General features: G+C 40.0%; 104 protein-coding genes, 3 tRNA genes and 2 pseudogenes (1 of these 109 running past the window's edge). 76 read left to right on the top strand and 33 right to left on the bottom strand.

The window, feature by feature from the left end; all coding sequences use genetic code 11:
* Nucleotides 1-141: 141 nt before the first annotated feature.
* The 16 genes from DF216_RS06280 to DF216_RS06350 form a co-directional block, all read right to left on the bottom strand.
* Entirely contained in the window at nucleotides 142-615 is a 474-nt protein-coding gene (locus DF216_RS06280) for a sigma-70 family RNA polymerase sigma factor (RefSeq protein ID WP_129326304.1), read from the bottom strand.
* Between the two features lie 120 nt (nucleotides 616-735).
* Nucleotides 736-2,694: an ATP-dependent zinc metalloprotease FtsH gene (gene ftsH, locus DF216_RS06285; protein ID WP_129326305.1), complete on the bottom strand. Its 1,959-nt coding sequence runs from the start codon at nucleotides 2,692-2,694 to the stop codon at nucleotides 736-738.
* 15 nt (nucleotides 2,695-2,709) lie between these two features.
* Complete coding sequence (gene hpt, locus DF216_RS06290; protein WP_000889397.1) at nucleotides 2,710-3,252, bottom strand: hypoxanthine phosphoribosyltransferase; 543 nt, start codon at nucleotides 3,250-3,252, stop codon at nucleotides 2,710-2,712.
* A 4-nt stretch (nucleotides 3,253-3,256) separates the two neighbouring features.
* Entirely contained in the window at nucleotides 3,257-4,534 is a 1,278-nt protein-coding gene (tilS, locus tag DF216_RS06295; protein ID WP_129326306.1) for a tRNA lysidine(34) synthetase TilS, read from the bottom strand.
* Entirely contained in the window at nucleotides 4,531-5,802 is a 1,272-nt protein-coding gene (locus DF216_RS06300; protein ID WP_129326307.1) for a serine hydrolase, read from the bottom strand. Before DF216_RS06300 ends, tilS begins: the two co-directional genes overlap by 4 nt.
* A complete protein-coding gene (locus tag DF216_RS11015) occupies nucleotides 5,795-5,917 on the bottom strand; it encodes an SP_0009 family protein (RefSeq protein ID WP_000429342.1) in 123 nt (40 codons plus the stop codon). Before DF216_RS11015 ends, DF216_RS06300 begins: the two co-directional genes overlap by 8 nt.
* Before the next feature lie 4 nt (nucleotides 5,918-5,921).
* Nucleotides 5,922-6,290 carry a septum formation initiator family protein gene (locus tag DF216_RS06305; protein ID WP_061453863.1) on the bottom strand — a complete coding sequence of 123 codons (369 nt, stop codon included), beginning with the start codon at nucleotides 6,288-6,290 and terminating at the stop codon, nucleotides 5,922-5,924.
* Nucleotides 6,283-6,549 (bottom strand): RNA-binding S4 domain-containing protein, encoded by a 267-nt coding sequence (locus DF216_RS06310; protein ID WP_001234973.1) that lies wholly within the window; start codon nucleotides 6,547-6,549, stop codon nucleotides 6,283-6,285. Before DF216_RS06310 ends, DF216_RS06305 begins: the two co-directional genes overlap by 8 nt.
* A gap of 57 nt (nucleotides 6,550-6,606) precedes the next feature.
* The gene (gene mfd / locus DF216_RS06315; protein ID WP_129326308.1) at nucleotides 6,607-10,110 is read right to left on the bottom strand and encodes a transcription-repair coupling factor; all 3,504 of its coding nucleotides are present in this window, start codon (nucleotides 10,108-10,110) and stop codon (nucleotides 6,607-6,609) included.
* The gene (gene pth, locus DF216_RS06320; RefSeq protein WP_061453864.1) at nucleotides 10,111-10,680 is read right to left on the bottom strand and encodes an aminoacyl-tRNA hydrolase; all 570 of its coding nucleotides are present in this window, start codon (nucleotides 10,678-10,680) and stop codon (nucleotides 10,111-10,113) included.
* 72 nt (nucleotides 10,681-10,752) lie between these two features.
* A complete protein-coding gene (ychF, locus tag DF216_RS06325) occupies nucleotides 10,753-11,868 on the bottom strand; it encodes a redox-regulated ATPase YchF (protein ID WP_001218700.1) in 1,116 nt (371 codons plus the stop codon).
* A gap of 84 nt (nucleotides 11,869-11,952) precedes the next feature.
* Entirely contained in the window at nucleotides 11,953-12,147 is a 195-nt protein-coding gene (locus tag DF216_RS06330; RefSeq protein ID WP_000285183.1) for a DUF951 domain-containing protein, read from the bottom strand.
* Nucleotides 12,148-12,211: 64 nt separating this feature from the next.
* On the bottom strand, nucleotides 12,212-13,348 hold the full coding sequence (gene dnaN, locus DF216_RS06335; RefSeq protein WP_129326309.1) for a DNA polymerase III subunit beta: 1,137 nt from the start codon (nucleotides 13,346-13,348) through the stop codon (nucleotides 12,212-12,214).
* A gap of 159 nt (nucleotides 13,349-13,507) precedes the next feature.
* Nucleotides 13,508-14,869 (bottom strand): chromosomal replication initiator protein DnaA, encoded by a 1,362-nt coding sequence (dnaA, locus tag DF216_RS06340; protein ID WP_061454114.1) that lies wholly within the window; start codon nucleotides 14,867-14,869, stop codon nucleotides 13,508-13,510.
* A 223-nt stretch (nucleotides 14,870-15,092) separates the two neighbouring features.
* Nucleotides 15,093-15,851 (bottom strand): ParB/RepB/Spo0J family partition protein, encoded by a 759-nt coding sequence (locus DF216_RS06345; protein WP_129326310.1) that lies wholly within the window; start codon nucleotides 15,849-15,851, stop codon nucleotides 15,093-15,095.
* Between the two features lie 57 nt (nucleotides 15,852-15,908).
* Nucleotides 15,909-17,102 carry a S1C family serine protease gene (locus DF216_RS06350; RefSeq protein WP_129326311.1) on the bottom strand — a complete coding sequence of 398 codons (1,194 nt, stop codon included), beginning with the start codon at nucleotides 17,100-17,102 and terminating at the stop codon, nucleotides 15,909-15,911.
* Between the two features lie 185 nt (nucleotides 17,103-17,287).
* Here DF216_RS06350 and rlmH point away from each other — a divergent pair, with 185 nt between their 5' ends.
* The 7 genes from rlmH to DF216_RS06385 all read left to right on the top strand — a co-directional run bounded on the left by rlmH (nucleotide 17,288) and on the right by DF216_RS06385 (nucleotide 20,464).
* Nucleotides 17,288-17,767, top strand: a complete 480-nt coding sequence (rlmH, locus tag DF216_RS06355; RefSeq protein ID WP_129326312.1) for a 23S rRNA (pseudouridine(1915)-N(3))-methyltransferase RlmH — start codon at nucleotides 17,288-17,290, stop codon at nucleotides 17,765-17,767.
* Nucleotides 17,768-17,810: 43 nt separating this feature from the next.
* Nucleotides 17,811-17,884: transfer RNA gene (locus DF216_RS06360), tRNA-Arg, on the top strand.
* A 163-nt stretch (nucleotides 17,885-18,047) separates the two neighbouring features.
* Nucleotides 18,048-18,173 (top strand): competence-stimulating peptide ComC, encoded by a 126-nt coding sequence (comC, locus tag DF216_RS06365; protein ID WP_084972005.1) that lies wholly within the window; start codon nucleotides 18,048-18,050, stop codon nucleotides 18,171-18,173.
* Nucleotides 18,174-18,193: 20 nt separating this feature from the next.
* Nucleotides 18,194-19,513 (top strand): competence system sensor histidine kinase ComD, encoded by a 1,320-nt coding sequence (gene comD, locus DF216_RS06370; RefSeq protein WP_061453871.1) that lies wholly within the window; start codon nucleotides 18,194-18,196, stop codon nucleotides 19,511-19,513.
* Nucleotides 19,510-20,262: a competence system response regulator transcription factor ComE gene (gene comE / locus DF216_RS06375; RefSeq protein WP_129326313.1), complete on the top strand. Its 753-nt coding sequence runs from the start codon at nucleotides 19,510-19,512 to the stop codon at nucleotides 20,260-20,262. The genes comD and comE overlap by 4 nt, the downstream gene beginning before the upstream one ends.
* Nucleotides 20,263-20,313: 51 nt before the next feature.
* Nucleotides 20,314-20,385, top strand: a tRNA-Glu gene (locus tag DF216_RS06380).
* Between the two features lie 5 nt (nucleotides 20,386-20,390).
* Nucleotides 20,391-20,464: transfer RNA gene (locus DF216_RS06385), tRNA-Asn, on the top strand.
* Nucleotides 20,465-20,504: 40 nt separating this feature from the next.
* On the opposite strand, the gene DF216_RS06390 is transcribed toward DF216_RS06385, so the two are convergent.
* Nucleotides 20,505-21,050: a TetR/AcrR family transcriptional regulator gene (locus tag DF216_RS06390; protein WP_125827398.1), complete on the bottom strand. Its 546-nt coding sequence runs from the start codon at nucleotides 21,048-21,050 to the stop codon at nucleotides 20,505-20,507.
* A gap of 127 nt (nucleotides 21,051-21,177) precedes the next feature.
* Between DF216_RS06390 and DF216_RS06395 the strand changes: the two genes are divergently transcribed.
* A complete protein-coding gene (locus DF216_RS06395; protein ID WP_129326314.1) occupies nucleotides 21,178-23,832 on the top strand; it encodes a YhgE/Pip domain-containing protein in 2,655 nt (884 codons plus the stop codon).
* Between the two features lie 29 nt (nucleotides 23,833-23,861).
* Here DF216_RS06395 and DF216_RS06400 read toward each other — a convergent pair whose 3' ends face one another.
* Both DF216_RS06400 and DF216_RS06405 read right to left on the bottom strand, forming a co-directional pair.
* Nucleotides 23,862-26,405, bottom strand: a complete 2,544-nt coding sequence (locus DF216_RS06400) for a YfhO family protein (protein WP_129326315.1) — start codon at nucleotides 26,403-26,405, stop codon at nucleotides 23,862-23,864.
* Nucleotides 26,406-26,466: 61 nt separating this feature from the next.
* The gene (locus DF216_RS06405; RefSeq protein WP_125449725.1) at nucleotides 26,467-28,089 is read right to left on the bottom strand and encodes an ATP-binding cassette domain-containing protein; all 1,623 of its coding nucleotides are present in this window, start codon (nucleotides 28,087-28,089) and stop codon (nucleotides 26,467-26,469) included.
* A 195-nt stretch (nucleotides 28,090-28,284) separates the two neighbouring features.
* On the opposite strand from DF216_RS06405, the gene trpS reads away from it, so the two are divergent.
* Together trpS and guaB are read left to right on the top strand one after the other, a co-directional pair.
* The gene (trpS, locus tag DF216_RS06410) at nucleotides 28,285-29,310 is read left to right on the top strand and encodes a tryptophan--tRNA ligase (RefSeq protein ID WP_129326316.1); all 1,026 of its coding nucleotides are present in this window, start codon (nucleotides 28,285-28,287) and stop codon (nucleotides 29,308-29,310) included.
* A 162-nt stretch (nucleotides 29,311-29,472) separates the two neighbouring features.
* Entirely contained in the window at nucleotides 29,473-30,951 is a 1,479-nt protein-coding gene (gene guaB / locus DF216_RS06415) for an IMP dehydrogenase (protein ID WP_129326317.1), read from the top strand.
* 54 nt (nucleotides 30,952-31,005) lie between these two features.
* Here guaB and recF read toward each other — a convergent pair whose 3' ends face one another.
* Nucleotides 31,006-32,097: a DNA replication/repair protein RecF gene (recF, locus tag DF216_RS06420; RefSeq protein WP_129326318.1), complete on the bottom strand. Its 1,092-nt coding sequence runs from the start codon at nucleotides 32,095-32,097 to the stop codon at nucleotides 31,006-31,008.
* A gap of 2 nt (nucleotides 32,098-32,099) precedes the next feature.
* Nucleotides 32,100-32,468, bottom strand: coding sequence for a S4 domain-containing protein YaaA (gene yaaA, locus DF216_RS06425; RefSeq protein ID WP_129326319.1), 369 nt, complete (start codon nucleotides 32,466-32,468; stop codon nucleotides 32,100-32,102).
* Nucleotides 32,469-32,628: 160 nt separating this feature from the next.
* On the opposite strand from yaaA, the gene yfmF reads away from it, so the two are divergent.
* The 12 genes from yfmF to tsf all read left to right on the top strand — a co-directional run bounded on the left by yfmF (nucleotide 32,629) and on the right by tsf (nucleotide 43,809).
* Nucleotides 32,629-33,879, top strand: coding sequence for an EF-P 5-aminopentanol modification-associated protein YfmF (gene yfmF, locus DF216_RS06430; protein ID WP_129326320.1), 1,251 nt, complete (start codon nucleotides 32,629-32,631; stop codon nucleotides 33,877-33,879).
* Entirely contained in the window at nucleotides 33,876-35,159 is a 1,284-nt protein-coding gene (yfmH, locus tag DF216_RS06435) for an EF-P 5-aminopentanol modification-associated protein YfmH (RefSeq protein ID WP_129326321.1), read from the top strand. The genes yfmF and yfmH overlap by 4 nt, the downstream gene beginning before the upstream one ends.
* A 38-nt stretch (nucleotides 35,160-35,197) precedes the next feature.
* Nucleotides 35,198-36,022, top strand: coding sequence for a cytoskeleton protein RodZ (gene rodZ, locus DF216_RS06440; protein WP_164979014.1), 825 nt, complete (start codon nucleotides 35,198-35,200; stop codon nucleotides 36,020-36,022).
* A gap of 10 nt (nucleotides 36,023-36,032) precedes the next feature.
* A complete protein-coding gene (gene pgsA, locus DF216_RS06445; protein WP_129326323.1) occupies nucleotides 36,033-36,578 on the top strand; it encodes a CDP-diacylglycerol--glycerol-3-phosphate 3-phosphatidyltransferase in 546 nt (181 codons plus the stop codon).
* Nucleotides 36,575-37,402, top strand: a complete 828-nt coding sequence (locus tag DF216_RS06450) for an energy-coupling factor ABC transporter ATP-binding protein (RefSeq protein ID WP_084971992.1) — start codon at nucleotides 36,575-36,577, stop codon at nucleotides 37,400-37,402. Before pgsA ends, DF216_RS06450 begins: the two co-directional genes overlap by 4 nt.
* Nucleotides 37,387-38,226, top strand: a complete 840-nt coding sequence (locus DF216_RS06455; protein ID WP_084971991.1) for an energy-coupling factor transporter ATPase — start codon at nucleotides 37,387-37,389, stop codon at nucleotides 38,224-38,226. The genes DF216_RS06450 and DF216_RS06455 overlap by 16 nt, the downstream gene beginning before the upstream one ends.
* Nucleotides 38,219-39,013, top strand: a complete 795-nt coding sequence (locus DF216_RS06460) for an energy-coupling factor transporter transmembrane component T family protein (protein ID WP_061453883.1) — start codon at nucleotides 38,219-38,221, stop codon at nucleotides 39,011-39,013. Before DF216_RS06455 ends, DF216_RS06460 begins: the two co-directional genes overlap by 8 nt.
* Nucleotides 39,014-39,073: 60 nt before the next feature.
* Nucleotides 39,074-39,889, top strand: coding sequence for a rod shape-determining protein MreC (mreC, locus tag DF216_RS06465; protein ID WP_125827387.1), 816 nt, complete (start codon nucleotides 39,074-39,076; stop codon nucleotides 39,887-39,889).
* 2 nt (nucleotides 39,890-39,891) lie between these two features.
* Nucleotides 39,892-40,386, top strand: a complete 495-nt coding sequence (gene mreD / locus DF216_RS06470) for a rod shape-determining protein MreD (protein ID WP_061453885.1) — start codon at nucleotides 39,892-39,894, stop codon at nucleotides 40,384-40,386.
* 93 nt (nucleotides 40,387-40,479) lie between these two features.
* Nucleotides 40,480-41,685, top strand: a complete 1,206-nt coding sequence (gene pcsB, locus DF216_RS06475) for a peptidoglycan hydrolase PcsB (RefSeq protein ID WP_061453886.1) — start codon at nucleotides 40,480-40,482, stop codon at nucleotides 41,683-41,685.
* Between the two features lie 225 nt (nucleotides 41,686-41,910).
* Nucleotides 41,911-42,690 carry a 30S ribosomal protein S2 gene (gene rpsB / locus DF216_RS06480; RefSeq protein WP_061421562.1) on the top strand — a complete coding sequence of 260 codons (780 nt, stop codon included), beginning with the start codon at nucleotides 41,911-41,913 and terminating at the stop codon, nucleotides 42,688-42,690.
* A 78-nt stretch (nucleotides 42,691-42,768) separates the two neighbouring features.
* Nucleotides 42,769-43,809, top strand: a complete 1,041-nt coding sequence (gene tsf, locus DF216_RS06485) for a translation elongation factor Ts (protein ID WP_129326324.1) — start codon at nucleotides 42,769-42,771, stop codon at nucleotides 43,807-43,809.
* 87 nt (nucleotides 43,810-43,896) lie between these two features.
* On the opposite strand, the gene cysK is transcribed toward tsf, so the two are convergent.
* A complete protein-coding gene (cysK, locus tag DF216_RS06490; RefSeq protein ID WP_036756395.1) occupies nucleotides 43,897-44,823 on the bottom strand; it encodes a cysteine synthase A in 927 nt (308 codons plus the stop codon).
* 155 nt (nucleotides 44,824-44,978) lie between these two features.
* Nucleotides 44,979-45,614: a YigZ family protein gene (locus tag DF216_RS06495; protein WP_006149071.1), complete on the bottom strand. Its 636-nt coding sequence runs from the start codon at nucleotides 45,612-45,614 to the stop codon at nucleotides 44,979-44,981.
* 55 nt (nucleotides 45,615-45,669) lie between these two features.
* Between DF216_RS06495 and DF216_RS06500 the strand changes: the two genes are divergently transcribed.
* The 22 genes from DF216_RS06500 to DF216_RS06605 all read left to right on the top strand — a co-directional run bounded on the left by DF216_RS06500 (nucleotide 45,670) and on the right by DF216_RS06605 (nucleotide 68,071).
* Entirely contained in the window at nucleotides 45,670-46,968 is a 1,299-nt protein-coding gene (locus tag DF216_RS06500) for a DEAD/DEAH box helicase (protein WP_129326325.1), read from the top strand.
* A complete protein-coding gene (locus DF216_RS06505; RefSeq protein WP_129326326.1) occupies nucleotides 46,965-47,627 on the top strand; it encodes a ComF family protein in 663 nt (220 codons plus the stop codon). Before DF216_RS06500 ends, DF216_RS06505 begins: the two co-directional genes overlap by 4 nt.
* A 79-nt stretch (nucleotides 47,628-47,706) precedes the next feature.
* A complete protein-coding gene (gene hpf / locus DF216_RS06510; protein ID WP_000599111.1) occupies nucleotides 47,707-48,255 on the top strand; it encodes a ribosome hibernation-promoting factor, HPF/YfiA family in 549 nt (182 codons plus the stop codon).
* Between the two features lie 88 nt (nucleotides 48,256-48,343).
* Entirely contained in the window at nucleotides 48,344-49,522 is a 1,179-nt protein-coding gene (locus DF216_RS06515) for an acetyl-CoA C-acetyltransferase (RefSeq protein ID WP_125827381.1), read from the top strand.
* Between the two features lie 161 nt (nucleotides 49,523-49,683).
* A complete protein-coding gene (locus DF216_RS06520; RefSeq protein ID WP_129326327.1) occupies nucleotides 49,684-51,657 on the top strand; it encodes a DHH family phosphoesterase in 1,974 nt (657 codons plus the stop codon).
* Nucleotides 51,654-52,106 (top strand): 50S ribosomal protein L9, encoded by a 453-nt coding sequence (rplI, locus tag DF216_RS06525; protein ID WP_000864209.1) that lies wholly within the window; start codon nucleotides 51,654-51,656, stop codon nucleotides 52,104-52,106. Before DF216_RS06520 ends, rplI begins: the two co-directional genes overlap by 4 nt.
* 43 nt (nucleotides 52,107-52,149) lie before the next feature.
* A complete protein-coding gene (gene dnaB / locus DF216_RS06530) occupies nucleotides 52,150-53,502 on the top strand; it encodes a replicative DNA helicase (RefSeq protein ID WP_129326328.1) in 1,353 nt (450 codons plus the stop codon).
* Nucleotide 53,503: 1 nt separating this feature from the next.
* Nucleotides 53,504-53,779, top strand: coding sequence for a Veg family protein (locus DF216_RS06535; protein WP_001278166.1), 276 nt, complete (start codon nucleotides 53,504-53,506; stop codon nucleotides 53,777-53,779).
* Between the two features lie 90 nt (nucleotides 53,780-53,869).
* Complete coding sequence (locus DF216_RS06540) at nucleotides 53,870-54,979, top strand: SH3 domain-containing protein (protein ID WP_129326329.1); 1,110 nt, start codon at nucleotides 53,870-53,872, stop codon at nucleotides 54,977-54,979.
* Nucleotides 54,980-55,063: 84 nt separating this feature from the next.
* Entirely contained in the window at nucleotides 55,064-57,697 is a 2,634-nt protein-coding gene (gene polA / locus DF216_RS06545) for a DNA polymerase I (protein ID WP_129326330.1), read from the top strand.
* A gap of 278 nt (nucleotides 57,698-57,975) precedes the next feature.
* Nucleotides 57,976-58,266, top strand: coding sequence for a thiamine-binding protein (locus DF216_RS06550; RefSeq protein WP_129326331.1), 291 nt, complete (start codon nucleotides 57,976-57,978; stop codon nucleotides 58,264-58,266).
* Complete coding sequence (locus tag DF216_RS06555) at nucleotides 58,229-58,987, top strand: ABC transporter permease (RefSeq protein WP_129326332.1); 759 nt, start codon at nucleotides 58,229-58,231, stop codon at nucleotides 58,985-58,987. The genes DF216_RS06550 and DF216_RS06555 overlap by 38 nt, the downstream gene beginning before the upstream one ends.
* 37 nt (nucleotides 58,988-59,024) lie before the next feature.
* Nucleotides 59,025-60,032: an ABC transporter substrate-binding protein gene (locus tag DF216_RS06560; RefSeq protein WP_129326333.1), complete on the top strand. Its 1,008-nt coding sequence runs from the start codon at nucleotides 59,025-59,027 to the stop codon at nucleotides 60,030-60,032.
* Nucleotides 60,032-60,760 carry an ABC transporter ATP-binding protein gene (locus DF216_RS06565; protein ID WP_129326334.1) on the top strand — a complete coding sequence of 243 codons (729 nt, stop codon included), beginning with the start codon at nucleotides 60,032-60,034 and terminating at the stop codon, nucleotides 60,758-60,760. The genes DF216_RS06560 and DF216_RS06565 overlap by 1 nt, the downstream gene beginning before the upstream one ends.
* A 174-nt stretch (nucleotides 60,761-60,934) precedes the next feature.
* A complete protein-coding gene (locus tag DF216_RS06570; protein WP_129326335.1) occupies nucleotides 60,935-61,453 on the top strand; it encodes a hypothetical protein in 519 nt (172 codons plus the stop codon).
* A 1-nt stretch (nucleotide 61,454) separates the two neighbouring features.
* Nucleotides 61,455-61,763 carry a hypothetical protein gene (locus tag DF216_RS06575; RefSeq protein ID WP_129326336.1) on the top strand — a complete coding sequence of 103 codons (309 nt, stop codon included), beginning with the start codon at nucleotides 61,455-61,457 and terminating at the stop codon, nucleotides 61,761-61,763.
* Between the two features lie 9 nt (nucleotides 61,764-61,772).
* Nucleotides 61,773-62,168: a protein-export chaperone SecB gene (locus DF216_RS06580; protein WP_129326337.1), complete on the top strand. Its 396-nt coding sequence runs from the start codon at nucleotides 61,773-61,775 to the stop codon at nucleotides 62,166-62,168.
* A 243-nt stretch (nucleotides 62,169-62,411) separates the two neighbouring features.
* The gene (locus tag DF216_RS06585) at nucleotides 62,412-62,870 is read left to right on the top strand and encodes a CtsR family transcriptional regulator (protein ID WP_001211258.1); all 459 of its coding nucleotides are present in this window, start codon (nucleotides 62,412-62,414) and stop codon (nucleotides 62,868-62,870) included.
* Nucleotide 62,871: 1 nt separating this feature from the next.
* The gene (locus tag DF216_RS06590; RefSeq protein WP_129326338.1) at nucleotides 62,872-65,304 is read left to right on the top strand and encodes an ATP-dependent Clp protease ATP-binding subunit; all 2,433 of its coding nucleotides are present in this window, start codon (nucleotides 62,872-62,874) and stop codon (nucleotides 65,302-65,304) included.
* 144 nt (nucleotides 65,305-65,448) lie between these two features.
* Nucleotides 65,449-66,507, top strand: coding sequence for an AAA family ATPase (locus DF216_RS06595; protein WP_129326339.1), 1,059 nt, complete (start codon nucleotides 65,449-65,451; stop codon nucleotides 66,505-66,507).
* Nucleotides 66,508-66,516: 9 nt separating this feature from the next.
* On the top strand, nucleotides 66,517-67,296 hold the full coding sequence (gene pnuC / locus DF216_RS06600; RefSeq protein WP_129326340.1) for a nicotinamide riboside transporter PnuC: 780 nt from the start codon (nucleotides 66,517-66,519) through the stop codon (nucleotides 67,294-67,296).
* 1 nt (nucleotide 67,297) lies between these two features.
* Nucleotides 67,298-68,071, top strand: a complete 774-nt coding sequence (locus DF216_RS06605) for an NUDIX domain-containing protein (RefSeq protein ID WP_129326341.1) — start codon at nucleotides 67,298-67,300, stop codon at nucleotides 68,069-68,071.
* 69 nt (nucleotides 68,072-68,140) lie between these two features.
* Here DF216_RS06605 and DF216_RS10955 read toward each other — a convergent pair.
* Nucleotides 68,141-68,371, bottom strand: a pseudogene (locus DF216_RS10955) (hypothetical protein).
* Nucleotides 68,372-68,633: 262 nt separating this feature from the next.
* On the opposite strand from DF216_RS10955, the gene DF216_RS06615 reads away from it, so the two are divergent.
* Complete coding sequence (locus DF216_RS06615; RefSeq protein WP_125827368.1) at nucleotides 68,634-69,317, top strand: hypothetical protein; 684 nt, start codon at nucleotides 68,634-68,636, stop codon at nucleotides 69,315-69,317.
* Between the two features lie 65 nt (nucleotides 69,318-69,382).
* On the opposite strand, the gene dusB is transcribed toward DF216_RS06615, so the two are convergent.
* Nucleotides 69,383-70,363: a tRNA dihydrouridine synthase DusB gene (dusB, locus tag DF216_RS06620; protein ID WP_061453910.1), complete on the bottom strand. Its 981-nt coding sequence runs from the start codon at nucleotides 70,361-70,363 to the stop codon at nucleotides 69,383-69,385.
* Nucleotides 70,350-71,222 (bottom strand): Hsp33 family molecular chaperone HslO, encoded by an 873-nt coding sequence (hslO, locus tag DF216_RS06625; protein ID WP_061453911.1) that lies wholly within the window; start codon nucleotides 71,220-71,222, stop codon nucleotides 70,350-70,352. Before hslO ends, dusB begins: the two co-directional genes overlap by 14 nt.
* A gap of 292 nt (nucleotides 71,223-71,514) precedes the next feature.
* Here hslO and DF216_RS06630 point away from each other — a divergent pair, with 292 nt between their 5' ends.
* The 11 genes and pseudogenes from DF216_RS06630 (at nucleotide 71,515) to DF216_RS06680 (ending at nucleotide 83,993) form a co-directional block, all read left to right on the top strand.
* Nucleotides 71,515-71,646, top strand: coding sequence for a teichoic acid D-Ala incorporation-associated protein DltX (locus DF216_RS06630; protein WP_025168981.1), 132 nt, complete (start codon nucleotides 71,515-71,517; stop codon nucleotides 71,644-71,646).
* 20 nt (nucleotides 71,647-71,666) lie between these two features.
* Complete coding sequence (gene dltA / locus DF216_RS06635; RefSeq protein WP_129326342.1) at nucleotides 71,667-73,217, top strand: D-alanine--poly(phosphoribitol) ligase subunit DltA; 1,551 nt, start codon at nucleotides 71,667-71,669, stop codon at nucleotides 73,215-73,217.
* Nucleotides 73,214-74,458: pseudogene (gene dltB, locus DF216_RS06640) on the top strand (D-alanyl-lipoteichoic acid biosynthesis protein DltB). The gene dltA and the pseudogene dltB overlap by 4 nt, the downstream one beginning before the upstream one ends.
* A gap of 13 nt (nucleotides 74,459-74,471) precedes the next feature.
* The gene (gene dltC, locus DF216_RS06645; RefSeq protein WP_000351972.1) at nucleotides 74,472-74,711 is read left to right on the top strand and encodes a D-alanine--poly(phosphoribitol) ligase subunit DltC; all 240 of its coding nucleotides are present in this window, start codon (nucleotides 74,472-74,474) and stop codon (nucleotides 74,709-74,711) included.
* A complete protein-coding gene (gene dltD, locus DF216_RS06650) occupies nucleotides 74,704-75,972 on the top strand; it encodes a D-alanyl-lipoteichoic acid biosynthesis protein DltD (protein ID WP_061453914.1) in 1,269 nt (422 codons plus the stop codon). Before dltC ends, dltD begins: the two co-directional genes overlap by 8 nt.
* Before the next feature lie 141 nt (nucleotides 75,973-76,113).
* Nucleotides 76,114-78,150: a cell surface ecto-5'-nucleotidase Nt5e gene (gene nt5e, locus DF216_RS06655; RefSeq protein WP_125827366.1), complete on the top strand. Its 2,037-nt coding sequence runs from the start codon at nucleotides 76,114-76,116 to the stop codon at nucleotides 78,148-78,150.
* Nucleotides 78,151-78,299: 149 nt separating this feature from the next.
* Complete coding sequence (gene adcR, locus DF216_RS06660) at nucleotides 78,300-78,740, top strand: zinc-dependent transcriptional regulator AdcR (protein ID WP_001249328.1); 441 nt, start codon at nucleotides 78,300-78,302, stop codon at nucleotides 78,738-78,740.
* Nucleotides 78,740-79,444: a metal ABC transporter ATP-binding protein gene (locus DF216_RS06665; RefSeq protein WP_061453915.1), complete on the top strand. Its 705-nt coding sequence runs from the start codon at nucleotides 78,740-78,742 to the stop codon at nucleotides 79,442-79,444. The genes adcR and DF216_RS06665 overlap by 1 nt, the downstream gene beginning before the upstream one ends.
* Nucleotides 79,437-80,243 carry a metal ABC transporter permease gene (locus DF216_RS06670; protein WP_129326343.1) on the top strand — a complete coding sequence of 269 codons (807 nt, stop codon included), beginning with the start codon at nucleotides 79,437-79,439 and terminating at the stop codon, nucleotides 80,241-80,243. Before DF216_RS06665 ends, DF216_RS06670 begins: the two co-directional genes overlap by 8 nt.
* A 9-nt stretch (nucleotides 80,244-80,252) precedes the next feature.
* The gene (locus DF216_RS06675) at nucleotides 80,253-81,758 is read left to right on the top strand and encodes a zinc ABC transporter substrate-binding protein AdcA (protein WP_129326344.1); all 1,506 of its coding nucleotides are present in this window, start codon (nucleotides 80,253-80,255) and stop codon (nucleotides 81,756-81,758) included.
* Nucleotides 81,759-82,313: 555 nt separating this feature from the next.
* Nucleotides 82,314-83,993, top strand: a complete 1,680-nt coding sequence (locus tag DF216_RS06680; protein ID WP_164979015.1) for an alpha-L-fucosidase — start codon at nucleotides 82,314-82,316, stop codon at nucleotides 83,991-83,993.
* A 36-nt stretch (nucleotides 83,994-84,029) separates the two neighbouring features.
* Here DF216_RS06680 and DF216_RS06685 read toward each other — a convergent pair whose 3' ends face one another.
* Together DF216_RS06685 and DF216_RS06690 are read right to left on the bottom strand one after the other, a co-directional pair.
* The gene (locus tag DF216_RS06685; protein ID WP_129326346.1) at nucleotides 84,030-86,117 is read right to left on the bottom strand and encodes a GH92 family glycosyl hydrolase; all 2,088 of its coding nucleotides are present in this window, start codon (nucleotides 86,115-86,117) and stop codon (nucleotides 84,030-84,032) included.
* 67 nt (nucleotides 86,118-86,184) lie between these two features.
* The gene (locus tag DF216_RS06690) at nucleotides 86,185-86,847 is read right to left on the bottom strand and encodes a Crp/Fnr family transcriptional regulator (protein ID WP_125827362.1); all 663 of its coding nucleotides are present in this window, start codon (nucleotides 86,845-86,847) and stop codon (nucleotides 86,185-86,187) included.
* A 144-nt stretch (nucleotides 86,848-86,991) separates the two neighbouring features.
* On the opposite strand from DF216_RS06690, the gene nrdI reads away from it, so the two are divergent.
* From nrdI to DF216_RS06780, 18 genes are all read left to right on the top strand, one after another.
* A complete protein-coding gene (gene nrdI, locus DF216_RS06695) occupies nucleotides 86,992-87,465 on the top strand; it encodes a class Ib ribonucleoside-diphosphate reductase assembly flavoprotein NrdI (RefSeq protein WP_129326347.1) in 474 nt (157 codons plus the stop codon).
* Nucleotides 87,452-89,626 (top strand): class 1b ribonucleoside-diphosphate reductase subunit alpha, encoded by a 2,175-nt coding sequence (gene nrdE, locus DF216_RS06700; RefSeq protein WP_129326348.1) that lies wholly within the window; start codon nucleotides 87,452-87,454, stop codon nucleotides 89,624-89,626. The genes nrdI and nrdE overlap by 14 nt, the downstream gene beginning before the upstream one ends.
* A gap of 9 nt (nucleotides 89,627-89,635) precedes the next feature.
* Complete coding sequence (locus tag DF216_RS06705; protein WP_129326349.1) at nucleotides 89,636-90,583, top strand: ribonucleotide-diphosphate reductase subunit beta; 948 nt, start codon at nucleotides 89,636-89,638, stop codon at nucleotides 90,581-90,583.
* 11 nt (nucleotides 90,584-90,594) lie between these two features.
* Nucleotides 90,595-91,545 carry a class 1b ribonucleoside-diphosphate reductase subunit beta gene (gene nrdF / locus DF216_RS06710; protein ID WP_129326350.1) on the top strand — a complete coding sequence of 317 codons (951 nt, stop codon included), beginning with the start codon at nucleotides 90,595-90,597 and terminating at the stop codon, nucleotides 91,543-91,545.
* 142 nt (nucleotides 91,546-91,687) lie between these two features.
* Complete coding sequence (locus tag DF216_RS06715) at nucleotides 91,688-92,968, top strand: glycoside hydrolase family 125 protein (protein ID WP_129326351.1); 1,281 nt, start codon at nucleotides 91,688-91,690, stop codon at nucleotides 92,966-92,968.
* A 55-nt stretch (nucleotides 92,969-93,023) separates the two neighbouring features.
* On the top strand, nucleotides 93,024-95,669 hold the full coding sequence (locus DF216_RS06720; protein ID WP_129326352.1) for an alpha-mannosidase: 2,646 nt from the start codon (nucleotides 93,024-93,026) through the stop codon (nucleotides 95,667-95,669).
* A 98-nt stretch (nucleotides 95,670-95,767) separates the two neighbouring features.
* Nucleotides 95,768-96,637 carry an ROK family protein gene (locus tag DF216_RS06725; RefSeq protein WP_164979016.1) on the top strand — a complete coding sequence of 290 codons (870 nt, stop codon included), beginning with the start codon at nucleotides 95,768-95,770 and terminating at the stop codon, nucleotides 96,635-96,637.
* Complete coding sequence (locus DF216_RS06730) at nucleotides 96,631-98,511, top strand: beta-N-acetylhexosaminidase (protein WP_129326354.1); 1,881 nt, start codon at nucleotides 96,631-96,633, stop codon at nucleotides 98,509-98,511. Before DF216_RS06725 ends, DF216_RS06730 begins: the two co-directional genes overlap by 7 nt.
* Before the next feature lie 112 nt (nucleotides 98,512-98,623).
* Nucleotides 98,624-99,739, top strand: a complete 1,116-nt coding sequence (locus tag DF216_RS06735) for a DUF4767 domain-containing protein (RefSeq protein WP_129326355.1) — start codon at nucleotides 98,624-98,626, stop codon at nucleotides 99,737-99,739.
* A 209-nt stretch (nucleotides 99,740-99,948) separates the two neighbouring features.
* Entirely contained in the window at nucleotides 99,949-100,878 is a 930-nt protein-coding gene (locus DF216_RS06740; RefSeq protein ID WP_000714584.1) for an ABC transporter permease, read from the top strand.
* Between the two features lie 13 nt (nucleotides 100,879-100,891).
* Nucleotides 100,892-101,815 carry a carbohydrate ABC transporter permease gene (locus DF216_RS06745; RefSeq protein ID WP_129326356.1) on the top strand — a complete coding sequence of 308 codons (924 nt, stop codon included), beginning with the start codon at nucleotides 100,892-100,894 and terminating at the stop codon, nucleotides 101,813-101,815.
* A gap of 108 nt (nucleotides 101,816-101,923) precedes the next feature.
* The gene (locus tag DF216_RS06750) at nucleotides 101,924-103,408 is read left to right on the top strand and encodes an ABC transporter substrate-binding protein (RefSeq protein ID WP_129326357.1); all 1,485 of its coding nucleotides are present in this window, start codon (nucleotides 101,924-101,926) and stop codon (nucleotides 103,406-103,408) included.
* A gap of 271 nt (nucleotides 103,409-103,679) precedes the next feature.
* On the top strand, nucleotides 103,680-104,666 hold the full coding sequence (gene trhO, locus DF216_RS06755) for an oxygen-dependent tRNA uridine(34) hydroxylase TrhO (protein WP_129326358.1): 987 nt from the start codon (nucleotides 103,680-103,682) through the stop codon (nucleotides 104,664-104,666).
* A gap of 15 nt (nucleotides 104,667-104,681) precedes the next feature.
* Complete coding sequence (locus DF216_RS06760) at nucleotides 104,682-104,990, top strand: putative quinol monooxygenase (protein ID WP_061407594.1); 309 nt, start codon at nucleotides 104,682-104,684, stop codon at nucleotides 104,988-104,990.
* Nucleotides 104,991-105,230: 240 nt separating this feature from the next.
* Complete coding sequence (locus tag DF216_RS06765; RefSeq protein WP_125827352.1) at nucleotides 105,231-106,034, top strand: helix-turn-helix transcriptional regulator; 804 nt, start codon at nucleotides 105,231-105,233, stop codon at nucleotides 106,032-106,034.
* A 56-nt stretch (nucleotides 106,035-106,090) separates the two neighbouring features.
* Entirely contained in the window at nucleotides 106,091-106,507 is a 417-nt protein-coding gene (locus tag DF216_RS06770) for a VOC family protein (protein WP_038804716.1), read from the top strand.
* 9 nt (nucleotides 106,508-106,516) lie between these two features.
* Nucleotides 106,517-106,876, top strand: a complete 360-nt coding sequence (locus DF216_RS06775; RefSeq protein WP_125827351.1) for a TfoX/Sxy family protein — start codon at nucleotides 106,517-106,519, stop codon at nucleotides 106,874-106,876.
* A gap of 421 nt (nucleotides 106,877-107,297) precedes the next feature.
* A complete protein-coding gene (locus DF216_RS06780) occupies nucleotides 107,298-108,158 on the top strand; it encodes a DUF4299 family protein (protein ID WP_129326359.1) in 861 nt (286 codons plus the stop codon).
* A gap of 62 nt (nucleotides 108,159-108,220) precedes the next feature.
* Here the strand turns inward: DF216_RS06780 and DF216_RS06785 are convergent, their stop codons facing one another.
* The 5 genes from DF216_RS06785 to DF216_RS06805 all read right to left on the bottom strand — a co-directional run bounded on the left by DF216_RS06785 (nucleotide 108,221) and on the right by DF216_RS06805 (nucleotide 112,375).
* Nucleotides 108,221-109,183 (bottom strand): DUF6574 domain-containing protein, encoded by a 963-nt coding sequence (locus DF216_RS06785; RefSeq protein ID WP_000191329.1) that lies wholly within the window; start codon nucleotides 109,181-109,183, stop codon nucleotides 108,221-108,223.
* A 61-nt stretch (nucleotides 109,184-109,244) separates the two neighbouring features.
* Nucleotides 109,245-110,174, bottom strand: a complete 930-nt coding sequence (locus DF216_RS06790; RefSeq protein ID WP_001229041.1) for a DUF4097 family beta strand repeat-containing protein — start codon at nucleotides 110,172-110,174, stop codon at nucleotides 109,245-109,247.
* A complete protein-coding gene (locus DF216_RS06795; RefSeq protein ID WP_000198645.1) occupies nucleotides 110,167-110,760 on the bottom strand; it encodes a DUF1700 domain-containing protein in 594 nt (197 codons plus the stop codon). The genes DF216_RS06790 and DF216_RS06795 overlap by 8 nt, the downstream gene beginning before the upstream one ends.
* A complete protein-coding gene (locus DF216_RS06800; protein ID WP_000273860.1) occupies nucleotides 110,747-111,073 on the bottom strand; it encodes a PadR family transcriptional regulator in 327 nt (108 codons plus the stop codon). Before DF216_RS06800 ends, DF216_RS06795 begins: the two co-directional genes overlap by 14 nt.
* Nucleotides 111,074-111,208: 135 nt before the next feature.
* The gene (locus tag DF216_RS06805; RefSeq protein WP_129326360.1) at nucleotides 111,209-112,375 is read right to left on the bottom strand and encodes a CynX/NimT family MFS transporter; all 1,167 of its coding nucleotides are present in this window, start codon (nucleotides 112,373-112,375) and stop codon (nucleotides 111,209-111,211) included.
* 221 nt (nucleotides 112,376-112,596) lie between these two features.
* Here DF216_RS06805 and DF216_RS06810 point away from each other — a divergent pair, with 221 nt between their 5' ends.
* Together DF216_RS06810 and DF216_RS06815 are read left to right on the top strand one after the other, a co-directional pair.
* Complete coding sequence (locus tag DF216_RS06810) at nucleotides 112,597-113,427, top strand: glycosyltransferase (protein WP_061407563.1); 831 nt, start codon at nucleotides 112,597-112,599, stop codon at nucleotides 113,425-113,427.
* Between the two features lie 75 nt (nucleotides 113,428-113,502).
* Nucleotides 113,503-115,343, top strand: partial view of a nucleoside-diphosphate sugar epimerase/dehydratase gene (locus DF216_RS06815; RefSeq protein WP_129326361.1) — the 5' portion only. 10 nt of this gene lie beyond the right edge of the window; the window shows 1,841 of its 1,851 coding nt (coding positions 1-1,841); the start codon lies at nucleotides 113,503-113,505; the stop codon falls past the right edge of the window.

Genomic DNA, 115,343 nt, shown 5'->3' on the forward strand with positions numbered 1-115,343 from the left:
TCCGTACGGGATTCGAACCCGTGTTACCGCCGTGAAAAGGCGGTGTCTTAACCCCTTGACCAACGGACCTGAGCTTTTCAACTCTTTCTATTATACCTACTTTTTTGCCTTTGTCAAGAACTTTTTTGGGCTATTTTCATTTTATCTAAAATCACTCAATACCACTCTTAATTCTCCTAGGAGTGCCTTGCGTCCTTTGAAACATTCCCCTCCCATGAGACGATCAAGTTGTTCTTGTTTTTCTTTACTCTGACTTGCTCTGTAATTTCTTAGAAGTTCGTGAAAGAGATAATAATCATCTAGTCTCAGTCCTTTTTCGCCTAAGCGATGACTAATTTCGCTCACCTCCTCATAGGGCTCTTTGTCGAAACGGCGCTTGTGACTTTCCTGTTTACGGATGTAGTCTAGGATGCGATTGCGGAATTTGGTTTTAAAGCAGACATATAGTCGATGGCGTTCTCCCTCTAGTAACTCTGGATGGTGACTGACTAGCTCATAGAGGCACATCATACCCTCCTGGTCCCAGTCCTCTTTCTCCCACAGATGGAGATGATAATCTTTCCGACACTTATGGACAATCCCCTTGCTTTCTTCATATAATTCTTTTAGATTCATAGATTTCTCCTTTCTTCCTTTAGTCTAGCAGAATGCAGAAAACTTTTGATCCTCTTCTCCTCTTCTATATACTTTCCACTCTAAACGGCACACAAAAAGAGAGGCAAAGCCTCTCTGGGGTTATTTTTCTTCACTCATTTTTGATTTTACTTCATCATAAGATAGGGCATGGGTTTCCTCTTCTACAGTCTCAGGCATTTTTCCTGTTTCGTAAAGAGATTTAATTTGAGTACTATTCAATGTTTCGTATTTCAACAATGCTTCTGCAATCAGTTTGTGAGTTTCACGATTTGATTGAATTATTTCAGCTGCTTTATTCCGTGCTTCATTTAATAATGAACGAACTTCCTCATCAATCTCATAGGCTGTTTGCTCTGAAATTGATTTTTGAGGACTTTGTGCACCAAACATAGCATGATTGCCTTCATATTGAACTGGACCTAGTTTTTCACTCATACCGTATTCAGTGACCATTGCACGCGCCATCTGTGTAGCTTGTTCAAAGTCATTTGAAGCTCCTGTAGTTTGGACATTAAAGATAATCTCTTCAGCTACACGACCACCCATCAAACCTGCTAATTGCTCTTTCATATCTTCTTTAGAAAGAAGCATTTGATCTTCTTTAGGAAGTGCAATCATGTATCCGCCTGCACGTCCACGTGGTACGATGGTCACTTTATGAACAACACGGGCATTTGACAAGACTAAACCAACAATGGTATGTCCAGCCTCATGGTAGGCAACCAATTCACGTTCTCTTTGTGATACTGTTTTATCTTTCTTAGATGGTCCAGCAATCACTCTGTCCTCTGCCTCATCAATATCTGAAGCATCAATGACTGACTTGTTGCGACGAGCAGCAACCAAAGCTGCCTCGTTTAGAACATTTTCCAAGTCAGCACCAACAAAACCTGGAGTTTGTTGGGCAACTAATTTCAAATCAACATCCTCTGCTAGAGGTTTGTTTTTAGCGTGAACTTTCAAAATTGCTTCACGACCTTTAACATCAGGGCGACCAACCAAGACTTTTCTATCAAAACGCCCAGGGCGTAGTAGAGCAGGATCGAGGACATCTGAACGGTTTGTCGCAGCGATAACGATAATTCCTTCATTACCCTCAAAACCATCCATTTCAATTAAGAGCTGGTTCAAGGTTTGCTCACGTTCATCATTTCCTCCACCGAGGCCAACACCACGTTGGCGACCAACAGCGTCAATTTCATCGATAAAGATAATGGCTGGTGCTGCTTTTTTAGCATCCTCAAAAAGAGAACGAACACGACTTGCACCAACTCCGACAAACATTTCTACAAAGTCCGATCCTGAGATGCTAAAGAATGGAACGCCTGCTTCTCCAGCAACTGCCTTAGCAAGCAAAGTCTTACCTGTTCCCGGAGGTCCCTCTAAAAGAACACCCGCAGGAATACGCGCACCAAGTTTTGTAAATCGTTTTGGGTCTTTTAGGAATTCAACAACTTCAACTAATTCTTGTTTTTCTTCCTCGGCACCTGCAACATCTGAAAATCGTACCTTGATATCTTCTTTGTTAGCAGCCTTGGCCTTGCTACGTCCAAAACTCATTGGATTTCTACTATTGTTTCCTCCCATATTTCCCATCATAGAGAATAGGAAGAAGAAGAGAATGGCAAATGGCACAACAGAGACAAGGATATTGATCCACATACCACTCGAACTCTCATGTTTAACCGTTACCTCAGCCTTATGTTCAGAAGCAAGTTTTTGCAATTCTGCAACTGTTGAATCCGACGGAAGAATGGTACTTGAGAATCTTTCTACTGTCGTAGCATCAGGAGTGAAAAATTGAATTCCTGTTTCTTCTTTACTTGTCTTAGGATTTTTATAAACACCAGACACCTCAATGATGCTACCATTCGGCTGATAGGTCAATTCTTTTACATTGTCTGCTGTAATTTCTTTTACCAATTCTGTATAGTTAATTTTTTCACTTTTCCCAGCAGCATTTCCAGAGTAAAAATACTGAAATCCTGTTACAAGGAAGAAGATAATTAACAAGTATAGAAATGGATTTCTAACTAAACCATTATTTTGTTTTTTCATTAAAGAATGCTCTTTCTAATTTGAATAAACTTCCTCTTTCAACACTCCAACATAAGGAAGATTACGATAGTTTTCTTTGTAGTCCAAACCATATCCTACTACAAACTCATTTGGAATCGTAAAGCAAGTATAATCAGCTTCGATTTCAACAATTCGCCCTTCTGGTTTATCTAACATGGTTGCAATCTTAACAGAAGCTGCTTCTCTTGCAATAAACATATCTCTCAGGTTCTTCAAAGTTTGACCTGTATCGATGATATCTTCTACAAATAGAATATGTCTTCCTTTGATATCCTGAGTTACGTCTTGCTTGATATTGATCACACCACTGCTTGCAGTTCCACCATGGTAGCTAGATACCATCATGAAGTCCATCTCAATATGCGTATCAATATGTTTGACCAATTCAGCCATAAAAGGAATCGATCCTTTCAAAATTCCAACAAGAATTGGATTTTTCCCCTCATAGTCTTTGGCTAATTGTGCACCTAGCTTTTTAGCTGCTTCTGTAATTTCATCATGTGAAATGAGGATTTTTTTAATATCGTGTTCTAACATCTTTTTACCTATCTATTTTTTCTATATAAAGTACAGTGTTCATTATATCATTTTTCGTGTTTTTACTCAAATCACTGGTCGCAATTCCTAAAATTGAGACAATTTCTCCAAATTGCTCAATAATAGGAGTTGTTTTTCGTTTTTCAATAGGGATTTTCAAATCTATAAATAGACGTCTCAGTTTCTTTCGATGACCATTCAGGACAAGAACATCGCCAGGTTTTCGACACCTAATATGTATCGGTGTTTCCCGTGAAACCATTATTTTTTGAACAGAATCTCCTTCAACAGGAATACCAAAGGAAAATAGATAGCCCTTATGTCGAACTTGATTTTGATAGTGTAACACAAGTTCGTCTTCCTTTTCATCAGCCTGAGGACTGATTTTGCAAACTCGAAAATTCTGATACTCTTTTATCAATTCATAACCATTTTTCAGTGGGTGACGATACTGACTTTTCCTTGCTAAAATCTGTCGAACTTCTGCAAACTGAGCTTTCGTAAGATTTAAGTCAGGAAATTGATTGAGATAGTTCTGGAGCAAGACCCCTTGAGTTTGTTGTGAGAATGAAAAGAGCTCATTCAAATCTTCTACATCAATCTGTTCAGAAAGCTCCGTTATGGCTGCTTGGTAATCTGAAATCTCACTTCCTAGATTTAAAAGAGCGGATCTAAGGCGGGGATTTTCTTTTTCAAGCTCTGGTAAATACCTATTTCGAATCCGATTGCGAAAATAGCTATTCTCACGATTTGTTTGATCTTCGAAATGATAAATTGGTGGGAAGTCTGTTTTATGAAAATGCAATAAGGGACGGATGATTTCAATATCATCAACTACTTGACTTTCTTTTATTCCTGTTAAATGACGTAACCGACTTCCGCGAATGAATCGCATCAAAATCGTTTCAACCTGATCATCTGCATGGTGGGCAGTGACCAAGGCTGTCGCCCCAACCTCTTTCATGATTTTCCTAAAAAAATCATAACGAAACTCTCGAGCATGCGCTTCTGAAAAGTCTCCTGAAAAGCTTGTGATATAAATAGGAAGTCCAGCTACATCAGCTAACTTCCTTAGTTCATTTTCCTCCCAGTCAGACTCACTTCTCTGCTTATGATTGACATGAGTTAAAATCAGCTCAATTCCCAACTCATTTTGATAAGTAGACAATAGATGGAATAAAAACATCGAATCCAGTCCACCAGACAGAGCCAATAGGACTTTAGAATGTTTTTTGAAATACTCTTTTCGAAGAAAATGATTTAAAAAATCCTGCTCCCTCATTTTAGAACCTCATAGACATCCTTGGCTATTTTAGCAATAGTGTCATAATCAGAATTTTTGGTGAAAATGGAAAGAACGAAAGGAGAGTCCGTATAAACAATTGCAGTGTCATGTTTAAACTCATCCGCATCTCCGATTTTATGAGCTATCTTAGCAGAAACACCCTTGGCAATTCGTTGATTGTCAAAATCAGTCTTACTAAGAGACTCTAGTACAAAACCATTCTGATTATAAATAGCTTCCATGATCTTTCCAGCCATTTTTGAAGAAGTTAATTTATCATTCTCATCCCAATCTTCACCCATAATAGTGGACATTTTTTCTTTAAAAGCCCCGTCAGATTGATTGGTCACATAATAACCTAAAATATTATGAGCAACATTATCAGACTCTTTTGTTATCTTGGTAATTAACTGCTTGAGACTGTAATCTTTGTTATCTTCTTTTTTAGGTAAACTACCACTACCTTCTACTTTATAGGATCCAGGAAAGCTATTTACTTCTGGGACATACTTGAAGCTACTATCCAGTGTATAAGAACCTTGGTTTATCTTATCTTGAGCATAATAAAGGTAGGCCAGTTTCAAGATGCTAGCTGCATAGAGTTTGCTGTCTTCATTCACCCCAGCCTCTTTTCCTGTGCTCAGTTGTTTAACATAAATAGAGTATTTTTCGTTCTGATAGTTGTTTGATAAGATTTCTTGAACCTTCTGGATGCGATTGTCCTCTTCTGAGACGAACTCTTTTGGTACCCACCCAACTTGATCAATATGAAGAAATTCTTGTCCCTCAGCAAAGAGGGTTCTATCCACTATTACGCGTTGATAGGGAGAGAGAGATGAAGAAATTTCTTTAGCATCATAAGGGCTATTATAGATAACAAACCCCGGTTCCAACCATACTTGTCTACTTTGAGTTTGAACTTGACTTTGATCATAGACCAAACGCTTATCTGCAACGACAAACTGATGATTGTCTAATTTAAAAACAGGAATACCTTGTCTATTCAAACGCCATTCTACGATTTTAAAGGTGGTTCCAGGAGTCAATTTTCCAGACTCCTTAATCAAATCCTCATTTGCATAGATAGCAGTTTCTCCATAAACCATTGGCGATTCAAGAGGTTCTTTATAGTAAAATCCATAATCAGACTCAGTTAGATAATAAATTTCTTGTGAAGAGTAAGGAAGCTGTTTTTCTGTGCTAACTACTCTTGAAGTTATGATAAAAACAGATAGTAGTGATAACACTACTAAGAACTTACGCATTCTTCCCTTCCCTTTCTTCTTGTAATCGTAATAAATGATTTTTAGTTGCTAATTCTTCTAATTTTTCATCTGACAAACTTAAAAACTTCTCAACAACTTCTAATAAATTTTCCATGACATTACCTCGGAAGCAAATCAGGAATTGTGTAAATCGCTTCTCGTGTCTTTGAGTAATAGTACTTGGCACGTGCATATTTTGCTACATAGTCTTCATCTTTCAACTTTGCAGCAAAAGCAGATTCCTTATCCTTTTCATCACTAAGAGTTTGGTATTGTTCTTTCAATTCTGTCAATTGCTGACGACGTTGCAGTAACTGATTATAGCTTTGGGCCAGATTATAAGTCGGTAAAATAAACAACAAAATCATCAAAATCAGAACCCAACCCATAAAGCGATTTCTCTTTTGTCTTTCCTTCATCAGGTAACGACGACGTTGGTGTTCATTTTGAATAAAAGGATTGTTCATCTGTACAATATTTTTAGACATTTTCTTCTACCCGTGTTTCACTGATAATTTCATACATGCCTGCTGCATCTTCTTTTTTTGTACTATCTTTCATCTCCAGTACTTTTACAAGCAACAACTTATTTCCAAAGCGAATTTCAACTTGGTCATCAACTTTCAAATCCGTTGAACTTTTGGCCAAAATTCCATTTACCTTGATTCTACCTTTATCTGCTACTTCCTTTGCGACTGTACGACGCTTAATAATTCGTGATACTTTTAAATACTTGTCTAATCTCATTTTTATTACCTCAAATTATTATTGTACCATTTTTATCCCTTTTATAGAAGAAAAACGTCAAAGAGAATTAGCTTCCTTTGATTCTTTTATCTCTAGTAAACTTTCTCCAAAAATCAGCAAACCTTCTAAAATTTCATAATCCTTCTTGTTTCGGACATCAAATACGACTTCCATTATCCCTCTATTCTCCGCTATGGCCGCTTTTAAGTTGGTTGCAGATAAGGCTTTAAAATAATCTTGAGCCAAGAACAGTCGCTGAGTGATTTTTTCAAATTGAACTGTAATCTTATTCTCTTTTCTTTCCACACGTTCTACAAAGACCTTATCCAAGTATGATTTGACCAAACCAATCTCTAAAAGATAGGCCACTACATCTGGATACTCCCCGAAACGATCCATCAATTCTTCCTGTAATTCTTCATAGTTGACACGATTGTCAATTTGACGAATTTTCTTGTAAATTTCAATCTTATGTCGTTGGTCAGAAATATAAGTATCAGGAAGATAGGCATCGATTTGTAAAATCAATTCGGCGTTCCCTTTGGTTCTTGTGTTCCCATTACCATGTCGTTTAGCAATAGCTTCCTCTAGTAGCTGTGAATACAATTCAAAACCAACAGAATCAATAAAGCCCGATTGGGATTTTCCTAAGAGGTTTCCTGCTCCACGAATAGAAAGATCTCGCATCGCAATCTTAAATCCAGATCCCAATTCTGTAAATCCTTTGATTGCTTCTAATCTCTTTTCAGAGACTTCACTGATTGATTTTTCTGGACGATACATAAGATAAGCATAGGCAATACGATTGCTCCGACCAACTCTTCCTCTTAATTGATACAAGGTTGACAATCCCATATGGTCTGCATTTTCGATAAATAAGGTATTGGCGTTTGGAATGTCAACGCCTGTTTCAATTATGGTAGTTGTCACCAAAATATCATATTGGCCATCAATAAAGTCCAATAGAGTGTTTTCTAACTGAATTTCACTCATTTGTCCATGAACAAACCCAATTGAAGCTTCTGGAATCAAATCCTGTAATTCTGAAACCTTCTGATCAATCGTGTCAACTTTGTTGTAAAGATAGTAAACTTGACCTCCACGCTCCATTTCACGCAAGACAGCATCACGAATCACACTATCATTCTTTTCCAAAACATAAGTCTGAACAGGATAGCGATTAGTTGGCGGAGTTTCAATAACAGACAAATCTCGTATTCCCAGCATAGACATATGGAGGGTACGAGGAATTGGCGTTGCTGTCAAGGTTAGGACATCCACTTGCTTCTTCAGTTCTTTCAATGTTTCCTTATGCTTGACACCAAATCGTTGTTCCTCATCAATAATCATCAAGCCCAAATCTGAAAACACAACATCTTTTGACAAAACACGATGGGTTCCAATCAAAATATCGACTTGACCATTCTTTAATTTTTCAAGTGTCTCTGCCTGCTCTTTTTTACTTCTAAAGCGACTCAACACATCAATATTAACTGCAAAATTTTGGAATCGTTCCTTAAAGTTGGTATAGTGTTGTTGTGCTAGAACCGTCGTCGGAACTAGAACGACAACTTGTTTATGATCATTGACCGCCTTAAAGGCTGCACGCATTGCTACTTCAGTCTTCCCAAAACCAACATCTCCAACCAGAAGTCGATCCATGGGATGAGAATCCTGCATATCTCTCTTGATTTCCTCAATACTACGAAGTTGATCATCCGTTTCAACATAAGGGAAATCATCATCAAAAGCATGTTGCTCATCATCATCAGCTGAGAAAGCAAAACCCTTCAACTGACTACGCTCAGAATAAAGCTTGATTAAATCGTCAGCTATATCCTCTACCTGGTTCTTAACTTTTTGCTTGGCCTTTTTGAAATGACCATCATTTAATTTATTAAGTTTTGGCGCTTTACCATCACTTGAAACATATTTGGATAGTAATTGAATCTGCTCTACTGGGATGGAGATTTGATCCCCATTTTGGTATTGAACACTGACATAATCACGGTGAATCCCTTTGATTTCAATTGTTTCAATGCCTAGATATTGGCCAATTCCATGGATATGGTGAACAACGTAGTCCCCTTTTTCAAGTTCATTATAATCTTTTAATCGCTCTGCATTCGAAGCATGTTGTCTTCTAAAACGACGTTTTAATTTCTTTTGAAAAATCTCATGTTCAGTAATCAAGAGAATTTTTTCATCTACAAAATGAAAACCATGTCTTAAATTACCTTCGATTAAGTTTACAGATTCTTTACAGATACTTGACTTATCTCTTGAATCCAATTTAATCTGGTATTCCTCTAAAACATCCTCCAATGTTTTACTTCCCATTGAATTGCTAGACTGCAAAACAATGGTGTAGTTCATTTTTTTATATCGCTCAATTTCTTCTCTAAGAAAAGAAAATTGATTGAAAAACTCTTGCATTGGATACTGATTAAATTGATAAATGTAATCAAACTTGAGATTTCCTAGTCCTTTTTGGAGATTGGAGAAAAAGGTAACTGGACTTTGTTTTTTATAGATTTGCTCTGTATCTGCAAAATACTGCATATCAGAAAATGATTTACCATTCTGTAAATCTTCTGTAAAGTATTGCGCTAACTCTCTTTCAAAGACTTCATACTGATTCATCAATTTTTGGTAATCATCAAATAATACTGGCATATCTTTTTCAATATAATCAAATATAGTCCATGTTTTATCGTAACATAAAGATAAAAACTTTCGACTATCTGAATGTACTTGTTTTTGATGAAAACTTGACAAAATCTCTTCCAAGTATGATTTTAAAATTGGTGATAAGGTCTTCGAAATTTGCTTTTCTAAAGCTGACTGACCTCGTATATAGTCTCTTTCTCTTAAAAGTATATCACTAGCTGGAAAGATAATAAGTTCTGTTTGATTTTCTTTTGATAATTGTGTCTCCACTTCAAAAGTCCGAATTCCATCTACTTCATCACCAAAAAACTCGATTCGGAAAGGTTCTAACTGAGACATCTCAAAAATATCTAAAATATCTCCTCGAATACTAAACTCACCTTGAGTTTGTACTTGCGTAACTTTGCGATAGCCTATTTCCTTTAATTTGTGAAGAAGGTCATGTTGGTCATATTCTTCACCAACTGAAATATTTATAATACTTTCTTTAAATCCAGTTGGAGAAGGTAAAATCAATCGACTTGCTGCTATATTACAAACTAAAATCCCTTTCTTAGATGAATCAGTTAAAAAACGCAAGGCTTCAACTCGCGAAATAATTTTTTCTTGTGAAGACATCAAAAACTCTACCATAGGAGAGTCATCTACCAAAAATGGATAGACAAATTCCTCTCCTAAGATAGAAAGAAGATCACTGATAATTCGTTCTGCTTCTCCATAAGTCGATGTCAATAACACAATCTTTTTTTCTTTTTTTAGACTACTTGCAATTGCAAGAGCCTTGGTAGAAGTTGATAGTCCTAGTATCAGTTGTCTTTTCTTATCTGTCAGATTTTGATGCCATTTTTTTATCTGATCATTTTCTGAGAATAAATCTAATAAAGTCACCATTTAGCCGTTATACCTCTGCATTGTTTTCTCAAAGTTTTTCTCTTGTAAATAGTAGTTTACAGCATCGTCAACCTTGTCAATTGATTGTAAAATACCTACATAGTCATCCTGATCAAACTTACTTAAAACATGGTGAACAACTGACATACCTTTTTTAGGTCTTCCAATACCTATTTTAACACGGTTAAAGACCTGAGTACCTATATGTTGAATAATAGATTTAATCCCATTATGACCACCTGCTGAGCCCTTTGCTCTTAAACGAATTTTCCCAACTTCCATGTCAAGATCGTCGTAAATAACGAGTAAATCTTCAATATCCAAACCATAGTAAGTCAATAAAGCATGAACTGCTTTTCCACTTTCATTCATAAAAGTAGTTGGTTTGACCAGATAAATTTTTTCTCCATTTAAGAAAAAAGATGCTAGGTCAGCTTGAAATATCTTGTCATGTGTAAAGGTGACATTTTGTTTTTTAGCCAATTGGTCAATCAACATAAATCCAACGTTGTGCTTGGTTTCAAAATATTTATCCCCTGGATTTCCTAATCCAACAAGTAATTTAGTCATTTATTTTCCTTTCAAAAGCCAAAAGGGTTGGAATTTTTTTCCAACCTAATTGACACTATTTGTTAAATGTTACTAGACATTAAAGCGGAATTCCATGATATCGCCATCTTGAACGATATATTCTTTTCCTTCTTCACGCAAGCGCCCAGCTTCTTTTACAGCTTTTTCAGATCCGTATTTTACTAGATCCTCATATGACATGGTTACTGCACGAATAAAACCTTTTTCAAAATCTGAGTGGATAATACCAGCTGCTTGAGGAGCTTTCATACCACGCTTAAAGGTCCAAGCACGGACTTCTTTTTCACCAGCTGTAAAGTAAGTTCCAAGTCCAAGCAAGTGGTAAGCAGCTCGAGTCAATTTATCAACACCTGATTCTGTCAAGCCAAGTGCTTCAAGAAACTCTTGCTTATCCTCATCGTCTAACTCAGAAATTTCTTCCTCAGCACGCGCGGAAATAACAACTACCTCTGCATTTTCTGTCGCTGCAAATTCACGAATTTGCTTCACATAATCGATAGAATCTGGATCTGAAACTACATCCTCATCCACATTGGCAACATAAAGAACTGGTTTAGTGGTTAAAAGGAAGAGACCTTTGACAACCTTTTGTTCCTCATCTGTAAATTCGATTGTACGTGCTGATTTTCCATCTTCAAGAACAGGTTTAATTTTTTGAAGAACATTAAACTCTGCTACTGATTCTTTATCTTTTTGCGTACGCGCCATCTTTTCTACACGTGCATAGCGTTTATTAACTGATTCTAAGTCAGCAAGAATCAACTCTAAGTTAATGGTATCGATATCTGCAAGTGGATCCACAAAGGCGTCTTCACGTCCTTGCTCGCGCATAACATTTTCATCATCAAATGCACGCACAACATGAACAATCGCATCTACTTCACGAATGTTGGCCAAGAATTTATTCCCTAGACCTTCCCCTTTTGATGCACCTTTTACAATCCCTGCAATATCTGTAAATTCAAAAGTTGTTGGAACTGTCTTTTTAGGAGTAATCATTTCAGTTAGTTTTTGTAGGCGTTCATCTGGAACTTCTACCATTCCAACGTTTGGATCAATAGTCGCAAATGGGTAGTTTGCTGCCTCTGCTCCTGCTTTTGTAATTGCATTAAAAAGGGTTGATTTCCCAACGTTTGGCAAACCAACGATACCTGCTGTTAAAGCCATAGTTTCTCATTCTCCGTTCTCATTTCAATCCCTAACATTATAACACAAAAATGGAAAACTTGCTAACTCTCTAACTAAGGGTTCTTAGTCAATAATCTTATTCATTTTTCGTTCAAAATCATGGCGACTCATCATAACAAGGTGGTCGCAATTGCTACATTTGATTTTGATATCTGCCCCTACACGTGTAATTTCCCAACGATTGGCTTTTTTTCCTGTTGACTTGATTGTGCAAGCATGTGGTTTTTTCATCTCAACAAAATTTCCAACTTGATACATACTACTCTCCTTTTCTTTTTTGATTATATCATAAAAGAGGCGAGCTAGGCTCAACCTCTTTCACTTAATTTGTACGAACTGGTGTGATGAGCTGCATGAAGTCTTCGTCAGTATCTGCTGGCACGAGAGTGAATGGACGAACAGCTGAGATAAAGCTAATGGTCACCTTTTCGCTATTTAAAGCTTTAAGAGAATCAATCAAGTAAGTCGGGTTGAAACTAATAGTCAAATCATCCCCAGCCACCTGCTCAGTATCAATCTCTTCGTTTACTTTACCAACCTCAGGAGAATGAACATGGGCGCTAACAACACCACCTTTAATTTCAAGCTTCACAGTACCATTTTGAGTCGCACTTGATAAGAGACGTGCGCGTTCCATTGATTGACGCAAATTAACAACATCAAAAGTTACTGTCGTATTAAAGTCGGTTGGAATTAAGCGATCTGTATCAGGATAATTACCTTCTAGTAGACGAGTATAGAAACTAATATTTTCGCTTCTAAAGAGGATTTGATTATTTGCAAAGAAAATCTCCACAGTTTCAATATCATCCGTAAATACCGCTGAAAATTCGCGTAGAGAGCGACTAGGGATCACCACATCGAAATCATCTCCATTTTTTTCAAGAGTCAATTTTTTCTGGCTAAGGCGATGAGAATCTGTCGCAACTGTTTTTAGTTCTTTATTTTGGCTCAATACGAAGTGGACACCTGTTAAGATTGGACGACTTTCTTGCGTACTTGCTGCAAAAGCTGTTTCATTGATAATTTTCTTGAGTAGTTTTGTTTCAAGGACCAAAGGAGTGCTTACTGAAATTTCTTGAATGCGAGGGTATTGTTCGCTATCTTTTCCTTTTAGGGTAATTTCTGATTTGCCACTTGTTAAGACAATTTGTTTTTGTTCAATCTCTTTGAAATCAAGTGTTACATCTGGAAGACTGGATACAACATTGATAAAGAAAGAGGCTTCTAGAAGAATCGAACCTAAGGAAGTAATCAAAAGACCAGCATCTTCATTCTTTTGAGAAATAAAATTTTCAATGGAGATTTGCCCATTTGATCCAATTAAAGTAATTCCTTCATTGGTAACATCAATTTTGATTGTTGATAAAATTGGAATGGCATTTTTCGAGCTAATTGCTCGTTTTGTAGTATTTAAGGCTTGTAGAAATAAATTTTTATTAATTGAAAAATGAATCATGGATTCTCCTTTATTTATTTTTTAGTATTAGAAGGATAATAGAAATAATAGAGTGTGTGAATTCTGTGGAAAACTGATTTCTATTTAGTGACTTCAAGATTTTTAGCTTGTTTAAAAAATGTGGATAAAAAAGATAGAAAAGGAAAAGTTATCCACAAACTATTTAATTTTCTTTTTGATTGCTTCGATTTCTAAGCGTAAATTATCGTCTTCATCAATCAATGATTTTATTTTAGCATGGGCATGAATAACTGTAGTGTGATCCTTTCCGCCAAATTCTTTTCCGATTTTTGGAAGACTATTATCCGTCAGTTCTCTAGCTAGATACATGGCTACTTGACGCGCCAAAACGATGTTTTGAACTCGTCTCGTCCCCTTCATTTCTTTGACACTCACTCCATAAAAATTACCAACTTCAGTTTGAATTTTGTCAATTGGAATGACTAGCAGTTGGCTAACATCTTGTTTGCGAGCTCTAATAGCCTCTGCAGCAATATCAATAGTGATGTCTTTAATCTTCTTTACTCTGGCAATTAAAGTGATATCGTTAATTGCTCCTTCCAATTCTCGAACATTTGAATCAAATTGGCCAGCCAGATATTCTAGGGTATCACTCTGGAAATGGTAGTTTAAATGTTCCGTTTTACTTTGAAGAATGGCGATACGTGTCTCAAAGTCAGGAGGAGTGATATTTTGAGTCAATCCCCAGCTAAAGCGCGTGACAAGTCTTTCTTCAAGGCCTTCTAGGTGTTTAGGACTTCGGTCACTAGTCAGAACGATTTGTTTTTGATTGCTATGAAGAGCGTTGAAAGTATTGAAAAACTCTTCTTGAGTTGCAACCTTTTTGCCACTGAGAGATTGGATATCATCAATCAGTAAGAGATCAAGGCTTCGGTAAGTTTTTTTAAATTTTTCCATTTCCCCGAGCCTCAGATGCTCAAGAAAGTCGTTGATAAAACTTTCGGCAGGAATGTACTTGACACGCGCATCAGGAATATTTTTCAGAATCTCATTTCCAATCGCGTTTAGTAAGTGAGTTTTTCCAAGACCAGGTCCTCCATAGATGAAAAGGGGATTATAAGTCAAGGCGAGATCTTCGGAAACAGCCAGAGCAGCAGACTTAGCCCAGATATTTCCATCTCCTTGAATAAAGTTATCAAAGGTGTATTTTTCCTTTAATCCTGTTTCAGAATATGGAATAGCAAGATTGGCCTGTGAAGTAACATAATGATTGCTATTTTCAGAATCCATGACATAGGTTGAAGATTCTTCCTCAGGTTTTGTTAGGACAAATTGAGTTTTTATTTCAGTATCATAAACTTCAAAACCAGCGGCCACAATGATATCCTTGAGCTGTTTTTTCCAAACCATTTCCATTTCAGGTCTAGGTAAAAAGATAGTAGCTACATTTCCCTCCACTTTTATGAGTTCAGCAGGTGTGGCATAGAAATCGTACATAGAACGTGTCAATCTTTCTTGAGCCAATTCTAAGATTTGATTCCAAAATTGTTTTTCTTTCACCGATTATCCCCTCCTTTTCTATATTTGATATAAAAAGGTTTACTGTTAAACTTATTTTACCATAGATGATAGCATTTTTCCACAATCTGTGGAAAAGAATCCACAATGTTTACACTTTTTATCCACAGGTTGGGGAAAAGTGAGGGATTCCCTTGAATTCTTTGGTTTTCTGCTATAAAAAATAGTGGATAAATTTGTGGGTTGAAAAAATAAAAGAACAGCCTTATTCTAGGCTGTTGATAATTCTGTTATATTCTTCTTGGCTTGAAAAAGAAATAATAATCTTTCCAGTATCTTTTTTAGAAAGTTTAATTTCTACATTTAATCCCAGTCGTTTTTTTAATTTATCTTCCTCATCTTTGATGAAAGAATCACTTTTTTTATGCTTCTTTTGTTTTTTCTCTGTCAGCAGTGTTTCTAACTTTCTCACAGAGATGTCTTCATTTTTGATTAGCTGAAAGAAATATTCCTGTTGCTCTTTATCCAAACCAACTAGTGAACGTGCATGAGCTTGAGAAATTTTTCCATTTTCTACTTCCGATAAGATATGTTCTGGTAGGGAAAGTAAACGAATAAAATTAGTGATATAAGGACGAGATTTTCCTATTTTATCCGCTATCTCAGTATGAGTAAATCCTTTTTCTACTAAAGATTCGTAGGCGCGTGCTTCTTCAACAGGATTTAAATTTTCTCTCTGCAAATTCTCAATGATTGATTGGATCATCATTTCTTGATCTGAGAGGTGTTTCACAACGGCTGGAATAGAGGTCAGACCAGCTAAGAGAGAAGCCCGATATCGTCTCTCTCCTGCAAGGATTTCATAACCAATTACAGGAGATTGACGAACAATGATTGGTTGAATTAGTCCATTTTCTTTGATTGACTGAGCCAACTCTTTCAATTTTTCTACATCAAATTCTTTTCGAGGTTGGTAAGGATTCTTTTGTATTTCAGAGATAGAAATCATTTCAAATTTTTCCATGATTCTACACTAACATATCTTTTACTTTCTGTAAAGTTTTCTTTACACTGATGTCAATTAATGTTCTAAATCACCAGAATTCTTATCTAATTTTATAGAGGTTGTTTCTTCTTTACCATTACGGTAGTAGGTTATTTTTATAGTGTCTCCAATAGCATGATTGTAAAGGGCATGTTGTAGGTCTGTTGATGAGGCAATCTCTTTGTCGTCAACTTTGGTAATGACATCGTATTTTTGAAGATGTCCATTTGCTGGCATATTACTTTGAACAGATCGAACAACTACACCTGAAGTGAGGCCACTTGGAATGTTTAGCTTTCTAAGATCACTAGCTCCAACATTTGACAGATTGACCATTTGAATTCCAAGAGCAGGACGAGTCACTTTACCATCACTTTCAAGCTGTTTAATGATATTTTGTGCATCGTTTGAAGGAATTGCAAAACCAAGACCTTCTACAGATGTTCCACCATTACTTGCAATTTTACTTGATGTAATACCAATTACTTGTCCTTGAATGTTTATAAGTGGACCACCAGAGTTACCAGGGTTAATGGCCGTATCTGTTTGAATGGCTTTTGTTGAAATAGCTTGACCATCTTCAGATTTTAGAGAAACATTTCGATTAAGACTTGAGATGATTCCCTGTGTAACTGTATTAGCATATTCTGAACCTAGAGGACTACCGATAGCAATTGCTGTTTCTCCAACACTAAGTTGACTTGAATCCCCAAATTCTGCTACTGTTGTAACTTTTTCTGAAGAAATTTTAACGACAGCAATATCAGAGAAAGTATCAGATCCGACAATTTCACCAGGAACTTTTGTACCATCTGCTAAACGGATGTCGACTTTTGAAGCTCCATTGATAACGTGAGTATTTGTTACAAGATAGGCATCTTTGTCGTTCTTTTTATAGATAACCCCTGATCCCTCGCTTGCGATTTGTTGATTATCTGAATCAGAATTAGCTTCATCAGCATTAAATACACTACTTTGTCTACTATTAGAAGAATAAGTAATGATTGAGACAACAGCATCCTTAACTTTATTTACTGCTTGAGTGGTTGAATTTTCATTCTTATAGGATGTTTGAGTGACAGTGCCAGAATTATTATTCGTAGCTTGACTTCCTTGTTTTTGTGAAAGTTGTAGTGTTACAAAACTTCCCAAAGCTCCACTTAAAAATCCGATGAGAACAATTACAAAAAATGTAACTCCTTTTTTGTAAAGTGTTTGTAAGTGTTTCATAAACGCCTCCAATTATTTGTTATTTAATTAAAGTATAAACCTATTAACTTAATTCAAACTTAAAAGTTTAAAGTTTTACACAAGTTGTGGATAACTCGCTTTATTCTGTGAATTTGCTAGAAATTTAGGATGATTTTTATGTGTATAAGATGTGAAATGAAGTGTGGATATGATAGAATAGAAGAATGAAAATAAAAATTGTAACAGTGGGAAAATTAAAAGAAAAATACCTTAAAGATGGTATTGCTGAATATGGCAAACGAATTTCACGTTTCGCAAAATTAGAAATGATTGAGCTTGCTGATGAGAAAACTCCAGATAAGGCAAGTGAGTCAGAAAATCACAAAATATTAGAAATAGAGGGAAATCGAATTCTTTCTAAAGTTGGAGAAAGAGATTTTGTTATTGTGTTGGCAATTGAAGGAAAAACTCTCTCTTCAGAAGAATTCAGTAAACAGTTAGAACAAGCTTCTATAAATGGATTTTCTACCCTTACATTTATTATTGGTGGAAGTCTGGGACTATCCCCTGCTGTGAAACATCGAGCGAATCTTTCTGTTAGTTTTGGGCGTTTGACCTTGCCACACCAGTTAATGAGATTAGTCCTTGTTGAACAAATTTATCGTTCTTTTACCATTCAGCAGGGATCCCCTTATCATAAATAGAAGATTGACTTAGCTCTTATTTTTTGATAGAATGGTCATGTTAGGTCTCATAGCTCAGCTGGATAGAGCATTCGCCTTCTAAGCGAACGGTCGCAGGTTCGAATCCTGCTGGGATCAATTTTAGATGCAAAGCTGGGAAAACTCCCAGCTTTTTTCTTAAAAAAGTGCATTTCAGGTGCAAAAAAGTACAGTTGAGAAGAAATTTTTCTTAAAGAATCTTCATTTTGTATAATAAACTTGTAAGTTAATTTACAAGAAAAACAATACAGGAGATTTTATTATGAAAAACATAGTTAAATTGGAACAGTTCAAAAAGCTTACAGAGAAAGAATTGCAGGGAATTCAAGGTGGGGAACAAAGAATTTCAGAATTAATACGTAATCTTATTTTTCCAAGAAAAAAGTAATGAAATAAAGGTAAAGAGTAATGGATTTATTTGGGTTAGGGATAGCTATTTTTTATTTTTTCATTATTAGCAAAAGTTATGAATGGATTTGTAAAATAACTAGAAAAGAACAAATTATTTTTTTATGCTACACATGTATATCAGTTTTGATAATTGAAGAAGTTATCAGTCTAGCATATGTAGATGGTTTTGCTCTGTCTAAATTTTTATTTCCTTTAGTTGTGTATGGTTATTTAAGAAAATTAAAGAAGTATGATAAATACAAAGGAATTTTTATCAGTTTACTATTATCTTTAATATATCACAGTACCCATACTTTTATATCTGTAATCTTGTCTTCTATAACAGGTGATGACTTTGTATTACACTATAAAGGTATATTCTTTCTAGTAGTATTGTTGTTGACTTATTTTGCTATTCTAATAATAATTCGTTATTTTTATCTAGAAATTAAATATTTTGATAAAGATTATCTCTATCCTTTTTTTAAAAAAGTGATAGTAGCATTTGTTTTTTTGCATACTTTATCCTTTGTTTCAGATATAGTGAGTACGGTTCGTCACTTAAATAGTTTTGGAAGTATTTTATCAACTATTGTTTTTATCTGCTTGTTATTGATTTTCTTTGCAATGAATTCTCACAAGGTTCAAGTTGAAAAAGAGATTGCCCTAAAGCAGAAGAAATTTGAACAAAAGCATTTACAGACTTATACTGATGAAATTGTCAAGTTGTATAATGAAATTCGAGGTTTTCGTCATGACTATGCAGGTATGCTTGTCAGCATGCAAATGGCAATTGACAGTGAAGATTTACAGGAAATTGACAGAGTTTATAATGAAGTATTAGTAAAAGCGAATCAAAAACTGCGTTCAGAAAAATATACTTACTTTGATTTGAACAATTTAGAAGATTCAGCTTTACGGAGTTTGATTGCCCAATCCATTGTTTATGCACGAAATAATGATGTAGAATTTACATTGGAAGTAAAGGATGTTATTACTAGATTGTCAATGGATTTACTTGATCTTGTTCGCATCATGAGTATTCTCTTAAACAATGCTGTTGAAGGGGCCGCGGATAGTTACTTGAAACAAATGGAAGTTGCAGTCATTAAAATGGATTTTGAAACAGTTATAGTCATCCAGAATTCATGTAAAATCACTATGACACCTTCAGAAGACCTATTTGCCTTAGGTTTCTCTACCAAGGGAAGAAATAGAGGTCTAGGACTTAATAATGTCAAAGAGATTTTAGATAAGTATGACAACATTATTTTAGAAACAGAGATGGAAGACAACACATTTAGACAAATTATTAGATTTAAGAGGGAATTTGAATGAAAGTATTAATTTTAGAAGATGTTATTGAGCATCAAGTGAGACTTGAGAGAATATTGAATGAAATCTCTGAGGAATCAAATATTCCTATTTCTTACAAGACAACAGGAAAAGTTCGTGAGTTTAAGGAATATATCGAAAATGATGAAGTAAACCAGCTTTATTTCTTAGATATCGATATTCATGGAATTGAGAAAAAGGGTTTTGAAGTGGCACAGTTTATCCGTCATCACAATCCCTATGCTATTATTGTTTTTATTACTAGTCGATCTGAATTTGCTACCTTAACTTACAAATATCAGGTATCAGCCCTAGATTTTGTTGATAAAGACATCAATGATGAATTGTTCAAAAAACGTATCGAGCAGAGTATTTTTTACACTAAGAGTATGCTACTTGAAAACGAAGATGTTGTAGACTATTTTGATTACAACTATAAGGGAAATGATTTGAAAATCCCTTACCATGATATTTTGTATATCGAAACAACAGGTGTTTCTCATAAACTGCGAATTATTGGTAAGAATTTTGCCAAAGAATTTTATGGAACTATGACAGATATTCAGGAAAAGGACAAACATACTCAGAGATTTTATTGCTCTCATAAATCTTTCCTTGCCAATGTGGGAAATGTGAGAGAAATTGATCGAAAGAATCTAGAAGTTGTCTTTTATGAAGATCATCGCTGTCCCATCACTCGTTTGAAAATTCGCAAACTAAAAGATATTCTAGAGAAAAAATCTAAAAAGTGATTGACAATTAGTAAGAAATTGATATAATGGTTATATCTGCTACAGATAGATGGTCCGTTGGTCAAGGGGTTAAGACACCGCCTTTTCACGGCGGTAACACGGGTTCGAATCCCGTACGGACTATTTTATCCGCCATAGCTCAGTTGGTAGTAGCGCATGACTGTTAATCATGATGTCGTAGGTTCGAGTCCTACTGGCGGAGTCAGATAAAAAGAACACTACTCGGTGTTCTTTTTTTATTCTTAGTTTGCATCACCACCTAGCATTTTCATAAGGAAGTCTGTCATTTCTTGCGGGCTTTCTTTTTTTCCGTGAGCAATCCAAGTCTGGCAAACTCCAAATAGGGCATTTGTTAGATAAATGCTGCTGTATTCTAATTCAATTGGATTTAGTTGTAGTTTCATAAAGCGCTTCTGAAGGTCTGTGCTAAGCATAATGTGAAGCTTATTTCTCAAGAAATTTTGGATTTCTTTTGTACCATTTTCAGATAAGAGTGCAGCTAATAGTGGTTCAGACTCTAAATATTCAAATACTTCTAAAATAGCATCTCTTTTATGATGAGCATATTTTTGGAAAATATACTCAAAGGTATGAAATAGCTTACTTTGGTAATGTTCAATCATATCATACTTATCCTTGTAGTGAGTGTAAAAGCTGGAACGACTAATTCCGGCTTTTTCTGCTAACTTGACAGTAGAAATTTGATCAAAGGGTTGGTCCATCAATAATTGAACCATGGCATTTTCGATAATGCGTTTTGTTTTTAAACGTTTGTTACTTTCTTTCATAATTCCTCCTTGTAGACAAATTAGACAATATGTCTAAAAAATAATTTTTTACCTTGAAATTTGGATTTTTTGATGTATAATCTATTATATCAAAATTTTAGACAATATGTGTAAAAAAGGAGGAAACATGTTTAAAGAATGGAAAGCAATATTTAAAAAACCGACCTTTATCATTGTAATGATAGGGATTTCTCTCATTCCAGCTTTATACAATATCATATTTTTATCATCTATGTGGGATCCATATGGTCAATTGTCAGAGTTACCTGTAGCAGTTGTCAATAAAGATAAGGAAGCTTCTTATAATGGACAGATAATGACAATAGGTGAAGACATGGTGTCTAATTTAAAAGAAAATAAGGCTTTAGATTTTCATTTTGTTAATGAAGAGGAAGGGGAAAAAGGGCTAGAAGATGGTGATTACTACATGGTAGTGACTTTACCAAGTGACTTGTCTGAAAAAGCTGCTTCTATCCTAACAAATCATCCTGAACAGATGCAGATTGATTATCAGACCTCAAGTGGGCATAGCTTTATTGCAAGCAAGATGAGTGATTCTGCAATGACACAATTAAAACAAACCGTTTCTACTAATTTAACTGAAACGTATACCAAGGTTTTATTTCAAAAAATGAATGACTTGAAGTCTGGAGTAAACAAGGCAGCTGATGGAAGTGAACAATTGGCTAATGGAGCGAATCAGTTGGTGACGGGAAGTCAAACATTGACGGAAAATCTTAATACTTTAGCAAACTCAACTGTAACTTTTTCAAATGGAGCAGATCAATTTACAAAAGGTTTATCTAGCTATGTATCTGCAATAGAGCAATTACATATTGGTTTAGGAACTTTTAATAGTGGTTTACAAAGTTATACAAAAGCCGTCTCACAAGTTGACACTGGACTTGGTCAATTAGCGTCAAAAACTCCTGAGTTGGTGACAGGTGTAAATCAGCTAAATACAGGTATAAAGTCCTACACAAGTGGCGTTTCACAACTAGATACAGGTCTCAATCAATTTTCAGTTGGTGTAAATGCTTATACAAGTAGTGTAGAAAAACTTTCTAATGGAACAAGTCAATTATCCAATCAATCAGATACACTAAGAGATGGAATAGAGCAATTAAACACTGGTATTAAAGAAATTTCAAGTCAATTAAAGTCCTCATCTCAACAAAATGAACAAATTACTCAATTGGCAACTAGTCTAGGAGAACTGAATAAAACACTACAAGCTCTTACGATAGCAGATAATACTCAACTGAAAAAGACATTATCAGAAGCTTTGCCAAATCTAACAACTCTTGCACAGGATATTGTGACCAAAAGTCAGACAGAACAAGAGAAAACTATAGCTAACCTTCAATCAACAGCTACTTATCAATCTCTCACAGAGGAACAGAAGAAAGAACTGACAGAAGCTATTTCTAAAAATTCTAATTCTACTATTGAGTCAGCAAAAACAATTTTAACGACAGTAGGAGGATTGAAAGAAAGTATAGAGAATTCAGAACAACAAGTATCTAATCTATCTGATGTGCAGACGAAGGCAAATAAACTTTTACCTGCAGCATCTAGCTCCTTGACAACCTTGTCAAATAGATTTACAACATTACAAACTTCTGTAAATAATCAGTTAGTTCCTGGAAGTCAGTCAATTGAAAAAGGAGTTGTAAAATATACTAAAGGACTAGATACTATTTCTATTGGTGCTAATCAACTAAGTGAAAAGAATGCAAGTTTAACAACTAGTCTAGATCAATTAGTTTCTGGATCAAGTAAGTTGACACAAAACACATCAACCTTGACAGCTGGAGTAGATGCGTTAGCTGGAAAAGCTCCAGAATTAGTATTAGGTATAGAAAGTTTGTCATCTGGTTCTGCTCAATTGAATAATAAGAGTCCAGAGTTAATAGCAGGTCTTACTACATTACAATTTGGCTCTGGTCAATTAACAGATAAATCAACACAGTTACTTTCTGCAGCATCTCAACTAGGAAGTGGTGCTATGAAGATTGCAGATGGTACTGGAAAACTAGCAGAAGGTGGAACAAGCTTAACCTCCGGTCTTGAAGATTTACAGACAGGAGTTGATTCATTAGGACAAGGATTAGGAAATGCTAATAATCAGCTCAAATCAGCTTCAACAGAATCTGAAAATGCAGAAACATTATCTGAGCCTCTAGTTCTTTCAAAAAGAGATAATGATCAAGTTCCTGTAAATGGGATTGCCATGGCTCCTTATATGATATCAGTTGCTCTTTTTGTTGCTGCTATATCTACCAATATGATTTTTGCGAAGTTACCTTCTGGACGTCATCCAGAGAGTCGTTGGGCTTGGTTGAAGTCTCGTTCTGAAATAAATGGGATTATAGCTATCTTAGCAGGTGTTTTAGTTTATGGAGGTGTCCATCTTATTGGATTGACTGCTAATCATGAGATGAGAACCTTGATTCTAATTATAATTACAAGTTTAGCTTTCATGTCTATGGTAACAGCTTTAACAACTTGGAATAGCCGTTTAGGAGCCTTCTTCTCTCTTATTTTACTATTATTACAGTTAGCATCAAGCGCAGGGACCTACCCCCTTGCTTTGACAAATGATTTCTTTAAAGGTATCAATCCATGGTTACCAATGAGTTACTCTGTATCAGGCTTACGACAAACAATCTCTATGACAGGAAATATTCATCACCAAGTGATTTTCCTTATTATAACACTAGCTTTCTTTACTGCATTAGGTATGTTAGCTTATAAACCTAAGAAAATGCAAGAAGATTAAAAAAAATCGACCAATTTCTTGGTCGATTTTTATGTCATAGATGAATTTCGTTTGTAATTATAGATTCCAAAAAGTAGAAGGGCAGTTACTGAGCAGACTGCTCCAATAACAAAACCATTGGGAATGAAGGAAAGTGTAATGGTTCCTTTTCCTTTTGGAACATCAATCTTCATAAAACCAGTTTGAGCCTGCTTGATTTCAAGTTTTTTTCCATCTTGATAAGCAGACCAACCTTTGTCATAAGGAATGGTAAAGAAAATAGAGCTATCTTGTTTGACTTCATATGTAGCAAAGACTTTATTTTTAGAGGTAGATACTTCTACAGGTTGTTCTTTAATCTTTTGGATTGCCTCAGTCAAAGCTTGGGTATCTAAACGATAGAAGGTTGGAGTTTCAAATGACACTTGAGAATTTCCAGGGAAGCTAACACTGATATTGAAAGTTTTTTGTTCTTCAGTATAACCCAAGTTAAAAAAGTTAAAGGTATTGTCAGTAGTATAAGTCTTCTTTTCTCCATTGACAAGGATGTCAATTTTCTTTTGTTTATCATTAGTAAAATGAAGGTTTGCAAAAGAGAGATAGACTTGACTATTTTGAGGAACCTCAATCTGATAATCAATCCTTGCATCCTCATTCGTAGAACTTGTGATGCTTGTTAAACCATTAGAATTATCTTTTTTATCATATGCTATTGGATAGAAATAATCTAAGTTGAGATTAGCAAGCTGGTTTATAAATAAAGCCTGATTATCCAGAGTATGATTATTAAAGTTTACATCTTTGTAAATAGATTGTGTAGCAAAAGCAATGGGGAGAGAAAGTTGGTTTTTATATAAGGTTAAATGATCCTTTTGATAAATCTCTTGAAAACCATATTTATCAAGGGGAGTTTCTGAAATGTTGTACTGGATTCCAAATAAACTGTCCGCCAAAATGCTGTTATTTGCATAACGGAGATTGAGGTTGGTTCCAGAGGATTTAAATCCAAGCTTGTCCAAACTAGTACTAGCTGAACGATTTCGTACAGATGAGAATTGAGAGATTCCATTGTAATTAAATTTCATACTGTCATTTCCAGTTTGAATTTGCAGTTTCTCAGTACGTGTAAATGGATTGTCAATTTGCTTTATAATAGTTTCCATAGCAGTGACATCTCTATTATAGGCACTGCTAGAAGCAAAGGCCCATTCTTTAGCTATTCCTTCCATTTGAGAAGAAGCATTTAAGCTTATCTCAGCTGTTATAAATAAAGATAAAAGAATTGCAAATAGATTTACAGAGATAAATTTTCTGATGACTGCAAGGAGTAAAAGTGAATAAACTAGTAGAAATTCAAGAGTGAGTAGGATATTTAAATCTGTTAAAAAAGAATAGTGTGATTTAAAGTATACAGTAGCTAAAAATCCTGTCAGTATAAGAAAAAGGGAGACAAATAGATTCCAGAACTTAATTTCATTCAGACGATTTAAGACTTCTGATGAAGTATAAATTAACAGAGTAGAAAAGATCCAAGCATAGCGATGCAAAAACATATTTGGGGTATGCATCCCTTGCCAAAATAAATCAAGTGCCTCTATGTAAAAGCTTGTTATTAAAAAAGTGAAGAAGAGTGCATAGATAAGTTTCACGTGAAACTTTATAGATTTTATTGTGAAAAATAGAATGGTTAAAATAAAAGGAAGCAGTCCAACAAAAATCATTGGTATAGATCCATACTTAGTTGTATCAAAAGATCCAATGAATTGTTTTGCGAAAATATCTAAATACCAGCTACTGTCTGTTTTTAATTTTGTGATGGCAGTTAACTTCTCCCCATGAGTTTGTAAATCAAACAATGTAGGAAGAGTCATCATCAAACTAGCCATTCCTGCTAAAAAGGAGGTAACAACAAAATCAAGAAAAGATGATTTTCGATTTTTAAAGTCCCATGAAATTTGGCAGAGATACCAGAAAATAAGAAACAATGCTGTCATATATCCAAAATAATAGTTTTGAATAAACAAAATTGACAGACTTGTAAAGTATAGTAGACGCTTCTTTTGTGTTATAAGTATGTGTAAGCCAGTTATAATTAAAGGAATTAAGATAAAAACATCTAACCAGGTTTTTATCTCTAACTGACTGACAGTGAAGCTCATTAAAGCATAGGAAGTGGATAAGGCCAGTTTTAAAGGTTGAGGGATAGATTGAAATAATTTATTTAAACTAAAGAAGGTTGACAGACCAATCAATCCAAATTTTAATAGAGTGGTCAGATAAACAGCATCTGGCATATTCGACAGATTAAAAAAGTAAACTAGGGGTGAGAGAAAACTACCTAAGTAATAACTAGATAGAGCATAGAAATTCAGTCCGAGGCCACTTGTAAAGGTGTAAAACAAACTACCATTTCCATGTAGAATATTCCGTAAAGCCACATCAAAAATAACGTATTGATGGAAACCATCTCCTAATAGTGGAGATGTATCACTATTCCAGTAGATACCTTGAGATAGATATACTCCAGACATAATCACTACAGGAATGATGAAAGAAATAAAATAGGTCCAATATGTTTTAAAAAATGATTTCATGTTACCTCATAGAATGATAGAAAACTCAGTTGGTTAACCCAACTGAGTTTTGAAGTCTTATTTAGTCTTTCCAAAGGTCTTTGACTTTTGCTTGTACTTCTGCATTTTCTAGGAATTCATCATAAGTCTCATCAATACGATCGATGACGCCATTTTTAGATAAGACAATGATATGGTTAGCTAGAGTTTGAATAAACTCGTGGTCATGACTGGCAAAGATGATGGATTCTTTAAAGTTTTTCAATCCATCGTTTAAGCTTGAGATAGATTCCAAGTCCAAGTGATTTGTTGGATCATCAAGTACAAGGACGTTTGATTTCAAAAGCATAAGTTTTGAAAGCATGACACGCACTTTTTCTCCCCCTGACAAGACGTTTACAGGTTTGTTAACCTCATCACCAGAAAAGAGCATACGCCCAAGGAAACCACGTAGGAAAGTATTGTCATCTTCTTCTTTACTTGCAAATTGACGCAACCAGTCAAGGATCGACTCTCCCCCTGCAAAATCGGCCGAGTTGTCTTTTGGTAAGTAAGAACGGCTAGTAGTAACTCCCCACTTGACAGTTCCTTCATAGTCGATGTCACCCATAATTGCGCGAATTAATGCAGTCGTTTGGATGTCATTTTGTCCGATAAGAGCTGTTTTATCACCTGGACGCAAAATGAAACTAATATTGTCTAGGATAGTTTCACCATCAATCTTTACAGTTAGATTTTCTACTGTCAAGAGATCATTACCAATCTCACGTTCTGCTTTAAAGTTGATAAATGGGTATTTACGACTAGATGGCACAATCTCTTCTAATTCAATCTTGTCAAGCATTTTTTTACGAGACGTTGCCTGTCTTGACTTAGAAGCATTGGCAGAGAATCGAGCAACGAATTCTTGCAATTGCTTAATTTTTTCTTCTGCCTTGGCATTACGGTCTGCTAGCAATTTAGCAGCAAGCTCAGAAGATTCCTTCCAGAAGTCGTAGTTTCCGACATAGAGTTTGATTTTTCCAAAGTCAAGGTCGGCCATATGAGTACATACTTTGTTTAAGAAGTGGCGGTCATGGGATACAACGATAACGGTGTTATCAAAGTCAATCAAGAAGTCTTCTAGCCAAGTAATGGATTGAATATCCAGACCGTTGGTTGGCTCGTCCAAGAGAAGAACATCTGGTTTGCCAAAAAGTGCTTTGGCAAGGAGAACCTTCACTTTTTCACCATTGGCCAATTCGCTCATGTTTTGATAGTGCAATTCTTCTGGAATGTTAAGATTTTGAAGTAATTGAGATGCTTCGCTCTCTGCCTCCCAACCTCCAAGTTCGGCAAATTCACCTTCAAGTTCAGCTGCACGAACACCATCTTCATCGGAAAAATCTTCCTTCATGTAAATAGCATCTTTTTCTTTCATGATGCTATATAGTTTTTCATTTCCCATGATAACGACATCAATGACACGTTCATCTTCATAGTCAAAATGATTTTGACGGAGGACAGAGAGACGTTCATCTGGACCAAGAGAGATGTGACCAGTTGTAGGTTCGATATCACCAGCTAGAATTTTTAAGAATGTAGACTTCCCAGCACCATTAGCACCAATTAATCCGTATGTATTTCCTTCTGTAAATTTGATGTTGACATCATCAAAAAGTTTGCGATCACTAAAACGTAGTGAAACATCAGATACTGTAAGCAATGTTTTTCTCCTATAATATGTAATACATTTATTCTACTAGAAAAGAGAGAAATATTCAAATTTTTATTTGTCAATTTTATGTCAACTAAGTTTACAGTTTTGTTTACAACGAGGGAGATCTTTGATTTGAATAATTTTCTGTTATTTTAACAAAAAAATGCTATAATTGAAGAGACCATTTCGAAGGAGAAAAAAATGACGAAACCCATTATTTTAACAGGAGACCGTCCAACAGGGAAACTGCATATTGGACATTATGTTGGTAGTCTAAAAAATAGAGTATTACTACAGGAAGAAGATAAGTATGAGATGTTTGTTTTTTTGGCGGACCAACAAGCCTTGACAGATCACGCCAAAGATCCTCAAACGATTGTAGAGTCTATTGGGAATGTTGCCTTGGATTACCTAGCAGTTGGATTGGATCCAAGTAAATCAACTATCTTTATTCAAAGTCAGATTCCAGAGTTGGCTGAGCTGTCTATGTACTATATGAATTTGGTGTCACTAGCTCGTTTGGAGCGTAATCCGACAGTAAAAACAGAGATTGCTCAAAAAGGATTTGGGGAAAGTATTCCGACAGGTTTTTTGGTTTATCCAATCGCTCAGGCAGCAGATATCACAGCCTTTAAGGCTAATTATGTTCCTGTAGGGACAGACCAAAAACCAATGATTGAACAAACTCGTGAGATTGTTCGTTCCTTTAATCATGCTTATAATTGTGAGGTCTTGGTAGAGCCGGAAGGTATTTATCCAGAAAATGAGAGAGCAGGACGTTTGCCTGGTTTAGATGGAAATGCTAAAATGTCTAAATCCCTTAATAATGGTATTTATCTAGCTGATGATGCGGATACGTTGCGTAAAAAAGTCATGAGTATGTATACTGATCCGGATCATATTCGAGTGGAGGATCCAGGTAAGATTGAAGGAAATATGGTTTTCCATTATCTAGACGTGTTTGGTCGTCCAGAAGATGCTCCAGAAATTGCGGATATGAAAGAACATTATCAACGTGGTGGTCTTGGTGATGTGAAGACGAAACGTTATCTACTTGAAATATTAGAACGCGAACTTGGCCCTATTCGTGAGCGCCGTATCGAATTTGCTAAGGATATGGGTGAAGTATACAATATGCTTCAAAAAGGTAGTGAAAAAGCGCGTGAGGTTGCAGGGCAAACTCTATCTGAAGTTAAGAGAGCAATGGGACTAAATTATTTTAAATAATAGATAAAATATGAATCGTAAAACTATCTCTTCCATAGGATTACAGAGATAGTTTTTTTATGATTTCTACCATAAATATAATTGACAAATTTTCATAGAATGGTATGATAGATACAATACAAAAAGAGTCAAGCTCAAAAAGAAAGAAAAGAGGAAACTTCAATGTCTAATTGGGATACTAAATTTTTAAAAAAAGGTTTTACCTTTGATGATGTATTGCTCATTCCAGCAGAAAGTCATGTGTTGCCAAATGATACAGATTTAACAACAAAATTGGCAGATAATCTGACTTTAAATATCCCAATTATTACAGCCGCCATGGATACAGTCACAGAAAGTCAAATGGCTATCGCCATTGCTCGTGCGGGTGGTCTTGGAGTAATCCATAAAAACATGTCAATTGCGCAACAAGCAGATGAAGTTCGCAAGGTAAAACGTTCTGAAAATGGTGTTATTATTGATCCATTCTTCTTGACTCCAGAACATACCATTGCTGAGGCAGACGAACTGATGGGACGTTACCGTATCAGTGGTGTTCCAGTTGTAGAAACACTTGAAAATCGTAAATTGGTTGGTATTCTAACAAATCGAGACCTTCGCTTTATTTCAGATTACAATCAACCAATCTCAAACCATATGACCAGTGAAAATCTTGTTACTGCTCCTGTTGGTACAGATCTTGCAACAGCTGAAAATATTCTTCAAGAACACCGTATTGAAAAACTTCCTTTGGTTGACGAAGAAGGCCGTCTTTCTGGCTTGATTACTATTAAGGACATTGAAAAAGTTATTGAGTTTCCAAATGCTGCCAAAGATGAATTTGGTCGTCTTCTAGTTGCTGGTGCGGTGGGTGTCACTTCAGATACATTTGAACGTGCAGAGGCTCTCTTTGAAGCAGGAGCCGACGCAATTGTTATTGATACTGCACATGGTCACTCTGCTGGAGTTTTGCGTAAAATTGCTGAAATTCGTGCTCATTTCCCAGACCGTACTTTGATTGCTGGTAATATTGCAACTGCGGAAGGTGCGCGTGCTCTTTATGATGCGGGTGTGGATGTTGTCAAAGTCGGGATTGGACCAGGTTCTATCTGTACTACTCGTGTGATTGCAGGTGTAGGTGTCCCACAAGTGACAGCAATTTATGATGCGGCAGCAGTTGCGCGCGAATATGGAAAAACGATTATTGCTGATGGTGGAATCAAGTATTCTGGAGATATTGTAAAAGCCCTTGCTGCAGGTGGAAATGCAGTTATGCTTGGTTCAATGTTTGCTGGAACAGACGAGGCACCAGGTGAAACTGAAATTTTCCAAGGACGCAAGTTCAAGACTTACCGTGGTATGGGATCAATCGCTGCAATGAAGAAAGGTTCAAGTGACCGCTACTTCCAAGGTTCTGTTAATGAAGCAAACAAACTCGTTCCAGAAGGAATCGAAGGTCGTGTTGCCTATAAAGGCGCAGCAGCTGATATTGTCTTCCAAATGATTGGCGGTATTCGCTCTGGTATGGGTTACTGTGGTGCAGCTAACCTTAAAGAATTGCACGACAACGCTCAATTTATTGAAATGTCTGGGGCTGGTTTGAAAGAAAGCCATCCTCATGATGTACAAATCACTAATGAGGCGCCAAACTACTCCATGTAAGAAGTAAAAAAGAACTCCTGAAATTCAGGAGTTCTTTTTACAGAGGTGTCAATTTTAATTTACAGATATTTTACCGTTTTGGATGTTGAAAATACTAAGATTTTCTGGCAAGTTTTGCAAGTGGTCTAAACTTGTTGTCGTGATGAAGGTTTGGATAGATTGTGAAATAGTTTCTAGTAATTTTAATTGTCGTGTGTTGTCAAGTTCGCTCATAACATCGTCAAGCAAGAGTATTGGAGACTCGTTGGTAATACTTTCCATTAGTTCAATCTCTGCTAGTTTGATAGAAAGTACAAGACTACGATGTTGCCCTTGACTTCCAAAATTAGCATCCATACCATTGATATAGAAAGCAATATCATCTCGATGAGGGCCAACACCAGTATTCTTTTTAAATAAATCTCTTGATCTACTTTTCTCTAAAGCTATTTTAAAAGAATCCATTAAGACTTTTTCATTAGTGAAGTTGACAGTTGATTGATAAAATATTGACAACTTTTCTGATTGATTTGAAATTTCTAAGTGTTTTTTTTGACCAAATTTTTCTAAGTCTTTAATGAATTTTATCCGATGCTTTATGACGCGACAACCATACTCTACTAACTGATCATCTAAGACCGACATAAATGTTTCGTCAATCTTTTGGCTGGATTTTAGGTAGGTATTTCTTTGTTTGAGTATATGGTTGTAGTTTGACAAGTCTGACAAGTAGATTGGTTTAATTTGTCCCAGTTCTATATCTATAAACTTTCGACGAACGGAGGGCGCTCCTTTAATTAACTGGAGATCTTCAGGTGCAAAGAGAACCACATTCATATGTCCGATGTAGTCTGAGAGGCGAGCTTGTTTTAAATGATTGACTTTAGTCACACGCCCTTTCGGTGTTAGATCAATTTCTAGAGGGATAGAACCTGTTTTTTTCTGTAGCAAGCCAGAAAGATGGAGTTGTTCTTCATCAAAATGAATGAGATTTTTATCTGTCCGAGTACGATGACTACGTGTTAAGGCCAAGAAATAGATTGCTTCTAGAATATTGGTTTTTCCTTGAGCATTTTGGCCTAAAAAGACGTTTAATTTTGGATTGAAATCAATTTTTGCCTCTTTGTAGTTTCGAAAGGTTTTTATTGTTAAATGCTGGAGCCACATGATTATCTTCCTGGAAAACGTGGAGCTTGTTTGGCTTTAGGTGATGAAGTAGTTTTTTGTTTATCTTTCTTTACACCCTTATTCATCTCTTTGACAAGTTTAGCAATCCGCTCTTTTTCAATCTTATCTGCTTGGTATTCTTCTTGCTCTTTTAAACTTGGTTGTGTCAAGGTGATGTCAATCTTTAAATCAGGAATGTCAATCGTATCTCCAATACGGATTTTTTTTCCACGTCTATTTTCTAATTCACCATTAAAGTAAACTTGATGCTCCATTAAAAAGGATTTAATAGCACCACCGCTCTGTATAATTCCAAGCTCTTTTAGAAGGGCTTGGAGCGTAATAAATTCTTCAAATAATTTGTATTCCATAATTCACCTCAATCTTTGGTATTATACCATATTTTCCCTGAAATAACTGAAGGAAAGTCAGTCAAAATGAAAACGATTTTACTTTTAAAAGCTATAAAGAGAACAGGAAAAATTTTCTTTTTCATGATATAATAGAGTTCTATATGTAGGGAGGTAAGGTATGGAGTTAGTGCCTGGAATTTCAGCACATTTTGTTCAATCCAAAAAGTTTAAAACTAATAAAATCACTGTTCGTTTTACTGCTCCCTTATCTCTTGAGACAGTAGCAGGACGCATGTTAAGTGCGAGTATGTTGGAGACTGCCAATAAAGCTTACCCAACATCTCAAGCATTTCGCAGATACTTGGCAAGTTTGTATGGGACAGATATTTCTACGAGTGCTTATCGTAGAGGACAGGCACATATTCTTGATTTAACATTTACCTACGTGCGGGATGAGTTTTTGAGTAAAAAAAATGTGCTGACTTCTCGAATTTTGGAATTAGTGAAACAGACTTTATTTGCGCCCTTAGTTCTAGATGGAGCCTTTGAGCCAGCCTTGTTTGAAATTGAAAAAAAACAATTATTGGCTAGCTTAGCTACTGATATGGATGATTCATTTTATTTTGCTCATAAGGAGTTGGATAGCTTGTTCTTCCATGATGAGCGCCTTCAATTAAGATACAGTGATTTACGAAAACGTATTTCAAATGAGTCTCCAAAAAGTAGTTATACTTGCTTTCAAGATGCTCTGAAAAATGATCGAATTGATTTCTTTTTCTTGGGTGATTTTAATGAAGTAGAAGTGAAGGAGTGGTTGAGGTCATTCTCTTTTACTGGGCGTCAAATCGATGTCAAGCCTCAGTACAAACAACCATATTCAAACGTCCTTCGGGAAGGAATGGTTCGTAAGAATGTGGGTCAATCCGTTTTGGAATTGGCTTACCATTGTTCTACGAGCTATGGAGACAAGCATCATTTGGCCATGGTAGTAATGAATGGTCTATTAGGTGGTTTTGCTCACTCTAAGCTTTTTACAAATGTTCGGGAAAATGCTGGTCTAGCCTACACTATCTCCAGTCAATTGGACTTGTTTAGTGGCCAATTGAGGATGTATGCTGGCATTGATCGGGGAAATCGCAATCAAGCCAGAAAATTGATGAATCATCAATTACTTGAACTAAAAAAAGGTAATTTTACAGATTTGGAGATTGAACAGACCAAGGAGATGATTCGCAGAACCTTGTTGCTTGCGCAAGATAGTCAGACCTCACTAATCGAGCGAGTTTATTTGAATAGTCTGTTAGGGAAATCCACATCAGATTTTGACAGTTGGGTTGAAAAATTAAACCAAGTTGACAAAGAAGCTATCTGCAAAGCAGCAAATAGTGTTCGGTTACAAGCGATATACTTTATGGAAGGAATAGAATGACACCAGTTACCTTTGAAGAAAAATACTATCCTGCTGTAAAGGAGACGGTTTATCAGACTCGTCTATCAAATGGATTGACAGTGTCTCTCCTTCCTAAGAAACAATTTAATGAAGTTTACGGGGTTGTAACAGTTCAATTTGGATCAGTAGACACAAGCTTTACAATATCTGAAAAAGGTTTACAGTCTTATCCAGCTGGAATTGCACATTTTCTTGAACATAAACTGTTTGAGAGAGAAAATGCTGAAGATATTATGGAGTCTTTTACATGCTTGGGAGCTGATAGCAATGCTTTTACAAGTTTTACAAAGACGAGTTATTTGTTTTCAACAATAGATCAGTTATCAGAAAATTTGGATTTGCTTGAAGAATTGGTAACAGTTGCGCATTTTACAGAAGAGTCAGTTGAGAGAGAGCGGGAAATTATCCAACAGGAACGTGAGATGTACCAAGACGATCCAGATTCGCGTCTGTTTTTTGCAACCTTAGCAAATCTTTATCCCAATACTCCTCTGGCAACCGATATTGTTGGAAGTGAAAAATCAATTAACAATATTCAGCTAAATGACTTAAAAGATAACTTTACAGCCTTTTACAAACCTGTCAATATGTCTTTGTTTTTAGTTGGAAATTTTGATGTAGATACGGTTGAGAAGTATTTTTCGCAAAAGAAACTTGGAGACTTGGAAGAAATAGTAGTAAGGAAGGAGAAGCTTACTTTACAAGCTGTCAAAGAAACAGATAGCCTTTGGATGGAAGTTTCTTCACCAAAGCTTGCTGTTGGAATTAGGGGAGCAGGTGAGGTGGCAGAAGAAGATTGCTACCGTTATAATGTTTTGCTAAAATTACTGTTTACGATGATGTTTGGTTGGACTTCTGAGCGATTTCAAAAGTTATATGAGACAGGGAAGTTGGATGCCTCGCTGTCCTTAGAGGTAGAAGTGAATAGTCGCTTTCATTTTGTGATGTTGACGATGGATACCAAGGAGCCTGTTTCGTTGTCGCATCAATTTCGAAAGGCTATTCTCAACTTCACGAAAGATTCAGATCTTACAGAGGAACATCTGGATCTTGTTAAGAGTGAGATGTTTGGGGAATTTTTCAGTAGTATGAACTCCTTGGAGTTTATTGCGACACAGTATGAACCAGTCGACAAAGGGGAAACTATTTTTGATTTACCAAAAATTTTACAAGAAATTACTTTAGACGATGTTCTTGAAGCTGGGCATCGTTTGATAGATGATGGTGATTTGATTGATTTTACTATCTTTCCATCCTAAAATAGATAAGAATTATTAGTTAAGAAGGAATGTTAAGTATGAGAAAAAAAACGATTGGTGAGGTTCTGCGTTTAGCCAGAATTAATCAGGGATTGAGTATAGAAGAACTGCAGGCAAAAACGGATATTCAGATGAATTTATTAGAGGCTATGGAGGCTGATGATTTTGATCGCCTTCCTAGTCCATTTTATGCTCGTTCTTTTTTAAGAAAATATGCCTGGGCGGTTGAATTGGACGAGCGAATCATTTTGGATGCCTATGATTCGGGAAGCATGATTACCTATGAAGAGGTCGATGTTGATGAAGAAGACTTGTCTGGTCGTAGACGATCAAATAAGAAAAAAACGTCTTATCTCCCTCTGTTTTACTTCGTTCTGTTTGCTTTGTCGATTTTAATTTTTGTGACCTATTATGTTTGGAATTATATCCAGACTCAACCAATGCGCCCTTCTTCAGCTAATTATAGTGTTGTGAACTCAACTAGTTCAACAACCTCGTCTAGTTCATCTTCTAGCAGTCAGACGTCTAGCACATCTTCTACCCTAGAATCAAAAATTACGGTTTCGGGTGAGGGCAATCATATTGAGGCACACTATAAATCAAGTAAGGAAATAGCTATCATTCAACTGGCAGTTTCAGATACAACTAGCTGGATTAGTGTTTCAGGGAGTGACCTTGAAGGTGGTGTGACCTTGTCATCAGACAATAAAAACGCAAAAACAACAGTTTCGACGAAAAATCCTGTGACGATTACTTTAGGTGTAGTGAAGGGAGTTACTTTAACTGTGGATAATCAAACAATCGATACTTCCAAGCTGACAACTCAGACTGGAACTGTGACACTTACATTCACTACAAATTAAGGAAGAACCAATGAAAAAAGAACAAATCCCTAATGTATTAACTATTGGTAGAATTCTCTTTATACCTCTCTTTATTCTTGTTTTGACTTTGGGTCATTCACAAGGTAGTCACCTGCTGGCAGCGATTATCTTTGCAGTTGCTAGTGTAACGGATTATCTTGATGGCTATCTTGCTCGTAAATGGAATGTGGTTAGCAACTTTGGAAAGTTTGCAGATCCAATGGCTGATAAGTTGTTGGTTATGTCAGCTTTTATCATGTTGATTGAGTTGGGTATGGCTCCAGCTTGGGTTGTTGCTATTATCATCTGCCGTGAACTCGCTGTGACAGGTCTACGTCTGTTGCTCGTTGAGACAGGAGGGACAGTTCTAGCAGCAGCGATGCCAGGGAAAATCAAAACCTTTAGTCAAATGTTTGCGATTATCTTTTTGCTCTTACATTGGAATTTAATTGGGCAACTGTTGCTTTATATCGCTTTGTTTTTTACTATCTACTCTGGTTATGATTATTTCAAGGGTAGCGCTCATGTATTCAAAGGGACGTTTGGTTCGAAATGAAATCGATTATTGAAGTAAAAGACCTGTCTTTTCGTTATAAGGAAGACCAAGATCATTATGATGTTAATAATGTCTCGTTTCACGTGAAACGTGGGGAGTGGCTCTCAATTGTAGGTCATAATGGGAGTGGAAAGTCAACAACTATTCGTTTGATTGATGGTTTGCTTGAAGCAGAGTCTGGAGAAATCTGGATAGATGACCAACTGCTGTCTTCTGAGAATGTTTGGGACTTGCGCCGACAAATTGGCATGGTTTTTCAAAATCCAGATAATCAATTTGTGGGGGCAACTGTTGAAGATGATGTCGCCTTTGGCTTAGAAAACCAGGGACTTCCTCGTGAAGAAATGAAGAAGAGAGTAGCTGAATCCTTGGAGTTAGTGGGTATGCTGGACTTTAAGAAGAGAGAACCAGCTCGCTTATCTGGTGGACAAAAACAACGGGTGGCCATTGCAGGAGTTGTTGCTTTGAGACCAGCTATTTTGATTCTGGACGAGGCTACAAGTATGTTGGATCCCGAGGGGCGAAGAGAACTGATTCAGACAGTTCAAGAGATTCGAAAAGACTACCAGATGACAGTCGTCTCCATTACGCATGACTTGGAAGAAGTTGCGATGAGTGATCGTGTCTTGGTCATGAAAAAAGGCCAAGTGGAGTCAACCAGCAGCCCAAGAGAACTTTTTTCTCGGGCTGATCTTGACCAGATAGGCTTAGATGATCCCTTTACGAATCAACTGAGAGAATCTTTGAGAGAGACTGGCTATCAGTTGCCGGATGGCTATTTGACAGAAGGAGAGCTAGAGGACAAACTATGGGAATTACTCTAGAAAATGTGAGCTTTACCTATCAAGAGGGAACCCCCCTATCTTCATCAGCCTTGACTGATGTTTCCTTGACGATTGAGGATGGCTCCTATACAGCTTTGATAGGACATACAGGTAGTGGAAAATCGACGATTTTACAGCTTTTAAATGGCCTATTGGTACCAAGTAAGGGTTCTGTTCGAGTTTTTGATACTGTCATTACTCCTACATCAACCAATAAAGAAATTCGACAGATTCGAAAGCAAGTCGGTCTAGTGTTTCAATTTGCTGAAAATCAGATTTTCGAAGAGACTGTTTTGAAAGATGTTGCGTTTGGACCACAAAATTTTGGAGTTTCTGAGGAGGAAGCCAAGAAAATTGCGCGTGAAAAGTTAGCCTTGGTGGGCATTGCTGAGTCACTCTTTGAGAGGAGTCCATTTGAACTTTCGGGTGGTCAGATGAGACGTGTGGCTATAGCAGGGATGCTAGCGATGGAGCCTACTGTCTTGGTTTTGGATGAGCCAACAGCTGGACTAGATCCTTTGGGCAGAAAAGAATTGATGACCCTGTTTAAAAAACTTCACCATGCTGGAATGACAATCGTTCTGGTAACGCATTTGATGGATGACGTAGCTGAGTATGCTGATCAGGTTTACGTTATGGAAAAGGGGTGCTTGGTCAAAAGTGGCAAACCAAGTGATGTCTTCCAAGATGTAGCCTCTATGGAAAATGTGCAGTTAGGTGTGCCTAAAATCACAGCCTTTTGTAAACGTTTGGCAGATAGAGGTGTAGCTTTTAACAAACTGCCAATCAAGATAGAGGAGTTTAAGGAGTCGCTAAATGGATAGTATGATTTTAGGGCGATATATACCAGGAGATTCCATCATTCATCGCTTGGATCCCCGTAGTAAATTACTCGCTATGATCCTGTTGATTTTGATTGTATTTTGGGCTAATAATCCCCTCGCCAATCTCATTCTTTTTGTAGCAACAGGTATATTTATCGCTTTGTCGGGCGTTTCCCTCTCATTTTTTGTTCAGGGATTAAAATCCATGTTTTTCTTGATTGCTTTTACGACTCTATTTCAACTCTTTTTCATTTCAAGTGGAAATGTCTTATTTGAGTTTTCTTTTATAAGAATAACGGATTATGCTTTGCAACAAGCTGGGATTATTTTTTGTCGTTTTGTGTTGATTATTTTCTTTTCAACTTTGCTAACGTTAACGACCATGCCTTTGAGTCTGGCGGCTGCAGTTGAATCTCTTTTAGCGCCTCTGAAACGTGTGAAAGTTCCCGTTCATGAAATTGGTCTCATGTTATCAATGAGTTTGCGTTTTGTTCCAACCTTGATGGATGACACAACGCGGATTATGAATGCTCAAAAAGCCCGTGGAGTTGATTTTGGCGAAGGCAGTATCGTTCAAAAAGTAAAGGCTATGATTCCGATTTTGATTCCTCTTTTTGCTACTAGCTTAAAGCGTGCAGATTCATTGGCAATAGCTATGGAAGCGCGTGGTTATCAGGGAGGAAAGGGCAGAAGTCAGTATAGACAGTTGAGATGGAGTCAAAAGGATACACTGGCGATTCTTGTGATTCTGGTGCTGGGTTGTTTCTTATTTTTCTTAAAATCTTAGTGGATTTGTAAGGTTGATAAAAAATCACAGTAGCAGATCTTTAGTAAAAAAGGTAGGAATATGAACCGTTTTAAAAAATCAAAATATCTAATCATCGTTTTTGTCACAGTTCTGACAGTTTCTGTACTATTGGTGACAACCTATTCAAGTGCTATTGTGACAAAACTAGGAGATGGAATTTCCTTAGTAGATAGAATTGTTCAGAAACCCTTTCAGTGGTTTGACTCTTTCAAATCAGATTTGGGACATTTGACGCAGACTTATAATGAGAACGAGAGTCTAAAAAAACAGCTCTATCAACTAGAGGTAGAATCTAATCAATCAGAAAGTTTAAAAACTGAAAATGAACAACTACGTCAGTTGCTGGATATGAAGTCAAAATTGCAGACTACAAAAACCCTAGCAGCAGATGTGATTATGCGAGCTCCAGTGTCTTGGAAGCAAGAGTTAACAATTGATGTGGGAAGTTCAAAAGGAGCTTCTGAAAATATGTTGGTCATTGCAAACGGTGGCTTGATTGGTAGTGTTTCAAAGGTGGAGGAACATTCAACAACTGTAAACCTATTGACAAACACTGAAAATTCCGACAAAATTTCCGTTAAAATCCTGCATGGTTCTACTGAAATTTATGGAATCATCGTTGGTTATGACAAGGAAACCGAACTGCTTAAAATTAGTCAATTAAATAGTAATAGCGACATTAGCGCGGGAGATAAGGTGACTACAGGGGGGCTCGGAAACTTCAATGTTAAGGATATTCCTGTTGGCGAGGTTGTTGCCACAACGCACAGCAGTGATTATCTAACACGAGAGGTAACAGTAAAGTTAAGTGCTGACACCAAAAATCTTCATGTGGTAGAGTTAGTGGGGAATTAACAATGAGACTGTTAAAACAAGTTGGTATTTTCTTTTTACTCCCCGTTGTTGTTCTAGTTGATGCTCATATTGGTCAATTGGTGGGATCCTTCTTCCCCCACTTTCATTTAGCCAGTCATTTTCTATTCTTGTTTCTCTTATTTGAGACAATCGAGGTGTCGGAGTATCTCTATCTAGCCTATTGTTGTATAGTGGGTTTGGTTTACGATATTTATTTTTTCCACTTGATTGGAATTGCCACGCTTTTGTTTATCTTGATTGGTGCTTCGCTCCACAAGTTTAACAGCGTGATTTTGACAAATCGTTGGACAAGGATGTTGACCATTATTGTGATCAGTTTTCTGTTTGATATGGGGAGCTATCTTTTGGCTCTTGCTGTGGGACTGACTGTAGATTCCATGCCAGTATTCATCGTCTATAGCCTTGTCCCGTCAATGATTCTGAACTTTTTATGGATGGCGATTTTTCAATTTATTTTTGAAAAAATTTATCTATAAGAAAGAAATATAAATGTAACAAAGGCGTAATATTTATTATGTCTTTTTTTGGTATACTAGTAATGTCTTAAATAGAAGGAGTATTGACAGAATATGAAGAAAAAAATCTTAGCGTCACTTTTGTTAAGTACAATGTTATTTTCTCAAGCAGCGGTGTTAACAACTGTCCGTGCGGAAACAACAGATGAAAAAATTGCTGCTCAAGATAGTAAGATTAGTGATTTGACAGCTAAACAAAAAGAAGCTCAAAAAGAAGTAGATGAAATCCAAACGCAAGTTACAGCTATTCAAACACAACAAGCAAGCTTGCAAGCTGAAAATGAAACACTTCAAGCTGAGTCTAAGAAACTTGAAGGAGAAATTACAGAACTTTCTAAGAACATTGTTGCTCGTAATGACTCATTGGAAAAACAAGCTCGTAGCGCACAAACAAACGGTGCTGCGACTAGCTACATCAACACAATTGTAAACTCAAAATCAATTACTGAAGCTATTTCACGTGTTGCAGCTATGAGCGAGATTGTATCTGCTAACAACAAAATGTTGGAACAACAAAAGGCTGATAAAAAATCAATTGCTGAAAAACAAGTTGCGAATAACGAAGCTATCAATACCGTAATTGCCAACCAACAGACTCTTGCTGACGATGCTCAAACATTGACAACTAAGCAAGCTGAGTTGAAAGTTGCTGAGTTGAACCTTGCTGCTGAGAAAGCTACTGCGGAAGGCGAAAAAGCTACTTTGCTAGAACAAAAAGCAGCGGCTGAAGCAGAAGCAAAAGCAGCTGCAGAAGCAGAAGCAGCTTACAAAGCACGTCAAACAAGCCAACAACAATCAGTAGTTGCTTCAGGAAATACAAGCTTCTCAGCTCAAGTGCAAGCGACATCAACATCGGATGATGAAGATTCAAGCTATACTCCAGCACCTGCTCCAACTCCTGCTAGACAACGTCCAACATATAGCTCAAATGCATCAAGTTACCCAACTGGTGAATGTACTTGGGGAGCTAAAACATTGGCACCTTGGGCTGGAGACTACTGGGGTAACGGAGCTCAGTGGGCAACAAGTGCAGCTGCAGCAGGATTCCGTACAGGATCAACTCCACAAGTTGGTGCGATTGCATGTTGGAATGATGGTGGTTATGGACACGTAGCGGTTGTTACAGCAGTTTCATCATCATCTCGTATCCAAGTGTCAGAATCAAACTACGGTGGAGATCGTACAATCGGTAACAAACGTGGCTGGTTCAACCCAACTACAACATCTGAAGGTTATGTTACTTACATCTATCCAAACTAATGAATGAAACGAAGAGGCTCGATTTGAGTCTCTTTTATTATTTTTAATTGAAAGCAAGGCCGAAATATATCAAAACCACTTGAAAATATCGCAAAAATGTGGTAGAATAAAGCTTGTCGTGTAAACGATAATACTCATTCTTGATGAATTGTGAAACAGTTGCCTTTGGGTCGTTTTGCGAGTCGAAGTCAAGAAGAGGAAAAAAACAAAAAGGAGAATTTACTCATGGCAGTAATTTCAATGAAACAACTTCTTGAGGCTGGTGTTCACTTTGGTCACCAAACTCGTCGCTGGAACCCTAAGATGGCTAAGTACATCTTCACTGAGCGTAACGGTATCCACGTTATCGACCTTCAACAAACTGTAAAATACGCAGATCAAGCTTATGACTTCATGCGTGATGCAGCTGCAAACGATGCAGTTGTATTGTTCGTTGGTACTAAGAAACAAGCTGCTGACGCTGTTAAAGAAGAAGCAGAACGTTCAGGTCAATACTACATCAACCACCGTTGGTTGGGTGGAACTCTTACTAACTGGGGAACTATCCAAAAACGTATCGCTCGTTTGAAAGAAATCAAACGTATGGAAGAAGAAGGAATCTTCGACGTTCTTCCTAAGAAAGAAGTTGCGCTTCTTAACAAACAACGTGCACGTCTTGAAAAATTCTTGGGTGGTATCGAAGATATGCCTCGTATCCCAGATGTTATGTACGTAGTTGACCCACATAAAGAGCAAATCGCTGTTAAAGAAGCTAAAAAATTGGGAATCCCAGTTGTAGCGATGGTTGACACAAACACTGACCCAGACGATATCGATGTAATCATCCCAGCTAACGATGACGCTATCCGCGCTGTTAAATTGATCACAGCTAAATTGGCTGACGCTATCATCGAAGGACGTCAAGGTGAAGATGCAGTAGCAGTTGAAGCAGAATTTGCAGCTTCAGAAGCTCAAGCAGATTCAATCGAAGAAATCGTTGAAGTTGTAGAAGGCGACAACGCTTAATTCATATAAATAGTAATTACCTAGGAGGGCGGGGCGTAGCCCGGCTCTTCTATTTTTAAAAAATATAGGAGAATCAAAATGGCAGAAATTACAGCTAAACTTGTAAAAGAGTTGCGTGAAAAATCTGGTGCCGGTGTTATGGACGCTAAGAAAGCATTGGTTGAAGTTGAAGGTGATATCGAAAAAGCGATTGAATTGCTTCGCGAAAAAGGTATGGCAAAAGCAGCTAAGAAAGCTGACCGTGTTGCTGCAGAAGGTTTGACTGGTGTATTTGTTAACGGTAACGTTGCAGCAGTAGTTGAAGTAAATGCTGAAACTGACTTTGTTGCGAAAAATGCTCAATTTGTTGACTTGGTAAACGCTACAGCTAAAGTAATCGCTGAAGGAAAACCAGCTAACAACGAAGAAGCTCTTGCTTTGACAATGCCTTCAGGTGAAACTCTTGAAGCTGCATATGTATCTGCAACAGCTACAATCGGTGAAAAAATCTCATTCCGCCGTTTTGCTTTGCTTGAAAAAACAGACGCCCAACACTTTGGAGCATACCAACACAATGGTGGCCGTATCGGTGTTATCTCTGTTATTGAAGGTGGAGATGAGGCGCTTGCTAAACAAATCTCAATGCACATCGCTGCGATGAAACCAACAGTTCTTTCATACAAAGAATTGGACGAACAATTCGTTAAAGATGAGTTGGCACAATTGAACCATGTAATTGACCAAGATAACGAAAGTCGCGCTATGGTTGGTAAGCCAGCACTTCCACACTTGAAGTATGGATCAAAAGCTCAATTGACTGACGAAGTAATTGCTCAAGCTGAAGCTGACATCAAAGCTGAATTGGCTGCAGAAGGCAAACCAGAAAAAATCTGGGATAAAATCATTCCAGGTAAAATGGATCGCTTCATGCTTGATAACACTAAAGTTGACCAAGCATACACACTTCTTGCACAAGTCTACATCATGGATGACAGCAAGACAGTTGAAGCATACCTTGAATCAGTTAACGCTTCAGTAGTTGAGTTCGCTCGCTTTGAAGTTGGTGAAGGTATCGAAAAAGCTGCAAATGACTTTGAAGCTGAAGTTGCAGCTACAATGGCAGCAGCTTTGAATAACTAATAACAAAAAGAGGAAGCAGATTTGCTTCCTCTTTCTTATAGAAAAAATTACAAAGCCCTTGTTAAAGGGCTTTGTGTATTTAGGAGACTAGACTTCGAACTCATAGAGCGCTGTAGATAGGTAACGTTCTCCGTTATCTGGTGCAAGCGCAAGGACTTTTTTACCTGCCCCAAGTTTTTTAGCAACTTCGATTGCTGCATAGATAGCTGCGGCAGAAGAAATACCTACCAAGAAGCCTTCTTTTCCACCAATTTCGCGACCAAGTGCAAGAGCATTGTCTGATGTCACGCGAACGATACCATCATAAGCTTCTGTATCAAGTGTTTCTGGGATGAATCCTGCAGAGATACCTTGAATTTTGTGAGGTCCTGGTTTTTCACCTGATAAGATTGCTGATTCGTCTGCCTCAACTGCAAAAACTTGAATGTCTGAATTAGCCGATTTAAGAGCGTGAGAGACACCAGAAATAGTTCCTCCAGTACCAACACCAGCAACAAAGGCATCTAAACCATCAGCACCGAAATCAGCTAGAATTTCAGCTCCTGTTGTTCTTTCGTGGACTTCTGGGTTAGCTTGGTTATTAAACTGTAATGGTAGGAAACCATCGCGTTCAGTAGCAATTTCTTGCGCTTTAGCAATCGCACCTTTCATACCTTCACTACCGGGAGTGAGGACTAGTTCAGCACCATAAGCTTGGATGATCTTACGGCGTTCAACACTCATTGTTTCAGGCATAACGATGACAACTTTATAACCTTTAGCAGCACCAACCCATGAAAGACCGATACCAGTGTTCCCGCTTGTTGCTTCTACAATAGTAGAGCCTGGTTTCAGTTTACCCTCTTGCTCTGCTTTTTCAATCATACTAAGAGCGATGCGGTCTTTAACGGATGAACCTGGGTTAAAAGCTTCTAGTTTTACGTAAACGTCTGCTGCACCTTCTGGTACAATGTTATTCAATTTAACAATCGGTGTTTTTCCGATAAGTTCTGTGATATTGTTATAAATAGCCATGTTAGCACCTCTTTATATAAGATGCTTCTAGTATAACGCTATCTTAAACTTTTGTAAAATATAGAAATCCTATCGAAGCGATAGGATTTTTTTATAACAATCAGAAAAATAGTTAGTGTAAATCTAAAAATTGAGGGAAGATATTTAAAAGTGCTTTACACAAGGTTTACAGGAACTTCAACTTCTCGTAAGCCTTGATCTGTTAGGATAACTTTCCCATTAAAAAATTCTATGAGAGCAGCTTTGGTATCCTCTTTATCTTCTTTATCGACAAAGATAATTGTGTCAACTTGATCTGTAAAGTTGGTTTCGAGTTCCATAAGATTATGTTCTTTAAGAAAATTCCCATACTCTTGATATTGAGCATAGCTCATTTGAATTTGAATCCCTGCTTGTTCTTTAATTTCAACAATTCCAATTTCTTTGACAGCTAAGGCAACACTACCTGCATAAGCGCGAATAAGACCTCCTGCTCCCAGTTTGATACCACCAAAATATCTGGTAACAACTACACAAACATTGGTCAAATTGTGATTTTCTAGAACTCCTAGCATAGGTACACCAGCAGTTCCACTTGGCTCCCCATCATCACTGGTTCGCTTGATTTCACTGCGCTCACCGATAATAAAAGCAGAGCAGTTGTGGGTAGCCTTATAGTGTTCCTTTTTGATAGCAGTGATAAAGGCACGAGCTTCTTCTTCACTATAGACACGTTTTGCATGACAAATAAATCGTGATTTTTTGATTTCTTCTTGGACTTGTCCGTCCTCTTTTATCGTTCTAAATTCCATATTTTTATTGTACTAAAAAATAGTCTAAAGTTCTATATTTTACGAATAAAGAAGTATGAAAATAAATCCAAATTATCTTGGTCGACTTTTTACAGAACAAGAATTAAGCCCTGAAAAACGACAACTGGCGGAGAAGCTGCCAAGTATGAGAAAAGAGAAGGGGAAACTCTTCTGTCAACGATGTGATAGTATGATTCAAGATGAATGGTCTCTACCTATTAATGCTCATTACTGCCGAGAATGTTTGTTGATGAAGCGAGTTAGGAGTGATCAGGCCTTATATTATTTCCCTCAAGAAGATTTTCCTAAACAAGATGTTCTTAAATGGAAGGGACAATTGACTCCATTTCAAGAGAAAGTATCAGAAGGCTTACTTCATGCAGTAGAGAACCAGCAACCGACTTTAGTTCATGCGGTAACTGGCGCTGGGAAGACAGAGATGATTTATAAAGTTGTTGCGAAAGTTATTAATGATGGTGGCGCAGTTTGTCTAGCAAGTCCACGGATAGATGTTTGTTTGGAATTGTATAAGCGATTGCAGAATGACTTTGCTTGCGACATAGCACTACTCCATGGCGAATCAGATCCCTATTTTCGAACTCCCCTAGTAGTTGCAACGACTCATCAGTTGTTAAAATTTCATCATGCTTTTGACTTACTGATAGTGGACGAAGTAGATGCCTTTCCTTATGTTGACAATCAAATGCTTTACCATGCTGTAAAGAATAGTGTAAAGGAGAATGGCATGAGAATCTTTTTAACAGCTACATCTACTGATGAGTTAGATAAGAAAGTTCGAATAGGAGAGTTAAAAAGGCTAAGCTTGCCGAGACGGTTTCATGGAAATCCATTGATCATTCCAAAGCCAGTTTGGTTATCAGATTTTAATCGCTGTTTAGAGAAAAGTCAGTTGTCATCTAAGTTAAAGACCTACATTGAGAAACAGAGAAGAACAGGTTATCCATTGCTTATTTTTGCATCAGAGATTAAGAAAGGTGAAAAACTAAAAGAAATACTACAGGTGCATTTCCCGAATGAGAATATCGGTTTTGTATCTTCTGTCACAGAAAATCGATTAGAGCAGGTGCAAGCTTTTCGAGATGGAGAGTTGACGATATTGATCAGTACGACAATTTTAGAGCGTGGGGTTACCTTCCCTTGTGTGGATGTTTTCGTTGTAGAAGCTAATCATCGTCTCTTTACCAAGTCTAGCTTGATTCAGATTGGTGGGCGAGTTGGGCGTAGTATGGACAGACCAACTGGTGAGTTGCTCTTCTTTCATGATGGATTAAATACTTCCATCAAAAAGGCAATCAAGGAAATCAAGCAGATGAACATGGAGGCAGGTTTATGAACTGTTTATTATGTGGACAGACTACCAAGTGTGAGCTGACTTTTAGTAGTCTCTTCCTTTTGAAGGACGACTGCAGTTATCTTTGCTTAGCTTGTGCTTCTAGTTTTGAGAAGATTGGTGAGAAATATTGTCCAAACTGTATGAAAACAGGGGTGTCAACTCAGTGTCAAGATTGTAAACTTTGGTGTAAAGAAGGAGTGCAGGTTGATCATAAGGCGATTTTTACCTATAATCAAGCTATGAAAGACTTTTTCAGTCAATATAAGTTTGATGGCGATTTTTTGCTTAGAAAAGTTTTTGCTTCCGTTCTTGCTGAGGAGCTGAAACAGTATAGAGGTTATCAATTTGTTGTAATTCCCCTAAGTCCTGAAAGATTGCTTGAGAGGGGATTTAACCAGGTTGAAGGTTTGGTTGAGGCAGCAGGATTTTCTTTTCAAGATTTACTAGGGAAAAGAGAAGAGACGGCTAGTTCTTCTAAGAATCGCTCGGAACGATTAGCTACCGAAATTCCATTTTTTATAAAAACTGAAGCCCCTCTTCCTAAGAAAATTTTGGTTATTGATGACATCTATACAACAGGGGCAACTGTCAATCGTGTGAAGCGTCTTTTGGAAGAAGCAGGAGCTTTGGATGTTAAAACTTTTTCCCTTGTAAGATGAGGAAAAAATTTGCAAAATGAAAATGAAAGCGCTATAATATAGTTAGAAAAACAAAAATGTTTAGAAAGAAGGTACTTATATGATTAAATATAGTATCCGTGGTGAAAACCTAGAAGTAACAGAAGCAATTCGTGATTATGTAGTTTCTAAACTCGAAAAGATCGAAAAGTATTTCCAACCAGAGCAAGAGTTGGATGCACGTGTGAATTTGAAAGTTTACCGTGAAAAAACGGCAAAAGTTGAAGTAACAATTCCACTTGGGTCAATTACTCTTCGTGCAGAAGATATTTCTCAAGATATGTATGGTTCTATCGATCTTGTAACAGATAAAATTGAACGCCAGATTCGAAAAAATAAAACAAAAATCGAACGCAAGAATAAAAATAAGGTTGCAACAAGCCAACTCTTTACAGATGCTCTAGTTGAAGATGCAAATGTTGTGCAACCAAAAGTGGTTCGTTCAAAACAAATTGATTTGAAGCCAATGGATTTAGAAGAAGCGCTTCTTCAAATGGATTTATTGGGACATGATTTCTTTATCTATGTAGATGTAGAAGATCAAACAACAAATGTTTTGTATCGTCGTGAAGATGGTGAAGTTGGTTTGCTTGAAGTAAAAGAATCATAAAATAGAATTTTCAAAGTGGTTTACACCAGTGTAAACCACTTTTATATTGCGTCATTAGTCATTATATGAGGTATAAATGGAGGTAGTCATGAAAGACGTAGTTATTGTTTCGGCGGTGCGAACACCTTTAGGTTCCTTTGGCGGGAGTTTGAAGAATGTTTCTGCTGTTGATTTGGGATCTTTGGTCATTAAGAGTGCTTTGGAAAAAGCGAATATTAAACCAGAGCAGGTAGATGAAGTGATTATGGGAAATGTCCTAGGTGCAGGTTTAGGCCAAAACGTGGCTCGCCAAATGAGTATTCATGCGGGGGTTCCTGAATTTACACCAGCCTTTACTATCAATAAGGTTTGTGGTTCAGGTTTAAAGGCAGTTCAGTTAGCTGCTCAAGCGATTCAGTGCGGAGATGCAGATATTGTCGTGGCTGGTGGTGCAGAAAATATGAGTCAGGCTCCATATGTTTTGCCAAACTTCCGTTGGGGCGGCCGTATGGGAGATTCGAAAGTGGTAGATACCATGATTAAGGACGGTTTGTCTGATGCCTTTAACGAATACCATATGGGGATTACAGCTGAAAATGTGGCTGAAGAATATGGTATCAGTCGAGAAGAACAAGATGTTTTTGCTTTAGAGTCACAAAAACGAGCAGTGGCGGCTATAGAATCTGGACGCTTTAAGGAAGAGATTGTTCCGGTGGTTATTCCTCAACGTAAAGGCGATCCTATCGTCTTTGATACAGATGAATTTCCTAGAAAAGATGCTAGCTTGGAGAGTTTATCTAAGCTAGATCCTGTTTTCAAAAAAGACGGTTCTGTTACAGCGGGGAATGCCTCAGGTATCAATGACGGAGCAGCGGCTGTCTTGGTCATGAGTGCTGAAAAAGCTGAAGAATTGGGACTTCCAGTCATTGCTCGTATTCGTTCGTATGCAAGTGCAGGTTTGGATCCTAAGATGATGGGATGTGGACCGATTTATGCGACTCGCAAAGCTCTTGAAAAAGGCAATTTGACAGTTGATGATCTCGACTTGATTGAGTCAAATGAAGCCTTTGCTGCTCAGGCTTGTGCGGTTGGGAAAACACTTGGCTTTAACACAGATATTGTCAATGTCAATGGTGGCGCGATTGCTCTTGGTCACCCAATTGGAGCTTCAGGCTGCCGTATCTTAGTGACTCTGGTACATGAGATGATGAAACGTGATGCTAAAACTGGTTTAGCAACTCTCTGTATCGGGGGAGGGATGGGAACAGCCCTCATCGTTGAACGTTAAGTGACAGTAACCAGAGTATATAGATGTGCAGGAGGATAATGGGCTTATTCTCCTTTTTGCAGTCAAACCATAAAAAATCAATAAGGAAAAGGAGGCTTATCATTTTTTAAAGGTCGCTTTTTAAGGGCTTTTGTGATATAATAATGCGCAAGAGGTTTAGAATGAAAAAAAATAATTTAACTCCGATTTCTGCGGTTCTACTAGGGATTGCAACTTTCGGAACCTTAACAATGCTGATTATTTTTTCACAAAATATTGCTGTAACGATCAGTGCCTTGTTTTTATTTGTACTTCTTTATCTGCTTTTATTCATCTGGCAAAAAAAACAGTATGAAAAGAGCGAAATTGAACAAATCCAATATGTAAATCATCAAGCGGAAGATAGCTTAAACACGCTGCTCGAACAAATGCCGGTTGGTGTTCTGAAATTAGACTTATCTACTGGCGAAGTAGAGTGGTTTAATCCTTATGCTGAGTTGATTTTGACAACTGAAGAAGGCGAAATTGATGTTGAATTGATTCAAACCATCATCAAGGCTTCTGTGGGGGTCCCTGGTTCTTATGCTACCTTAGGGGAGACACGATATGCTGTTCATATGGACAAGGCTTCAGGTGTCCTGTATTTCTTTGACGTTTCAGGGGAATATGAAGCAACTGTCGAATTGGTAACTAGTCGACCAGTGATTGGGGTTATCTCGGTAGACAACTACGATGATCTGGAAGATGCAACCTCCGACTCCGATATCAGTCATATTAATAGTTTTGTGGCAAATTTTGTTTCAGAGTTTGCTAGTAAATACGCTATGTTTTCTCGGCGTGTGGGGATGGACCGCTTTTATTTATTTACTGATTACACAGTTCTTGAGGGCTTGATGAATGATAAATTCTCTGTGATTGATGCCTTTCGTGAGGAGGCTAAGCAGAGACAGTTGCCATTGACCTTGAGCATGGGCTTTTCTTATGGTGATGGAAATCATGATGAGATAGGGAAAGTTGCTTTAAGGAACTTGAACTTGGCTGAGGTTCGTGGTGGGGACCAAGTGGTCGTCAAGGAAAATGATGAAACCAAGAATCCAATCTATTTTGGTGGTGGTTCCGCAGCCTCTGTTAAGAGAACGAGAACACGTACGAGAGCGATGATGACAGCTATTTCAGATAAGATTCGCAGTGTGGATCAGGTATTTGTAGTTGGTCATAAGAATCTAGATATGGATGCCTTGGGGTCTGCGGTTGGTATGCAGTTGTTTTCTAGCAATATCACTGAAAATAGCTATGCTGTTTATGATGCAGAACAAATGTCACCAGATATTGAGCGGGCTATCAACTTCTTGGAAAAAGAGGGTGTCACCAAGCTCTTGCCTTTGGCTAATGCGATGAACTCAGTTACAAATCGTTCGTTGTTGATTTTAGTGGATCATTCGAAGACGGCTTTGACCTTGTCCAAAGGTTTTTATGATTTGTTTACTCAAACCATCATCATTGACCACCATCGACGTGATCAGGATTTTCCAGAGAATGCAGTAATCACCTATATCGAAAGTGGAGCAAGTAGTGCGAGTGAGTTGGTAACAGAATTGATTCAGTTCCAAAATTCTAAGAAGAATCGTTTGAGTCGTATGCAGGCCAGTGTACTGATGGCTGGTATGATGCTGGATACCAAAAACTTTACATCTCGAGTAACGAGTCGAACCTTTGATGTTGCTAGCTACCTTCGGACACGTGGAAGCGATAGTATTGCTATCCAGGAGATTGCTGCGACAGATTTTGAAGAGTACCGTGAGGTAAATGAACTCATTTTACAAGGTCGTAAATTGGGTTCAGATGTCTTGATTGCCCAAGCTAAGGACTCGACTACCTATGACACAGTTGTCATCAGTAAGGCTGCCGATGCTATGTTGGCCATGTCCGGTATTGAAGCCAGCTTCGTTCTAGCGAAAAATACACAAGGATTTATCTCAATCTCAGCTCGAAGTCGCAGTAAAATCAATGTACAACGCATTATGGAAGAGTTGGGTGGCGGTGGTCACTTTAATCTAGCTGCTGCGCAAATCGAGAATATGAGTCTGTCAGAAGCAGGAGAAAAATTGACTCAACTTGTTTTGGATGAACTAAAGGAAAAGGAGAAAGAAGAATGAAAGTAATCTTTTTAGCAGATGTTAAAGGAAAAGGGAAAAAAGGCGAAATCAAGGAAGTGCCAACTGGCTACGCTCAAAACTTCCTGATTAAAAAGAATTTGGCCAAGGAAGCGACTGCTCAAGCAGTGGGTGAGTTGCGTGGAAAACAAAAATCTGAAGAAAAGGCTCATGCAGAGATGATTGCCGAAGCAAAGGCCATCAAGGCCAAGCTTGAAGCAGAAGAGACTGTTGTAGAGTTTGTTGAGAAGGTTGGACCGGATGGCCGTACATTTGGCTCCATCACTAACAAGAAGATTGCGGAAGAGTTGCAAAAGCAATTTGGTATCAAGATTGACAAACGTCACATTCAAGTAAAAGCACCAATTCGAGCAGTTGGTTTGATTGATGTACCAGTGAAGATCTATCAAGATGTTACAAGTGTCATCAATCTTCGTGTAAAAGAAGGTTAAGTTTACAACTTCTTGACAAGATTGTAAAAGGAAGGAAAGTCGGATGGCAGAAGTAGAAGAACTACGAGTTCAACCTCAGGATATTTTGGCAGAACAATCTGTTCTGGGGGCTATTTTTATAGATGAGAGTAAACTCGTTTTTGTACGGGAATACATTGATTCTCGTGACTTCTTTAAGTATGCTCATCGGTTGATTTTCCAAGCGATGGTGGACTTGTCAGATCGTGGAGAAGCAATTGATGCGACAACAGTTCGGACGATTTTGGATAGTCAAGGGGACCTCCAAAATGTTGGTGGCTTATCCTATCTTGTTGAAATTGTCAACTCTGTGCCAACTTCAGCTAATGCAGAGTATTATGCTAAAATAGTTGCAGAAAAGGCTATGCTACGTCGCTTGATTTCCAAGTTGACAGAGTCTGTCAACCAAGCCTATGAAGCTTCTAAGCCTGCAGATGAAATCATCGCTCAAGCGGAAAAGGGACTCATTGATGTTAGCGAAAATGCCAATCGTAGTGGTTTCAAGAACATCCGTGATATTCTAAATATCAACTTCGGGAACCTAGAAGTTCGGTCACAACAAACAACGGATATCACAGGTATTGCGACAGGTTATCGTGATTTGGACCATATGACGACCGGATTGCATGAGGAGGAACTGATTATTATAGCAGCTCGTCCTGCGGTCGGTAAAACAGCCTTTGCTTTGAACATTGCTCAGAATATCGGAACCAAGTTGGACAAGACGGTAGCCATCTTTTCACTGGAAATGGGTGCAGAAAGCCTAGTAGACCGTATGTTGGCAGCCGAAGGTTTGGTGGAATCCCATTCTATCCGTACGGGTCAATTGACCGACGAGGAATGGCAAAAGTATACCATTGCTCAAGGGAACCTAGCCAACGCGAGTATCTATATCGATGATACACCAGGGATTCGGATTACGGAAATTCGTTCGCGCTCACGCAAACTGGCTCAAGAAACAGGTAATTTGGGCTTGATTTTAATTGACTACCTGCAACTGATAACAGGAACTGGTCGAGAAAATCGTCAACAAGAGGTTTCAGAAATTTCACGTCAGTTGAAAATTCTAGCAAAGGAACTAAAGGTTCCAGTCATTGCTCTCAGTCAGTTATCTCGTGGTGTGGAACAGCGTCAGGACAAGAGACCAGTCTTGTCTGATATTCGTGAATCGGGTTCTATTGAGCAGGATGCGGATATCGTAGCCTTTCTATACCGTGACGACTACTACGATCGTGCGGGTGAAGAAGAGGAAGGAATTCCAAATAATAAGGTTGAGGTTATCATCGAGAAAAACCGTAGTGGAGCTCGTGGAACGGTGGAATTGATTTTCCAAAAAGAATACAATAAATTTTCAAGTATCTCAAAGAGGGAGGCATAAGATGTCAGATGCATTTACAGATGTAGCCAAGATGAAAAAAATCAAAGAAGAAATCAAGGCACATGAGGGACAAGTCGTTGAAATGACTTTGGAAAATGGCCGTAAGCGCCAAAAAAATAGATTGGGTAAGCTAATTGAGGTTTATCCATCTCTATTTATCGTTGAATTTGGGGATGTTGAGGGAGACAAACAAGCTAATGTTTATGTTGAATCCTTCACCTACTCAGATATCTTGACAGAAAAGAATTTAATTCGCTATCTAGACCAAGAATCCTAAAATGAAGTGAGCTTTGCTCACTTTTTTCTTTTTCTCCCGAATAGTATAAACGAGGGTAACCTCGGAAATTTATATTATTAAGGAGAATGAATGACGTTTTTAAAATCAGGAGTTAAGAAGAGTGGATATACTCAGTTGGGTGTAGGACTGGCTACTTTGTTCGTTACGAGTACTTTTTTGTTTGGTGGTGAATCGGTTCAGGCTGACAGTGTAGCGCGTGGAGATGACTATCCGATTCATTACAAAAACGGTAGTGTTGAAATCGATCAATGGCGGATGTATTCTCGCCAGTGTACATCTTTTGCGGCCTTTCGTTTGAGTAGTGTGAATGGCTTTGAGATTCCTCCTGCCTACGGTAATGCGAATGAATGGGGACACCGCGCAAGGAGAGAAGGCTACCGTGTTGACACTAAGCCAGAAGTTGGATCTATTGCTTGGTCGACAGAAGGTTACTACGGGCACGTGGCCTGGGTATCAAATGTATCAGGTGACACGATTGAGATCGAAGAGTATAACTATGGCGTTAGGGAGAAATACAATCGTCGAAGCGTAAAAGCTAGCTCTATGACAGGTTTTATCCATTTTAAGGACTTGGTAGGGAATGGTGGTAGAACTGGAAATCCTATTGGATCAGGGTTGTCGTCTAGTGGGACTCATACGTTTACTCAAAAGTCTGCCATTCGAAACCAGCCGTCAAGTACAGCACAAGTTATTGACTACTACTATCCTGGTGAACATGTTAGATACGACCAAATCGTAGAAAAGGACGGTTATAAATGGCTCAGCTATCTATCTTACAGTGGTGCTAGACGATACGTTCAGCATACGGAAACAGAATCAGTGGAGAATGGTTGGAAGAAGCAAAACGGTATTTGGAATTACCGTGAGAACGGGAAACTCGCAACTGGTTGGAAGAAAATAAATGGCAGTTGGTATCACTTCAAAGAAAACGGGACTATGTCAACAGGTTGGGTAAAGGATGGCTCGCATTGGTACTATCTAAAGACATCAGGGGAGATGCAGACAGGATGGCTCAAGGAAAATGGAACATGGTATTATTTGGAAAGTTCAGGGGCTATGAAGTCTAGTCAGTGGTTCCAAGTAGGAGGAAAGTATTACTACGTTAATGCTTCAGGGGCTTTAGCAGTGAATACCACTGTGGATGGCTATCGAGTGGATAGTAATGGAGCTAGAATCTAGAAAGAATATAAAAAAGAGGACTTCACTACCATTTGCTGGCTCTTTCCGATGGTATTTTTCCCCTCTTTCCTTTATAATGGGTGTATGGACAAGAAAAAATTATTATTAATTGATGGATCTTCAGTTGCTTTTCGAGCTTTTTTTGCGCTCTATCAGCAGTTGGATCGTTTTAAAAATGCTAATGGCCTTCATACCAATGCAATCTACGGCTTTCAACTCATGTTGAATCATGTCTTGGAGCGGGTTGAGCCCAGCCATGTTTTGGTAGCCTTTGATGCAGGTAAGACGACTTTTCGAACAGAGATGTATGCAGACTACAAGGGTGGCCGTGCTAAAACTCCAGATGAGTTTCGTGAGCAATTTCCCTTCATTCGTGAGTTGTTAGACCATCTTGGGATTCGCCATTATGAGTTGCCCCAGTATGAAGCGGATGATATCATCGGGACCTTAGGTCGTTTGGCTGAGAAGGATTTTTTTGATGTGACAATCGTTAGCGGAGATAAGGATTTGATCCAGTTGACGGACGAGCATACGGTGGTCGAGATTTCCAAGAAAGGTGTGGCTGAGTTTGAGGCCTTTACACCAGACTATCTTATGGAAAAAATGGGCCTCACACCAGCTCAGTTTATAGATCTCAAGGCCCTCATGGGGGATAAGTCTGATAATATCCCTGGTGTTACGAAAATCGGTGAAAAGACGGGCATCAAGCTCTTGCTAGAACACGGATCGCTAGAGGGAATTTATGAAAATATCAATGGGATGAAGGCTTCTAAGATGAAGGAAAATCTCATCAATGACAAGGAACAAGCCTTTTTGTCTAAAACCTTGGCGACTATTGAGACAAATGCACCGATTGAGATTGGCCTTGATGATTTGCTCTATAGTGGACCAGATGTGGAAAATCTCGGAAAATTCTACGATGAGATGGGCTTCAAACAGCTCAAGCAAGCTTTAAATGTTTCATCAACGAATGCGCCTGAAAGTTTGGATTTCACTATCGTTGATCACATCAGTCAAGACATGCTGAGCGCAGACTCTATCTTCCACTTTGAGCTTTTTGGTGAGAATTACCATACAGATGATTTGGTTGGTTTTGCTTGGTCTTGTGGGGATAAACTTTACGCTACAGATAAACTTGAGCTCTTGCAGGAGCCGATTTTCAAGGAATTTCTAGAAAAAACACCTCTGAAAGTGTATGATTTTAAGAAAGCCAAGGTTCTTTTAAATCGCTTGGGCTTGAACCTGCAGGCTCCTGCTTTTGACAGTCGCTTGGCCAAATATCTTCTCTCCACTGTCGAGAATAATGAAATTTCAACCATTGCGAGTCTCTATGGTCAAACTTACCTAGTCGATGATGAAACCTTCTACGGCAAAGGGGTCAAGAAAGCTATCCCTGAGAGAGAGAAATTCTTGGAGCACTTAGCTCGTAAGGTTGCTGTATTGGTTGAGACAGAGCCTGTCCTACTTGAAAAATTAAGTGAAAACGGGCAATTAGATCTCCTCTATGACATGGAGCAACCTCTGGCTTTTGTCCTTGCCAAGATGGAAATCGCTGGAATTACAGTCAAGAAAGAGACCTTGCTTGAGATGCAGGCTGAAAATGAGCTAGTCATTGAAAAGCTAACTCAGGAGATTTATGAGCTAGCTGGTGAGGAGTTTAATATCAACTCACCGAAACAGCTGGGCGTGCTTCTCTTTGAAAAGTTAGGTCTTCCCCTCGAATACACCAAGAAAACCAAGACAGGTTACTCAACAGCCGTGGATGTGCTAGAGCGTCTGGCTCCTATTGCGCCAATTGTTAAGAAAATTCTAGACTACCGTCAGATTGCTAAGATTCAATCGACTTATGTGGTCGGTTTACAGGACTGGATTCTTTCTGATGGCAAGATCCACACTCGCTATGTGCAGGATTTGACCCAGACAGGGCGTCTGTCTAGTGTGGATCCAAACTTGCAAAATATTCCTGTGCGTTTGGAACAAGGCCGCCTCATTCGTAAGGCCTTTGTCCCTGAGTGGGAGGATAGTGTACTACTCAGTTCGGACTACTCGCAGATTGAATTGCGCGTTTTGGCTCATATTTCTAAAGATGAGCATCTGATCAAGGCCTTCCAAGAGGGAGCGGATATCCATACTTCGACAGCCATGAGGGTCTTTGGAATTAAACGCCCTGAGGATGTGACTCCAAACGACCGTCGCAATGCCAAGGCGGTTAACTTCGGAGTGGTTTACGGGATTTCAGATTTTGGCTTGGCAAACAATCTTGGTATTAGTCGTAAGAAGGCCAAAGCCTACATTGATACCTATTTTGAACGTTTTCCTGGAATCAAAAACTATATGGAAGAAGTGGTACGTGAGGCGCGTGATAAAGGCTATGTAGAGACCCTCTTCAAGCGTCGTCGCGAGTTGCCAGATATCAATTCGCGCAACTTTAACATTCGTGGTTTTGCAGAGCGGACAGCTATTAACTCTCCTATCCAGGGTTCGGCGGCGGATATTCTCAAAATTGCTATGATTCAACTAGATAAGGCTTTAGTAGCGGGCGGTTATCAGACCAAGATGCTCTTGCAAGTGCACGATGAAATCGTCCTTGAGGTTCCAAAATCAGAACTAGCAGCCGTCAAAGCTCTAGTGAAACAAACTATGGAAGATGCCATCCAGCTCAGTGTTCCCCTCATCGCTGATGAGAATGAAGGAGCAACATGGTACGAGGCTAAATAAGAAAGATATGAAAGAGTTTAAAGCATTTGCCTTTAAACTCTTTTTCATGGTTTTCTGTAAGCAGTTTCCTTGACTTTTCCTTGTATTTGCGTTACTATATGTCCATATAAGATATGGGAGTCTGTGTACAGTCTGAGAGGAAGTGTTAAACTTCGACCGCACCTGATCTGGGTAATGCCAGCGTAGGGAACGATACTTAGCCGAATTCTGCACCTTTTCCATATATGGCAAAGGTTTTTCTTTTGGTCAAAAAGAAAAACTGAGAAGAGGAGGTTTTTATGAAAGCAAGCATTGCCTTGCAAGTCTTGCCCCTATCACAGGGAATTGATCGAATTGCTATTATCGATCAAGTGATTGCTTATCTGCAAGCTCAGTCCGTGACCATGGTGGTGACACCCTTTGAAACGGTCTTGGAAGGAGAGTTTGGTGATCTCATGCGCATTCTCAAAGAAGCGCTTGAAGTGGCCGGGCAGGAGGCAGATAATGTCTTTGCCAATGTCAAAATAAATGTAGGAGAGATTTTAAGCATCGATGAGAAACTTGAAAAGTATGATGAGACGACAGATTAGTCTTTTGGGATTTCTCGGAGTCTTGTCGGTCTGGCAGTTAGCGGGAATATTCAAACTTTTACCCAAGTTTATCCTGCCAACTCCTCTTGAGATTCTCCAGTCCTTTGTTCGTGACAGAGAATTTCTCTGGCACCATAGCTGGGCGACCTTGAGGGTGGCTTTACTAGGTCTTGTTCTGGGTGTCCTGATTGCCTGTCTCATGACTGTGCTCATGGATAGTTTGACTTGGCTCAATGATCTGATTTACCCTATGATGGTGGTTGTTCAGACTATTCCAACGATTGCTATAGCTCCTATCCTGGTCTTGTGGTTAGGTTATGGAATTTTACCCAAGATTGTCTTGATTATCCTGACGACAACCTTCCCTATCATCGTCAGCATTTTGGACGGTTTTAGGCATTGTGACAAGGATATGCTGACCTTGTTTAGTCTGATGCGTGCAAACTCTTGGCAAATCCTGTGGCATTTTAAAATCCCGGTCAGTCTGCCCTACTTTTATGCAGGTTTGAGGGTCAGTGTCTCCTACGCCTTTATCACAACCGTGGTGTCCGAGTGGTTGGGAGGTTTTGAAGGTCTTGGTGTTTACATGATTCAGTCTAAAAAACTGTTTCAGTATGATACCATGTTTGCCATTATTATTCTGGTGTCACTCATCAGTCTTCTGGGTATGAAGCTGGTCGATATTAGTGAAAAATATGTGATTAAATGGAAACGTACTTAAAATAGAGCGTTTTTGAAAAAGAAAAGAGGAAATGAAAATGAAGAAAACATGGAAAGTGTTTTTAACGATTGTAACAGCTCTTGTAGCTGTTGTGCTTGTAGCTTGTGGTCAAGGAACTGCTTCTAAGAACAACAAAGAAGCAGAACTCAAGAAAATTGACTTTATCCTAGACTGGACGCCAAATACCAACCACACAGGGCTTTATGTAGCAAAGGAAAAAGGTTATTTCAAAGAAGCTGGAGTGGATGTTGATTTGAAATTACCACCAGAAGAAAGCTCATCTGACTTGGTAATCAATGGCAAGGCGCCATTTGCTATCTATTTCCAAGACTACATGGCTAAAAAGTTGGAAAAAGGGGCAGGAATTACTGCCGTTGCCGCTATCGTAGAACACAATACATCAGGAATCATCTCACGTAAATCTGACAATGTCACCAGTCCAAAAGACTTGGTTGGGAAGAAATACGGAACCTGGAATGACCCAACGGAACTGGCTATGTTGAAAACCTTGGTAGAATCACAAGGTGGGGACTTTGAGAAGGTAGAAAAAGTACCAAACAACGACTCAAACTCGATCACACCGATTGCCAATGGTGTCTTTGACACTGCTTGGATCTACTATGGTTGGGACGGTATCCTTGCTAAATCTCAAGGCGTAGATGCTAACTTCATGTACTTGAAAGACTACGTTAAAGAGTTTGACTACTACTCACCAGTTATCATCGCAAACAACGACTATCTGAAAGACAACAAAGAAGAAGCTCGTAAAGTCATCCAAGCCATCAAAAAAGGCTACCAATACGCTATGGAACACCCAGAAGAAGCTGCAGATATTCTCATCAAGAATGCACCTGAACTCAAGGAAAAACGTGATTTTGTCATCGAATCTCAAAAATACTTGTCAAAAGAATACGCAAGCGACAAGGAAAAGTGGGGACAATTTGACGCAGAACGCTGGAATGCCTTCTACAAATGGGATAAAGAAAATGGTATCCTCAAAGAAGACTTGACAGACAAGGGCTTCACCAACGAATTTGTAAAATAATGACAGAAATTAGACTAGAACACGTAAGCTATGCCTATGGCGAGGAAAGGATTTTAGAGGACATCAACCTGCAGGTGACGTCAGGTGAAGTGGTTTCTATCCTAGGTCCCAGTGGTGTTGGAAAAACTACCCTCTTTAATCTAATCGCAGGAATTTTAGAAGTCCAGTCTGGGCGTATTGTCCTTGACGGAGAGGAAAATCCCAAGGGGCGCGTGAGTTATATGTTACAAAAGGATTTACTCTTGGAGCACAAGACGGTGCTTGGCAATATCATCCTGCCCCTCTTGATCCAAAAGGTTAATAAGGCTGAAGCTATTGCTCGCGCGGATGAAATTCTTGCGACCTTCCAGTTGACAGCTGTACGGGATAAGTATCCTCATGAACTCAGTGGAGGGATGCGCCAGCGTGTAGCCTTACTCCGCACTTATCTTTTCGGGCACAAGCTCTTTCTCTTGGATGAGGCTTTTAGCGCCTTGGATGAGATGACCAAGATGGAACTTCACGCTTGGTATCTGGAGATTCACAAGCAACTAGAGCTGACGACCTTGATTATCACACATAGTATCGAGGAGGCCCTCAATCTTAGCGACCGCATCTATATCCTAAAAAATCGGCCTGGACAAATTGTTTCAGAAATTAAACTAGATTGGTCCGAAACTGAAGACAAGGAAGTCCAAAAGATTGCCTACAAACGTCAAATCTTAGCGGAATTGGGATTAAATACATAGAAAATAGGGAGTTGGTGAAGATTATCCTTTACCAGCGCTCTTTTTGTTTTAAAAAATCAAAAAGGACATAATGTGAGCTCAAATTGGAATTAGGTCAATTTGTACATTTTTCGTGACATTATTTTTATTTTTCGTTATAATGGATAGAGGTCGTTAAAAATGGAGGCTACATAATTGGGAGACACTCAAATACCTTTATATCATTGCAATCATGAATCAGTTACTTCAGAATTAATGAAAGGTAAATTGGTTATCAGTCAACACCCAAATGATGATTCTTGGGGTGGAAGGGGAATGTATTTTTGGGATAATTTAGGTAATGCGCGTTATTGGAGTAAACAAAAGTGTGGCGAAACTAAAATAGTCCGGTGTGTAGTAAATTTTAATTTTGATGATGACATATTAGATTTAACGGATTACTACATTGAATCTAAATTTGCGAAATTATTAAGTCTGACTGGTGATTTTATTAAGGACAAACCGATCGGAAAGAAAATTGATTATTTATGTAAAAACATTGGTTATAAAATAGTACGTTTTTTTGGAGAATATGAACAAACTCCTCAGACTGATTTAATAAATGATACTAATATCCCTAATAAACTTACTAATAAAGTTAAGATTATATATTGCGTAAAGAATAACAATTTAATAATATCTGATTTTAAAGAATTCGAAGTGAAGGAGTTATAAGATGTCTGTAATAAATAAGATAAATGCCTTAATTGAAAAATTAGAATCAGGAGACGCTGATTTTATCAAAGAATTTCAAAATAATTTTATTATTTTTGAAAAAGAATATGATAAAGAAAATTTTTTTACTAATAAATTCGATTATTATGTAACAACTGATGAAATATTAATAAACTCAAAAGATAACAATTTACAATCAATTACTCAAGATAAATATTTAGAAGAGTTACTAAGTAAAAAGTACTTTTCTTTAGTTGAAAAAAGGTACTTTCAAGAAATTGATGAAATGGACTTAATTTTAGCAGCATAGGAGATTGAAATGGATAAACCTGTTATTTCACTAGAAAAATATGAGGTTGATAAAATTAATTTTTCAAGAACATTGACTAATGAAGATAAAGAAAATGGTGAAGCATTTGATGTAAGCTTTAGTGGAGGATTAACTGAGGACGAAAAGAACGGAAAGGTTACAATCTCGGTTACATGCATAGATAAAGAAACATTTAGAAAAGCTACAGTGACCGTTTCGGGATACTTTTTAATAAATGATACTGAAAATATCAAAGAATTTTTAATTGTTAACGGTAGTGCAATTATTTTTCCGTATGTCCGAAGTATTCTTTCGATGGTTACTTCATTTGACAGTGAAACAGCGCTATTAATTCCAACAGTAAATATTTTAGATATAATGAAAGATAAATCAGAGCCTAAATAAAAAGCACGTTTGACCGTGCTAGTTTCTTGCCTGCTGAACTCGTCAATATTACGCCCTTTTCAGGGCTCTTTTTTGTGGACTTTTTTAGGAACTTTCAAGAAAAACTAAGGCGTCCTAATGTTGTAGTATTTTTAAAGAGAGTCAGTATTTTCAAGGCTTTGACCTTAAAAATTTGACTTATAGAGTGTTAAATGATAGTATAGTCAAAGATAGTCAAGGTTCAAAGAAGGAGTTTGATTTACTATGAGATTTAAAAATACATCAGATCATATCGAAGCCTATATCAAGGCGATTTTAGACCAATCTGGTATCGTGGAATTGCAGCGGAGCCAGTTGGCAGATACCTTTCAGGTTGTGCCTAGTCAGATCAACTATGTAATCAAGACACGTTTTACTGAAAGCAGAGGTTACTTGGTTGAGAGCAAGCGTGGTGGCGGAGGCTACATTCGCATTGGACGGATTGAGTTTTCCAATCATCATGAAATGCTCCGCGATTTGCTTTACTCGATTGGTGAGCGAGTTAGTCAGGAGATTTATGAGGATATTCTCCAGCTTTTGGTGGAGCAGGACTTGATGACCAAGCAGGAGATGACTTTGCTGACTTCTGTAGCAACAGATCGTGTCCTAGGGGAAGAATCCTCAGTTGTCCGTGCCAATATGCTCCGACAGCTATTACAAGAGGTAGATAGAAAAGAGAAGTAAGATGAATTATTCAAAAGCATTGAATGAATGTATCGAAAGTGCCTACATGGTTGCCGGCCATTTTGGAGCCCGATATCTAGAGTCTTGGCATCTATTGATTGCCATGTCCAATCACAGTTACAGTGTGGCAGGTGCGACTCTAAATGATTATCCTTATGAAATGGACCGTTTAGAAGAGGTTGCGTTAGAACTGACTGAAACGGACTATAGCCAAGACGAAACCTTTACGGAATTGCCTTTTTCCCATCGTTTGGAGGTTCTCTTTGCAGAAGCAGAGTATGTGGCCTCAGTGGTCCATGCAAAGGTGCTAGGGACAGAGCATGTCCTCTATGCGATTTTGCATGATGGCAATGCTTTGGCAACTCGCATCTTGGAGAGAGCAGGCTTTTCTTATGAAGACCAGAAAGATCAGGTCAGAATTGCTGCCCTTCGTCGCAACTTAGAGGAACGTGCAGGTTGGACAAGAGAAGACCTTAAGGCTTTGCGTCAACGCCATCGCACGGTAGCAGACAAGCAAAATTCCATGGCCAATATGATGGGCATGCCTCAGAATCCAAGTGGCGGTCTGGAGGACTACACGCATGATCTGACGGAGCAAGCGCGCTCTGGCAAGTTAGAGCCAGTTATCGGTCGTGACAAGGAAATCTCACGTATGATTCAAATCTTGAGCCGGAAGACCAAGAACAATCCTGTCTTGGTTGGAGATGCTGGTGTCGGGAAAACAGCTTTGGCACTGGGCCTTGCCCAGCATATTGCTAGTGGGGATGTACCTGCGGAAATGGCCAAGATGCGCGTGTTAGAGCTTGATTTGATGAATGTCGTTGCAGGAACCCGTTTCCGTGGAGATTTTGAAGAGCGTATGAACAATATCATCAAGGATATTGAGGAAGATGGCAAAGTAATCCTCTTTATCGATGAACTCCACACCATTATGGGTTCTGGTAGCGGTATTGATTCGACTCTAGATGCGGCCAATATCTTGAAGCCAGCCTTGGCACGTGGAACTTTGAGAACGGTTGGTGCAACCACTCAGGAAGAATACCAAAAACACATCGAAAAAGATGCGGCCCTTTCTCGTCGGTTTGCCAAAGTGACGATTGAAGAGCCGAGTTTAGCTGACAGCATGACCATTTTGCAAGGTTTGAAGCCTACCTATGAGAAACACCATCGTGTGAAAATCACAGATGAAGCTGTCGAAACGGCTGTTAAGATGGCCCATCGTTACTTGACCAGTCGTCACTTGCCAGACTCTGCTATCGACCTCTTGGATGAGGCGGCAGCAACAGTGCAAAACAAATCCAAGCATGTGAAAGCAGACGAATCCGACTTGAGTCCAGCTGACAAGGCTTTGATGGATGGCAAGTGGAAACAAGCAGGCCAGCTAATCGCAAAAGAGCAGGAAGTGCCTGTCTATAAAGACTTGGTGACAGAATCTGATATTTTGACCACCTTGAGTCGCTTGTCAGGGATCCCAGTCCAAAAGCTGACGCAAACAGATGCTAAGAAATACCTGAACTTGGAAGCTGAACTGCACAAACGGGTCATCGGTCAAGATCAAGCTGTTTCAAGTATTAGTCGTGCCATTCGTCGTAACCAGTCAGGTATTCGCAGTCACAAGCGTCCGATTGGTTCCTTTATGTTCCTAGGGCCGACAGGAGTCGGTAAGACCGAATTGGCCAAGGCTCTGGCAGAAGTCCTCTTTGATGACGAATCAGCCCTTATCCGCTTTGATATGAGTGAATATATGGAGAAATTTGCAGCTAGCCGTCTCAATGGAGCTCCTCCGGGCTATGTGGGCTACGAAGAAGGTGGGGAGTTGACTGAGAAGGTTCGTAACAAACCCTATTCCGTTCTCCTCTTTGACGAGGTAGAGAAGGCCCACCCAGACATCTTTAATGTTCTCTTGCAGGTTCTGGATGACGGTGTCTTGACAGATAGCAAGGGGCGCAAGGTTGACTTTTCAAATACCATTATCATCATGACGTCAAACCTCGGTGCGACAGCCCTTCGTGATGAGAAGACTGTCGGTTTTGGGGCCAAGGACATTCGTTTTGACCAGGAAAATATGGAAAAACGAATCTTTGAAGAGTTGAAAAAAGCTTATCGACCAGAGTTTATCAACCGTATTGATGAAAAGGTAGTCTTCCACAGTTTGGATAGCGACCATATGCAGGAAATTGTCAAGATCATGGTTAAACCATTGATTGCTAGCCTAGCAGAGAAAGGCATCGACTTGAAACTGCAAGCTTCGGCACTGAAGTTACTAGCTAGTCAAGGCTACAATCCAGAAATGGGAGCCCGTCCACTTCGCAGAACCCTGCAAACAGAAGTGGAAGACAAGCTAGCAGAACTCCTTCTCAAGGGAGAACTGGTAGCAGGTAAGACCCTCAAAATTGGTGTCAAAGCTGGACAATTGAAATTTGATATTGCTTAAAACTAGAGAATCAGGAGGAATCCTGATTCTTTTTTGCTACTTTTTATAAAAAATAATAAAAAACTATTGACAAAACAAAAATATAAGATATAATAAAAGCATAGAAAAACAAAAATATATAAAATTATAAAAATGTGAGTATGTATGAAAAAGAAAACAGCAGTGGTATTTGGGACCTTTGCCCCTCTCCATCAGGGGCATATCGATTTAATCCAGCGAGCAAAGCGTCAGTGTGATCAGGTCTGGGTAGTCGTTTCAGGCTATGAGGGAGACAGAGGGGAGCAGATAGGCTTAACTCTTCAAAAAAGATTTCGCTATATCAGAGAGGCTTTTCGTGATGACGAGTTGACCTCTGTCTGCAAGTTAGATGAAACCAAGCTTCCTCGTTACCCTATGGGCTGGCAGGAGTGGTTGGATCAGATGTTATCGGAGATTTCCTACGATGAAACCCAGCAAGAACTGATCTTTTTTGTGGGAGAACGTGACTACCAGCAAGAATTATCAAATCGTGGCTTTGAGACCGTTTTGCAAGAAAGAAAGTTTGGCATCTCAGCGACTATGATTCGAGAAAATCCAAGCAAATATTGGAAATATATCGCTCAACCTTTCCGTCGTCAGTTTACTAAGAAAGTGTTGATTATGGGAAGTGCCAGCAATGGGAAGACCACTCTGGCTAAGGATTTGGCAAGGTATTACGATGCACCGGTCAGTCTGGAATACGCACGTGAGTACCAGATAAAAAACAATGTCCGCGACGATGAATTGACTCCAAAAGATTACTATTATCTCCTTTTAGGGCAGTATGACCAGACCTCTAAGTTAATCGATAGCAATGCCAATCGAGGTCTAGTGATAGCTGACACCAACTCCTTAGTAACCAAGGGCTACTATGATTATTACATGGAGGCTGAGGAACAAGAGGATTTATCAGGAGAAACCTTTGACAATCTCTTTGTTTCGATCTTGGCTAAGGAAAAATGGGACTTGATTCTCTTTGTTCAACCTGTCGGCTCCTATGTCAATGACGGCTTTAGAGATATGACCATGGCAGAAGACCATATTCGTCACAGTTTTTCCCAGCATTTGGACCAGATGAGAGAGCAATATTTAACCACCATTCCACTAGTTTATCTAGCTGAGGATTACCTAGGAAATTATGAAGCAGCCAAAGTGGCTATCGATACCATTTACCAAGCAGATTAGGAGAAAATTATGAAAACAGTAACTGAAAAAATCACACAATTTATCGAAAATTTTAAAAATGTCCATGCAGAAGCCCGCAAGATCGGTTTTGCAGGAATCATGCGCCTGCTCTGGAAAGATCTCTTTGTTGGCCGTAGTCTTTTCCAGTGGTTATACCTCATCGCCTTGTCAAGTGTTCCCTTAATCTTAGAGTTCACGCAAAATACAGAAAGCCATGACTGGCTGAGCTTGTTTGCATCTTGGACTGGGATTGTCTGTGTTATCTTAGTAGCAGAAGGGCGTGCAAGCAATTATCTCTTTGGGGCCATTAACTCAGCTATCTATTTGATTTTGGCTATGAATGCGACTTTTTATGGTGAAGTCTTGACGACCGTTTACTTCTTTGTCATGCAGCCGATTGGTTTCTATGCTTGGTTGTCCAATCGTATCAATGATCAAGGAAAACCAGAAGAATCTCACTTTGAAGCCAAGAAATTATCTGTTCTTGACTGGCTCAAGTACTTGGTCTTGACTGTCATCATCTGGATTAGTATGGGCTTAGCTTATCAAAGTATCCATAGTGCTCGACCTTTCCGTGATAGTGTTACCGATGCGACTAATGGTGTTGGTCAGCTCTTGATGACACGTCTCTATCGTGAGCAATGGATTTTCTGGATTGCAACCAATCTCTTTAGTATCTATCTCTGGTGGGGTGAAAATATCCATATCCAAGGTATGTACTGGGTTTACACACTTAATAGTCTAGTAGGATGGTACCAATGGACCAAGGCAGTTCGAAAGGAGGTTTAAAATGGTGGACACGAAGATCCCAGCAGGGATGACGGAAAAAGAATATTTTGAAATTCATGCCAGTCAGGAGGAGTTTTTAGACTGGTACTACAAGCAGGAACTCCCTCAATATGAAAAACCAAGTGTGACAGTAGATATGGTAGCCTACTGCTTTGTCGAAGGAAAAATCAAGCTCCTGCTGATTCGTCGCAAGGCTCACCCTTATCAAAACTGTTTGGCCTTGGTTGGAGGTTTTATGGACAAGGGAGAAGATGCTGCACATGCCTGTCAGCGCGAAGTGAGAGAAGAAGTCAATCTCGATCTTCCTTTGGAAAAAATCGAGCAATTGATGACCGTATCGACTCCCGGTCGTGATCCACGTGGCTGGACAGTGACCATCGCACATTTGGTTTATCTGCCTAGTCGTGCATTAGACCTTGTTCAGGCAGGAGACGATGCCAAGGATGTCGTTTTCGTAGATGTCGATTTTCAGACAGGCAAATGCTTCCTTGAGGGAGTAGAGTTGGAGGAGAGTGCCTTCGCCTTTGACCATTATGCTATTATCCAAGAGTCCATCAAACGAATCCAAGGCCGTCTCGACTGGAACCCAACTTTCCTCTATCTCCTGGAGGAGGAGTTCACTGTCTACGAAGGGACTGAACTGGTCAATCTCATCAACCCCGGTCGTCCCATCGTCAGCAATAATTTCCTCGTAAAATACGGCGAATATGTAGAAGAAGTTGGGCTCAAACGAGTGCCTAAAAAGAAACCAAGAAAAACATATCGATTGAAATAAATAGGTCGGGATTAAAATCCCGACCTCTTTGTTTGTCCTTATTAGATTGCTTTTCTGTTGTGACTGTTTTTATGAATGGCTATCTTTCTTAGAATGGCTCAACATGTGAGTAAAAAAGTCTTTGTATCGATACTTGAGATATTTTTCGTGTAGGAATAACAAAGCTATATAGACAATCATAAATACTGTAGTCAGATAGAAGATATCAAATGCAGTTCGCGAATAGTAAGAGGCTTTTTGTTAAGAGCTAATAGCTCTCAAAATCAACCAAGGAAGATACTTGAAATACTTGTTTGCCATAAGAATCTACCCCCTACCTCCTATATCCTATTTCAATAGTATTGTAGTCCAATGCAAGCGAGTACACAAGAGTGATGTAAAAAATATGACTCTAATCTAGAAAATTTTTCTATTTTTTCGTTTCGATTACGAATAGAAATAGTAGAGAAAACAATTTTTAAAATAGTTTCTCTAAATAGTTGACAGATTCAAGGTCTAATGTTACAATTATATTACAAAAAGATTTCTTAACATTTCAAAAATGTTACAAAGGAGTAGAAAAATGAAAAAGAAAACCTATATCAAATTGATGGCAGCGACTGTATTGGCTTCTACATTGCTATTGGGAGCTTGTGGAAATAAAAACGAAACCACTCAAACCAGTAGCTCTGCCAAGACAAGCCAATCATCAAGTTCTAAGGCAGCTTCTTCTAACAAAGAAAGCAAGACTCAAAAATCTTCAAGCTCAGCTTCATCTGAAAAAGCTCAAGCATCTTCTGAGCAGTCTTCTACAACAGCAGATCAATCGCAAGCGAAACCAGCACCTGAATCAAGACAGGAACAAGCAACTCCTAGTCAACCAGCTCCTTCTCAAGCTCCGTCAACTCAGCAAGGTTCTCAAGTTCAGTCTAACCAGTCAACTTATGACCCGACAACTGACCGCAAACTTCAAGACAAGCAAGCAGAACACAATAAACGCTACAAGGGAGTTTTAACCATGGTGGATGGTGACTTCTCAGCTGCAGCAGGCAACTGGAAGGGAGCGAATGGCGAAACGATTACGGTTTCATCAGGGGGGCAATTCACAGTAGAAACTGCTGATGGAAAGAAAGAAAACTATTCTATCAGAGGGTACTCTTACACTCTTGATGATGGCAAGTATAATGCCAAAATCGGTGGAGGAAAAATCATCCAAATTACAACAGGTGCGGATGGTAAAGTTTCGAGTGTTGCCTTGATTCAATAATAGTATCTAGGATTTCCTTGGATAAAAAAACCGTAAACTTCAAGTGAGTTACGGTTTTTTGTGTATTAAGCTTTATCTAATTGCAAGAGGGCTTCAATCTCTGCCAGGGTGCTGGCTTGTGAAATGGCTCCACGAAGTTTGGCTGCACCAGATGTTCCCCGAAGGTAGTGAGGAGCGAGTCCACGGAATTCACGAACGGCTACGTTCTCTCCTTTGAGGTTAATCAAGCGTTTCAAATGTTCGTAAGCAATTTTCATCTTGTCTTCAAAGGTCAAATCAGGGAGAATTTCTCCAGTTTCAAAATAGTGATTAATCTGGTTGAAGAGGTAGGGATTTCCCATGGCAGCGCGGCCAATCATAACAGCGTCAGCCCCAACTTCTTCGATACGCTGTTTGGCTTCTTGGACCGTACGGATGTCACCGTTAGCGATAAATGGAATCTTGGTCAGGGCTTGGGCTACGTCGTGCAAGGTCTCAAGGTCAGCGTGGCCAGTATACATTTGTTCGCGGGTACGGCCATGCATAGCGAGGGCAGAGACACCAGCAGCCTCAGCTGCGAGAGCGTTCTCCACGGCTAGGGATGGATCAGACCAGCCAGTACGCATTTTAACGGTGAGGGGGATATCAAGGACAGATTGGACCTTGTTGATGATAGAGTAGATCTTGTCAGGGTCCTTGAGCCACATAGCGCCAGCTTCATTCTTCACGATTTTGTTAACTGGGCAGCCCATGTTGATATCGACGATATCGGTCTTAGTATTTTCTTGGATGAATTCTGCTGCGCGTGCTAGGCTGTCTTCATCGCTACCAAAAAGTTGGATAGAAACTGGGTTTTCTCCTTCATCGATATGAAGCATGTGCAGGGTTTTTTCGTTGTTGTATTGGATTCCCTTGTCAGAGACCATTTCCATGACAACGAGTCCTGCACCAAGCTCTTTTGCGATGGTACGAAAGGCTGAGTTAGTTACACCAGCCATGGGTGCTAAAACGGTACGATTGGGAATCTCAACATCGCCAATCATAAAAGGTGTATTAAGATTTGTCACGAATGAGTTCCTCCAGGTCGTTTTCATCAAAGTTGTAAGTAGTTTGGCAGAATTGACAAGTGATTTCTGCCCCGTGGTCTTCCTCTTTCATTTCCTCTAGGTCTGAATTTGGAAGGCTGGCAAGAGCGTTTAAAAAGCGGTCTTTGCTGCAGTCACATTGGAAACGGATTTCTTCTTCAGATAGGCGTTTGTAGGATTCGTCCCCATAAATAGCTTTGAGGAGAGCTTCGATATGGTCGTCGCTTTCCAGAAGTGTAGAAATGGCAGGCATTTCTTGGATGCGTTTTTCAAAGCGAGCAATCTCCTCTTCCTTGGCTCCTGGCAAAACTTGGAGAAGAAAACCACCGGCAACTTCGACCTTGTCGTCTTTGTCTAAAAGGACATTGAGGCCGACTGCTGAAGGAGTTTGTTGGCTTTCTGTCAGGTAATAGGCCAAGTCTTCACCGATCTCCCCAGAGATGAGAGGAGTCATGGAGTTGTAGGGATTTCCAGTACCGTAGTCTGTGATAACGAGAAATTGACCATTTCCGACAAAAGGTCCGACAAGGACTTCACCAGTTGCAGTCTTTTTGATGTCAACACCTGGATTTTGAACGTATCCTTTGACGTTGCCCTTGGTATCTGCGACCGTGATGATGGCACCGAGAGAGCTCGTTCCAAGAACTTTAACCGTTAGCTTGGTATTTCCTTTTTCATTGGCTGCGAGAATTTGGCTAGCGATAAGGGTACGACCAAGTGCGACAGTTGAACTAGCTTGGGTTTGGTGTTTTTCTTGAGCAGTGCGGACGGTTTCTGTGCTATCAAGGACAAAAGCACGAAAGGCTCCGCTTTCTGATATTGTTTTAATAATTTTATCCATAGCTACTATTTTAGCATAAAAATGCCCAAAGGGGGAGCCGTGTGTTTGCTGCCATCTCTTTAATTGTTTAATGTATGATAATGGGTGTCAGGATTTCGAGGAAAAGAGATTTTTGAAAACAATTTTTATTAATATTTTAACTTGTCTTAAAATAAGCTAAAACGAACTTTTAAGTTATGGTAAACAGTTGAAAAAAAGGTTGATAAAGTGGTAAAATGTTAGGAAGATAAGATAGTAAATGCATAGTTGCATAGCTTTTTTGAAAAATCATAGAAAATTGAACACACTAACGATGGGAAAACACAGAAAATTGTATATGTTTTTGGGACAGACCGTCCTATATTTTGTAATCTTACTTGGTTTACTTTATTTTTTTAGTTACCTTGGTCAGAGCCAGGGAACCTTTATTTATAATGAGTTCTAGTTTGAAGGAGAAAATGAACTGTGTCTAATAAACCGATAAAAGATATGATTGAAACGATTGAGCACTTTGCTCAAACACAGCCAACATATCCCGTCTACAATGTTTTGGGGCAAGAGCATACTTATGGTGATCTGAAGGTTGATTCGGATAGTTTGGCTGCAGCTATTGATCAACTTGGCTTGCCTGAGAAATCACCAGTCGTCGTTTTTGGTGGTCAAGAGTATGAAATGTTGGCAACTTTTGTAGCGCTGACTAAGTCAGGTCATGCCTACATTCCCATTGACAGCCATTCGGCCTTGGAACGAGTTTCTGCTATTGTAGAAGTAGCAGAGCCAAGCTTGATTATTGCCATTTCAGACTTTCCGTTGGAGCAGGTTTCTACACCGATGTTGAATCTAGCTCAGGTTCAAGAAGCCTTTGCTCAAGCTTCTAGCTACGAGATCACGCATCCAGTCAAGGGCGATGATAACTACTACATTATCTTTACTTCTGGTACGACTGGTAAGCCAAAGGGAGTGCAGATTTCCCATGATAATCTCCTCAGTTTTACTAACTGGATGATTACGGACAAGGAATTTGCGACGCCAAGTCGTCCACAAATGCTGGCTCAACCGCCTTATTCTTTTGACCTATCTGTCATGTACTGGGCACCAACATTGGCACTAGGTGGTACGCTTTTCGCTCTTCCTTCAGCCCTTACTCAGGATTTCAAAAAGCTCTTTACGACGATCTTTTCATTGCCAATCGCTATCTGGACTTCAACGCCTTCCTTTGCAGATATGGCCATGTTGTCAGAAGACTTTAATAGTGAAAAAATGCCCGGCATCACGCATTTCTACTTTGATGGTGAAGAATTGACGGTCAAAACAGCTCAAAAACTGCGCGAGCGTTTCCCAAATGCCCGTATCATCAATGCTTACGGCCCAACAGAAGCGACAGTAGCCCTGTCAGCTGTTGCCGTGACGGACGAGATGTTGTCGACTCTCAAACGCCTCCCAATCGGCTATACAAAAGATGATTCTCCAACCTTTATCATTGATGAGGAAGGTAAGAAACTGCCAAATGGCGAACAAGGAGAAATCATCGTATCTGGTCCAGCTGTTTCAAAAGGCTATATGAATAATCCTGAAAAAACGGCAGAGGCCTTCTTTGAGTTCGAAGGTCTTCCAGCCTACCACACAGGGGATGTAGGAACTATGACAGATGAGGGCTTGCTTCTCTACGGTGGACGCATGGATTTCCAGATTAAGTTTAATGGTTATCGTATTGAGCTTGAAGATGTCTCTCAAAATCTCAATAAATCTCGCTATATCGAGTCGGCTGTCGCTGTCCCACGTTATAACAAGGACCACAAGGTACAAAATCTGCTGGCCTATGTCATCCTAAAGGACGGTGTGCGTGAGCAGTTTGAACGTGATATCGATATTACCAAGGCCATTAAGGAAGATCTGGCAGATATCATGATGTCCTATATGATGCCGTCTAAGTTTCTCTATCGAGACAGTTTGCCACTAACGCCTAATGGTAAGATTGACATCAAGGGCTTGATCAATGAGGTAAACAATAGATGATGGAGCTTTATAAACAGCTACCTCATTTGGAACCTTATGGCAATCTTTATTATTTTTTGTACGTGATTGCTGCGACCTTACCGATATTTATCGGGCTCTTTTTCAAGAAACGCTTTGCCTGGTATGAGGTGCTCGTTAGTCTCTTCTTTATCGTCACCATGTTGGTCGGTGGAAAGACGAATCAAATAAGCGCTCTTATCCTTTATGTTATCTGGCAAGTACTGCTTGTATTTTTCTACAAAAGGTACAGGAAACGACGGGATAGTAAATGGATATTTTACCTGGTTAGCTTTTTATCTCTATTGCCAATCGTCTTTGTGAAAATATCTCCTGCTATTCATTGACCTCAATCTTTGTTTGGCTTTTTAGGGATTTCTTACTTAACCTTTCGTGCAGTTGGGGTTATCGTTGAGTTGAGAGACGGTGTCATCAAGGATTTAACGATTTGGCAATTCTTACGTTTTCTTCTCTTTATGCCGACCTTCTCAAGTGGTCCCATTGATCGTTTTAAACGTTTCAATGAAAATTATGAGACCATTCCTGAGCGAGAAGAGTTGATGGATATGCTAGAAGATGCTGTCAAGTATATCATGCTAGGTTTTCTCTACAAGTTTATCTTGGCCCATATTCTAGGAGAGACATTATTGCCTCCGTTGAAAAATTTAGCCTTGCAGACAGGTGGTTTCTTTAATCATTATGCTTTGGCGGTGATGTATACCTTTGGTTTAGAGTTGTTCTTTGACTTTGCGGGCTACTCTATGTTTGCTTTAGCCATCTCCAATTTGATGGGGATTCATAGTCCTATCAACTTTAATAAGCCCTTTTTATCAAGGGATTTAAAGGAATTTTGGAATCGTTGGCATATGAGCCTGTCTTTCTGGTTCCGTGACTTTGTCTTTATGCGGATGGTGATGGTGTTGACCAGAAAGAAGGTCTTTAAAAATCGAAATGTGACCTCAAGTGTGGCCTATATCCTCAATATGCTGATTATGGGCTTTTGGCATGGCGTGACATGGTACTATATCGCCTATGGACTTTTTCATGGGCTTGGGCTGGTCATCAATGACGCTTGGCTTCGTAAGAAAAAAGCGCTCAATAAAGAACGGAAAAAAGCTGGGAAGGCTTCCTTACCTGAGAATCGCTGGATTCAGTTGCTTGGCATGGTTGTTACTTTCCATGTCGTGATGGTTTCATTCTTAATCTTTTCTGGATTTTTGAATGATTTATGGTTTAAAAAATAGAAGGATATAAAAAATGGATATCAAATCAGAAGTTATTGAAATTATTGATGAGTTGTTTATGGAAGATGTTTCTGACATGATGGATGAAGATCTTTTTGATGCCGGTGTCTTGGATAGCATGGGAACGGTTGAATTGATTGTTGAGATTGAAAACCGTTTTGACATTCGTGTTCCAGTAACGGAGTTCGGTCGTGATGACTGGAATACAGCTAATAAAATCGTAGAAGGTATTACGGAGTTAAAGAATGCTTAAACGCTTGTGGCTGATCTTCGGGCCCATCTTCATTGCTGGATTTTTGGTTCTTCTACTTATCTTTTTTTATCCAAGTACAACAAGCCATAATCTGACGGAGGAGAAGTACTCTGCTGCTTCCATCAGTAGGGAAAGTTTTAAAGAGAGAAGCCAAAAAGTGAGGGCCCTTACGGATCCCAATATGCGTTTTGTCCCTTTTTTAGGGTCAAGTGAATGGATTCGATTTGATAGTGTCCATCCAGCTGTTTTAGCAGAAAAATACAATCGTCCCTACCGCCCTTATTTTCTAGGTCAGGCAGGAGCGGCCTCGCTTAACCAATATTTCGGTTTGCAACAGATTCTGCCAGAGATTGAGGAAAAGCAGGCGGTGTTTGTCATCTCTCCTCAGTGGTTTACAGAGACAGATTACGAGCCCGCAGCGTTTCAGAGATTCTTTAATAGCGATCAGTTGACAGCTTTTTTGGAAAATCAATCTGGGGACATTTCGGCTAAGCATGCTGCGACGCGTTTGTTGAAGCAGAATCCGAGTGTGGCATTGAAAGGCATCCTTCAAAAGCTTTCAAAAGGAGAGGATTTGTCAGATGCTGATCGACTTATCATCAACCTCTTTGCACGATTCAATGAAAAGCAGTCCTCTCTTTTTGGTCAATTTTCCATTCAGGGGAAACTCAAGTACAAGGAACATGTAGAAAACTATTTAAAAGATCTTCCTGATCAGTTTTCCTATGACACTTTAGAAGAAATTGCCCGTAAGGATGCAGAGGCAAATACGACCAATAACGATATGGGGATGGAGAATCATTTCTACACGTATGAGGTCAAAAAAGACTTAAAAAAATGGGAAGGGTATCAAAAAAATTATAACTTCCTAAAGTCGTCTGAATACAATGATTTGCAGCTGGTTCTCAATCAATTTGCCAAATCAAAGGTTAATGTCCTCTTTGTTATCCAGCCCGTCAACAAGAAATGGATGGAATACACAGAACTCAGTGAAGAAATGTATCAGCATGCAGTGGAGAAAATTCGTTATCAGTTAGAAAGTCAAGGCTTTACCAATATTGCTGACTTTTCTACAAAAGGAGGAGAACCTTACTTTATCAAGGACACCATTCACTTGGGTTGGTTGGGTTGGTTGGCTTTTGATAAGGTTGTCAATCCCTTCTTGACGGATCCAAAACCAGCTCCAGACTACAAGATGAATGACCGCTTCTTTAGCAAGGACTGGGCGACTTATGATGGGAACATCAAAGATTTCCAATAAACCAAGATGAAAGTTTGGGATTTGAACCCAAGCTTTTTTGTTTAAATAGCGAATGTTTTAGATGAAAATAAGTCAAAGGTTTCAAATTTTCTAGAAATATCGTATAATATAAAGGAAAAAAGAAAAGAAAAGGATTTCAAAATGAATAAACGTTTCTTATTACCCGTCTTATCGACAGCCCTACTGGCCCCAGCTTTTTTGGCTGGACAGGTCTATGCTGAAGAAGCAGCTGCCCCTGCAGAAAGTCCAGCAGTTGTAGCAAATCCTGCAACTTTAGAAACTCCTGCAGCTCCAACAACAGAGGCGGCAACTCCCACAAGTGCTGAATCGGCGGAAGCAAAGGAAACTCCTGTTGAATCTACTAAAAACGAAGAAAAGGACACCGTTATCTTACACACCAATGATGTCCACGGTCGTATCGTAGAGGAAAAGGGAGTAATTGGAGATGCTAAGCTAGCGACTGTCATCGAGCAGGAACGTGCGAAATCAAATCAAACGACTCTCGTCGTAGATGCTGGAGACGCCTTCCAAGGTTTACCGATTTCCAACTCTACTAAGGGTGAAGCACGCGCTGAAATTCTCAATCAGATGCAGTATGATGCCATGGCAGTAGGAAACCATGAGTTTGACTTTGGCCTTGATGAAGTTAAAAAATACAAGGAAATCTTGAAATTCCCATTACTCAGTTCAAATACTTATGTCAACGGAGCTCGTCTGTTTGAAGCATCTACAATCGTTGATAAAGATAAGACTGTGGAAGGCGATGAGTTTGTTGTGATTGGTGTGACGACACCTGAAACAGCCACTAAAACCCACCCTAAAAATATTAAAGGGGTAACTTTTACTGACCCAATCTCAGAAGTCAATAAGGTTATTGAAGAAGTTCAAGCCAAGGCGCGTGCAGAAGGTAAGGACTACAAACACTATGTGGTGCTTGCTCACCTAGGTGTAGATACTACAACTCCAGTCGAATGGCGTGGTTCAACTTTGGCAGAAGCCTTGTCTAAAAATCCTCGTTTGAAAGGGAAACGCGTAACAGTAATAGACGGTCACTCTCATACAGTAGAATCAACAACCTATGGAGACAATGTTACCTACAACCAGACAGGAAGCTACCTTCATAATGTAGGAAAAATCACCTACAAATCACGTCAGCTTTTGGGCAATCCAACTCAGATTCCGGCTGCTGATGCTAAAAAGTTACCAGCCAATCCAACAGTTGAAAAACTAGTCAAAGACATTAAACAAAAATACGATGCCGAAAATGCGGTTGAAGTCGTTTCAAACAGCCCTGTAGAGCTCAACGGAGATCGTGAAAATGTTCGGGTTCGTGAAACCAACCTCGGAAACGTCGTAGCAGACTCCCTCTATCAGTATGGTCAGACAGGATTTAGTCATCCGACTGACATCGCTGTGACAAATGGCGGTGGCTTGCGTGAAACCATTGCAAAAGGCAAACCGATTACGAAAGGAAATGTTATTGCGGTTCTTCCATTTGGAAACACGATTTCACAAATCCAAGTGACTGGGCAACAAGTATTGGATATGTTTGAAAAGTCACTCGGCTCTATCTTGCAGGTCGATAAGGATGGCAAGAAGGTCTTGGATGAGAACGGACAACCGTTGCTAGAACCAAGTGGTGGCTTCTTGCAAGTTTCAGGTGTGAAGGTTTACTATGATACCAACCTACCATCAGGTAAACGTGTCTTGGCCATTCAGGTCAAAAATCGCACGACTGGTCGTTATGATCTCCTAGACCTCGCAAAAACCTACTATCTTGCAACCAATGATTTCCTAGCTGCGGGTGGCGATGGCTACACGATGTTAGGTGGTGCGCGAGAAGAAGGACCTTCTATGGATGCAGCCTTTGAAGAGTATCTGAAAACAGCTGATTTGACCCAGTATGAAAAGATCAATCCGAACTCACGGACAATTTCTGTGGATTCTAAAAACTTTAGTCTACCAGTAGAAACACCTCAAACGAATGCAGCTGCTAGCGATGCGACTACGAATGTGCCACTTACTTATGAGGTGGCAGGTCAATTTAGCAAGAAGGCAGTTGTCTCAGAAAAAGCTCTCCCAAATACAGGAAGTGAACAGTCTATCTTCTTGCTCTTGATGGGAATGGTGGCTGGTTTGGCAGGCATCTTATCAAGCCGAAAACCAAAGCTAAAATAGGTTAAATTTGACATCTAGAAGAGTCTAGGGAAACGTTTTTACGCCTTTTTTCCTTGACTCTTTTTTGGTTTGTGATATAATTAACCAGTAAAGAATCGGTGGCTATCTAAGTTTTTTTACGAAAAAGATAGCTAGGGAAGGAGTAACACATGAGACAGCTTGCACAGGAAATCGACAACTTTTTAAACGAGGTGATCTTGAGATCTGAGAACCAGCATGAAATTCTGATTGGGCATTGCACAAGTGACGTAGCCTTGACCAATACTCAGGAACACATCCTCATGCTCTTGTCAGAAGAATCCTTAACTAACTCGGAGTTGGCCCGTCGCCTCAATGTCAGTCAGGCGGCAGTGACCAAGGCTATCAAGTCTTTAGTCAAAGAGGGCATGTTAGAGACATCCAGAGATCCCAAGGATGCGCGTGTGATCTTTTATCAACTGACAGAGCTAGCTCGACCGGTGGCAGAGGAACACCACCATCATCATGAGCACACGCTCTTAGCCTATGAACAAGTGGCAAGTCAGTTTACTCCAAATGAACAAGAAGTCATCCAGCGGTTTTTAACTGCTTTAGTAGGAGAAATCAAATAATGCGGTATATTACAGTAGAGGACTTGTCTTTCTATTATGACAAGGAACCTGTCCTCGAGCACATCAACTACAGTGTTGATAGTGGGGAGTTTGTCACCCTGACTGGTGAAAATGGAGCTGCCAAGACGACGCTGATTAAGGCAAGTCTAGGCATCTTGCAGCCAAGATTTGGCAAGGTAACCATCTCAAAGACAAATACTCATGGGAAAAAACTTAGGATAGCTTATCTCCCGCAGCAAATTGCTAGTTTTAATGCAGGATTTCCAAGCACAGTTTATGAATTTGTCAAGTCGGGTCGTTATCCGCGAAAGGGCTGGTTCCGTCGCTTGAATGCTCATGATGAGAAACATATCAAGGCCAGTTTAGACTCAGTTGGTATGTGGGAACATCGTGACAAACGAATTGGCTCCCTCTCTGGTGGGCAAAAACAACGGGCAGTGATTGCTCGGATGTTTGCTTCTGACCCAGATATCTTTGTCTTGGATGAGCCGACGACAGGGATGGATGCAGGGAGCAAAAATGAATTTTACGAACTCATGCACCACAGTGCTCACCATCATGGCAAGGCCGTTTTGATGATTACGCATGATCCGGAGGAGGTCAAGGCCTACGCAGACCGCAATATTCACCTAGTGCGTAATCAAGACTCACCGTGGCGTTGTTTCAACGTTCACGAGAGCGATCAGGAGGTGGACCATGCTTAGTTTGTTATCATATGACTTCATGCAACGGGCCTTCTTGGCTGTCATTGCCATGAGTCTCTTTTCTCCAGTTCTTGGGACCTTCCTTATCTTACGTCGTCAGAGTCTCATGAGCGATACCCTCAGTCACGTTTCTCTATCAGGAGTAGCCTTTGGTCTGGTTTTGGGGATTTCTCCAACTATTTCAACCATTGCTATTGTCTTGATCGCTGCGGTCTTTTTGGAGTATCTCCGTACAGTCTATAAGAACTTTATGGAAATCGGAACTGCCATCCTCATGTCAACAGGACTTGCAGTGTCTCTTATCGTGATGAGTAAGGGCAAAAGTTCGAGTTCCATGAGTTTGGACCAATATCTCTTTGGGTCTATTGTGACCATTAGCCAGGAGCAGGTAATTTTCCTCTTTGCCATTGCTGCAGTCGTTTTACTCTTGACTTTCTTGTTTTTGCGACCAATGTATATCCTGACCTTTGATGAGGATACGGCTTTTGTAGATGGACTTCCAGTGCGAACCATGTCTATCCTCTTTAACATGGTGACAGGGGTGGCGATTGCCCTTATGATACCAGCAGCTGGAGTTCTTTTGGTGTCAACCATTATGGTCTTACCAGCTAGTATTGCCCTTCGTTTGGGGAAAAATTTCAAATCCGTTATGTTGCTAGCTAGTGCTATTGGCTTTTTGGGAATGGTGGCAGGACTTTATATTTCCTACTATGCAGAAACCCCTGCTAGCGCTAGTATCACCATTATCTTTGTAGCAGTCTTTTTGCTAGTCAGTCTATTGAAACGTTTTATTAAATAGGAGAATGAAATGAAAAAACTTAGCTTACTACTAGCTAGTCTATGTGCCCTGTTTTTAGTGGCTTGTTCCAATCAAAAACAGGCAGATGGGAAGCTAAATATCGTGACAACCTTTTACCCTGTCTACGAATTTACTAAGCAAGTCGCGGGAGATACCGCCAATGTGGAACTCCTAATCGGTGCTGGCACAGAACCTCACGACTATGAGCCATCTGCCAAGGCAGTTGCCAAAATCCAAGACGCAGATACCTTCGTCTATGAAAATGAAAACATGGAGACCTGGGTTCCCAAATTGCTAGAATCCTTGGATAAGAAAAAAGTGAAAACCATCAAGGCGACAGGTGATATGTTGCTCCTGCCAGGAGGTGAGGAAGAAGAGGAAAGCCATGATCACGGTGGTGAAGGTCACCATCATGACTACGATCCCCATGTTTGGTTATCACCAGTCCGTGCCATTAAGCTAGTAGAGCATATCCGAGACAGCTTGTCAGCAGATTATCCTGAAAAAAAAGAGACCTTTGAGAAGAATGCCGCGGCCTATATCGAAAAATTGCAAGCCTTGGACAAGGCCTACACAGATGGCTTGTCTCAAGCCAAACAAAAGAGTTTTGTGACCCAGCACGCTGCCTTTAACTACCTTGCCTTGGACTACGACCTCAAGCAAGTATCCATCTCAGGTCTCTCACCAGATGCAGAACCATCAGCAGCACGTTTGGCGGAATTGACAGAGTATATCAAGAAAAACAAGATTTCCTATATCTACTTTGAAGAAAATGCCTCTCAAGCTCTTGCCAATACACTCTCAAAAGAAACGGGTGTCAAACTAGATGTGCTCAATCCGCTAGAAAGTCTGACAGAGGAAGCGACAAAGGCTGGTGAGAACTATATCTCTGTGATGGAGAAAAACCTCAAGGCTCTCAAGCAGACAACAGACCAAGAAGGACCAGAAATCGAGCCAGAGAAGGAAGAAAGCACCAAGACAGTTCATAACGGTTACTTTGAGGATGCAGATGTCAAAGACCGCACCTTGAGTGACTATGCTGGTAGCTGGCAGTCGGTCTATCCTTTTCTTGAGAATGGGACCTTTGATCAAGTCTTTGACTACAAGGCTAAGTTGACTGGCAAGATGACCAAAGATGAGTACAAGGCCTACTATCGGAAAGGTTATCAGACAGATGTGACTAAGATCAACATCACGGATAACACCATGGAGTTTGTTCAAGCTGGCCAAAGCAAGAAATTCACCTACAAGTACGTCGGCAAGAAAATCTTGACTTATAAGAAAGGCAATCGTGGCGTGCGCTTTCTCTTTGAAGCGACCGATGCGGATGCTGGACAGTTCAAGTATGTTCAGTTTAGCGACCACAATATCGCTCCAGTTAAGGCAGAACATTTCCATATCTTCTTTGGAGGCATCAGCCAAGAAGCACTCTTTGAAGAAATGGATAACTGGCCAACCTACTACCCAGATAACTTATCTGGTCAAGAAATCGCCCAAGAAATGTTGGCGCATTGATACAAGAGAAAAATCCCGCAAATCTGCGGGATTTTTTGCTAGAAACCTTTATCTGGTTAGGTTGTTGAGCGGTATAGTACTATAGCTGTGCTGTTCGCAATGTGATAAAGCTGGCATTCACTACTTAGTAGACTTTGGTTGATTCTAACTAACTGGCGAATGCAAAAGTTACGATTGTACAAATTATAGAATCTTTTCTGAGTATTTAGGAAGACAGCCTTGTCTTATTGACGGTACCTAGATTTTTTGTTATAGTCAACGAGGTAACAACTAGGAAGAAGGACTTATTCACAAGTTGTGGATAAGTCTGGGGAGAGCAGGAGATTTAATTAATATCCTAGAGGGTTCCTGAGAATGGTCCCAGAAACTAGTGACGAGCCAGCTTTCTGGTAGAAGTCCTAGTGCAGTGGGGATTTGAGCAGAGTTTGCTGAAGGTGATAGGTTCAAAGTCAAAGAGCCAGAGTCTAGAAAAGCTAGTTTTTAGGCATGTTTTCTTATCCACAAGTTGTGGATAACTTTGTGAACAAGAGAAATAATCAGAGAAAGAGATACGAGATGATGAACATAAAACCACATGGGCCATTACCAAGTCAGGCCCAGCTAGCTTATTTAGAGGATGAACTAGCTGCCTTTATCCATTTTGGCCCCAATACCTTTTATGACCAAGAATGGGGAAGTGGGCAAGAGGATCCCAAGCGTTTTAACCCGACCAAGTTGGATGCGCGTGAATGGGTTCGGGTACTTAAAGAAACGGGTTTTAAAAAGCTGATTTTGGTGGTCAAGCACCACGATGGTTTTGTCCTCTACCCGACAGCTTATACAGACTATTCGGTCAAGGCTAGCCCTTGGAGGGGTGGAAAGGGGGACTTGCTCCTTGAGGTTTCTAAAGCTGCAACTGAGTTTGACATGGATTTGGGAGTGTATTTGTCTCCTTGGGATGCCCACAGTTCCCTCTATCATGTGGACCGAGAAGCAGACTACAATGCCTATTATCTGGCTCAGTTGAAGGAAATCTTATCAAATCCTGAGTATGGGAATGCCGGTAAATTTGCTGAGGTTTGGATGGATGGTGCTCGAGGAGAAGGGGCCCAGAAGGTCAACTATGAGTTTAAGGCCTGGTTTGAAACCATTCGTGACTTGCAGGGGGATTGTTTGATTTTCTCAACTGAGGGAACCAGTATTCGCTGGATTGGAAATGAACGAGGCTACGCAGGGGATCCCTTGTGGCAAAAAGTCAAGCCCGACCAGTTGGGGACCGAGGCGGAATTAGATTATCTACAGCACGGAGACCCCTCTGGGACGCTATTTTCAATCGGGGAGGCAGATGTATCCCTTCGACCAGGTTGGTTTTACCATGAGGATCAGGACCCCAAGTCTCTCGAGGAATTGGTCGAAATCTACTTTCACTCAGTAGGGCGGGGTACACCACTCTTGCTTAATATTCCGCCTAATAAAGATGGGCTCTTTGATGAAAAGGATATCCAGCGTCTCTATGAATTTTCTGCCTACCGTAACGAGATCTATAAAGAAGATTTGGCTCTGGGAGCCAAGGTATCTGGTCCGGCTCTATCGCCAGACTTTGCCTGTCATCATCTGACAGATGGACGGAAGACCAGTTCTTGGGCAAGTGATGCAGAGTTGCCAATCCAATTAGAGCTCGATTTAGGAGCTCCTGAAGCTTTTGATGTGATTGAGCTGAGGGAAGATTTGAAGCTAGGGCAACGCATCGCTGCTTTCCATGTTCAGGTAGAGTTGGATGGTGTCTGGCAGGAGTTTGGATCTGGTTATACTGTTGGCTACAAACGTCTCTTACGAGGATCGGTCGTTGAGGCGCAGAAGATACGTGTGACTATTACAGAGGCACAGGCTTTGCCTTTGTTGACCAAGATTTCACTTTATAAAACACCTAGCTTGTCAAAAAAAGAAGCTGTTCAGCAACTAGAGTTTTCAGAAAAAAGTCTGGCTGTGACCAAGGGAGAAAATGTCCAATTTACAGTTAAGCGAAGAGAATCTAGCAGTCCTTTAGAAGCTAAGATTTCGATTCAACCAGGGACGGGTGTGCATGGTATCGCTTATCGGGATGAGATTCAAGTTCTTGCGTTTCAAGTTGGCGAGACTGAAAAAAGGCTGACGCTACCAACCTTGTATTTTGCAGGAGATAAAAGCTTGGACTTTTATCTAAATCTGACGGTAGACGGGCAGCTGGCTGACCAGCTTCAGGTCCAAGTTTCATAAAAGAAGAACCTTTGCGCGATGCAAAGGTTCTTTTGGTTATGAGTGATTTGGTAGCCAGCTGAGAGTGAAGGTCAGTTGCTCAGCTTTCAAGAGGTCTTGGTGTTGGATACTAGATACTGGGGTCTTGTCCAATCGACATTCTTTGACAAAGTTGAAGTGGGTGTGGTTTTGCTCAGCATGGATATCCAGCCATTTATTTTCCTTAGCTAGGTAGACACGGAGATGATCAAAGAGGGGAATTCCGAGATCATAGCTGGGCTTGCCCGGACAGGTCGGGTAGAATCCAAGAGCCGACCAGATGTACCAAGCAGAGAGACTACCATTATCCTCATCGCCAGGATAGGCTTGCCAGCTTGGGTGAAAGGCTTTCTGACGTAAGGTCTTGATGAGCAGAGTGGTATAGTCAGGGTAGTCACTGTAGCGGAAGAGATAAGGGATGTGGAAACTAGGTTGGTTGGAAATGGCGATTTGCCCAAAAGGAGCGGTAGCCATCTCGCTCATTTCATGAATCTCGTAACCATAGCCGGTGGTTTCAAAGATAGGAGCGTCCTGACAGGCTTTCAAAAGGTAGTGGCTGAAGGCTTCTTTTCCACCCATAAGCTGGATTAAGCATGGGATGTCGTGTAGAACGCCTAAAGTAGCTTGAATGGCTGAACATTCAGCGTAGTCGCGTCCCCAACTGTATGGAGAGAAGTCGGGACGGAAGTTGCCTTGATTGTCTCGTGCTCTCATGTAACCTGTCTCAGCGTCAAAGAGATGGCGGTAATTTTGTGATGCAACCTTATAAGTCTGGGCGATGTCATTCTGCCCTAGTTTTTCGGCACAGCTGGCGATACAAAAGTCACTATAGGCGTAGTCTAGGGTATGGCTGACGCTTTCGTGGTGGTCGGTAGAGAGATAACCTAATTCTTGGTATTGTGCCAAACCGTGACGACCATTGATGCCGAGAGGGTCGGACTTAGTGGCTGTCTCCAACATGGCTTGGAGGAGTTCTTCTTCCAAGTCAGGAGCCATTTCCTTGCAGGCACTATCTGCGATAATACCGTCCAATAGAGTCCCTGGCATCATGCCACGTTCATCTGGGGCTAGCCATTTTGGAAGAAATCCAGTATCGTGGTAGCTATTGAGGAAACCTTCTAGAAAGCGGTGATAGTGTTCCGGTATGATAAGGGCAAAGAGGGGGAAGGTGGTGCGGAAGGTATCCCAGAAACCATTGTTGCTAAAGAGGACACCGGGCTTGACAGTACCAGTAGACAAATCCATGTGGATGGCCTGCCCTGACTCGTTCACCTCATAAAATGTCTGTGGGAAGAGGAAGAGTCTGTAGAGGCAGTGGTCAAAGAAGGTTCGGTCAGCCTCTCCTGTCTTAAGTACATCAAAACGATGGAGGAGATCTTCCCAGTCTGCTTGGGCATTTGCTTTACAGCTATCAAAGTCCTTTTGAGGTAGATTAAGCAACGCTTGAGAAGGAGAAATAAAAGAAGTCGCTAATTGGATCTCAGCATGACTACTTGCTAAGTCAATTCGCCAGTCTCCGCTTTTTTGGCTGACATCAAGAATATCCGTATTCATTTGTAGGGCAGTGAAGAGTATCAGTGGATTTTTATTGGTCTCTGTTTTTCCTTCTTGTCTTAGGGCCAGAGTCCGCTTATCTACCTGCTTGACTGTCAGTTCATCTGCTGTATGAAGATTGAGGGAGAGAGCCTTACCTTGCTTTTGTTCTAGGCGAATAGAAGCACCGTAGCAAGTCGGTGTGAGCTGAGTTTCAATCTGATAGCGCAGGGAGAAAATCTTCAGATAATGAGGCTGGAAAGAGGCTTTTTCGATATCATAAGAAGACTGGCGGTGAAAGAGACTGTCTCCCCCAAGCTGACCTGTGACAGGTGTTATGAGGAGCCAAGAGTAGTCCCCAATCCAAGGGCTGGGCTGGTGGGTCAATCGAATCCCCTGAAAGATGGGTAGATGCGGATCGAAGAACCAAGCTCCCTCCTGGTCACTGGTCTGGGGCACAAAATAATTCATCCCAAAAGGCACGCCTGTATAAGGCAGGGTATTTCCCCGAGAGAAGGCATGCTTGCTAGCAGTGCCAAAGCGGGTATCGATGGTCTCAAGTATTGGTTTCATGATTATCTCTTTGTAAACGTTTCATATTTTATATAGTATAACATGAAATGAACAAAAAAGCTTCAGATCAATATAAATTCCTTAAAGCTTGATCATCTATGATATGAATGGTACGACGAACTTTTCGAATATAGTGATGTTCTTCAAAAATTTTAAATTTTCGCGAAATAGTTTCGGGCCTCGTTCCAAGGTAACTGGCAAGTTCCTTTTCTGAAATTGGCAAAGTGAAGGTGAGTTTAGGATTGTTACTTTTTCCGGTAAGGTGAATAAGATAGCAAGCAAGGCGTTGTTCTATTTTTTCAAAGGCTAATAAGGTGACTTGTTCTTCCGTCTGAATTGCTTTTATGGCATTAAGACGTAGAAGTTGCCAACTAAAATGTGGAAAACTCTGGAGAAGGTATTGAAAATCTTTTTTATAAATGACACAGACTTCTGTAGAGACCAAGGCTTCCCCATAGAGATCCTGATTATTCTCTTCAAAGAGATAGTTTTCTCCTTCGTAATTTCCTTTGCCAACGATACGGATGCATTGCTCGGTTCCATCATTAGTCAGACGATAGACCTTAAATTGTCCTCTATTAACAATGATTAAGGTTTCCTCATCAAAGGGTGAGAAAATTAACTCGCCCTTTTTAAATTTCTTATGGTGAAACAGACTTTGGATACCCTGAAGTTCATCACGGGAGAGGGAGCTAAAAAGGGGAACGGTATAAAAGCATGGTTGGGACATAGAAACTCCTAATTTTGAAGAAATTTATAGAAACTTGACGAATATCAATTTTTTTATCATTTAGATACAGTAAAATAAAAAACACAATATATAGAGCGTATTGTTTTGTAAAACACAATATATTGTATCAAAAAAGGAGAAGTCATGCAAAGAATTAGATTTTATTATATTAGTTTAAGTGGGAATACGAGTTCCTTTGTCCAGCGGGTCAGTCAATATATAAAAGCGACGTATCATAGAGAAGTTGAGTCTTTGAATGTAAAAGATTTAAAAGGGGAGGCAATCACAGTAGATGGTCCCTTTGTCAGTTTTTTACCAACTTATCTAGAGGGAGGAAATGGAATTGATACTGGTTTCCAAGAAATTCTGACGGGAAATCTTCGAAAATTTTTAGAGTATCAAGGAAATTTTCGTTATTGTCTAGGAATTATTGGGAGTGGTAATCGAAATTTCAATAAGCAATTCTGTCTAACGGCTTTTCAATATGCAGATCAGTTTGGCTTTCCTGTTATAGATATTTTTGAATTACGCGGGACAGATGAAGATGTAGAGAGGATCTCCAAACATATTTTAGCTAGTTTTGAGAAAGCGGAGGAAAAAATAGATGTCAGCTACTAAGGATTATTTTGTTTTGAACAATATGGTGAACATTCCAATTGATGGTGAAATTCCTCTTTACTATGATAGAGAGGCCTTAACAGACTATTTAAAGAATGAAATTGAACCTCATACGATGCATTTTTCAAGTCTGAAAGAACGTCTCCGGTATTTAATTCAAGAGGATTATGTGGATGAAGAGGTTGTGGGCTTGTACCGTGGAGAGTCTGGTGAGATTGATAGTGATTTTTTAGAGGGCTTATATCAAAAAATAAAAGAACATGATTTTACCTTTAAGAGTTTTATGGGAGCTTATAAATTTTATAATCAATATGCACTAAAGACTGATGATTCAAAGACCTATTTGGAATCGTTTGAGGACCGGGTGTTCCTTAATGCCCTCTATCTAGGAAATGGTGATCAGAACTTAGCGACAAAAATTGCGGAGGAAATGATTACCCAACGGTACCAACCTGCGACCCCCACATTCTTAAATGCAGGAAAAAAACGGCGTGGTGAGATGGTTTCTTGTTTTCTGATAGATCTCGATGACTCTATGTTATCTATCGGACGTGGGATTAACTCTGCTTTGCAACTTTCTAGACTTGGTGGTGGGGTTGGAGTGAATTTATCGAACCTACGTGCGAGTGGATCTCCTATAAAAGGAATTGAACATGCTTCTTCGGGAGTGCTCCCTGTAATGAAACTACTAGAAGACTCTTTCAGCTATAGCAATCAGCTAGGACAGAGAAATGGGGCAGGGGTCGTTTACTTGAATGTTTTTCATCAGGATATTCTCGCCTTTTTATCGACAAAGAAGGAGAATGCAGATGAAAAAATTCGTGTTAAAACCCTCTCTCTGGGGTTGGTCGTTCCGGATAAGTATTACGAGCTGATTAAAACAAATCAACCCATGTATCTGTTTAATCCTTATCATGTTGAAAAAGTCTATGGGAAACCTTTTTCGTACGTAGATATCACGGCTGAATACGACCGATTGGTTGCAAATCCAGCTATTGAAAAGACAGTTGTTCAAGCGAGAGAATTAGAACAGGAAATTTCCCGCTTGCAACAAGAGTCTGGCTATCCTTATATTCTAAATATCGATGTCGCTAATCGCGCGAATCCCGTCAAAGGGAAAATCATTATGAGTAATCTTTGTTCAGAGATTTTGCAACCACAGACTCCATCCGTATTGAATGATGATTTGTCCTATCATGAGGTGGGAACGGATATTAGTTGTAACCTTGGATCAACTAATATTGTTAATTTACTAGAATCTGAAGATTTTGCTACCTCTGTTGATACAATGGTTCGTGCTTTAACGACTGTTACGGATCTAGAGTCTGTTGAAGAAGTGCCTACAGTAAATAAGGGAAATCGTCTCTACCATACGATAGGGCTCGGAGCGATGGGATTACACACAGCTTTTGCTTTGCACCAAATCAAGTATGGTTCAAAAGAATCTCTAGAATTTACAGAAGCTTACTTCTTGGCATTGAATTATTATTCTTTAGTATCCAGCAATAGAATCGCAAGAGAGCGGCATGAGACATTTTATGAATTTGCGGATTCACGTTATGCCGATGGAAGTTACTTTTCACCATATGTAGAGCAAGATTTTGTATTTAGATTTCCTAAGATAGCAGCCATTTTTAAGGATATTCCTATTCCAACGAAAGAAGATTGGAAGGTACTAAGGGAGAAGGTCATGAAAGATGGCCTCTACCATCGAAATCGTTTAGCAGTGGCGCCTAATGGTTCTATTTCTTATATCAACGAAACGAGTGCTTCTCTTCACCCGATTACTCAGTTGGTAGAGAATCGGCAGGAAAAGAAGGTGGGATCGATCTTTTATCCCGCTCCGTATCTGTCCAATGATACCTTACCATTTTATGAGACTGCTTATAACATGGATCAGCGTAAAATTATTGATGTGTATGCAGTCGCACAAAAACACATTGATCAGGGAATGAGTCTGACTCTCTTTATGCGTTCTCAATTACCTGAAGGACTATATGGATGGAAAACTAAGGGAAATACAATGCTAACGACACGTGACTTGAATCGCCTTCGGAATTACGCATGGCGAAAAGGGATAAAATCACTTTATTATGTCAGAACCTATACAGAGGATGATGAATTTAGCAGTGTAAATAGCTGTGAATCTTGTATGATTTAAGGAGAGAAGATGTCAAAAAAATTTCTATATTACAAAGCAATCAACTGGAATGAGATTGAGGATGAATTGGATAACGCTACGTGGGAGAGGGCGACATCGTTATTTTGGCTAGACAATCGAATTCCAATTGAAAATGATAAACCTGCTTTTAATCGTTTGTCGGTAGAGGAGAAGCAAGAATTAAATCGCTCGCTGATCTTTCTTGCGAATTTATCAACTTACCAGTCGTTAGAGGCAGAGGAGTTTATACGGCATAGTGAACGCTCACAACAGGAGGTTGCTATTGTAAACAATCTACAGTTCACTGAAATGGTAAATACCAAGGCTTATAATACTATTTTATACTCCTTTAATGAAGACGAACAGGAGGTGGTATCCTTATTTGAGTGGGTAGATCAACATAAATTAGTAGTAGAGCGACTAGAAAGAGTCGACACGGTATATCATAGTAAAAATGCGATTCAGAAGCGCTTTATGGCTACTTGTGTTGAAGGAATTATGACTTATAGTCAACTTGCCTTTTTGATGAAATTGTGGATTCAAAAGGGCTTTACTAATCTTGGCGAAATGGTGAAAATGATTCTCTTGAATGAGTCATTGCATTGTGACTATCTGATACATAAAGTCAATCTTCTTTTGGCAAGAATGGATAGAGCTGACCAAATCTCATTTCAAACCTGGGCTGTTGAAATGATTGACAGAATCTTAAAAACAGAGGGGAAAATCATTTGTGAACTTTATGTAGATTCTGACATTCAAAAATTGACTCAGAACCTTGTACAAAGAGAAGCAAATCATTTGTTAGAGAGTATCGGGGTCGAAGAGAGGTACCCAGTTGATAGGGAAATTCTCTCTGCGCTTGATCGAGTATTGAACAGACTGAGAAAGCACGAGCTTCTCGGGCAGATGTCTATCCATAGGATAGAAGAATCACGTGATGATGACTATGATTTTTGAGGAGGATTTATATGTTACATCGGACATTGAATTGGAAAGAAGTCGAGGATGAGTTAGACGACTATGTTTGGGATAAAGCTACGGCACAATTTTGGATTGATACTCGTGTTCCAGTATCAAATGACTTGCTTGATTGGAAGCAACTATCAGATCCGGAGAAAGAGGTTGTCAAGAAAGCGGTTGGAGGCTTGGCTTTGCTTGATACGCTTCAATCCGAAGAGGGGTTGTATTCTATTAAACAGCACGTTCGAACTCGCAAGGAGAGAGCGGTTCTGAGTGATTTTACATTTATGGAATCTATCCATGCTAAGACATACGGTACCATATTGATTTCGTTAAATACTTTTAAGGAAATTGAGAAAATATATGATTGGATGAATCAGGATCCTAAAATGCAGTATAAAGCCCAAAAGATAAATGAGATGTATCAGCATGGAACCCCTCTACAGGTGATGGTTGCGAGTGTGTTTTTAGAAGGGATCCTATACTATAGTAACTTTTTCATACCGCTTTGGTATCGTGGACAAAATAAACTAGCTAATCTAGCAGAGTTAATCAAATTAGTAATTAGGGACGAATCTGTACATGGGACTTATCTGGGATATAAGTTTCGCTTAACCTTTGATGAGCTCTCAGAAGCAGAACAACATGAGTTCATAACTTGGATGTATCGTTTTTTAGATGATCTTTTAGAAAATGAGTTTGCATATACGGATGAAGTCTATGCACCTATTGGTCTGGCGGAAGAAATAAAGGTATTTGTTAAATACAATGTCAATAAAGCGCTACAAAATATGGGCTTTCAAAGTTACTTTTCGGATATTACAGCGTCTGATGTGAATCCGATTGTCATGAATGGCATTTCGATTGAAACGGCCAATCATGATTTCTTTTCTCAAGTGGGTGCGGGATATCTAATGGGAAATGCAGAAGCAATGCTAGATGATGACTACGATTTTTAGAATAAACGAAACGATTCCAACGGAAATCTCTACATAATTTTTTCATAAGTTTGTTTCAAAACGCCTTTAGTTTGTGTATATCTTTTGGAGGCGTTTTTTTTTATACTGAACATGAAACTTGTTTGAAAGAGGTAAATCGATTATGGTTTATTCGAAAGAGATTGTCAGAGAATGGCTGGATGAAGTAGCAGAGTGTGCCAAGGACCATCCGGAGTGGGTGGATGTCTTTGAGCGTTGCTACACCGACACCTTGGACAACACGGTCGAGATCCTAGAAGATGGTTCAACTTTTGTATTGACAGGGGATATTCCTGCCATGTGGCTTCGGGATTCGACTGCCCAACTTAGACCCTATCTTCATGTGGCTAAAAGAGATCCTCTCTTGCGTCAGACTATTGCAGGTTTGGTCAAGCGTCAGATGACCTTGGTGCTCAAGGATCCTTATGCCAACTCCTTTAACATTGAGGAAAACTGGAAGGGTCACCATGAAACTGATCACACAGACCTTAACGGCTGGATTTGGGAGCGTAAGTATGAGGTGGACTCTCTTTGCTATCCTTTGCAGTTGGCTTATCTCCTTTGGAAAGAGACTGGCGAAACCAGTCAGTTTGATGAAACCTTTGTCACAGCGACCAAGGAAATCCTTCATCTTTGGACGGTAGAACAAGACCACAACAACTCTCCTTATCGTTTTGTTCGGGATACAGACCGCAAGGAAGATACTCTGGTAAATGATGGCTTTGGACCTGACTTTGCCGTGACAGGTATGACCTGGTCAGCTTTTCGTCCAAGTGATGACTGCTGTCAGTATAGCTATTTGATTCCATCCAATATGTTTGCAGTCGTTGTCTTGGGTTATGTGCAAGAAATCTTTGCAGAACTTGACTTAGCTGATAGCCAAAACATCATCGCAGACGCTAAGCGTCTCCAGGCTGAAATCCAAGAAGGCATCGAAAACTACGCCTACACCACTAACAGCAAGGGCGAAAAGATTTACGCCTTTGAAGTGGATGGTTTGGGAAATGCCAGCATCATGGATGATCCAAACGTACCAAGTCTGCTGGCTACGCCTTATCTGGGCTATTGCGATATTGACGATGAAGTTTACCAAGCAACTCGTCGGACCATTCTGAGCCCTGAAAATCCATACTTCTACCAAGGAGAATATGCTAGTGGTCTCGGAAGTTCTCATACCTTTTATCGCTATATCTGGCCGATTGCCCTATCTATCCAAGGCTTGACAACAAGAGATAAGGCAGAGAAGAAATTCTTGCTGGATCAGCTCGTTGCCTGCGATGGTGGCACAGGTGTCATGCATGAAAGCTTCCATGTAGACGACCCAACTCTTTACTCTCGTGAATGGTTCTCCTGGGCCAACATGATGTTCTGTGAGTTGGTCTTGGATTACTTGGATATTCGCTAGTCAGTTCTTTAGTTAGATAGAAATAAAAATTTAAGTTAGAATGAGGTTTTACTTCATGGAAAATGTTGTTGTACATATTATTTCTCACAGCCACTGGGACCGTGAGTGGTACTTACCTTTTGAAAGTCACCGGATGCAGTTGGTGGAGTTATTTGACAATCTTTTTGACCTCTTTGAAAATGATCCTGAGTTCAAGAGCTTCCATTTAGATGGACAAACTATTGTCCTTGATGACTACTTGGAGATTCGCCCTGAAAATCGCGATAAAGTTCAGCGCTACATCGACCAAGGCAAACTCAAAATTGGTCCCTTTTACATCTTGCAGGATGATTACTTGATTTCCAGCGAAGCCAATGTCCGCAATACCTTGATTGGTCAAGCAGAATGTGCAAAATGGGGCAAATCAACCCAGATTGGTTACTTCCCAGATACCTTTGGAAATATGGGGCAAGCGCCTCAAATCCTTCAAAAATCAGGCATTCACGTGGCAGCCTTTGGCCGTGGTGTGAAGCCGATTGGATTTGACAACCAAGTCCTCGAAGATGAGCAGTTCACCTCCCAGTTTTCAGAAATGTACTGGCAGGGCGCTGATGGAAGTCGTGTCCTCGGTATCCTCTTTGCCAACTGGTACAGTAACGGGAATGAAATCCCAGTTGATAAGGATGAAGCCCGGGCCTTCTGGAAACAAAAATTGGCAGACGTGCGTGACTACGCTTCGACCAACCAATGGTTGATGATGAACGGATGTGACCACCAGCCTGTACAGAGAAATCTGAGCGAAGCCATTCGTGTGGCAAATGAACTCTTCCCAGATGTGACCTTTGTGCATAGTTCTTTTGATGAATATGTTCATGCAGTAGAAAGTGCTCTGCCTGAGCAACTATCTACCGTTACAGGTGAGTTGACCAGTCAAGAAACAGACGGTTGGTACACACTTGCCAACACTTCTTCTTCACGGATTTACCTTAAACAAGCTTTCCAAGAAAACAGTAACTTGCTGGAGCAAGTAGTGGAACCATTGACTGTTATCACTGGCGGGCACAACCACAAGGACCAGTTGACCTATGCTTGGAAAGTCCTTCTACAAAATGCGCCCCATGATAGTATCTGTGGCTGTAGTATTGACGAAGTTCACCGCGAGATGGAAACACGTTTTGCCAAGGTCAACCAAGTCGGAAACTTTGTTAAGACCAACCTTCTCAAGGAGTGGAAGGGTAAAATTGCAACCCACGAAGCTCAAAGCGACCATCTCTTTACGGTTATCAATACAGGCTTGCATGACAAGGTTGATACTGTCAGCACAGTGATTGATGTGGCGGTTTGTGATTTCAAAGAATTGCACCCAACAGAAGGTTATAAGAAAATGGCAGCCTTGACCTTGCCAAGCTACCGTGTCGAAGACTTGGAAGGACATGCTGTAGAAGCGAAAATTGAAGATCTGGGAGCTAACTTTGAGTACGATTTACCAAAAAACAAGTTCCGTCAAGCTCGTATTGCTCGACAAGTGCGCGTGACAGTGCCTGTTCACCTGGCACCACTTTCTTGGACAACCTTCCAATTGCTCGAAGGAGAACAAGAACACCGTGACGGTATTTACCAAAATGGAGTGATTGATACGCCATTTGTAACGGTCAGTGTAGATGAAAATATCACAGTCTACGACAAGACAACTCATGAAGCGTATGAGGATGTTGTTCGCTTTGAAGACCGTGGTGATATCGGAAATGAGTATATCTACTTCCAACCAAAAGGAACAGAGCCTATCTACGCAGATCTGAAAGGTTGTGAAGTCTTGGAAAATACAGCTCGTTTTGCCAAGATTTTGCTCAAGCATGAATTGACAATTCCAGTAAGTGCAGACGAAAAACTGGATGCAGAACAAAGAGGCATCATCGAGTTTATGACGCGTGAAGCTGGGCGCTCAGAAGAATTGACAACCCTTCCTCTGGAAACAGAGATGACCGTCTTTGTTGACAATCCACAAATTCGTTTCAAGACTTGCTTTACTAACACCGCCAAAGACCACCGTATCCGTCTCTTGGTTAAGACTCATAATACGCGTCCAAGCAATGACTCTGAAAGCATTTATGAGGTGGTGACACGACCAAATAAACCAGCTGCCTCTTGGGAAAATCCTGAAAATCCACAACACCAACAAGCCTTTGTCAGCCTTTATGATGATGAAAAAGGGGTGACAGTGGCTAATAAAGGACTGCACGAGTATGAAATCCTTGGAGACGATACCATTGCTGTGACCATTCTTCGTGCCTCAGGTGAGTTAGGTGACTGGGGTTACTTCCCGACACCAGAGGCTCAGTGCTTGCGTGAGTTTGAAGTCGAGTTTGCTCTTGAATGCCACCAAGCTCAAGAACGCTTCTCAGCCTTCCGTCGTGCTAAAGCCTTCCAAACACCATTCACTAGTCTTCAAGTTGCTAAACAAGAAGGAAGTGTTGCTGCGACTGGCAGCCTCTTGAGCCATGCGGCGCTCAGCTTGCCACAAGTCTGCCCGACAGCCTTTAAGGTAGCTGAAAATGAAGAAGGATATGTACTTCGTTACTACAATATGAGTCAAGAAAATGTGCGTATATCAGAACACCAACAAACTATTTTGGACTTGCTTGAGCGGCCATATCCCGTTCATTCAGGACTCTTAGCACCACAAGAAATTCGCACAGAATTGATCAAAAAAGAAGACATTTAATAGTTTTAAAGTGTTTGATAACTAATACTATGAGATAGAAAGGAGGGGCGAAAGAGTAAGGACTAACTACTGATTCGCCCCTTTTTATGGGAAGAACAATGACCATTGCAACCATTGATATCGGAGGGACTGGGATTAAGTTTGCCAGTCTGACTCCTGATGGAAAGATACTAGATAAGACAAGTACTCCAACGCCAGAGAGTTTGGAAGATTTACTGACTTGGCTAGACCAACGCTTGTCAGAGCAAGATTATAGTGGGATCGCTATGAGCGTTCCAGGCGCGGTTAATCAAGAAACAGGTGTGATTGAGGGAATCAGTGCCGTACCTTATATTCATGGCTTTTCTTGGTATGAGGCACTTGCTCATCATCAGCTACCTGTCCATCTAGAAAATGATGCCAACTGTGTTGGGCTTAGTGAATTGCTAGCTCACCCAGAAATTGAAAATGCAGCCTGTGTCGTGATTGGTACAGGAATCGGCGGCGCCATGATTATCAATGGCAAGCTTCACCGAGGTCGCCACGGCTTGGGAGGAGAGTTTGGCTACATGACAACCATTGCACCAGCAGAAAAGCTCAACAACTGGTCGCAACTAGCGTCAACTGGAAATATGGTGCGATACGTGATTGAAAAATCTGGTCAGACTGACTGGGACGGACGCAAGATTTACCAAGAGGCCGCAGCTGGTAATGCTCTTTGTCAAGAAGCTATTTTGCGCATGAACCGTAATCTGGCGCAAGGTTTGCTCAATATTCAGTATCTCATCGACCCAGATGTCATTAGTCTGGGAGGCTCTATTAGCCAAAATCCAGACTTCATCCAAGGTGTCAAAAAGGCTGTCGATGAATTTGTCGAAACCTACGAAGAATACACGGTCGCACCTGTCATCCAAGCCTGCACCTATCATGCAGATGCCAATCTCTACGGTGCCCTTGTCAACTGGCTACAGGAGGAAAACCAATGGTGACATTTACAGGACTTAGTCCCAAACAAACTCAGGCAATCGACTTACTGACAAAGTATATCTCTTTACCAGATGTGGAAGTTGCAGTCGCTCAGTCTGACCAAGCCTCTATCTCTATCAAGGGTGAGGGAGGCCACTATCAACTGACTTATCACAAACCTCACCAACTTTACCGCGCCTTGTCCTTATTGGCAACAGCTCTAGTAGAAGGTGATAAAGTAGCGATTGAGGAGCAGGCAGCTTATGAAGATTTGGCCTACATGGCAGACTGTTCTCGAAATGCGGTTCTGAATGTGGCTTCTGCCAAGCAGATGATTGAGGTCTTGGCTCTCATGGGCTACTCAACCTTTGAACTTTACATGGAAGACACCTATCAGATTGAGGGGCAACCTTACTTTGGTTACTTCCGTGGCGCCTATTCAGCAGAGGAGTTGCAGGAAATAGAAGCCTACGCCCAGCAGTTTGACATGACCTTTGTGCCTTGCATCCAGACCTTGGCCCACTTGTCGGCCTTCGTCAAATGGGGCGTTAAGGAAGTGCAAGAACTCCGTGATGTGGAGGATATTCTCCTTATCGGCGAAGAAAAGGTGTATGACCTGATTGATGGCATGTTTGCCACTCTATCTAAACTGCAGACTCGCAAGGTCAATATCGGGATGGATGAAGCCCACTTGGTTGGTTTGGGACGCTACCTCATCTTGAACGGCGTTGTAGACCGTAGTCTCCTCATGTGTCAACACTTGGAGCGCGTGCTGGATATTGCAGACAAGTATGGTTTCCACTGCCAGATGTGGAGCGATATGTTCTTCAAACTTATGTCAGCGGATGGCCAGTACGATCGTGATGTGGAGATTCCAAAGGAAACGCGTGTCTATCTAGACCGTCTCAAAGACCGTGTAACCTTGGTTTACTGGGATTATTACCAAGATAGCGAGGAAAAATACAACCGTAATTTCCGCAATCATCACAAGATTAGCCATGACCTTGCCTTTGCAGGTGGAGCTTGGAAGTGGATCGGTTTTACGCCTCACAACCATTTCAGCCATCTCATCGCTATGGAGGCCAACAAAGCCTGTCGTGCTAATCAGATAAAAGAAGTCATCGTGACGGGTTGGGGGGATAATGGTGGGGAAACTGCCCAGTTTTCTATCCTGCCAAGTTTGCAAATCTGGGCAGAACTCAGCTACCGCAATAACCTCGACCGTTTGTCTGCCCACTTCAAGACCAATACGGGTCTATCAGTTGAGGAATTCATGCAGATCGACCTAGCCAACCTCTTGCCAGACTTGCCGGACAATCTCAGTGGTATCAATCCCAACCGCTATGTCTTTTATCAGGATGTTCTCTGCCCAATTCTTGACCAACACATGACACCTGAACAGGACAAACCGCACTTTGCTCAGGCTGCTGTGATCCTTGCTGAAATCAAAGAAAAAGCTGGAAACTATGCTTATCTCTTTGAAACTCAGGCTCAGTTGAACCAGATTTTAAGCAGTAAAGTGGATGTGGGACGACGCATTCGTCAGGCCTACCAAACAAACGATAAAGAAAGTCTGCAAGAAATCGCCAGACAAGAATTACCAAAACTCAGAAGCGAGATTGAACAATTCCATGCCCTCTTTAGCCGTCAATGGTTGAAAGAAAACAAGGTCTTTGGCTTGGATACAGTCGATATCCGTATGGGCGGACTTTTGCAACGTATCAAACGAGCAGAAAGCCGTATCGAAGCTTATCTGTCTGATCAGATTGACCGCATCGATGAGCTAGAAGTTGAAATCCTACCATTTACTGATTTCTACGCAGACAAGGATTTCGCAGCAACTACAGCTAATCAGTGGCACACCATTGCGACAGCTTCAACGATTTATACGACATAGGCATTTATCACAAACAGTTAAACATCTCCTTTTAAATACATGGAGATGTTTTTTGATTTGGAGATAGGGAAGGAGTATAATGAAGGTAGAAAGATAGTTTGGAGGTCTGACCATGAAAAAGCTACTACTAGTCCTAGCTACTAGCATGCTAGTCTTATCTGCCTGCCATAAAATGACAGAGGATGGAGCAACTAGTCCGTCAATACCAAGGGAGCAACAAACCAAGGAAACAACCAACTATTTTCACTATTTAGCAGATGCCTATCAAAAGGCTCTTTCGCACGAAAAAGAATCCAAGGATACAACTGTTCAGTCACCTATGGCTGCTACAGTTGCAGCCATGGAAGAACTTGAGTTATCTAATCCGACTGATCAAGCCTTGATTATGAAGAATTACTTGGATTTTCAGAAGCTAATTCAATACAATACTGAAAAGTGGGAGGAAGAGTTTGCAAGCTGGGCTTCTTCTATGGGGCAGTCCTATCATAGACTAGAGCATGCAAACTTTGATGAAAAAAATGAACTAATCAAAAAATTAGAAGCTACAACAGTCTCTCAGAAAAGCGTCAAATGGAATGTTTTTGGAGTATCGAGTGACAATGCCTATGATTACTTGGTTTTGGATGCCTACTATGACAACCAGGACAAACATTTCTACCTATTTACACTGAAGTATGGGCAAACACGGGTCTTGTATACCGATAAGACACTGGAAACTATCCCTACTGCAAATTTTGAAGAGACTGAGAATACAGATTTAGCGCGACGTTTTAAGGAATTTCTATTAAAAACAAGTGTAACTACAGAGAGCGAGCCAGATACAGATAATAGTTCTTTAATAGACAAGATAAAAACAGCCATGGAATCTTACTCGGATAGTAAAGGTGAAAGATTCAAGTCAACTAACTTAGCAATATATGGTCACTACTATGGACTAGCAGTACCAGACCAGATAATACAATTTGGGCAAGTGGATGGGATGAATTATACTTTTAAATGGTATGGCTATATTGCTGGTTCTGGTTCTGGGAGGTTTGATATCCTAGCTTGCTATGTGAATGAAGCAGAGACAGAGGTGATTCTCTTTGGCTACAAAGATGGTAATCCTGCTCTTTTACACACAGAAGGAAGGCCAGAGATTGATAAAAATGAATCAGGGGCTATCATAAATGCTCAGGTTCATTTTGTTGAGTTTCATCACCCAATATTGGAACAAGTTTTCAATTAGTAAAGAGGAAATACATTTATCGTATGCAGAGTGTTTCTCGTGAAACCTATTTCTTATAAAAAACTTCTCCACAAAAAATAATTTGTGGAGTTTTTTCTATAATTAGTAGTTTAACCTAGCCTTCAAATAGGAGTATACTAATAATGTAATCGTTATCAAACCTAAAAATTCGATGAAATCAGTTTTTAGGAATAAAAAGGGAGGAAATTATGAAAAAGTTTTCAAAGACCTTGAGAGATAACTGGATTTTTCTCTTGATGGTTTTACCAGGGGCTCTCTGGCTGATTCTATTCTTTTACATTCCAGTATTTGGGAATGTGGTCGCCTTTAAAGACTACCATATGACCAGTAATGGTTTCATAGATAGTATTGTGAATAGTAAATGGGTCGGGTTAGATAATTTCAGATTCTTGTTTAGTTCAAAAGATGCCTTTATCATCACTCGAAATACTGTTCTTTACAATCTCGGCTTCATCTTTATCGGTTTGATTGTATCAGTAGGGATTGCCATCATCCTCAGCGAGCTTCGCTCTAAGAGAATGGTTAAGATTTTCCAAACGTCTATGTTGTTCCCTTACTTCCTGTCATGGGTTATCATTAGTTTCTTTACAGATGCCTTCCTAAACATTGACAAAGGGGTCTTCAACCATTTCTTAACATCCATTGGCATGAAGGAAGTCAACTTCTACGCTGACTTAGGCATTTGGCCATACCTTCTCCTTTTCCTAGGTATTTGGAAAGGCTTTGGATATAGCAGTGTCATGTACTATGCGACGATCATGGGAATTGACCCAACTTACTACGAAGCAGCAACAGTGGACGGGGCTAGCAAGTGGCAACGTATTCGCAACGTAACCATTCCTCAGTTGACTCCGCTTGTAACAGTTTTGACCATCCTTGCAGTCGGAAATATCTTCCGTGCAGACTTTGGTCTCTTCTATCAAATCCCACACAATGCTGGTCAGCTTTACAATGTAACCAATGTTTTGGACGTATATGTCTTTAATGGTTTGACTCAGACAGCAGATATCGGTATGGCTTCAGCAGCCGGTCTTTACCAATCCGTTGTCGGTTTGATTCTGGTTATCCTATCAAACTTGCTTGCAAGACGAGTCGATCCAAACTCAGCTTTGTTCTAGAAAGGAGGAGAATATGGCAGAAAAGAAAATTAAAAAAGAAAAAATCGATAATGTCGGCATTCACTCCTTCAGTAAGAAAGCAGATATCTTCTTTAGTATCCTCTCTGGTTTGATCGCTCTTTCTTGTATCTTGCCCTTTATCTTCGTTATCATCATTTCGGTGACAGACGAAAAGAGCATCCTCCAGTATGGATATAGCTTTTTCCCTTCGAAATTTGGTGTAGATGGATTCCAGTTCTTAGCTCAGTTTAAAGATAAGATTCTCCAAGCGCTCTTTATCTCAGTTTTTGTAACCGTAGTCGGAACAGTGACCAACGTCTTTATTACAACCACTTATGCCTACGCCATCTCACGGACAACCTTTAAGTACCGTAGATTCTTCACAATCTTTGCCCTTCTTAGTATGTTGTTCAATGCTGGTTTGGTACCAGGCTATATCGTGGTCACTCGTTTGCTTCAACTTGGTGATACGGTTTGGGCCTTGATTGTTCCAATGCTTCTCTCACCATTCAACATCATCTTGATGCGTTCCTTCTTCAAGAAGACCATTCCAGAAGCCATTCTAGAATCTGCTCGTATCGATGGTGCCAGTGAAGCACGGATCTTCTTCCAGATTTGTTTACCATTGTCACTTCCAGGTATCGCAACTATCACGCTTTTGACAGCTCTTGGTTTCTGGAACGACTGGTTCAACGCCCTTCTTTACATCAAGAGTGACAACTTGTATCCATTGCAATATTTGCTCATGCAAATCCAACAAAATATGGACTACATTGCAAAAGCAGTCGGCCTATCTGGCCAACTGGGAGTCGCTCTACCAAAAGAAACAGGTCGTATGGCCATGGTTGTTGTTGCAACCCTTCCAATCGCGATTCTGTACCCATTCTTCCAACGCTACTTTGTTAAAGGTTTGACCATCGGTGGTGTGAAAGAATAGCACTTGTTGAGAAACACCGTTTCTCCCTTCCCAACTTCATCTTAGTGACTGAAGTTACAATTCATTAAATCGTTTATAAGTTTAAAAATAAAAAAAGGAGTTTTTATCATGAAAAACTGGAAAAAATATGCTTTTGCATCTGCTAGCGTAGTCGCTTTGGCTGCTGGTCTTGCTGCCTGTGGAAACCTTACAGGTAACAACAAAAAAGCTGCTGACGCTACTTCAGGTGAAAAAACTGTTATCAAAATGTACCAAATCGGTGACAAACCAGACAACTTGGATGAATTGCTAGAAAATGCCAACAAAATCATCGAAGAAAAAGTTGGTGCTAAATTGGATATCCAATACCTTGGCTGGGGTGACTACGGTAAGAAAATGTCAGTTATCACATCATCAGGTGAAAACTACGATATCGCTTTTGCAGATAACTATGTCGTAAATGCTCAAAAAGGTGCTTACGCTGACTTGACAGAATTGTACAAGAAAGAAGGAGCAGAGCTTTACAAAGCACTTGATCCAGCTTACATCAAAGGGAACACTGTAAACGGTAAGATTTACGCTGTTCCAGTTGCAGCCAACGTTGCATCATCTCAAAACTTTGCCTTTAACGGCGCTCTTCTTGCCAAATATGGCATTGACATTTCAGGTGTCACTTCATACGAAACACTTGAACCAGTCTTGAAACAAATCAAAGAAAAAGCTCCAGACGTAGTACCATTTGCGGTTACGAAGAACTTTATCCCATCTGATAACTTTGACTACCCAGTGCCAAATGGACTTCCATTCGTTATCGACCTTGAAGGAGATACTACTAAGATCGTAAACCGTTACGAAGTACCTCGTTTCAAAGAACACTTGAAGACTCTTCACAAATTCTATGAAGCAGGATATATTCCAAAAGACGTAGCAACAAGCGACACTTCATTTGACCTTCAACAAGATACTTGGTTCGTTCGTGAAGAAACAGTAGGACCAGCTGACTATGGTAACAGCTTGCTTTCACGTGTTGCTAACAAAGACATCCAAATCAAACCAATCACTAACTTTATCAAGAAAAATCAAACAACACAAGTTGCTAACTTTGTCATCTCAAACAACTCTAAGAACAAAGAAAAATCAATGGAAGTGTTGAATCTCTTGAACACAAACCCAGAACTCTTGAACGGACTTGTTTACGGTCCAGAAGGCAAGAACTGGGAAAAAGTTGAAGGTAAAGAAAACCGTGTTCGCGTCCTTGATGGATACAAAGGAAACACTCACATGTCAGGTTGGAACACTGGTAACAACTGGATCCTTTACATCAACGAAAACGTTACAGACCAACAAATCGAAGATTCTAAGAAACAATTGGCAGAAGCTAAAGAATCTCCAGCGCTTGGATTCATCTTTAACACTGACAGTGTCAAATCTGAAATTTCAGCAATCTCTAACACAATGCAACAATTCGATACAGCTATCAACACTGGTACTGTAGACCCAGATAAAGCAATCCCAGAATTGATGGAAAAATTGAAATCTGAAGGTGCCTACGAAAAAGTATTGAACGAAATGCAAAAACAATACGACGAATTCTTGAAAAACAAAAAATCATAAGATCGATTGATTTCGTGTATTCATTCCTAATTCCTAAAAATGTGATCACTGCCTTCCTTAGTTCTCTAGGGGAGGTAGTGATTTTTAGGATGCAAATCAAAAAATTGAGAGAATTATCTTCGATTCGGTATAGTTACTGATAAAGTGCAGTGGCAGGTCTCCCTATATAATTTCCGGTCAAATAAATTGCATTCGTTTTCCTAAGTGGGTATACTAGTATAGTTAGATGAAAAATTCTGAAAATTTAAGAATAGAAAAGAGAACAAATCTTATGGCAAAAGATATTCGTGTCTTACTTTACTACCTCTATACTCCAATTGAAAATGCAGAGCAATTTGCGGCAGATCACTTGGCTTTCTGTAAATCAATCGGCCTCAAAGGTCGTATCCTAGTCGCTGACGAGGGAATCAACGGAACCGTTTCAGGTGACTACGAAACAACTCAAAAATACATGGACTACGTTCACAGCCTCCCAGGAATGGAAGACCTCTGGTTCAAGATTGACGAAGAAAGTGAACAAGCCTTCAAGAAGATGTTTGTTCGCTACAAGAAAGAAATTGTCCACCTTGGTTTGGAAGACAATGATTTTGACAATGACATCAACCCACTTGAAACAACAGGTGCTTACTTGTCTCCAAAAGAGTTCAAAGAAGCCCTTCTTGACGAAGATACAGTGGTCCTTGACACACGTAATGATTATGAGTACGACCTAGGACACTTCCGCGGAGCTATTCGCCCAGACATCCGCAACTTCCGTGAGTTGCCACAATGGGTTCGTGACAACAAGGAAAAATTCATGGACAAGCGCGTGGTTGTTTACTGTACTGGTGGTGTTCGCTGTGAGAAATTCTCAGGCTGGATGGTGCGTGAAGGCTACAAAGATGTCGGTCAGCTTCATGGCGGTATCGCAACTTACGGTAAAGATCCAGAAGTTCAAGGTGAGCTTTGGGATGGGAAAATGTACGTCTTTGACGAGCGTATCGCAGTCGATGTCAACCATGTTAACCCAACCATCGTAGGGAAAGACTGGTTTGATGGAACACCATGTGAACGCTATGTCAACTGTGGAAATCCTTTCTGTAACCGTCGTATCCTAACATCAGAAGAAAATGAAGACAAGTACCTTCGTGGCTGCTCACACGAGTGTCGTGTTCACCCACGTAACCGCTATGTTTCAGAAAATGAATTGACACAAGCAGAAGTGGTGGAGCGCCTAGCTGCTATCGGTGAAAGCTTGGAAACAGTGGTAGCTCAGTAATAAGGAGAGATCCTAATGGAAAAATTTTGCGTTTATGGTAAATTAATTGCCAAAGAAGGAAAGGCGCAGGAACTTGCTGCTTATATGCAAGAAGTTGTTAAAGAAATGCAAAATCTTGATACTTGTTTCTGCTATATCTTAGGAGAGAAAGCAGACGAACCCAACAGCATCTATATTTATGAAGTTTGGGAGAGCGAGCAAGCTCACAATGACAGTCTGACCTTGGAAGTTTTTCAAAATCTCATTGCAAAAGCTAGACCCATTATTGCAGGCATGGAAAATTTACATAAGCTGACTATTTTTGATGGTAAGGCAAGTTTCTAAATTCCTAAGAAAAACTAAAAACTTTAGACGACTCAAGCGTCTAAAGTTTTTTTCATCATTTATCTACAGGTAAAAGGTTTGTTGGACAGAGATTTGGGAAAGCAGACTATTTCCTCATGTTTTTGAGGCATCTCGCGGAGTATCACTTGATTTCTGATTTTCTTTCTTCGGTTTTGATTTTTTGTCCTTTCTTTTTGATGTGATATAATGAGTTTAAATAAATGGGAAAGGAGCAGGTCTATGTCTAAAGCTATCATGGAAGAAGTGGCAGCCTATCTGCGTCAGCATGCAGATGAAGAGCTGAGTCTGACCGATTTGGCTGAGCATTTCCATTATAGTCCTTTCCATCTATCCAGAACTTTCAAGAAAAAGATGGGATTTTCTATCAAGCAATATATGGAAGCTCTTAAGATGGAAAAAGGGATTCAGGAGATTGTAGAAAGCCGGCAAAATGTGACCGAGACATCTATGGAAGCTGGTTATGATAGTCTAGGCAGTTTTTCCAATACTTTTAAGCGGCATACTGGACTTTCGCCTAAAAAATACTACCAAGAATCAACCAAGGCTTATGATTTTCTGGTAAAACAGCTGGATGAGAAGGGAGCTTTGTTGCATCAGGATCCTGACCACAAAAGTGGCAATCGGTTGACTGTGGCGTTATCTTATCCCGAGGGGTATGAACCACGCATTAGCTGTGTCGGGCTGTTTAAAACCCGAATACCCAAAGAAGAGCCGATTATCGGAGTAGCACTGAGTCAGGAGAGCCGGTTTACTTTTGAAAATGTACCCGATGGTCGCTACTATCTTTTGGCCTGTGAATTGCTGGAGGATTTACGCCTAACTAAAAACTATGTCTTGAAGCATAACTTTCGCTGGGGCAGCGATGAGCCTCTCACTTTTGCAGGCGATAGCATCTATCAAGAGGAAATCAGCATGCGCAGGCCCTTGCCGAGCGATCCACCTATTACAGTTAATCTTCCAGTTTTAATCATGCGTTCCCTAGCCAAACAAGCGCAATTGAGAATAAGAAAATTTTTATCCTAATTGATAAACTGATACTAGAGATTTATTCTCAGATATAAAAAATTGGAGGAACAATAATGAAATTAGACGTGTTTTTAAGTTTTAATGGTCAGGCCGAAGAAGCTTTTCGTTTTTATGCAGATCTTTTTCAGACAGAGATAAAGGGACTTGTCCGAGCCAGTGATATGATGGATCCAGCTGACCTTCCTGCAGCAAAACGGGATAAGATTGCTTGGATTGCCTTAGATACGGAAAACTTGACCCTGAATGGTGAGGATGTAGGCATTTTTAACGACCTATCTATTCCTAGCAATCATCAGCCCAATCAATGGTTAGTTCTGAGCCCAGACAGTAGAGAAGAAGCCGATGAGCTTTTTGCTAAGCTTGCTGAAGGTGGACAGATTCTCTATGCTCTAGAGAATCAATTTTTTGCTAAGTTTTATGCCCGCTTAATTGACCGTTTTGGTATCGGCTGGGATGTGATGATGAATTAGAGGAGAGCGATGGCGTATAGTAAATCTTTAGCTCAACAGATTCGTACCATTTTAGCTACTGAACTTCCTCCTCATGTTTTTGAAGAAGAGGTAGAAGAGAAGAAGATGTTTGGTGGTTTGGCTTTTATGGTCCGTGGTAAGATGACCGTTACTGTGAGTTCGAGAAGTCAAGAGCTTGTCATGGTCCGCATTGGTAAGGAAATGGAAAAGCAGGTCCTGCCTAAAAATGGTGCCAGTGTGACTTTAATGAAGGGTAGGCTTTATCATGGCTATATTGATTTAGATGGTGAAGCACAAAAAGAACTGTCTTACTGGATCAAGCTAGCCTTGTCCTACAATCAGGAGCTGACGCAGCAGGATAAAAAGTAAGAAGAGCTCAGAATGAGTCTTGCTTTCTTAGAAGTTTATTCATTGCCTTTTTATGAAATTCAGATATATTCTCAGAATATGTATTGATTTTGTGACTTTAATTAGCAAGATTTTATGAAAATAAATCCTATACGAAGAAATGATGCTAAGAAGGAACATATAGGCAATTAAATTGATAAGCAAATTAAAAAGATATATGAGATTATAAAGAAATACTTACCTTAAATAAAGACGATTCCTTTGGTCGTCTTTATTGCATTTCTAGGGTTTGTGAATACCGATTACTTTTAGTCTGCTGAATGTCAAGCAATTTTCAGGGGCTGTTTTTCTATGCTTTTTATCTAAAAATCTAAAGTTTGTTTCTGTATCTTTCAGGAAAATAGGTTATACTATATGTAAACGATTTCAAAGGAGGCCGGTTATGGCGAAAACATTTTTTATCCCAAATAAAGAAAGCATCCTAGGACAACAGGAGGTCTTGACTGCCAAGTCCATCTTGGCCTTGGTGGAGGGCTTGGAGTCGCATAGTTATAATGCCGTCTATCTCCGTCAGCCCCTCAATCGTCTCGAGTACATGGAGTGTGGGATTGTAGGTCAGTCGCAATTTCTCTTCAAGGTGAACTATGCGGATAGTCGAAAAGGCTATCAAGTGGTGATTCCAGACTTCCTTACTAGAGCGGACTGGGAGATTGTAGAAGCTCTCCTCCAAGCCCTATCAAACAAGTTGGGTGAGGCAGTAGAAGGGCTAGAAGGGTTTGACTTTGAAACCTATTTCCGACAAACGGTCAAGCATTATCTAGCGGATAAGGCGGTTCGTTTAGTATATTGTCAAGGACTCTTGTCCCCTATCTATCTCAACAAGGAATACCTCGAGAGCTTTTTGGCTGAGGATGGATTGGCACATTTTGAAGAGCTGGTCAAGAAGGTTCAAGGATCTGATGCCTACCTTGCCAGTGTGAAATTTTACCCAGATGCTCAAGGCAAGGTGCACGGTATCTATCACCTAGCCCAGGGAGTCAAGACAATTTTGCCAAAGGAACCCTTTGTACCAGCTCCTTATACCGAGCAGCTGGCAGGCAAGGAGCTTGTTTGGGAGATTGACCTAGTGGCGATTTCTGGTGATGGTTCAAAAGCCGAAGACTACGAATCCATCGCTCGCTTGGACTATGCAAGATTCCTAGAGTCACTACCAACAGAATTTTACCACCAACTAGATGCCAATCAATTAGAAGTACAACCCATCCTAGGACAAGATTTTGAAGGATTGGCAAGCATCGAGTAAGCCTTGTTTAAAAAAGAGTAAGCATAAAAATCCCTGTCATTAACAAATGGCAGGGATTTTGGTTAAAAGAAGGTCAGGATGCGAAGGTAGTCAACTGTCAGCGCGAGCTCTGCAATGAAGAAGGGTAAGAGAATAGCGCCATCAAGTAAGACAGCTAACAAGAAACGATAAAATGGGTCAAGGCTACTGGTCTTACTTGGCTTGCTAATCACAAAGAGATTTCCAAGGGCAAAGATGGCCATGCTTAGAAGAGTGAGGATGCCAGCGAATCGCAAGCCGCCAAAAAGTGCAAAGAAACTTGCTAGAGCCGTTAAGACAAGCGGGATAGCAAAGAGTCGGCTGTAACGATCGCAAGCTTCTTGGAATGTGAAGTCGCTCTCCTGGTCCAGTACACGTCGGACAGTAAAGCCTCCCAAAATGATGGAAAAGTAAAATAGAGCGCTAGCGACCAAGATAGAAAGTCCAGCAAAGAGATCTAAAGGTGGGAGCTGGTTAGGTAAACTATTGGCAATAGAGGCCATATAGCCGTAGTAGAGGTGCTTGATATGATAGATACTAAAGAAAAGGTTGATTGACGACAGCAAGGTGAGCAGGGCAAAGACACTGTAACGATGCTTTTGGTCCGTATTCTTGCTGGCAGTTGGTTCTTGGATAGCATCCAGCAGCCAAGTCCAAAACAGTGCGATTTCTTCTTTGAATCTGGCTGTTTTACGAGGGTCAATATCTGGGATATAGGGGCTTTCTAAAGCCTTGCTGAGGATACTTTTCTCTTTTGCAGGGTTTTCTTGCTTGTGTTCCTCTTCAGTTTTCCCTTCTCCCTCTTCCTCGGTTTGGGTTTCCTCAGTCATTTCGGGAGTTTCCTCCTCATGCGTTTCCGACTCTTTAGGTGAGACAGATGTTTCTTGGCTTACTTGTAGTTCGGTCTCCACAGTTTCTGAAGTCTCAGGCTCGTTGGGCTGGATTTCTGATTTTGTCTGAGGTGATTTCTTCTCAAGATCGGCACTTTCAAACCATTCTTGTGTCATGGTGGAACCTCCTTTTTATGGTCGTTTTCTATCTTTAGCCTAGCAGATGAAAGCGTTTTTGTCAATGGTTTCTAGATGGAGAAGAGTACTCTTCTTTAGGTAGGTAGATATCCTGGTTGGCTTTTGCAATGAGCAGGTCCTTGATATCTGCTCTTTCCGTTTTATAAGGGTTGGCAAGTTCATTCTCTTTTTGTCCACGATGTTCTTCTTTGGGTTTACGATAGATACCGCCATGCTGAGAAGAAATATCTAGATTGATACGGTCGGTCTCTTTCTGGGAGAGAATGAGGTTTAGAGTTGAATGAGCCTCTAGCTCGACCTTGCCGTGAACTTGGATATTTTCAGCATAGATGTGTGCTCCCTCCGTCTTGACCTGACTATCTGTCAATTCGGCATCAAAGATATTGATGATATGAGGTGTCGTTAGTGTGCTGTTCTTGATAGAACTTTCAGTTAGTCTTAAGAGATAGCCTTTTGTTTTGATTGTCGCATTTTCAAGATTGGCTTGACGAATATTGGTTTGTCCACGATTGGCTGAGACGGTGATAGCTTGCAGTCTTCTTCCTTTAGGGAGGGAGAGAATGACTTCGTCAAAACGGTGAGAATAACTGCTGGCAATACGAAGTAGGCCTTCGATTCCTGAACCTAGAAAGCGATGTTGGGAGGCTTGTTTGTCAGTGACGGTCAGTGTTTTGTAACTCATGCCAGTAGTCAGATCGTGACGACCAGACACCGAAGGATGATAGGTGATATGGATCTTGTCATCTACAGACTCTGTGATGGTTAGGCTGTGCTCTTCAAGGGTCAAATCAAGTTTTTCCACTTCATTTCCAAAGGTCACTTCTTCGATACGATTGTCATAGACGGGGTCTTTTGACATGGCAAGTAAACTTTGAATACCATTGGACTGCGCGCCTACAATGATCATGATAAAACCGAGGATTGTAGAAACCACACCAAAGATGAGAAATCCTTTTGTCAATTTACGCATGTCTGTCACCTCTCTTTCCTTTTTTAAGAATCCATTGTGCCAAGCGGACGATTAGGAGGCCAAAGAAACGAGCTACATAGGAGATACCCAGTAGAACAAGAGAAGAAGCACCGATAGAAAGCAAACCGGCCCCAAAAATCAAGATAAAGGCAGATTTGGCTTCGACTAGGACGCTAAAGCTCTCTACGATAAAGAGTCCACCTAGCAGGATACCCGTCACAGAGACGGTAAAGAAGGCTAAAATGACGGAGACGGCTGCGATAATAATACCGATGATGGCCATGAGGATGCCGATCCCGACCGGAATTCCGATAGGAGCTACTAGCAGGGCCAGGAGGGCAATGTGTAGCAGTTGACGGTCATTCTTTTGAGCAGGGGCTTCATTGACTTTTTTATCGAGAAGATCAGAGAGGATATCATGGGCAGCTTCTTTTGGAGTTCCCAGACTGGCAATGAGTTCCTCTTCGCCCTCTGGACCTGCATCGTCAAATAGTTCCTTAAAGTAGTCCATAGCTTCGATGCGGTCAGCTTCAGGCAGTTTATGGAGATAGGTTTCTAACTGAGTCAGATAGTCAGTTCTTGTCATGGCGGATACTCCCTTCTATGATGCCGTTGACGGTGTCGGTATAGAGCGTCCACTCTTCCTTTAGAGTAACGAGCTGCTCTACGCCCCGATTGGTCAAGGAGTAGTATTTGCGCATACGCCCCTGAAACTCTCTAGAGTAGGTGGTCAGAAAGCCACTGGCTTCCAATTTTTTGAGAATGGGATAGAGCGTAGATTCTTTGATATTGGCGATGAGCTTAATGGTTTGACTAATCTCATAACCATAAGAATCCCCCTGCTCCAGTACAGCCAAGATGAGAAACTCGATCAAGGCAGAGGATGTTGGGAAGTACATGGGAAACCTCCTTTATATTATATAAAAATTTTATATATACTCTTTTCAAATATATTGTATCTCAAGTTGAAAGCCCTGTCAAGAAATATGTGTAAAAATTTTATATATAAAAAACTCCTAGTATAAACTAGAAGTTTAGAGGATTTTTTCAGCCCGATCCACCATAAAGAGCGAGATGGTCATGATGATATCGATGGCTAGAAGGGCAAGAACCGCTGGAACCCAAGATTGAAAAAGTTCAAAACTATAACCAAACAAGGCAGGTCCAAAAGCAGCTAAGATGTAGCCCCCTGTTTGCGCTAGTCCTGATAGCTGAGCTGTCTTTTCAGGAGAACTGGTTTTAAGAGAAAAGCAAACCATGAGGTAGGGGAAGAGGGCGCTGCAGGCCGTTCCAATCAAGAGATGGACGACTAACCAGTAGAGGAAATTATTGGCTGGATACAAGAGCATGGCAATTCCTATCATACCAGCGATAGAGATAATTGCCAGCATGATTCGACGATGACCATCTGACAGACGAGTGGTCAGACTTGGAACAGTCATTGAAAAAGGAATGCTGATCAGTGAGAAAATAGAAGCCAGAAGAGCCGCATCACTATTAGAAAGACCAGCACTAATAGCCATAGTTGGCAACCAGGTCATGCTTGTATAAAAGAGCAAGGACTGAAGACCACCAAAGACAATGATAGCCCAGACATCTTTACTTTTTAGAATATTCTCTTTGACTTGCTTTTCTTTTTGGCTTTCTAGGTGGTGGTTGTGGCGATGATTTGGCAACCAGACTAGCAGTGTGACTAGACAGAGAAAGCTGAGAACGAGGATGAGGCCCTTCCAAGAACTAGCTTGGGTGATAGGGACAGAAAGATAAGAAGCGATGGCTGTCGAAATTCCCATGGCAGTGACATAGAGAGTTGTTAGGAAACTAATCTTTTGAGGCTGATTTGCCTGGATCATACTTGGGAGGAGTACATTGAAGATCGCAATGCTTGCTCCTACAATTAGGGTTCCTAGATAGAGAAGGGGAAGATTGAGAATCCGAATGACAGAGCCAACAGTTAAGAGGAGGAGACAGTAAGTAAAGAGGTGTTCCAACCCGATTTTTTGTGCCAAGCGGCTTGCAAAAGCAGAGAAAAGAGCAAACATCAAGAGAGGGAGACTGGTTAAAATCCCAAGAGAGCTGACCTCCACTCCTAGTCCTTGAGCGATATCTCCTAAAATGGTTGGAAGAGCAGTAAATGGAGAACGTAAAACAGTCCCGATTAAGACAATTCCTAGAACAAAAAAGAGTGATTGTTTTTTCATAAAAACCTCGATAGGATGATTTTAATAACAGCTTATTTTAAGGTTTTTTCCTTATAATGTCAAGTAATGACAGCCAAGACAAATCAATCAATGGAAGTGAAAATAAAGTGAAAAGAGACAGATTTCTTTACTAGAATTTTCCTTGATTTGATATAAAAATAGGAAACTAGGAGAATTTGTGATAAAATAGTGGAAGGAAATCTATACATTGGAGAAAAACTGTGCCTGAAAAGCAAAAAATCAGCGTCTTGATGTCGGTCTATGTAAAGGAAAATCCGACGTTTTTAAGAGATGCTATCAAAAGTGTTCAAAACCAGACCTTGAAACCGAGCGAGCTTGTTCTTGTTGAGGACGGGCCGCTCACACCCGAACTCTATCAGGTGCTAGATGAAGTGGAAACTCAGTCAGACATTCCAGTTAAACGGTGCCCCTTAGAACAAAACCAAGGTTTAGGCTTGGCTCTTCGATACGGTGTTTTACAGTGCCAGTATGACATTATTGCCCGCATGGATACGGATGATTTAGCCGTTCCGGATCGTTTTGAGAAACAGCTTCAGCTAATGGAGAAAGAAGATCTCGACCTCTTAGGTGGGCATATCGCAGAGTTCATTGACAATCCAGATGAGATTGTGTCTTATCGTCGTGTTCCAACTCAGCATGCAGACATTGTGGCTTATCAGAGAATGAGAAGCGCCTTTAACCATATGACAGTCATGTTCAAAAAGGACATGGTCCTCAAGGCGGGCAACTATGAAGATGGCCTTTACATGGAGGATGACCTCCTTTGGCTCAATATGATTGCTGCAGGTGCCAAGACTGGGAACCTAGATCAAATCTTGTGTAAGGTTCGTGTCGGTGCAGGGATGTTTGAGCGTCGAGGTGGCTTGCGTTACCTTAAACTCTATCGTCAAGCTCGCCAACGGATGCTTGAGCGAGGGCAAATTTCTTACATGGAATATGCTAAAAGTGTAGCCATTCAGGCCATTGTTGCACTTTGTCCAGGCTTTGTACGTCAGTTTATCTTCGTCAAACTTTTAAGAAAGAGAAAGTAAGCCCCGATAGACTGAATGATTCAGGTTATCATAACAACAGTATCATCTGACTCTTTTAAGGGGGAGTAAATTCCTATGAATAAAAAACTAACAGATTATGTGATTGATCTGGTTGAAATTTTAAATAAACAGCAAAAACAAGTGTTTTGGGGGATATTCGATATTCTGAGTATGGTGGTTTCCATCATCGTATCTTATATCTTGTTTTATGGCCTTATAAATCCTGCGCCTGTAGATTATGTAATCTACACTCTTTTAGCCTTCCTCCTCTATCAAATCATGATTGCGTTTTGGGGGCTAAATGCTAGTATTAGTCGTTATAGCAAGATTACGGATTTCATGAAAATCTTTTTCGGAGTGATGCTTAGTAGTGTTCTTTCCTATGGGATTTGCTATGCCTTTCTTCCACTATTTTCTATCCGTTTCATCGTGCTCTTTATCTTGTTGAGTACCTTCCTCATCTTGCTTCCTCGTATCACTTGGCAGTTGATTTATTCTAAGCGCAAGCAGGGTAGTGGGGATGGTGAGCACCGTCGTACCTTCTTGATTGGTGCTGGCGATGGTGGTGCTCTCTTTATGAATAGCTACCAACACCCAACTAGTGACCTCGAGTTAGTGGGAATTTTGGATAGCGATGAAAAGAAAAAGGGACAAAAACTAGGTGGAATCCCAGTTTTGGGCTCCTATGATAATCTGCCTGAATTGGCCAAACGTCACCAAATCGAGCGAGTCATCGTAGCCATCCCTTCGCTTGACCCATCAGAGTACGAACGCATCTTGCAGATGTGTAATAAACTCGGTATCAAATGTTACAAGATGCCCAAGGTTGAGACAGTTGTTCAGGGGCTTCACCAACCAGGTAGTGGCTTCCAGAAAATTGACATCACAGACCTTTTGGGGCGTCAGGAAATTCGTCTTGACGAATCCCGTCTGGGTGCAGAGCTTACAGGCAAGACTATCTTGGTGACAGGAGCTGGTGGTTCGATTGGTTCAGAGATTTGTCGTCAGGTTAGCCGCTTCAATCCAGAGCGTATCGTCTTGCTTGGACATGGTGAAAACTCAATCTATCTTGTTTATCATGAATTGATCCGTACATTCCAAGGGATTGATTATGTTCCTGTCATTGCAGATATTCAGGACTATGATCGTCTTTTGCAGGTGTTTGAACAGTACAAACCAGCCATTGTCTACCATGCTGCTGCCCACAAGCACGTTCCGATGATGGAGCGCAATCCAAAAGAAGCCTTCAAAAACAATATCCTCGGAACCTACAATGTTGCTAAGGCTGTTGATGCAGCTAAGGTACCTAAGATGGTTATGATTTCGACTGACAAGGCGGTCAATCCACCGAATGTTATGGGCGCAACCAAGCGCGTGGCAGAGTTGATTGTCACTGGCTTTAACCAACGTAGCAAATCCACCTACTGTGCAGTTCGTTTTGGGAATGTTCTCGGTAGCCGTGGTAGCGTGATTCCTGTCTTTGAACGCCAGATTGCTGAAGGCGGTCCTGTAACGGTGACAGACTTCCGTATGACACGTTACTTCATGACCATTCCAGAGGCTAGCCGTCTAGTAATCCATGCTGGTGCTTATGCCAAGGACGGAGAAGTCTTTATCCTTGACATGGGCAAACCAGTCAAGATCTATGATTTGGCTAAGAAAATGGTCCTTCTAAGCGGACATACCGAAAGCGAAATTCCAATCGTTGAAGTCGGGATTCGACCAGGGGAAAAACTCTATGAAGAACTCTTGGTTTCGACCGAATTGGTTGATAACCAAGTCATGGATAAGATTTTCGTTGGTAAGGTAAATGTCATGCCACTAGAAGCCATCAATCAAAAAATAGAGGAGTTCCGTTCACTCAGTGGAGATGAGCTCAAAGAAGCGATCATTTCTTTTGCAAATGAAACAACTCA

The sequence above is a fragment of the Streptococcus oralis genome (assembly GCF_004127215.1).
Classification (GTDB): domain Bacteria; phylum Bacillota; class Bacilli; order Lactobacillales; family Streptococcaceae; genus Streptococcus; species Streptococcus oralis_BD.

Bases quoted from the DNA above. Each gene is read 5' to 3' on its own strand.
- DF216_RS06280 (WP_129326304.1), bottom strand. From the start codon at position 615: ATGAATCTAAAAGAATTATATGAAGAAAGCAAGGGGATTGTCCATAAG.
- ftsH (WP_129326305.1), bottom strand. From the start codon at position 2,694: ATGAAAAAACAAAATAATGGTTTAGTTAGAAATCCATTTCTATACTTG.
- hpt (WP_000889397.1), bottom strand. From the start codon at position 3,252: ATGTTAGAACACGATATTAAAAAAATCCTCATTTCACATGATGAAATT.
- tilS (WP_129326306.1), bottom strand. From the start codon at position 4,534: ATGAGGGAGCAGGATTTTTTAAATCATTTTCTTCGAAAAGAGTATTTC.
- DF216_RS06300 (WP_129326307.1), bottom strand. From the start codon at position 5,802: ATGCGTAAGTTCTTAGTAGTGTTATCACTACTATCTGTTTTTATCATA.
- DF216_RS11015 (WP_000429342.1), bottom strand. From the start codon at position 5,917: ATGGAAAATTTATTAGAAGTTGTTGAGAAGTTTTTAAGTTTGTCAGAT.
- DF216_RS06305 (WP_061453863.1), bottom strand. From the start codon at position 6,290: ATGTCTAAAAATATTGTACAGATGAACAATCCTTTTATTCAAAATGAA.
- DF216_RS06310 (WP_001234973.1), bottom strand. From the start codon at position 6,549: ATGAGATTAGACAAGTATTTAAAAGTATCACGAATTATTAAGCGTCGT.
- mfd (WP_129326308.1), bottom strand. From the start codon at position 10,110: ATGGTGACTTTATTAGATTTATTCTCAGAAAATGATCAGATAAAAAAA.
- pth (WP_061453864.1), bottom strand. From the start codon at position 10,680: ATGACTAAATTACTTGTTGGATTAGGAAATCCAGGGGATAAATATTTT.
- ychF (WP_001218700.1), bottom strand. From the start codon at position 11,868: ATGGCTTTAACAGCAGGTATCGTTGGTTTGCCAAACGTTGGGAAATCA.
- DF216_RS06330 (WP_000285183.1), bottom strand. From the start codon at position 12,147: ATGTATCAAGTTGGAAATTTTGTTGAGATGAAAAAACCACATGCTTGC.
- dnaN (WP_129326309.1), bottom strand. From the start codon at position 13,348: ATGATTCATTTTTCAATTAATAAAAATTTATTTCTACAAGCCTTAAAT.
- DF216_RS06345 (WP_129326310.1), bottom strand. From the start codon at position 15,851: ATGGAAAAATTTGAAATGATTTCTATCTCTGAAATACAAAAGAATCCT.
- DF216_RS06350 (WP_129326311.1), bottom strand. From the start codon at position 17,102: ATGAAACACTTACAAACACTTTACAAAAAAGGAGTTACATTTTTTGTA.
- rlmH (WP_129326312.1), top strand. From the start codon at position 17,288: ATGAAAATAAAAATTGTAACAGTGGGAAAATTAAAAGAAAAATACCTT.
- comC (WP_084972005.1), top strand. From the start codon at position 18,048: ATGAAAAACATAGTTAAATTGGAACAGTTCAAAAAGCTTACAGAGAAA.
- comD (WP_061453871.1), top strand. From the start codon at position 18,194: ATGGATTTATTTGGGTTAGGGATAGCTATTTTTTATTTTTTCATTATT.
- comE (WP_129326313.1), top strand. From the start codon at position 19,510: ATGAAAGTATTAATTTTAGAAGATGTTATTGAGCATCAAGTGAGACTT.
- DF216_RS06390 (WP_125827398.1), bottom strand. From the start codon at position 21,050: ATGAAAGAAAGTAACAAACGTTTAAAAACAAAACGCATTATCGAAAAT.
- DF216_RS06395 (WP_129326314.1), top strand. From the start codon at position 21,178: ATGTTTAAAGAATGGAAAGCAATATTTAAAAAACCGACCTTTATCATT.
- DF216_RS06400 (WP_129326315.1), bottom strand. From the start codon at position 26,405: ATGAAATCATTTTTTAAAACATATTGGACCTATTTTATTTCTTTCATC.
- trpS (WP_129326316.1), top strand. From the start codon at position 28,285: ATGACGAAACCCATTATTTTAACAGGAGACCGTCCAACAGGGAAACTG.
- guaB (WP_129326317.1), top strand. From the start codon at position 29,473: ATGTCTAATTGGGATACTAAATTTTTAAAAAAAGGTTTTACCTTTGAT.
- recF (WP_129326318.1), bottom strand. From the start codon at position 32,097: ATGTGGCTCCAGCATTTAACAATAAAAACCTTTCGAAACTACAAAGAG.
- yaaA (WP_129326319.1), bottom strand. From the start codon at position 32,468: ATGGAATACAAATTATTTGAAGAATTTATTACGCTCCAAGCCCTTCTA.
- yfmF (WP_129326320.1), top strand. From the start codon at position 32,629: ATGGAGTTAGTGCCTGGAATTTCAGCACATTTTGTTCAATCCAAAAAG.
- yfmH (WP_129326321.1), top strand. From the start codon at position 33,876: ATGACACCAGTTACCTTTGAAGAAAAATACTATCCTGCTGTAAAGGAG.
- rodZ (WP_164979014.1), top strand. From the start codon at position 35,198: ATGAGAAAAAAAACGATTGGTGAGGTTCTGCGTTTAGCCAGAATTAAT.
- pgsA (WP_129326323.1), top strand. From the start codon at position 36,033: ATGAAAAAAGAACAAATCCCTAATGTATTAACTATTGGTAGAATTCTC.
- DF216_RS06450 (WP_084971992.1), top strand. From the start codon at position 36,575: ATGAAATCGATTATTGAAGTAAAAGACCTGTCTTTTCGTTATAAGGAA.
- DF216_RS06455 (WP_084971991.1), top strand. From the start codon at position 37,387: ATGGGAATTACTCTAGAAAATGTGAGCTTTACCTATCAAGAGGGAACC.
- DF216_RS06460 (WP_061453883.1), top strand. From the start codon at position 38,219: ATGGATAGTATGATTTTAGGGCGATATATACCAGGAGATTCCATCATT.
- mreC (WP_125827387.1), top strand. From the start codon at position 39,074: ATGAACCGTTTTAAAAAATCAAAATATCTAATCATCGTTTTTGTCACA.
- mreD (WP_061453885.1), top strand. From the start codon at position 39,892: ATGAGACTGTTAAAACAAGTTGGTATTTTCTTTTTACTCCCCGTTGTT.
- pcsB (WP_061453886.1), top strand. From the start codon at position 40,480: ATGAAGAAAAAAATCTTAGCGTCACTTTTGTTAAGTACAATGTTATTT.
- rpsB (WP_061421562.1), top strand. From the start codon at position 41,911: ATGGCAGTAATTTCAATGAAACAACTTCTTGAGGCTGGTGTTCACTTT.
- tsf (WP_129326324.1), top strand. From the start codon at position 42,769: ATGGCAGAAATTACAGCTAAACTTGTAAAAGAGTTGCGTGAAAAATCT.
- cysK (WP_036756395.1), bottom strand. From the start codon at position 44,823: ATGGCTATTTATAACAATATCACAGAACTTATCGGAAAAACACCGATT.
- DF216_RS06495 (WP_006149071.1), bottom strand. From the start codon at position 45,614: ATGGAATTTAGAACGATAAAAGAGGACGGACAAGTCCAAGAAGAAATC.
- DF216_RS06500 (WP_129326325.1), top strand. From the start codon at position 45,670: ATGAAAATAAATCCAAATTATCTTGGTCGACTTTTTACAGAACAAGAA.
- DF216_RS06505 (WP_129326326.1), top strand. From the start codon at position 46,965: ATGAACTGTTTATTATGTGGACAGACTACCAAGTGTGAGCTGACTTTT.
- hpf (WP_000599111.1), top strand. From the start codon at position 47,707: ATGATTAAATATAGTATCCGTGGTGAAAACCTAGAAGTAACAGAAGCA.
- DF216_RS06515 (WP_125827381.1), top strand. From the start codon at position 48,344: ATGAAAGACGTAGTTATTGTTTCGGCGGTGCGAACACCTTTAGGTTCC.
- DF216_RS06520 (WP_129326327.1), top strand. From the start codon at position 49,684: ATGAAAAAAAATAATTTAACTCCGATTTCTGCGGTTCTACTAGGGATT.
- rplI (WP_000864209.1), top strand. From the start codon at position 51,654: ATGAAAGTAATCTTTTTAGCAGATGTTAAAGGAAAAGGGAAAAAAGGC.
- dnaB (WP_129326328.1), top strand. From the start codon at position 52,150: ATGGCAGAAGTAGAAGAACTACGAGTTCAACCTCAGGATATTTTGGCA.
- DF216_RS06535 (WP_001278166.1), top strand. From the start codon at position 53,504: ATGTCAGATGCATTTACAGATGTAGCCAAGATGAAAAAAATCAAAGAA.
- DF216_RS06540 (WP_129326329.1), top strand. From the start codon at position 53,870: ATGACGTTTTTAAAATCAGGAGTTAAGAAGAGTGGATATACTCAGTTG.
- polA (WP_129326330.1), top strand. From the start codon at position 55,064: ATGGACAAGAAAAAATTATTATTAATTGATGGATCTTCAGTTGCTTTT.
- DF216_RS06550 (WP_129326331.1), top strand. From the start codon at position 57,976: ATGAAAGCAAGCATTGCCTTGCAAGTCTTGCCCCTATCACAGGGAATT.
- DF216_RS06555 (WP_129326332.1), top strand. From the start codon at position 58,229: ATGAGAAACTTGAAAAGTATGATGAGACGACAGATTAGTCTTTTGGGA.
- DF216_RS06560 (WP_129326333.1), top strand. From the start codon at position 59,025: ATGAAGAAAACATGGAAAGTGTTTTTAACGATTGTAACAGCTCTTGTA.
- DF216_RS06565 (WP_129326334.1), top strand. From the start codon at position 60,032: ATGACAGAAATTAGACTAGAACACGTAAGCTATGCCTATGGCGAGGAA.
- DF216_RS06575 (WP_129326336.1), top strand. From the start codon at position 61,455: ATGTCTGTAATAAATAAGATAAATGCCTTAATTGAAAAATTAGAATCA.
- DF216_RS06580 (WP_129326337.1), top strand. From the start codon at position 61,773: ATGGATAAACCTGTTATTTCACTAGAAAAATATGAGGTTGATAAAATT.
- DF216_RS06585 (WP_001211258.1), top strand. From the start codon at position 62,412: ATGAGATTTAAAAATACATCAGATCATATCGAAGCCTATATCAAGGCG.
- DF216_RS06590 (WP_129326338.1), top strand. From the start codon at position 62,872: ATGAATTATTCAAAAGCATTGAATGAATGTATCGAAAGTGCCTACATG.
- DF216_RS06595 (WP_129326339.1), top strand. From the start codon at position 65,449: ATGAAAAAGAAAACAGCAGTGGTATTTGGGACCTTTGCCCCTCTCCAT.
- pnuC (WP_129326340.1), top strand. From the start codon at position 66,517: ATGAAAACAGTAACTGAAAAAATCACACAATTTATCGAAAATTTTAAA.
- DF216_RS06605 (WP_129326341.1), top strand. From the start codon at position 67,298: ATGGTGGACACGAAGATCCCAGCAGGGATGACGGAAAAAGAATATTTT.
- DF216_RS06615 (WP_125827368.1), top strand. From the start codon at position 68,634: ATGAAAAAGAAAACCTATATCAAATTGATGGCAGCGACTGTATTGGCT.
- hslO (WP_061453911.1), bottom strand. From the start codon at position 71,222: ATGGATAAAATTATTAAAACAATATCAGAAAGCGGAGCCTTTCGTGCT.
- DF216_RS06630 (WP_025168981.1), top strand. From the start codon at position 71,515: ATGGGAAAACACAGAAAATTGTATATGTTTTTGGGACAGACCGTCCTA.
- dltC (WP_000351972.1), top strand. From the start codon at position 74,472: ATGGATATCAAATCAGAAGTTATTGAAATTATTGATGAGTTGTTTATG.
- dltD (WP_061453914.1), top strand. From the start codon at position 74,704: ATGCTTAAACGCTTGTGGCTGATCTTCGGGCCCATCTTCATTGCTGGA.
- nt5e (WP_125827366.1), top strand. From the start codon at position 76,114: ATGAATAAACGTTTCTTATTACCCGTCTTATCGACAGCCCTACTGGCC.
- adcR (WP_001249328.1), top strand. From the start codon at position 78,300: ATGAGACAGCTTGCACAGGAAATCGACAACTTTTTAAACGAGGTGATC.
- DF216_RS06665 (WP_061453915.1), top strand. From the start codon at position 78,740: ATGCGGTATATTACAGTAGAGGACTTGTCTTTCTATTATGACAAGGAA.
- DF216_RS06670 (WP_129326343.1), top strand. From the start codon at position 79,437: ATGCTTAGTTTGTTATCATATGACTTCATGCAACGGGCCTTCTTGGCT.
- DF216_RS06675 (WP_129326344.1), top strand. From the start codon at position 80,253: ATGAAAAAACTTAGCTTACTACTAGCTAGTCTATGTGCCCTGTTTTTA.
- DF216_RS06680 (WP_164979015.1), top strand. From the start codon at position 82,314: ATGATGAACATAAAACCACATGGGCCATTACCAAGTCAGGCCCAGCTA.
- DF216_RS06685 (WP_129326346.1), bottom strand. From the start codon at position 86,117: ATGAAACCAATACTTGAGACCATCGATACCCGCTTTGGCACTGCTAGC.
- DF216_RS06690 (WP_125827362.1), bottom strand. From the start codon at position 86,847: ATGTCCCAACCATGCTTTTATACCGTTCCCCTTTTTAGCTCCCTCTCC.
- nrdI (WP_129326347.1), top strand. From the start codon at position 86,992: ATGCAAAGAATTAGATTTTATTATATTAGTTTAAGTGGGAATACGAGT.
- nrdE (WP_129326348.1), top strand. From the start codon at position 87,452: ATGTCAGCTACTAAGGATTATTTTGTTTTGAACAATATGGTGAACATT.
- DF216_RS06705 (WP_129326349.1), top strand. From the start codon at position 89,636: ATGTCAAAAAAATTTCTATATTACAAAGCAATCAACTGGAATGAGATT.
- nrdF (WP_129326350.1), top strand. From the start codon at position 90,595: ATGTTACATCGGACATTGAATTGGAAAGAAGTCGAGGATGAGTTAGAC.
- DF216_RS06715 (WP_129326351.1), top strand. From the start codon at position 91,688: ATGGTTTATTCGAAAGAGATTGTCAGAGAATGGCTGGATGAAGTAGCA.
- DF216_RS06720 (WP_129326352.1), top strand. From the start codon at position 93,024: ATGGAAAATGTTGTTGTACATATTATTTCTCACAGCCACTGGGACCGT.
- DF216_RS06725 (WP_164979016.1), top strand. From the start codon at position 95,768: ATGACCATTGCAACCATTGATATCGGAGGGACTGGGATTAAGTTTGCC.
- DF216_RS06730 (WP_129326354.1), top strand. From the start codon at position 96,631: ATGGTGACATTTACAGGACTTAGTCCCAAACAAACTCAGGCAATCGAC.
- DF216_RS06735 (WP_129326355.1), top strand. From the start codon at position 98,624: ATGAAAAAGCTACTACTAGTCCTAGCTACTAGCATGCTAGTCTTATCT.
- DF216_RS06740 (WP_000714584.1), top strand. From the start codon at position 99,949: ATGAAAAAGTTTTCAAAGACCTTGAGAGATAACTGGATTTTTCTCTTG.
- DF216_RS06745 (WP_129326356.1), top strand. From the start codon at position 100,892: ATGGCAGAAAAGAAAATTAAAAAAGAAAAAATCGATAATGTCGGCATT.
- DF216_RS06750 (WP_129326357.1), top strand. From the start codon at position 101,924: ATGAAAAACTGGAAAAAATATGCTTTTGCATCTGCTAGCGTAGTCGCT.
- trhO (WP_129326358.1), top strand. From the start codon at position 103,680: ATGGCAAAAGATATTCGTGTCTTACTTTACTACCTCTATACTCCAATT.
- DF216_RS06760 (WP_061407594.1), top strand. From the start codon at position 104,682: ATGGAAAAATTTTGCGTTTATGGTAAATTAATTGCCAAAGAAGGAAAG.
- DF216_RS06765 (WP_125827352.1), top strand. From the start codon at position 105,231: ATGTCTAAAGCTATCATGGAAGAAGTGGCAGCCTATCTGCGTCAGCAT.
- DF216_RS06770 (WP_038804716.1), top strand. From the start codon at position 106,091: ATGAAATTAGACGTGTTTTTAAGTTTTAATGGTCAGGCCGAAGAAGCT.
- DF216_RS06775 (WP_125827351.1), top strand. From the start codon at position 106,517: ATGGCGTATAGTAAATCTTTAGCTCAACAGATTCGTACCATTTTAGCT.
- DF216_RS06780 (WP_129326359.1), top strand. From the start codon at position 107,298: ATGGCGAAAACATTTTTTATCCCAAATAAAGAAAGCATCCTAGGACAA.
- DF216_RS06785 (WP_000191329.1), bottom strand. From the start codon at position 109,183: ATGACACAAGAATGGTTTGAAAGTGCCGATCTTGAGAAGAAATCACCT.
- DF216_RS06790 (WP_001229041.1), bottom strand. From the start codon at position 110,174: ATGCGTAAATTGACAAAAGGATTTCTCATCTTTGGTGTGGTTTCTACA.
- DF216_RS06795 (WP_000198645.1), bottom strand. From the start codon at position 110,760: ATGACAAGAACTGACTATCTGACTCAGTTAGAAACCTATCTCCATAAA.
- DF216_RS06800 (WP_000273860.1), bottom strand. From the start codon at position 111,073: ATGTACTTCCCAACATCCTCTGCCTTGATCGAGTTTCTCATCTTGGCT.
- DF216_RS06805 (WP_129326360.1), bottom strand. From the start codon at position 112,375: ATGAAAAAACAATCACTCTTTTTTGTTCTAGGAATTGTCTTAATCGGG.